The organism is Curtobacterium sp. BH-2-1-1 (assembly GCF_001806325.1).
Classification (GTDB): domain Bacteria; phylum Actinomycetota; class Actinomycetes; order Actinomycetales; family Microbacteriaceae; genus Curtobacterium.
Genome location: NZ_CP017580.1, coordinates 3,565,376 through 3,678,144 on the forward strand (window position 1 = coordinate 3,565,376; position 112,769 = coordinate 3,678,144).

Annotated in this window: 112 protein-coding genes and 5 tRNA genes (2 of these 117 running past the window's edge); 63 read left to right on the forward strand and 54 right to left on the reverse strand. The window is 72.7% G+C overall.

Annotation, left to right across the window (positions count from 1 at the left end; genetic code table 11):
* The 3 genes in view from BJK06_RS16925 to BJK06_RS16935 are tightly spaced (each overlapping or abutting the next) and all read right to left on the reverse strand, a layout consistent with a single transcriptional unit that may run on beyond the window.
* A protein-coding gene (locus BJK06_RS16925; protein WP_070418870.1) for an HAD-IC family P-type ATPase crosses the window boundary here: on the reverse strand, nt 1-2,457 show its 5' portion. It extends 54 nt beyond the left edge of the window; the window shows 2,457 of its 2,511 coding nt (coding positions 1-2,457); its start codon is at nt 2,455-2,457; its stop codon lies off the left edge, out of view.
* Entirely contained in the window at nt 2,454-3,314 is an 861-nt protein-coding gene (locus tag BJK06_RS16930) for a universal stress protein (RefSeq protein WP_156794905.1), read from the reverse strand. The genes BJK06_RS16925 and BJK06_RS16930 overlap by 4 nt, the downstream gene beginning before the upstream one ends.
* The gene (locus tag BJK06_RS16935; protein WP_070418872.1) at nt 3,314-4,189 is read right to left on the reverse strand and encodes a universal stress protein; all 876 of its coding nucleotides are present in this window, start codon (nt 4,187-4,189) and stop codon (nt 3,314-3,316) included. Before BJK06_RS16935 ends, BJK06_RS16930 begins: the two co-directional genes overlap by 1 nt.
* 207 nt (nt 4,190-4,396) lie before the next feature.
* On the opposite strand from BJK06_RS16935, the gene BJK06_RS16940 reads away from it, so the two are divergent.
* Complete coding sequence (locus BJK06_RS16940) at nt 4,397-5,167, forward strand: universal stress protein (RefSeq protein WP_181015111.1); 771 nt, start codon at nt 4,397-4,399, stop codon at nt 5,165-5,167.
* Between the two features lie 21 nt (nt 5,168-5,188).
* On the opposite strand, the gene BJK06_RS16945 is transcribed toward BJK06_RS16940, so the two are convergent.
* Nucleotides 5,189-7,546 carry a phosphoketolase gene (locus tag BJK06_RS16945; RefSeq protein ID WP_070418874.1) on the reverse strand — a complete coding sequence of 786 codons (2,358 nt, stop codon included), beginning with the start codon at nt 7,544-7,546 and terminating at the stop codon, nt 5,189-5,191.
* Nucleotides 7,547-7,732: 186 nt separating this feature from the next.
* Here BJK06_RS16945 and BJK06_RS16950 point away from each other — a divergent pair, with 186 nt between their 5' ends.
* Nucleotides 7,733-8,575 carry a universal stress protein gene (locus BJK06_RS16950; protein ID WP_070418875.1) on the forward strand — a complete coding sequence of 281 codons (843 nt, stop codon included), beginning with the start codon at nt 7,733-7,735 and terminating at the stop codon, nt 8,573-8,575.
* 23 nt (nt 8,576-8,598) lie between these two features.
* Here the strand turns inward: BJK06_RS16950 and BJK06_RS16955 are convergent, their stop codons facing one another.
* The gene (locus BJK06_RS16955; protein ID WP_070418876.1) at nt 8,599-9,063 is read right to left on the reverse strand and encodes a DUF2231 domain-containing protein; all 465 of its coding nucleotides are present in this window, start codon (nt 9,061-9,063) and stop codon (nt 8,599-8,601) included.
* 143 nt (nt 9,064-9,206) lie between these two features.
* Between BJK06_RS16955 and BJK06_RS16960 the strand changes: the two genes are divergently transcribed.
* The 6 genes from BJK06_RS16960 to BJK06_RS16985 all read left to right on the forward strand — a co-directional run bounded on the left by BJK06_RS16960 (nt 9,207) and on the right by BJK06_RS16985 (nt 14,780).
* On the forward strand, nt 9,207-9,926 hold the full coding sequence (locus tag BJK06_RS16960; protein WP_070418877.1) for a VIT family protein: 720 nt from the start codon (nt 9,207-9,209) through the stop codon (nt 9,924-9,926).
* A gap of 1 nt (nt 9,927) precedes the next feature.
* The gene (locus tag BJK06_RS16965; RefSeq protein ID WP_070418878.1) at nt 9,928-10,611 is read left to right on the forward strand and encodes a response regulator transcription factor; all 684 of its coding nucleotides are present in this window, start codon (nt 9,928-9,930) and stop codon (nt 10,609-10,611) included.
* Entirely contained in the window at nt 10,608-12,008 is a 1,401-nt protein-coding gene (locus tag BJK06_RS16970) for an ATP-binding protein (RefSeq protein WP_070418879.1), read from the forward strand. Before BJK06_RS16965 ends, BJK06_RS16970 begins: the two co-directional genes overlap by 4 nt.
* Nucleotides 12,009-12,136: 128 nt before the next feature.
* Nucleotides 12,137-13,576: a ferric reductase-like transmembrane domain-containing protein gene (locus BJK06_RS16975; RefSeq protein WP_156794906.1), complete on the forward strand. Its 1,440-nt coding sequence runs from the start codon at nt 12,137-12,139 to the stop codon at nt 13,574-13,576.
* A complete protein-coding gene (locus tag BJK06_RS16980) occupies nt 13,573-14,022 on the forward strand; it encodes an FMN-binding protein (protein WP_070418881.1) in 450 nt (149 codons plus the stop codon). Before BJK06_RS16975 ends, BJK06_RS16980 begins: the two co-directional genes overlap by 4 nt.
* Nucleotides 14,019-14,780 carry an FAD:protein FMN transferase gene (locus BJK06_RS16985; RefSeq protein WP_258027661.1) on the forward strand — a complete coding sequence of 254 codons (762 nt, stop codon included), beginning with the start codon at nt 14,019-14,021 and terminating at the stop codon, nt 14,778-14,780. The genes BJK06_RS16980 and BJK06_RS16985 overlap by 4 nt, the downstream gene beginning before the upstream one ends.
* A gap of 157 nt (nt 14,781-14,937) precedes the next feature.
* Here BJK06_RS16985 and BJK06_RS16990 read toward each other — a convergent pair whose 3' ends face one another.
* The 3 genes from BJK06_RS16990 to BJK06_RS17000 are packed head-to-tail and all read right to left on the reverse strand — an operon-like array spanning nt 14,938 to nt 16,496.
* Complete coding sequence (locus BJK06_RS16990) at nt 14,938-15,327, reverse strand: hypothetical protein (RefSeq protein ID WP_070418882.1); 390 nt, start codon at nt 15,325-15,327, stop codon at nt 14,938-14,940.
* A 9-nt stretch (nt 15,328-15,336) separates the two neighbouring features.
* Nucleotides 15,337-15,918: a hypothetical protein gene (locus BJK06_RS16995; RefSeq protein WP_139219831.1), complete on the reverse strand. Its 582-nt coding sequence runs from the start codon at nt 15,916-15,918 to the stop codon at nt 15,337-15,339.
* Entirely contained in the window at nt 15,915-16,496 is a 582-nt protein-coding gene (locus BJK06_RS17000; protein ID WP_258027662.1) for an RNA polymerase sigma factor, read from the reverse strand. The genes BJK06_RS16995 and BJK06_RS17000 overlap by 4 nt, the downstream gene beginning before the upstream one ends.
* A 601-nt stretch (nt 16,497-17,097) precedes the next feature.
* Between BJK06_RS17000 and BJK06_RS17010 the strand changes: the two genes are divergently transcribed.
* The 7 genes from BJK06_RS17010 (at nt 17,098) to BJK06_RS17040 (ending at nt 20,720) form a co-directional block, all read left to right on the forward strand.
* The gene (locus BJK06_RS17010) at nt 17,098-17,568 is read left to right on the forward strand and encodes an Asp23/Gls24 family envelope stress response protein (RefSeq protein ID WP_070418042.1); all 471 of its coding nucleotides are present in this window, start codon (nt 17,098-17,100) and stop codon (nt 17,566-17,568) included.
* Nucleotides 17,565-17,756 (forward strand): DUF2273 domain-containing protein, encoded by a 192-nt coding sequence (locus BJK06_RS17015; RefSeq protein ID WP_070418041.1) that lies wholly within the window; start codon nt 17,565-17,567, stop codon nt 17,754-17,756. The genes BJK06_RS17010 and BJK06_RS17015 overlap by 4 nt, the downstream gene beginning before the upstream one ends.
* Complete coding sequence (locus BJK06_RS17020; RefSeq protein WP_070418040.1) at nt 17,753-18,067, forward strand: hypothetical protein; 315 nt, start codon at nt 17,753-17,755, stop codon at nt 18,065-18,067. Before BJK06_RS17015 ends, BJK06_RS17020 begins: the two co-directional genes overlap by 4 nt.
* Before the next feature lie 9 nt (nt 18,068-18,076).
* Nucleotides 18,077-18,652, forward strand: a complete 576-nt coding sequence (locus BJK06_RS17025; protein WP_070418884.1) for a DUF6286 domain-containing protein — start codon at nt 18,077-18,079, stop codon at nt 18,650-18,652.
* Nucleotides 18,649-19,212, forward strand: a complete 564-nt coding sequence (locus tag BJK06_RS17030) for a hypothetical protein (RefSeq protein ID WP_070418885.1) — start codon at nt 18,649-18,651, stop codon at nt 19,210-19,212. Before BJK06_RS17025 ends, BJK06_RS17030 begins: the two co-directional genes overlap by 4 nt.
* 64 nt (nt 19,213-19,276) lie before the next feature.
* Complete coding sequence (gene aqpZ / locus BJK06_RS17035; protein ID WP_083295352.1) at nt 19,277-20,089, forward strand: aquaporin Z; 813 nt, start codon at nt 19,277-19,279, stop codon at nt 20,087-20,089.
* 91 nt (nt 20,090-20,180) lie between these two features.
* Nucleotides 20,181-20,720: a DoxX family protein gene (locus BJK06_RS17040; protein WP_070418886.1), complete on the forward strand. Its 540-nt coding sequence runs from the start codon at nt 20,181-20,183 to the stop codon at nt 20,718-20,720.
* A gap of 71 nt (nt 20,721-20,791) precedes the next feature.
* On the opposite strand, the gene BJK06_RS17045 is transcribed toward BJK06_RS17040, so the two are convergent.
* The gene (locus BJK06_RS17045) at nt 20,792-22,372 is read right to left on the reverse strand and encodes a Na+/H+ antiporter (RefSeq protein ID WP_070419581.1); all 1,581 of its coding nucleotides are present in this window, start codon (nt 22,370-22,372) and stop codon (nt 20,792-20,794) included.
* A 130-nt stretch (nt 22,373-22,502) separates the two neighbouring features.
* A complete protein-coding gene (locus BJK06_RS17050) occupies nt 22,503-23,312 on the reverse strand; it encodes a DUF427 domain-containing protein (RefSeq protein ID WP_070418887.1) in 810 nt (269 codons plus the stop codon).
* 136 nt (nt 23,313-23,448) lie between these two features.
* Here BJK06_RS17050 and BJK06_RS17055 point away from each other — a divergent pair, with 136 nt between their 5' ends.
* Genes BJK06_RS17055 through BJK06_RS17090 form a run of 8 tightly spaced genes read left to right on the forward strand, consistent with a single transcriptional unit; the run spans nt 23,449 to nt 33,012 of the window.
* The gene (locus BJK06_RS17055) at nt 23,449-24,510 is read left to right on the forward strand and encodes an LLM class flavin-dependent oxidoreductase (protein WP_070418888.1); all 1,062 of its coding nucleotides are present in this window, start codon (nt 23,449-23,451) and stop codon (nt 24,508-24,510) included.
* Nucleotides 24,507-25,850 carry an LLM class flavin-dependent oxidoreductase gene (locus BJK06_RS17060; protein ID WP_070418889.1) on the forward strand — a complete coding sequence of 448 codons (1,344 nt, stop codon included), beginning with the start codon at nt 24,507-24,509 and terminating at the stop codon, nt 25,848-25,850. Before BJK06_RS17055 ends, BJK06_RS17060 begins: the two co-directional genes overlap by 4 nt.
* A complete protein-coding gene (locus BJK06_RS17065; protein WP_070418890.1) occupies nt 25,847-27,169 on the forward strand; it encodes an NtaA/DmoA family FMN-dependent monooxygenase in 1,323 nt (440 codons plus the stop codon). Before BJK06_RS17060 ends, BJK06_RS17065 begins: the two co-directional genes overlap by 4 nt.
* 39 nt (nt 27,170-27,208) lie before the next feature.
* Nucleotides 27,209-28,768, forward strand: coding sequence for an ABC transporter substrate-binding protein (locus BJK06_RS17070; protein WP_070418891.1), 1,560 nt, complete (start codon nt 27,209-27,211; stop codon nt 28,766-28,768).
* Nucleotides 28,765-29,748: an ABC transporter permease gene (locus tag BJK06_RS17075; protein WP_070418892.1), complete on the forward strand. Its 984-nt coding sequence runs from the start codon at nt 28,765-28,767 to the stop codon at nt 29,746-29,748. Before BJK06_RS17070 ends, BJK06_RS17075 begins: the two co-directional genes overlap by 4 nt.
* A complete protein-coding gene (locus tag BJK06_RS17080) occupies nt 29,745-30,635 on the forward strand; it encodes an ABC transporter permease (protein ID WP_083295353.1) in 891 nt (296 codons plus the stop codon). Before BJK06_RS17075 ends, BJK06_RS17080 begins: the two co-directional genes overlap by 4 nt.
* Nucleotides 30,632-32,206: an ABC transporter ATP-binding protein gene (locus BJK06_RS17085; protein WP_070418893.1), complete on the forward strand. Its 1,575-nt coding sequence runs from the start codon at nt 30,632-30,634 to the stop codon at nt 32,204-32,206. The genes BJK06_RS17080 and BJK06_RS17085 overlap by 4 nt, the downstream gene beginning before the upstream one ends.
* Before the next feature lie 35 nt (nt 32,207-32,241).
* Nucleotides 32,242-33,012: an SDR family oxidoreductase gene (locus BJK06_RS17090; RefSeq protein WP_181015113.1), complete on the forward strand. Its 771-nt coding sequence runs from the start codon at nt 32,242-32,244 to the stop codon at nt 33,010-33,012.
* Nucleotides 33,013-33,023: 11 nt separating this feature from the next.
* Here BJK06_RS17090 and BJK06_RS17095 read toward each other — a convergent pair whose 3' ends face one another.
* From BJK06_RS17095 to BJK06_RS17120, 6 genes are all read right to left on the reverse strand, one after another.
* On the reverse strand, nt 33,024-34,166 hold the full coding sequence (locus BJK06_RS17095) for a DUF475 domain-containing protein (protein ID WP_070418894.1): 1,143 nt from the start codon (nt 34,164-34,166) through the stop codon (nt 33,024-33,026).
* Nucleotides 34,167-34,330: 164 nt separating this feature from the next.
* A complete protein-coding gene (locus BJK06_RS17100) occupies nt 34,331-35,890 on the reverse strand; it encodes a UDP-N-acetylglucosamine 1-carboxyvinyltransferase (RefSeq protein ID WP_070418895.1) in 1,560 nt (519 codons plus the stop codon).
* 130 nt (nt 35,891-36,020) lie between these two features.
* Nucleotides 36,021-36,818, reverse strand: coding sequence for an anti-sigma factor domain-containing protein (locus tag BJK06_RS17105; protein WP_070418896.1), 798 nt, complete (start codon nt 36,816-36,818; stop codon nt 36,021-36,023).
* A complete protein-coding gene (locus tag BJK06_RS17110) occupies nt 36,815-37,360 on the reverse strand; it encodes an RNA polymerase sigma factor (RefSeq protein WP_070418897.1) in 546 nt (181 codons plus the stop codon). The genes BJK06_RS17105 and BJK06_RS17110 overlap by 4 nt, the downstream gene beginning before the upstream one ends.
* A gap of 68 nt (nt 37,361-37,428) precedes the next feature.
* A complete protein-coding gene (locus tag BJK06_RS17115; RefSeq protein WP_083295355.1) occupies nt 37,429-38,091 on the reverse strand; it encodes a class F sortase in 663 nt (220 codons plus the stop codon).
* Between the two features lie 2 nt (nt 38,092-38,093).
* Nucleotides 38,094-38,954 carry a DUF4397 domain-containing protein gene (locus BJK06_RS17120; RefSeq protein ID WP_070418898.1) on the reverse strand — a complete coding sequence of 287 codons (861 nt, stop codon included), beginning with the start codon at nt 38,952-38,954 and terminating at the stop codon, nt 38,094-38,096.
* Nucleotides 38,955-39,203: 249 nt separating this feature from the next.
* Here BJK06_RS17120 and BJK06_RS17125 point away from each other — a divergent pair, with 249 nt between their 5' ends.
* From BJK06_RS17125 to csrA, 13 genes are all read left to right on the forward strand, one after another.
* On the forward strand, nt 39,204-39,509 hold the full coding sequence (locus BJK06_RS17125) for a flagellar FlbD family protein (protein ID WP_070418899.1): 306 nt from the start codon (nt 39,204-39,206) through the stop codon (nt 39,507-39,509).
* Between the two features lies 1 nt (nt 39,510).
* Nucleotides 39,511-40,341: a motility protein A gene (locus tag BJK06_RS17130; protein ID WP_070418900.1), complete on the forward strand. Its 831-nt coding sequence runs from the start codon at nt 39,511-39,513 to the stop codon at nt 40,339-40,341.
* Between the two features lie 2 nt (nt 40,342-40,343).
* The gene (locus BJK06_RS17135; RefSeq protein WP_070418901.1) at nt 40,344-41,273 is read left to right on the forward strand and encodes a flagellar motor protein MotB; all 930 of its coding nucleotides are present in this window, start codon (nt 40,344-40,346) and stop codon (nt 41,271-41,273) included.
* 68 nt (nt 41,274-41,341) lie between these two features.
* Nucleotides 41,342-42,220, forward strand: a complete 879-nt coding sequence (locus BJK06_RS17140; protein WP_083295356.1) for a flagellar motor switch protein FliM — start codon at nt 41,342-41,344, stop codon at nt 42,218-42,220.
* Nucleotides 42,217-42,933 carry a flagellar motor switch protein FliN gene (fliN, locus tag BJK06_RS17145; RefSeq protein WP_070418902.1) on the forward strand — a complete coding sequence of 239 codons (717 nt, stop codon included), beginning with the start codon at nt 42,217-42,219 and terminating at the stop codon, nt 42,931-42,933. Before BJK06_RS17140 ends, fliN begins: the two co-directional genes overlap by 4 nt.
* Before the next feature lie 8 nt (nt 42,934-42,941).
* Nucleotides 42,942-43,475, forward strand: coding sequence for a flagellar biosynthetic protein FliO (locus BJK06_RS17150; protein ID WP_070418903.1), 534 nt, complete (start codon nt 42,942-42,944; stop codon nt 43,473-43,475).
* A complete protein-coding gene (gene fliP / locus BJK06_RS17155; protein WP_070418904.1) occupies nt 43,472-44,293 on the forward strand; it encodes a flagellar type III secretion system pore protein FliP in 822 nt (273 codons plus the stop codon). Before BJK06_RS17150 ends, fliP begins: the two co-directional genes overlap by 4 nt.
* Nucleotides 44,293-44,568 (forward strand): flagellar biosynthesis protein FliQ, encoded by a 276-nt coding sequence (gene fliQ, locus BJK06_RS17160; RefSeq protein ID WP_070418905.1) that lies wholly within the window; start codon nt 44,293-44,295, stop codon nt 44,566-44,568. Before fliP ends, fliQ begins: the two co-directional genes overlap by 1 nt.
* Entirely contained in the window at nt 44,568-45,326 is a 759-nt protein-coding gene (locus tag BJK06_RS17165) for a flagellar biosynthetic protein FliR (protein WP_070418906.1), read from the forward strand. The genes fliQ and BJK06_RS17165 overlap by 1 nt, the downstream gene beginning before the upstream one ends.
* Nucleotides 45,327-45,330: 4 nt before the next feature.
* Nucleotides 45,331-46,512: a flagellar biosynthesis protein FlhB gene (locus tag BJK06_RS17170; RefSeq protein ID WP_070418907.1), complete on the forward strand. Its 1,182-nt coding sequence runs from the start codon at nt 45,331-45,333 to the stop codon at nt 46,510-46,512.
* The gene (locus BJK06_RS17175; RefSeq protein WP_070418908.1) at nt 46,509-48,563 is read left to right on the forward strand and encodes a flagellar biosynthesis protein FlhA; all 2,055 of its coding nucleotides are present in this window, start codon (nt 46,509-46,511) and stop codon (nt 48,561-48,563) included. The genes BJK06_RS17170 and BJK06_RS17175 overlap by 4 nt, the downstream gene beginning before the upstream one ends.
* Entirely contained in the window at nt 48,553-49,506 is a 954-nt protein-coding gene (locus BJK06_RS17180) for a hypothetical protein (RefSeq protein WP_156794907.1), read from the forward strand. Before BJK06_RS17175 ends, BJK06_RS17180 begins: the two co-directional genes overlap by 11 nt.
* 4 nt (nt 49,507-49,510) lie before the next feature.
* Complete coding sequence (gene csrA / locus BJK06_RS17185; RefSeq protein ID WP_070418910.1) at nt 49,511-49,771, forward strand: carbon storage regulator CsrA; 261 nt, start codon at nt 49,511-49,513, stop codon at nt 49,769-49,771.
* Nucleotides 49,772-49,789: 18 nt separating this feature from the next.
* Here csrA and BJK06_RS17190 read toward each other — a convergent pair whose 3' ends face one another.
* Nucleotides 49,790-51,880, reverse strand: coding sequence for an acyl-CoA dehydrogenase (locus BJK06_RS17190; protein WP_070418911.1), 2,091 nt, complete (start codon nt 51,878-51,880; stop codon nt 49,790-49,792).
* Between the two features lie 205 nt (nt 51,881-52,085).
* Between BJK06_RS17190 and BJK06_RS17195 the strand changes: the two genes are divergently transcribed.
* A complete protein-coding gene (locus tag BJK06_RS17195; RefSeq protein ID WP_070418912.1) occupies nt 52,086-53,549 on the forward strand; it encodes a peptide MFS transporter in 1,464 nt (487 codons plus the stop codon).
* Between the two features lie 146 nt (nt 53,550-53,695).
* Here BJK06_RS17195 and BJK06_RS17200 read toward each other — a convergent pair whose 3' ends face one another.
* From BJK06_RS17200 to BJK06_RS17225, 6 genes are all read right to left on the reverse strand, one after another.
* Nucleotides 53,696-53,986, reverse strand: coding sequence for a hypothetical protein (locus BJK06_RS17200; RefSeq protein WP_254791752.1), 291 nt, complete (start codon nt 53,984-53,986; stop codon nt 53,696-53,698).
* Between the two features lie 23 nt (nt 53,987-54,009).
* Complete coding sequence (locus BJK06_RS17205; protein WP_070418913.1) at nt 54,010-54,927, reverse strand: glycoside hydrolase family 16 protein; 918 nt, start codon at nt 54,925-54,927, stop codon at nt 54,010-54,012.
* A 245-nt stretch (nt 54,928-55,172) separates the two neighbouring features.
* Nucleotides 55,173-58,541, reverse strand: a complete 3,369-nt coding sequence (locus BJK06_RS17210; RefSeq protein WP_070418914.1) for an ATP-binding protein — start codon at nt 58,539-58,541, stop codon at nt 55,173-55,175.
* Nucleotides 58,538-59,332, reverse strand: coding sequence for a DUF4194 domain-containing protein (locus BJK06_RS17215; RefSeq protein ID WP_070418915.1), 795 nt, complete (start codon nt 59,330-59,332; stop codon nt 58,538-58,540). Before BJK06_RS17215 ends, BJK06_RS17210 begins: the two co-directional genes overlap by 4 nt.
* A complete protein-coding gene (locus tag BJK06_RS17220) occupies nt 59,329-60,861 on the reverse strand; it encodes a DUF3375 domain-containing protein (RefSeq protein ID WP_070418916.1) in 1,533 nt (510 codons plus the stop codon). Before BJK06_RS17220 ends, BJK06_RS17215 begins: the two co-directional genes overlap by 4 nt.
* A gap of 84 nt (nt 60,862-60,945) precedes the next feature.
* Nucleotides 60,946-61,018, reverse strand: a tRNA-Val gene (locus BJK06_RS17225).
* 205 nt (nt 61,019-61,223) lie between these two features.
* On the opposite strand from BJK06_RS17225, the gene BJK06_RS17230 reads away from it, so the two are divergent.
* The 3 genes from BJK06_RS17230 to BJK06_RS17240 all read left to right on the forward strand — a co-directional run bounded on the left by BJK06_RS17230 (nt 61,224) and on the right by BJK06_RS17240 (nt 61,541).
* Nucleotides 61,224-61,295 (forward strand) — tRNA-Gly (locus BJK06_RS17230).
* An 82-nt stretch (nt 61,296-61,377) separates the two neighbouring features.
* A tRNA-Cys gene (locus BJK06_RS17235) sits at nt 61,378-61,451 on the forward strand.
* 15 nt (nt 61,452-61,466) lie between these two features.
* Nucleotides 61,467-61,541, forward strand: a tRNA-Val gene (locus tag BJK06_RS17240).
* A 146-nt stretch (nt 61,542-61,687) separates the two neighbouring features.
* Here BJK06_RS17240 and BJK06_RS17245 read toward each other — a convergent pair.
* Nucleotides 61,688-62,215 carry a hypothetical protein gene (locus BJK06_RS17245; protein WP_070418917.1) on the reverse strand — a complete coding sequence of 176 codons (528 nt, stop codon included), beginning with the start codon at nt 62,213-62,215 and terminating at the stop codon, nt 61,688-61,690.
* A gap of 254 nt (nt 62,216-62,469) precedes the next feature.
* Between BJK06_RS17245 and BJK06_RS17250 the strand changes: the two genes are divergently transcribed.
* Nucleotides 62,470-62,793 carry a hypothetical protein gene (locus BJK06_RS17250; RefSeq protein WP_070418918.1) on the forward strand — a complete coding sequence of 108 codons (324 nt, stop codon included), beginning with the start codon at nt 62,470-62,472 and terminating at the stop codon, nt 62,791-62,793.
* 13 nt (nt 62,794-62,806) lie between these two features.
* Here BJK06_RS17250 and BJK06_RS17255 read toward each other — a convergent pair whose 3' ends face one another.
* Complete coding sequence (locus BJK06_RS17255; RefSeq protein WP_070418919.1) at nt 62,807-63,631, reverse strand: ornithine carbamoyltransferase; 825 nt, start codon at nt 63,629-63,631, stop codon at nt 62,807-62,809.
* Between the two features lie 61 nt (nt 63,632-63,692).
* The gene (locus BJK06_RS17260; RefSeq protein ID WP_070418920.1) at nt 63,693-64,373 is read right to left on the reverse strand and encodes an HAD family hydrolase; all 681 of its coding nucleotides are present in this window, start codon (nt 64,371-64,373) and stop codon (nt 63,693-63,695) included.
* Nucleotides 64,374-64,417: 44 nt separating this feature from the next.
* Here BJK06_RS17260 and BJK06_RS19140 point away from each other — a divergent pair, with 44 nt between their 5' ends.
* Complete coding sequence (locus BJK06_RS19140) at nt 64,418-65,494, forward strand: GNAT family N-acetyltransferase (protein ID WP_083295357.1); 1,077 nt, start codon at nt 64,418-64,420, stop codon at nt 65,492-65,494.
* On the opposite strand, the gene BJK06_RS17270 is transcribed toward BJK06_RS19140, so the two are convergent.
* The 9 genes from BJK06_RS17270 to BJK06_RS17310 form a co-directional block, all read right to left on the reverse strand.
* Nucleotides 65,460-66,329 (reverse strand): SMP-30/gluconolactonase/LRE family protein, encoded by an 870-nt coding sequence (locus BJK06_RS17270; RefSeq protein WP_083295358.1) that lies wholly within the window; start codon nt 66,327-66,329, stop codon nt 65,460-65,462. The genes BJK06_RS19140 and BJK06_RS17270 overlap by 35 nt on opposite strands.
* A 12-nt stretch (nt 66,330-66,341) precedes the next feature.
* Nucleotides 66,342-66,584 carry a hypothetical protein gene (locus tag BJK06_RS17275; protein WP_070418921.1) on the reverse strand — a complete coding sequence of 81 codons (243 nt, stop codon included), beginning with the start codon at nt 66,582-66,584 and terminating at the stop codon, nt 66,342-66,344.
* Between the two features lie 102 nt (nt 66,585-66,686).
* A complete protein-coding gene (locus tag BJK06_RS17280) occupies nt 66,687-67,472 on the reverse strand; it encodes an alpha/beta fold hydrolase (protein WP_070418922.1) in 786 nt (261 codons plus the stop codon).
* A gap of 29 nt (nt 67,473-67,501) precedes the next feature.
* Nucleotides 67,502-68,599, reverse strand: coding sequence for an acyl-CoA desaturase (locus BJK06_RS17285; protein WP_070418923.1), 1,098 nt, complete (start codon nt 68,597-68,599; stop codon nt 67,502-67,504).
* An 88-nt stretch (nt 68,600-68,687) separates the two neighbouring features.
* On the reverse strand, nt 68,688-69,401 hold the full coding sequence (locus tag BJK06_RS17290; RefSeq protein WP_070418924.1) for a GAF and ANTAR domain-containing protein: 714 nt from the start codon (nt 69,399-69,401) through the stop codon (nt 68,688-68,690).
* A 12-nt stretch (nt 69,402-69,413) separates the two neighbouring features.
* On the reverse strand, nt 69,414-70,112 hold the full coding sequence (locus BJK06_RS17295; protein WP_083295359.1) for a GAF and ANTAR domain-containing protein: 699 nt from the start codon (nt 70,110-70,112) through the stop codon (nt 69,414-69,416).
* An 87-nt stretch (nt 70,113-70,199) separates the two neighbouring features.
* Complete coding sequence (locus tag BJK06_RS17300) at nt 70,200-70,652, reverse strand: hypothetical protein (RefSeq protein ID WP_070418926.1); 453 nt, start codon at nt 70,650-70,652, stop codon at nt 70,200-70,202.
* A gap of 69 nt (nt 70,653-70,721) precedes the next feature.
* Complete coding sequence (locus BJK06_RS17305) at nt 70,722-71,198, reverse strand: DinB family protein (protein ID WP_070418927.1); 477 nt, start codon at nt 71,196-71,198, stop codon at nt 70,722-70,724.
* Between the two features lie 3 nt (nt 71,199-71,201).
* Nucleotides 71,202-71,411, reverse strand: coding sequence for a hypothetical protein (locus BJK06_RS17310; protein ID WP_070418928.1), 210 nt, complete (start codon nt 71,409-71,411; stop codon nt 71,202-71,204).
* A 42-nt stretch (nt 71,412-71,453) separates the two neighbouring features.
* Between BJK06_RS17310 and BJK06_RS17315 the strand changes: the two genes are divergently transcribed.
* Nucleotides 71,454-71,525 (forward strand) — tRNA-Gly (locus BJK06_RS17315).
* A 290-nt stretch (nt 71,526-71,815) separates the two neighbouring features.
* Here the strand turns inward: BJK06_RS17315 and BJK06_RS17320 are convergent.
* Genes BJK06_RS17320 through BJK06_RS17330 form a run of 3 tightly spaced genes read right to left on the reverse strand, consistent with a single transcriptional unit; the run spans nt 71,816 to nt 73,442 of the window.
* A complete protein-coding gene (locus BJK06_RS17320; RefSeq protein WP_070418929.1) occupies nt 71,816-72,070 on the reverse strand; it encodes a DUF6510 family protein in 255 nt (84 codons plus the stop codon).
* Nucleotides 72,067-72,852: an FAD-binding oxidoreductase gene (locus BJK06_RS17325; RefSeq protein WP_258027663.1), complete on the reverse strand. Its 786-nt coding sequence runs from the start codon at nt 72,850-72,852 to the stop codon at nt 72,067-72,069. Before BJK06_RS17325 ends, BJK06_RS17320 begins: the two co-directional genes overlap by 4 nt.
* Nucleotides 72,849-73,442, reverse strand: a complete 594-nt coding sequence (locus BJK06_RS17330) for a molybdopterin-dependent oxidoreductase (protein WP_070418930.1) — start codon at nt 73,440-73,442, stop codon at nt 72,849-72,851. The genes BJK06_RS17325 and BJK06_RS17330 overlap by 4 nt, the downstream gene beginning before the upstream one ends.
* A gap of 256 nt (nt 73,443-73,698) precedes the next feature.
* Between BJK06_RS17330 and BJK06_RS17335 the strand changes: the two genes are divergently transcribed.
* The 9 genes from BJK06_RS17335 (at nt 73,699) to phoA (ending at nt 84,595) form a co-directional block, all read left to right on the forward strand.
* The gene (locus BJK06_RS17335; protein WP_070418931.1) at nt 73,699-75,300 is read left to right on the forward strand and encodes an ABC transporter substrate-binding protein; all 1,602 of its coding nucleotides are present in this window, start codon (nt 73,699-73,701) and stop codon (nt 75,298-75,300) included.
* Nucleotides 75,297-76,331 carry an ABC transporter permease gene (locus tag BJK06_RS17340; RefSeq protein WP_070418932.1) on the forward strand — a complete coding sequence of 345 codons (1,035 nt, stop codon included), beginning with the start codon at nt 75,297-75,299 and terminating at the stop codon, nt 76,329-76,331. Before BJK06_RS17335 ends, BJK06_RS17340 begins: the two co-directional genes overlap by 4 nt.
* Complete coding sequence (locus tag BJK06_RS17345; RefSeq protein WP_070418933.1) at nt 76,328-77,206, forward strand: ABC transporter permease; 879 nt, start codon at nt 76,328-76,330, stop codon at nt 77,204-77,206. The genes BJK06_RS17340 and BJK06_RS17345 overlap by 4 nt, the downstream gene beginning before the upstream one ends.
* Nucleotides 77,203-78,999, forward strand: coding sequence for an ABC transporter ATP-binding protein (locus BJK06_RS17350; RefSeq protein ID WP_070418934.1), 1,797 nt, complete (start codon nt 77,203-77,205; stop codon nt 78,997-78,999). The genes BJK06_RS17345 and BJK06_RS17350 overlap by 4 nt, the downstream gene beginning before the upstream one ends.
* Complete coding sequence (locus BJK06_RS17355; RefSeq protein WP_070418935.1) at nt 78,996-81,035, forward strand: CocE/NonD family hydrolase; 2,040 nt, start codon at nt 78,996-78,998, stop codon at nt 81,033-81,035. The genes BJK06_RS17350 and BJK06_RS17355 overlap by 4 nt, the downstream gene beginning before the upstream one ends.
* Complete coding sequence (locus BJK06_RS17360) at nt 81,032-81,685, forward strand: TetR/AcrR family transcriptional regulator (protein ID WP_258027664.1); 654 nt, start codon at nt 81,032-81,034, stop codon at nt 81,683-81,685. Before BJK06_RS17355 ends, BJK06_RS17360 begins: the two co-directional genes overlap by 4 nt.
* 29 nt (nt 81,686-81,714) lie before the next feature.
* A complete protein-coding gene (locus BJK06_RS17365) occupies nt 81,715-82,128 on the forward strand; it encodes an SIP domain-containing protein (RefSeq protein ID WP_070418936.1) in 414 nt (137 codons plus the stop codon).
* A gap of 109 nt (nt 82,129-82,237) precedes the next feature.
* The gene (locus BJK06_RS17370; RefSeq protein ID WP_070418937.1) at nt 82,238-82,735 is read left to right on the forward strand and encodes a Dps family protein; all 498 of its coding nucleotides are present in this window, start codon (nt 82,238-82,240) and stop codon (nt 82,733-82,735) included.
* Nucleotides 82,736-82,903: 168 nt separating this feature from the next.
* Complete coding sequence (gene phoA, locus BJK06_RS17375) at nt 82,904-84,595, forward strand: alkaline phosphatase (RefSeq protein ID WP_070418938.1); 1,692 nt, start codon at nt 82,904-82,906, stop codon at nt 84,593-84,595.
* Nucleotides 84,596-84,636: 41 nt separating this feature from the next.
* On the opposite strand, the gene BJK06_RS17380 is transcribed toward phoA, so the two are convergent.
* From BJK06_RS17380 to BJK06_RS17400, 5 genes are all read right to left on the reverse strand, one after another.
* Nucleotides 84,637-85,299, reverse strand: a complete 663-nt coding sequence (locus tag BJK06_RS17380; protein ID WP_070418939.1) for a response regulator transcription factor — start codon at nt 85,297-85,299, stop codon at nt 84,637-84,639.
* On the reverse strand, nt 85,296-86,621 hold the full coding sequence (locus BJK06_RS17385; protein ID WP_070418940.1) for a sensor histidine kinase: 1,326 nt from the start codon (nt 86,619-86,621) through the stop codon (nt 85,296-85,298). The genes BJK06_RS17380 and BJK06_RS17385 overlap by 4 nt, the downstream gene beginning before the upstream one ends.
* A complete protein-coding gene (locus BJK06_RS17390) occupies nt 86,618-87,325 on the reverse strand; it encodes a DedA family protein (RefSeq protein WP_070418941.1) in 708 nt (235 codons plus the stop codon). Before BJK06_RS17390 ends, BJK06_RS17385 begins: the two co-directional genes overlap by 4 nt.
* Nucleotides 87,326-87,445: 120 nt before the next feature.
* Entirely contained in the window at nt 87,446-88,954 is a 1,509-nt protein-coding gene (gene rfaE2 / locus BJK06_RS17395) for a D-glycero-beta-D-manno-heptose 1-phosphate adenylyltransferase (RefSeq protein ID WP_070418942.1), read from the reverse strand.
* Nucleotides 88,951-90,351: an aldehyde dehydrogenase gene (locus BJK06_RS17400; protein ID WP_070418943.1), complete on the reverse strand. Its 1,401-nt coding sequence runs from the start codon at nt 90,349-90,351 to the stop codon at nt 88,951-88,953. Before BJK06_RS17400 ends, rfaE2 begins: the two co-directional genes overlap by 4 nt.
* 134 nt (nt 90,352-90,485) lie before the next feature.
* Here BJK06_RS17400 and BJK06_RS17405 point away from each other — a divergent pair, with 134 nt between their 5' ends.
* Nucleotides 90,486-91,592: a glycosyltransferase family 9 protein gene (locus BJK06_RS17405; protein ID WP_070418944.1), complete on the forward strand. Its 1,107-nt coding sequence runs from the start codon at nt 90,486-90,488 to the stop codon at nt 91,590-91,592.
* 54 nt (nt 91,593-91,646) lie between these two features.
* On the opposite strand, the gene BJK06_RS17410 is transcribed toward BJK06_RS17405, so the two are convergent.
* The 7 genes from BJK06_RS17410 to BJK06_RS17440 are packed head-to-tail and all read right to left on the reverse strand — an operon-like array spanning nt 91,647 to nt 98,487.
* On the reverse strand, nt 91,647-92,351 hold the full coding sequence (locus tag BJK06_RS17410; RefSeq protein ID WP_070418945.1) for an SDR family oxidoreductase: 705 nt from the start codon (nt 92,349-92,351) through the stop codon (nt 91,647-91,649).
* 31 nt (nt 92,352-92,382) lie between these two features.
* Nucleotides 92,383-93,843 (reverse strand): PfkB family carbohydrate kinase, encoded by a 1,461-nt coding sequence (locus BJK06_RS17415; RefSeq protein ID WP_070418946.1) that lies wholly within the window; start codon nt 93,841-93,843, stop codon nt 92,383-92,385.
* Nucleotides 93,840-94,463, reverse strand: a complete 624-nt coding sequence (locus tag BJK06_RS17420) for an SIS domain-containing protein (protein ID WP_070418947.1) — start codon at nt 94,461-94,463, stop codon at nt 93,840-93,842. Before BJK06_RS17420 ends, BJK06_RS17415 begins: the two co-directional genes overlap by 4 nt.
* Nucleotides 94,460-95,809, reverse strand: a complete 1,350-nt coding sequence (locus BJK06_RS17425; protein ID WP_070418948.1) for a glycosyltransferase — start codon at nt 95,807-95,809, stop codon at nt 94,460-94,462. The genes BJK06_RS17420 and BJK06_RS17425 overlap by 4 nt, the downstream gene beginning before the upstream one ends.
* Nucleotides 95,806-96,807 (reverse strand): glycosyltransferase, encoded by a 1,002-nt coding sequence (locus BJK06_RS17430; RefSeq protein WP_070418949.1) that lies wholly within the window; start codon nt 96,805-96,807, stop codon nt 95,806-95,808. The genes BJK06_RS17425 and BJK06_RS17430 overlap by 4 nt, the downstream gene beginning before the upstream one ends.
* A 52-nt stretch (nt 96,808-96,859) precedes the next feature.
* Nucleotides 96,860-97,939, reverse strand: a complete 1,080-nt coding sequence (locus BJK06_RS17435; protein ID WP_070419591.1) for a glycosyltransferase family 9 protein — start codon at nt 97,937-97,939, stop codon at nt 96,860-96,862.
* Nucleotides 97,936-98,487, reverse strand: coding sequence for an HAD-IIIA family hydrolase (locus BJK06_RS17440; protein WP_070418950.1), 552 nt, complete (start codon nt 98,485-98,487; stop codon nt 97,936-97,938). The genes BJK06_RS17435 and BJK06_RS17440 overlap by 4 nt, the downstream gene beginning before the upstream one ends.
* Nucleotides 98,488-98,587: 100 nt before the next feature.
* On the opposite strand from BJK06_RS17440, the gene BJK06_RS17445 reads away from it, so the two are divergent.
* From BJK06_RS17445 to BJK06_RS17455, 3 genes are all read left to right on the forward strand, one after another.
* Nucleotides 98,588-99,571, forward strand: coding sequence for a glycosyltransferase family 9 protein (locus BJK06_RS17445; RefSeq protein WP_070418951.1), 984 nt, complete (start codon nt 98,588-98,590; stop codon nt 99,569-99,571).
* A 50-nt stretch (nt 99,572-99,621) separates the two neighbouring features.
* Entirely contained in the window at nt 99,622-99,978 is a 357-nt protein-coding gene (locus tag BJK06_RS17450) for a PRC-barrel domain-containing protein (protein WP_070418952.1), read from the forward strand.
* A 117-nt stretch (nt 99,979-100,095) separates the two neighbouring features.
* Nucleotides 100,096-101,115, forward strand: a complete 1,020-nt coding sequence (locus BJK06_RS17455) for an SGNH/GDSL hydrolase family protein (RefSeq protein ID WP_070418953.1) — start codon at nt 100,096-100,098, stop codon at nt 101,113-101,115.
* On the opposite strand, the gene BJK06_RS18740 is transcribed toward BJK06_RS17455, so the two are convergent.
* Nucleotides 101,067-101,975, reverse strand: coding sequence for a universal stress protein (locus BJK06_RS18740; RefSeq protein ID WP_070418954.1), 909 nt, complete (start codon nt 101,973-101,975; stop codon nt 101,067-101,069). The genes BJK06_RS17455 and BJK06_RS18740 overlap by 49 nt on opposite strands.
* A 115-nt stretch (nt 101,976-102,090) precedes the next feature.
* On the opposite strand from BJK06_RS18740, the gene BJK06_RS18745 reads away from it, so the two are divergent.
* The 3 genes from BJK06_RS18745 (at nt 102,091) to BJK06_RS17480 (ending at nt 106,342) form a co-directional block, all read left to right on the forward strand.
* Complete coding sequence (locus BJK06_RS18745) at nt 102,091-102,543, forward strand: NUDIX domain-containing protein (RefSeq protein WP_070418955.1); 453 nt, start codon at nt 102,091-102,093, stop codon at nt 102,541-102,543.
* Between the two features lie 128 nt (nt 102,544-102,671).
* Entirely contained in the window at nt 102,672-104,699 is a 2,028-nt protein-coding gene (locus BJK06_RS17470) for a carboxypeptidase-like regulatory domain-containing protein (protein ID WP_070418956.1), read from the forward strand.
* Nucleotides 104,700-104,965: 266 nt separating this feature from the next.
* Nucleotides 104,966-106,342 (forward strand): MFS transporter, encoded by a 1,377-nt coding sequence (locus BJK06_RS17480; RefSeq protein ID WP_139199153.1) that lies wholly within the window; start codon nt 104,966-104,968, stop codon nt 106,340-106,342.
* Between the two features lie 39 nt (nt 106,343-106,381).
* On the opposite strand, the gene BJK06_RS17485 is transcribed toward BJK06_RS17480, so the two are convergent.
* Complete coding sequence (locus BJK06_RS17485; RefSeq protein ID WP_070418959.1) at nt 106,382-107,428, reverse strand: hypothetical protein; 1,047 nt, start codon at nt 107,426-107,428, stop codon at nt 106,382-106,384.
* 90 nt (nt 107,429-107,518) lie between these two features.
* Here BJK06_RS17485 and BJK06_RS17490 point away from each other — a divergent pair, with 90 nt between their 5' ends.
* On the forward strand, nt 107,519-107,722 hold the full coding sequence (locus BJK06_RS17490; RefSeq protein ID WP_070418960.1) for a hypothetical protein: 204 nt from the start codon (nt 107,519-107,521) through the stop codon (nt 107,720-107,722).
* Nucleotides 107,723-107,746: 24 nt separating this feature from the next.
* On the opposite strand, the gene BJK06_RS17495 is transcribed toward BJK06_RS17490, so the two are convergent.
* On the reverse strand, nt 107,747-108,484 hold the full coding sequence (locus BJK06_RS17495) for a membrane protein insertase YidC (protein ID WP_070418961.1): 738 nt from the start codon (nt 108,482-108,484) through the stop codon (nt 107,747-107,749).
* Between the two features lie 67 nt (nt 108,485-108,551).
* Nucleotides 108,552-108,827, reverse strand: coding sequence for a hypothetical protein (locus BJK06_RS17500; RefSeq protein ID WP_070418962.1), 276 nt, complete (start codon nt 108,825-108,827; stop codon nt 108,552-108,554).
* A gap of 67 nt (nt 108,828-108,894) precedes the next feature.
* On the opposite strand from BJK06_RS17500, the gene ybaK reads away from it, so the two are divergent.
* From ybaK to BJK06_RS17515, 3 genes are all read left to right on the forward strand, one after another.
* Nucleotides 108,895-109,380 (forward strand): Cys-tRNA(Pro) deacylase, encoded by a 486-nt coding sequence (ybaK, locus tag BJK06_RS17505; protein ID WP_070418963.1) that lies wholly within the window; start codon nt 108,895-108,897, stop codon nt 109,378-109,380.
* A gap of 95 nt (nt 109,381-109,475) precedes the next feature.
* Nucleotides 109,476-112,070, forward strand: coding sequence for an ATP-dependent Clp protease ATP-binding subunit (locus tag BJK06_RS17510; RefSeq protein WP_070418964.1), 2,595 nt, complete (start codon nt 109,476-109,478; stop codon nt 112,068-112,070).
* A 585-nt stretch (nt 112,071-112,655) separates the two neighbouring features.
* Nucleotides 112,656-112,769, forward strand: partial view of a hypothetical protein gene (locus BJK06_RS17515; protein WP_139201846.1) — the 5' portion only. Its footprint extends 120 nt past the window's final position; the window shows 114 of its 234 coding nt (coding positions 1-114); the start codon lies at nt 112,656-112,658; its stop codon lies beyond the right edge, outside the window.

Here is a 112,769-nt window from a genome sequence, read left to right on the forward strand (position 1 = left end):
GTGGGTGGCCGACGGCTGCCGGAACACGAAGCGGAACAGGAGCGCCTTCAACGCCTCGACGAGCGCGAGGTAGGCGACCGCGATGACGCCGATCGTCACGAGCAGCGGCCAGGAGAGCGACGAGAACCCGACCAGGGGTCCCAGGGGACTCAGCGGGATCGCGATCGCGACCGTCGCCGAGCCGAGCGCACCGAGGGCCAGCCAGCGCCCTGGGCGGCTCCGCCACGACGGCACCCGGTTCGTCCGGATGACGAAGACCACCAGCGACTGCGTGATGAGCGACTCGACGAACCAGACCGTGCGGAACTCGTCCGGACCGGCGTGCACGATGCCCAGCAGCACGGCGAACGTGACGAAGTCGAACAGGGAGCTCACCGGGCCGAACGTGAGCATGAACCGGCGGACGGCTCCGACGTCCCACCGCGACGGTGCGGCGAGGCGTTCGGGGTCGACCCGGTCGGTGGGGATCGTCAGCTGTCCGAGGTCGTACACCAGGTTGTTCAACAGGACCTGCGCGGGCAGCATCGGCAGGAACGGCAGGAAGCTCGCGGCGACGGCGGCGCTGAGCATGTTGCCGATGTTCGACGAGGTGCCCATCATCACGTACTTGAGGGTGTTCGCGAAGACTCGGCGGCCGGTCCGCACCGCGGTGGCGACAGCCGCGAGGTCCTTGTCGAGGAGCACCACGTCGGCGGCGTCCCGGGCGACGTCGGTCGCGGAGAGCACCGAGATACCGACGTCGGCGGCGTGCAGGGCGAGGGCGTCGTTCACCCCGTCGCCCAGGAACGCGACCGTCCGGCCGGACGCCCGCAGTGCCCGGACGACGACGGCCTTGTCGGCAGGGCGCACTCGAGCCACCACGCCGGCGGTGAGGACGCGTCCGGCGAGCTCGGACCCCGACATCTCCGAACCGAGCAGCGGAAACTCCACCGGGATGCCGACGCTCCGGGCGAGTTGCTCGGCGACCACGGCATCGTCGCCGGTCACCACGACGATCCGGACACCGAGACCGTGGAGCGCTGCGACGGCGTCGGCGACCCCGGGGCGGGGCGGGTCCTCGAACACGACGAAGCCGAGCAGGGCGAGTGCGGCCCCCGCAGCGTCCGGATCGGCGGTCCGGGTGTCGTGGTCGACGTCGGCGGCCGCGACGGCGAGCACGCGATGGCCTTCGGCGCGGAGCCGGTCGAGCACGGTCACCGCGGTGCTCGGGACGTCGCGGCAGTTCGGGACGACCACGTCCGGCGCACCCTTGACGAGGATCTCCCTCGATCCATCGGCCTTTTCGACGAGCGCGGAGGACCGCATGTGCTCGTGGTCGAACGGCTGCGTCGCGGCGACGTCCATCGTGGGGATCCCCGCCTGCTGCGCTGCGGCGAGTACCTCGCGGTCGAGGACGTCGGCGATCGAGGCGCCCGCGGCACCCGCAGCGGCGACGTCGTCGGGCACCGTCGCGCGCGCGGCCGCGAGCACCCTGGGGTCCGGTCGCCCGTCCTGACCGATCGCGCTGTGGAACCGTAGGCCGCCCGACGTGAGCGTCCCGGTCTTGTCCGTGACGAGCACGTCCACGCCGCCGAGGTCCTCGACGCAGACGAGGCGCTTCACGAGGACGTCCGATCGCTTGAGACTGCGAGCGCCTGCCGCCAGCGCCGTGCTCACCACGGCAGGCAGGAGCTGCGGCGTCACACCGACCGCGATCGCGAGCGCGAACAGCACGGTGGTGAGGAGGGGCCGGGAGAACGCGATGCCGGAGACGACGATCAGCAGCATGAGCACGACGGCGATCCAGACGAGGACGACCGAGAAGCGCGCGAGGCCCGCCTGGAACGACGTCTCCGGCGCACGGGTGCGGAGCCCCGCCGCGATCCCGCCGAACTCGGTTCGGGCCCCGGTGGCACGCACCTCGGCCTCGGCGGAACCGGCGACGACGACCGCGCCCTGCAGCACCCGGTCGCCCGTGGCACGCGCGACCGGTCGGGACTCACCGCTGAGGACGCTCTCGTCGCAGTGCAGATCCGTGGCCGAGACGACGACGCAGTCCGCGGGGACGATCGAGCCGACGCCGAGGCGCGCGAGGTCGCCGACGACGACCGACCGGACGTCGACGGTGGTCCAGGCGTCGTCGCGGAGCACCCGGGCGGTGTGCCGGAGCCGATCGCCCATCGCCGACGAGACGAGTGCCGATCGGTACTCGTTCCAGGCACCCAGCCCGACGCTCAGCGCGAGGATGACGAGGATGACGACTGCGTCCTGGACTTGTCCGAGCGCGCCGGACACGGCAGCCGTGACGAGGAGGAGGACGAGCACGACGTTGCGGAACTGGCTCCCCACGATCCGCCAGAGGTTCGGGGACGACGACGCGACGACGTTGGGCCCGTCCACGGCGAGCCGACGGGCGGCGTCGGTCGCACTGAGTCCGGGCGAGCGCGACGCCTCGGTGACGACGGGTGGCGTCGTCATCGCCCGTCCAGGGTCGGCGTCCGCAGGGGTGCGATGCACACCGGTGTCCGTGAGGCGGCGATGAGCTCGTGCGCGGTGGAGCCGAAGAACAGACCGCCGAGCACGGAGCGGTGCTGCCGTCCGAGGACGATCACCGAGGCGTCGGGCGCGTGTCGTCCGAGGACCTCCGAGGGGTCACCCTCCTCGAGCAGCGGTCGATGCTGGAGGCCGGGGAACCGGATGTGGAGGAGCCGTTCGGCGTCGATGAGGATGCTGCGGGCGTGTTCCTGGATCAACTTCGGGTCCTCGAGGACGCTGAGCCCCCCGACCCGGGCGCTCACCGGCGCCTTCCACGCCCGGACGAGGGTGAGCCGCCGGTGGTCCCGGACAGCCTGCGCGCCGGCGAACCGGAGCGCTGCGTCACCGCTCGCGTCATCGACACCGAGCAGGACGTCGCCGTGGCTCGGACGCCAGTCCTCGGGCACGACGACCGTGGGGACGGTCGACAGCGTCGGGACGCGCTCCGGCATCCAGCCGTCGAGCGCGGTGCGGACGCGGTGCTGACGTCGGGAGCCGATGACGAGCAGGTCGGCCGTGGCCGCGGTCTCGACCAGGACGCGGTCCGGCGCCCCGAACAGCGTTGCCGTGGTGACCCCGACCCGGGGGTGCGCACCCGTGAGGCGTTCGGCAGCCCGGTGCAGTCGTCGGTCGAGTGCGGGCACGTCCCCGCCCCAGCCGTTCGCGACCGTGACGATCTCGATGCGGCTGCCGGGGATCACCCGTCGCACCGCCACCCAGTCGACCGCGCGGTCACTCGCGTCGTGTTCGTCGACGCCGACGACGATGTGCTCGGTCGTGACGGCGTTCCCGTCGCGCATCACCGCGCCTCGGCGTGTGCAGGCTCGCCGGTGCGGTCGTCGGACCCGGTCGCCCGGCGCGGCTGGGGGACGATGCACACGGGCGCGTGTCCCCGGTGCATGAGCCGCTCGCCGACGGACCCGGCGAGGAAGCCGCCGAGGGCGGTCCGGTGGCGCCGTCCGACGACCACGAGGGACGCGCCGCGGGACGACTGCAGCATCACGTCGCGGGGCTGGCCCTCGACCGACGACCCGTCGACACGCAGCGCTGGGTGCGCCTCACCGACCGCCCGCAGAGCCGCGCGGAGTTCGATGTCGGCCTCGTTGGACCAGAGCACGCGGTCCTCCTCGAGGTAGATGTTGGCGTACGGCGCCATCGCGGTCGGGACCGCCCATGCCCGGACCAGGGCGAGGTCCTTGCCGCGTCGCTCGGCGACGTCGGCGGCCCAGGCGAGCGCGGACGCGGCAGACCGGCCGTCGACCCCGACCACGACCGGCCCGTCGCTGCGCTCCCACTCCTCCGGGACGACGACGACCGGCGTTGTGGCGTGCGCCACGACCCGTTCCGCCACCCGCCCCGTGATGGCTGCGGTGAGGGTGTGCACCTGCCGTGCGCCGATCACGAGGACGTCACCGAGCGCGGCGTCCGCCACCAGCCGGTCGGCGGTCGGACCGCCCGTGACGTCGTGCGTGACCGCGAGATCCGGGTACACGGTGCGCAGTCGCTGTTCGGCGGCGTCGAGCCGGTGTTCCGTCCGGGTCAGCGCCTCGCCGTAGAACTCGCTGACGGTCAGCAGCCGGACACTGTCGGCCGCCGGGTCAACCGTGTCCACGGTCCACTCGACGGTCTTCCAGCCGGCGACGGTGTCGTCGATCGCAACGGTGTACGCGGTCATGATCGCTTCCTTCCCTGGCGGATGCACGGTGCGTCGCCAGCGGCTCGCACCGCTTCGGTCGACGCGACGCTACGGTGCCCGGACGGTGCCCGGGCAGGGTCCAAGGTCCTGCTCGGGCCGAGGGACCAAGGCCACTGGTCGGAGGCCCGCTCCGCGCGGAACGTACCTCGGACGACGCCCGGAGCGGTGCCGGGAGAGGTGCCGACCATGACCACGCGGATCATTCTGGGTTGGGACGGCGGGACGGGGTCCCGCGCCGCACTGCGGTGGGCCACGGCGCGGGTGACGGGCTCCGTGGGACGGCTCGTCGTCGTGCACGCCGTGCCCGATGACGCGGGATCGCCGGCGCTCAGCGACGCTGACCTCGGTGTCCGCACCGGCGTCTCAGCGGCCGCGAGCGCGCACGGCATCGACCTCGACGTCGAGGTGCACCGCGGGGGCCCGGTCGCAGTGCTCCTGGGAGCGGTCGACGCCGAGTGCGTCCTGATCGTCGGCCACGACCTCGTGCTCGACGCCCGCGGTCGGCGTCCGTCCATCGCCGCGCGGCTCGTGGACGCTGCGCCGTGCACCGTCGTCGCCGTGCCGGCGGACGCGCCGATGGGACGCGGTGTGGTGGTCGGCGTGGACGTGCGGTCCGCGTCGGACGCCGCGCTCCGGTTCGCGGGCCAGGAGGCGCGGCGCACCGGTACGACGCTGCGTGCGGTGGCCGTCTGGTCGCCACCAGGGCACGACGAGGAACACGCGCGTCGTCGCGAACTGCAGATGCTCGAGGAGCGCGTCGAGGACGCGCTCCTCGGCCTGCTCGACGTCGACGTGCACCGCGAGCTCGTCGAGGGCCCGGTCGCCCGCCGCCTCGTCGACGCGGCGGACGGAGCGGCGCTGCTCGTCCTGGGCACCGGGCCGCACCACCGACAGCGCGGGACCGTCGTCGACCAGGTGATCCGCGCCTCCCGGACCGCCGTCGCGATCGTGCGCTGACCCCGTGAGCGGTCGCCCTCGTCATGCCGACCAGCGCCAGTCGGCCACCGACGGCACGTCCTCCCCGTGGCTGCGGGTCCACGCTCGTGCCTCGGTGCGCGCGTCCTGCATCCGCTGGCGCAGCCCGGCGTACCGGACGGCCAGCCCAGGGACCCGGTCGAGCACGTCGATGACGAGGTGGAAGCGGTCGAGGTCGTTGAGCATGAGCATGTCGAACGGGGTCGTCGTCGTACCCTGCTCGACGTACCCGCGGACGTGCATGTCGGCGTTCGCGGCTCGGCGGTACGTCAGCCGGTGGATGAGCCACGGGTACCCGTGGAACGCGAAGACGACCGGACGGTCGCGCGTGAACAGGGCGTCGAACGCCTCGTCCGGCATGCCGTGCGGGTGCTGCTCGGGGCTCGTCAGGCGCATCAGGTCGACGACGTTGACCACCCGGACCCGGAGTCCCGGCACGTCGTCGCGGAGGATCGACGCCGCTGCCAGGACCTCGAGGGTCGGGACGTCACCGGCGCAGGCCAGCACCACGTTCGGCTCCTCGCCGTCGACCTCGGTGCCGGCCCACGGCAGGATGCCCAGTCCGCGGGTGCAGTGCGCGACGGCTTCCTCGGCCGTGAGGAGGTCCGGCGTCGGCTGTTTCCCGGCCACCACGACGTTGACGTAGTCGACCGACCGGAGGCAGTGGTCGAAGGTCGAGAGCAGGGTGTTCGTGTCGAACGGCAGGTACACGCGGACGACCTCCGGCCGCTTGTTCATGACGTGGTCGATGAACCCGGGGTCCTGGTGCGAGAGCCCGTTGTGGTCCTGCCGCCAGACGTGCGACGAGAGCAGGTAGTTCAAGGACGAGACGGGCCGCCGCCAGGGCACCTTCCGGCTCTCGGCGAGCCACTTCGCATGCTGGTTGAGCATCGAGTCGACGACGTGCGCGAACGCCTCGTACGTCCCGAACACGCCGTGGCGTCCGGTCAGCAGGTACCCCTCGAGCCAGCCCTCGCACTGGTGCTCGCTGAGCATCTCCATCACGCGGCCGTGCGGTGCCAGGTGTTCGTCGGTCGACCGCACCTCGGCGTTCCACTGCTTGTCCGTCACGTCGTACAGGGCGTCGAGCCGGTTCGATGCCGTCTCGTCAGGACCGAAGACGCGGAAGGTCGTCGGGTTCGCCCGTGCCACGGCGGCGAGCCAGCGGCCGAGCACCCGTGTCGGCTCGCTCGAGGTGGCTCCGGGGCGCTCGACCGCGACGGCCTGGTCCCGGAAGTCGGGCATGCGCAGGTCGGTGCGCACGAGGCCACCGTTCGCGACCGGGTTCGCGCTCATCCGCAGGTCCCCTGCCGGCGCGTGGGCGCGGATGTCCGAGGCCGGGGAGCCGTCGGGTCCGAACAGTTCCTCGGGGCGGTACGAGCGCATCCACTCCTCGAGCACGGCGAGGTGGTCTGCCGAGTGCCGCGGATCGGACAGCGGCACCTGGTGTGACCGCCAGCTGTCCTCCGCGGGCTTCCCGTCGATCACCGGCGGACAGGTCCAGCCCTTCGGCGTGCGCAGCACGATCATCGGCCACCGCGGTCGTCCCTCGAGCGTGCCGGTGCGTGCCGCACGGCGGATGCGCTCGATCTCGTCGAGGACCACGTCGAGGGTCTCGGCCATCCGCCGGTGGACCGCTTGCGGGTCCTCGCCGTCGAACCCGCCGGAGACGACGAACGGCTGGTGGCCGTACCCGCGCATGAGGTCGATGAGCTCGGACTCGGGGATGCGCGCGAGCACCGTCGGGTTCGCGATCTTGTACCCGTTGAGGTGGAGGATCGGCAGGACGACCCCGTCGCGGAGCGGATCGACGAACTTGTTCGAGTGCCAGCTCGTCGCGAGCGGACCGGTCTCGGCCTCGCCGTCCCCGACGACGGCTGCGACGAGCAGTGTCGGGTCGTCGAACGCCGCGCCGTACGCGTGCGACAGGGCGTAGCCGAGCTCACCGCCCTCGTGCATCGAGCCCGGTGTCTGCGGAGCCGCGTGGCTCGGGATGCCGCCGGGGAACGAGAACTGCCGGAAGAGTCGTCGCATGCCGTCCTCGTCCTGGGTCACCGCCGGGTACAGCTCGCTGTAGGTGCCGTCGAGCCAGGCGTTCGCGACGACGGCAGGCCCGCCGTGTCCGGGGCCGCAGACGAAGAGCGTGCGGAGCGCCCGTTCTCGGATCACGCGGTTGAGGTGCGCGTGCACGAAGTTCAGCCCCGGTGTCGTCCCCCAGTGCCCGAGCAACCGGGGTTTGACGTCCTCCGGGGTGAGCGGACGTCGGAGCAACGGGTCGTCGAGCAGGTAGATCTGTCCGACGGCGAGGTAGTTCGCGGCGCGCCACCACCGGTGGACCTGTTCGATCGTCGTGTCGTCCATGCGGTGCTCCTCGTCGTGGGCGGGCGGCGGGCCCGCACCGGTCGACGCGACGGTGGCACGGTCTTCGGATACTCGGCAGGGTCTTCGGTCCCGACGGACGTCGTGCGGTCCGTCGGGGGACCAAGGACCTGGCGGAGCCATGACCGGACCAGCAGTGTCGGGACCGAGCCCGACGAGAGGACCGCCATGCCCGAGCCGACCTGCTGGACCGTCGCCGTGGACGACTCGGACGCGGCGTGGAACAGCCTCGACTGGGTCGACGGGGTCGTGCAGGACACCGACACCGTCCGGCTGGAGACCGTCCACGAGCCGCGCGGCGAGACCCTCGACCGTTCGACGGGACGACTCACCATCGCCGAGCACCGACTCCGGGAGCGCCACCCAGGGCTCCGCGTCGAGCGTGCCGTCGTCAGCGGGCCCACCCTCGCGCGCCTGCTCGACGACGCAACCGACACCGACGTCCTGGTCATCGGCGGGCGTCGGTCCGAGCGCCTCTGGGCGTCCCTCACCGGCCGCGTCGCTGAACGGGTCGTCGCACACGCCACCGCTCCGGTGGTGGTGGTCCCGGAACACTGGCGTCCCGGTCGCGTCGACGACGCGGTCGTCGCGGGCGTGGACGGCCGAACTGCCTCGTCGGCGCTCGGGTTCGCTGCCCGGTACGCGCAACGCTGCCGCGACGGACTCGTCCTGGTCCGCGCGTGGGAGCCGCCGACGAGCGTCTCACCGTTCGGTGCGGTGTACCTCGAACGAGACCGCCCGCTGTGGGAGCACGAGGGACAACTCGAACTCGACGCGGCGATCCGGGCGGTGAGCCGATCGCACCCGGAGCTGCGCATGCGTGGTGAGCTCCGGCAGGGCCGACCGTCCGAGGTGCTCATCCGCGCCGCCACCACGGCTTCGCTCGTCGTCGTCGGCCGTCGCCACGGCTCGGCGCTCGGGGCGTTCCTGACGGGGTCCGTCGGCGAGGTGCTCCTCCACCGTGCCTCGGCGCCGGTGTGCGTCGTACCGCCGGCGGACGTGCCCGGATGAACGTGGTGCTCCAGAGGCCTCCGCTACCCCTTCCAGACGGACTCTGCTCCGGCGTGGCCGATGACGACGACCTCGATGATCGAGACGACGGCGACCAGCACGAGCAGCACCGGTCCGACGATCCCGACGGCCCGCACCACGCCGACGCTCGTCACCCGGGCGGTCCCGAACCGGTGCCAGCCCCACCAGAGCGTCAGGAGCACGAAGACAGCGATCGACCACGGCAGCATGCCGTCGGCGAGCTCGGTGTGCCGTTCGAGCAACGCCGTCTCCTTCTCGTGGTGCTCCAGCCACTCGCCGGAGGACGTTGCGAGCGGGACGGACACCAGCGCGACCAGCCCGATGATCGGCGCACCGACCGCGAGCCACCGTCGTGCTCTCGGCCACACGGCGACGGCGATCGCGGTCAGGGCCGCGACCGGGACCGCGACGGAGGTGAGGTGGACGAAGAGGGGGTGGAGCGGGATCCCGCCGAACTGCCAGTCCATGTCGGCCTTTCACGTCGTGCGCCGATCGACACCGGCGCTGTGGCTCCAGCCAAGCGCTTCCGGGCGCCGGCATCGTTCGAAACCTCACACGAACACGACCCCGCGCTCGAACACGACGGGCACGACCTGGTTCGATCAGGACCATGACCGCACCTGAACCCCACCCCGGTGAGGCGCACGACGGCGACCTCGCCGCACGCCTGAACTGGCTGCGCGCCGGCGTGCTCGGCGCGAACGACGGCATCGTGTCCACGGCGTCGATCGTCGTCGGTGTCGCCGGGGCGTCGACATCGGTGCCCGCCATCGCGACCGCCGGGATCGCCGCACTCGTGGGTGGCGCGGTCTCCATGGCGCTCGGGGAGTACGTGTCGGTGAGCAGCCAGAAGGACAGCCAGCGGTCGCTCATCGAGAAGGAGCGCCGGGAGCTGCGGGAGGACCCGGTCGCCGAGCTGGAGGAGCTCACGCAGCTGTGGCAGGCACGCGGGCTCCAGCGGGCGACCGCCGAGACCGTGGCGTCCGAGCTCACGGAGCGTGACGCCCTCCGCGCGCACCTGACGACCGAGCTCGGGATCGACGAGGACGAGGTCGTGAGCCCGTGGCACGCGGCGTTCGCATCGGCCGCTGCGTTCTCCGTCGGCGCCGTCCTGCCGTTGCTCGCGATCCTGCTGCCCCCGGAGTCGGTGCGGGTCTCGGTGACCTTCGTCGTCGTCCTCCTCGCCCTCGCGCTGACCGGCGCGACCGGTGCGCGGATCGGCGGCGGATCGGTGGGGCGCGCGACCGTCCGCGTCGTCCTCGGAGGAGCGCTCGCCCTCGCGGCGACGTTCGCGATCGGGTCGCTCCTCGGGACGAGCGGGGTGGTGTGACATGGCGAACATCCTGGTGGTCGAGGACGACCCCGAGATGGGTGTGCTCGTCGAACGCGGGCTCGTCGGCGAGGGGCACGCCGTGACCGTCGTGTCCGACGGCGTCGCCGCGCTCGTCCAGGCCCGCGCGCAGTCCTTCGACGCGGCCGCGATCGACGTCATGCTCCCGGAGATGTCCGGGTTCGAGGTCTGCCGTCGGCTGCGCGAGATGGGCGAGGACTTCCCGGTCGTGCTCGTCACGGCGCGCGACGCGGTGGACGACCGGGTCTTCGGGCTCGACTCCGGCGCCGACGACTACCTCACGAAGCCGTTCGCGATCGCCGAGCTCAACGCCCGCATCCGAGCTCACCTGCGCCGTCGCGCGGCGGGGACCGCGACGGTCGTCGAGGCCGGCTCGGTCCGACTCGACACCGTCGCCGTCCGCGCCGCCGTGCGCGGGCGTGACCTGCCGCTGAGCGTCAAGGAGTTCTCGCTGCTGCGGTTCCTCATCCAGGGCTCGCCGGCACCGCGGACCCGCGCCGAGGTCCTCGAGGAGGTCTGGGGAAGCGCCGAGCACTTCGACCCGACGATCGTCGACCAGTACGTGAGCTACGTCCGCAAGAAGCTCCAGGCGGCGGATGCCGACGTCGCGATCCGCACCGTGCGCGGCGTCGGCTACGCGCTCGAGGTCGTGCCGACGGCATGAGGGTCCTCCGCCGCCTCTCGATCAGCGCGCGCATCACGCTCGGCAGCCTCGTCGTGGGCGCCGTGGTCCTCTCCGGGATCGCGGTCGTGCTCCACGTGCAGATCGAGCGGGCGACGATCGCGACCGACGAGTCCCTCGCCGCCGGGGACGCCGCGCCGTTCGTCTCCGACCTCCGGCACAACCCGGACGAGGCGCCGGACCGCCCCGCCGAGGACGTCCTGGTCGGGATCCGGACCTCCTCCGGTTCGTGGCTCGTCGACTCGCTGCCGCGGGACATCCGGGCGTCGCTGCCGTCCGGTGTCCCCGACGACGAGGTCACGCTCCGCCTGCACACCGGGCACCGGCTCGTCACCGTCGTCGGGGTGCCGGTCACGAACGACGACGGCTCTGCGGTCGTGTGGGCGGCCCACGACGGCCGTGCCGGGCAGGAGACACTCGAGCGCGTGGACCGCTCGCTCGTCGTCGGGACGGTCCTGGCGCTCGTGGCGTTCGCGGCGACGGCCTGGCTGCTCTCGACGCTGGCCCTCCGACCCGTGGGGCGGATGCGGCGGACCGCCGAGGACCTGAGCGCCGGGACCGCGGGCGGCCACCTGCCGGTCGGGACCTCGGACGACGAGCTCGCCGGCCTCGCCCGGACGCTCAACGCATTCATCGACCGGCAGCGCGAGAACGCCGAGCGGGAGCGGCGGATGGTGTCCGACGCCAGTCACGAACTCCGGACACCACTCGCCGCCCTGACCGCTCGGCTCGAACTCGCACACCACTCGTCGGGCGATGCCGAGGCCCTCGAACGCGAGCTGCGCGGCGCCGAAGGAGACGCTGCGCGGTTGGTGGCGCTCGCGAACACCATGCTCGAGCTCAGCCGGCTCGACGAGTCCGGTCCCGCACCGTCGACCCCGGCGGCCGCGCTCGTGACGGAGCTGATGGGCTCGATCGACCGCGCACGAGCACTCGGCGGTGCCGTCGACCGGGACATCGACTTCACGGCGGCACTCGACGCTCCCGACGAGCGGTACGCGCTCGAGCCCGCGGCGTTCGCCCGGATCGTCGACAACCTCGTCGCGAACGCGATCGCCGCGGGGGACGACGGCGGTGTGATCCGGGTGACGCTCGTCCAGGACGCATCGCACGCGCTCGACCTCACCGTCGTCGACGACGGTCACGGTGTCCCCGAGGACTTCCTGCCCCAGGCCTTCGAGCGGTTCGCCCGGGCGGACAGTGCGCGGCGTGCGGTGCTCGGTGGCAGCGGACTCGGTCTGGCGCTCGTGCGCGGGATCGCCGAGCGGGCCGGTGGATCGGCGTCGCTCCGGAACGGAGAGAACGGAGAGAACGGCGAGAACGGCGAGAACGGCGAGCACGGCGGCGCGATCGCGACCGTCCGGTTGCCCGCGACCTGACGCGGATCCGACGCCGGCGCCGATCACTCGAGGTCTCGAACGAAGCGCACGTCCCGTTCCGGGTTCCTCCATAGCTCCGATGCCGATGCTGTGAGCCACCCGATCACATGCTGGAGAGGAACGAGCCGATGATCGACACCGCTCGCCCCACTGCTCGTCCCGTTCCGAGACCCATCGGAGACGACGAACCCCTCGAGGTCGCGGCCCGTCGTCGCCGCCGAGCCGGACGCCGCCGCCGCACCGTCACCGACCTGCTCGGGATCCTCGCCTGGGTCTCGGCAGCGGTGGCCGTCATGCTCTGGCTCGTGTCACCCGGATCGCACACGGTCGTCGGCATCGGCGGCTGGCTCACCGACGCCGGGATCGTCGCGGGACTCGTCGCGACCGACCTCGTGCTCGTCATGCTCGTGCTCGCCGCGCGCGTGCCGCTCATCGACCGGACCTTCGGCCAGGACAACGCCATCGCGGTGCACCGGTCGCTCGGGAAGCCCGTGCTGTACCTGCTGCTCGCGCACGGAGCGCTCCTGACCCTCGGGTACGGCGCCTCGGCGGGCACCGGGCCGATCGCCGAGACGATCGCGCTCTTCTCCACGCCGGACATGCCGCTGGCCTACCTCGCACTCGGACTCTTCGTCGCCGTGGTGGTGTCCTCGCTCGTCGCGGTCCGCCGTCGCCTGCCGTACGAGGCCTGGCACGTCATCCACCTCCTCAGCTACGCCGCGGTACTCGTCGCGCTGCCGCACATGCTCAGCGTCGGCAGTGTCCTCGCGCAGGGCACGTGGCAGCGGGTCTACTGGATCGCGCTCTACGTCCTGGCCCTCGGCCTGATAGCCCTGTACCGGTTCGCGCTGCCCCTCGTCGTGACGCTCCGCCACCGCATCCGTGTCGTCGGCGTCGAGCCCATCGCACCGGGCGTCGTGTCGATCCACCTCGCCGGACGGGACCTCGACCGCCTCGGGACCGAGGGCGGGCAGTACGGGGTGTGGCGCTTCTGGACCGCCCGCACCTGGTGGCACGCCCACCCGGTGTCGTTCTCCGCCGTCCCCGGCCGCGATCGTGCCCGGATCACGGTGCGCGACCTCGGCGCCGGCTCCGCGCGACTCGGCCGGATCACCCCGGGTGCGTTCGTCTCCCTCGAGGGCCCCTACGGCCTGTTCACGAGCCGGGCTCGGACCGCTCCGTACCTCGCCCTCGTCGCCTCCGGCATCGGGATCACCCCCGTGCGGTCGCTGCTCGAGGACACCGACCTCCGTCCGGGTGAGGCCACCGTGCTGCTGCGCGGGACCGACGCCGACCAGCAGTACCTGTGGCACGAGACCGCGGACCTCGCCGAGGCGACGGGCAGCCGGCTGTACACGATGGTCGGTCACCGGTCCCGCTCCCGCGAGAGCTGGATGACCGAGGAGGACGTCCGGCGCGGGGTCTCCCTCCGGTCCGTGTTCCCGAACCTGCTCCGGTCCGACCTGTACGTGTGCGGGCCGCGTGCCTGGTCCGACCTCGTCGTCCGCGAAGCACGGCTCGCGGGCGTCCCCGAGCACCAGATCCACCAGGAACGGTTCGAGTCATGAGAGCGCGCATCATCGCCGGCGGGGTCGTCTCCTCGATCGCGGTCCTGGTCATCGGGTGGCAGCTCGGCGGCCAGCCCGCGGTCACCGCACCAGCACAGCAGAGCACGACGTCCGGTGCCGGCACCACCGGCAGCAGCACCGGCACCGGCACCACCGGCGGGTCCTCCGCCACCGGCACCTTCACCGGCGACACGACGCAGACCCGGTACGGCCCGGTGCAGGTCCAGATCACCGTCGCGAACGGGACGATCACCGACGTCACCGCGCTGCAGCTCACGAACAGCGACGGGCGGTCGGTGCAGATCAGTCAGCAGGCGGCCCCCATCCTCCGTCAGGAGGCGCTGCAGGCGCAGTCCGCGCAGATCCAGTCCGTCAGCGGCGCGACCTTCACCAGTGAGGGCTACACGACGTCCCTCCAGTCCGCGATCGACAAGGCCGGACTGTGAGCGGCGTCACCACCTTCGAGACGATGGGCACCGTCGTGAGCCTCCGGGGAGCCACCCCGGGGGCCGCATCCGAAGTGCGCGCCGTCTTCGCCGGCTACGACCACCGATACAGCCTGTACGACCCGTCGTCGGTCCTCAGCAGCGTCGCCGACGGTTCGGTCCGGCTCGCGGACACCCCGTCCGAGGTGCGTGACGTCTACGCGCTCGCGCTCGACTGGCGGGAGCGCACCGGGGGCGCGTTCACCCCGCACCGCCCGGACGGCGTGATCGACCTCTCCGGCGTCGTGAAGGCGCTCGCGATCCGCGACGCCGGAGCCGTCCTCGACGCCGCGAGCAGCAGCGGCGACTGGATGGTCAGCGCCGGCGGCGACGTGCTCGTCCGCGGCCACCACCGCGCCGACGACCCCTGGAGCGTCGGCGTCGTCGATCCGGCCCACCGGGACACCGTCGTCGGCGTCGTCCGGCTCGAGGCACCTCGTCGTGCCGTCGCGACCTCCGGCACCGCCGAGCGCGGCGAGCACATCTGGCGCCGGGCGACCCCGACGTTCGTCCAGGCGACGGTCATCGCCGACGACATCGTCACGGCGGACGTCCTCGCGACCGCGGTCGTCGCCGGCGACGAGGACGACCTCCGGCGGCTCACGAGCGACGCCGACGTCGACGTGCTCGCGTTCGCCGCCGACGGCACGGTCTGGGCGACCCCCGGCGCCAGGTCGGCCGTACGCACCGAGGACGGGGCGACGTCCGCCGCGACCTGACGCGTCGAGGTGGCGGCTGCGGTCGATCGTCGCCACACGAGCACGGAACGACAGGACGACCGCCTCGTCCGTGACCACGTGCGGACGGGAGGCGCGGTGCGGGCCCGCACCGCGCCTCCCGTCCCTCCGCGGTGCGTCGAGGGCCGCACGGCCCCCGTCAGCCGGGTGTCGCGAAGTGCTCGCCCGCATCGGGACCGGCCGATTCGTCGACCGGTCCGCCGATGCCCTCGACGAGCCGGATCGTCACCTCGACCAGGTCGGCTGGGGCGCCCGTCCGCTCGTCGACCAAGTCACGGATGCGCTCGCCCACCTCGCGGACCGTCTCCGGTGCCGGACGTGCGTCGTCGACGGCGATCCCCGCCCCGATCCGGAGCGCCGAGCCGTCGCGGTGCACGTCGACGAGCACGTCGGGCTCCTGCAGCGCGAAGGTCGACGCGACGGCCTCCGCGGCCGCGTGCACGATCGGCCTCGTCGGGTACACGCCCGTGACGCCGGGGACGCTCCGGATCCGGTCGGTGAGGGCTCGGGACAGCGCTTCGTCGCTCACGTCGGACTCCTACGGCAGGTAGACGTCGTCGAACACCACGTCGACGGACGCAACGGTCAGGGTGGTGTGGCGTGCGAGCGCCGCGGCGATCCGCACCCGGAGGCGGTCGGCGGTCTCGTCCGCGGGCGCCCCGTAGACGAGTCCGGCGGTCACGCGCACGTGGACCGGGGCGCCGGGGTCGCCGAGCTCGCCGTCGAGTGTGCAGCTGCCCATCACGACCCCGCCCATCGTGTCGCCGGTCCGCCGGACCAGTCCACGGACGGCCGCCTCGGTCATCGACAGGCGGAGTCGGGGATCGGGGTGGGGGACGGGCACGTCACGACCGGGGCGGACCTCGGAGCGGATCGTCGCGAGCAACCGGTCGACCCAGTCGGTCTCGCGGTCCGGTTCGGCGTCGGCCCGGTGCTGCAGGGCGCCGAGGGAGAGTTCGCGCAGCCGCTCCATGTTCGACAGGGCGAGACGGCACGAGGCAGAGCCCTCGATGGCGGGGTCGCGTGGTGACCGGCCACGATCGAGGTACTCCGCGAGCTCCTCCATCGTGTGGCCGTCGAGGTCGTCCTCGGGCACGGGGACATCGTCGATGTCGCTCATCGCCATGCCTCCATCTCCACGGTCAGGAACCGACGGGCACGAGCGAGCAGCCCACGCACCGTCGACACCGGCAGCTCGAGTTCGTCGGCGATCTGCTGGTAGCTGTAGCCGGCCGTCTCACGCAGGAGCCAGCACCGCCGCTGGTCTGCGGGGAGGCGGTCGAGCGCGGTCCACATCGCGTCGAGCTGCATCCGCGTCTCGACGATACGCTCCGGCTGCCGAGCGACCTCGGCCGGGTGCTGCACGGTGTCGACGTCGTCGTGGTGTCGTCGTCGGCGGAGCCGGTCGAGCGCCTTCCGGGTGACGATCTGCATCACCCACGGACGGAACCGGGCCGGGTCGTTGAGGTCGGACAGTCGACGCCAGCCGGTCAGGAAGGAGTCCTGCACGACGTCGTCCGACTCGACGTTCGAACCGAGCATCTGCTCGGCGTAGAGGCGCATCACCGGGCCGTGGCGGCGGGCGAGGACCTCGAACGCTCGCACGTCGCCCTCGGCGGCACGGACCACGAGCGTGGCGTCCTCCGCACGCAGGAGGGGATCGTCGTGGTCCATCCCCGCCTTCCGGTCGTCGTCCACGGTCGCCGTCCGGTCGTGGTCCGTCCACCCTGCACCGGCCGGCGGCGAAACGCCCGGGCGGACCGGAGGCCGACCGTTTCGTGACGGAACCGGGTGTTGCGTCGTCTTCTCCGCGGAATGATCGACGACAGCAACGCCACGTACCCCGCCGACCCGGCCCCGAGCGGCGACGGGAGCGGCCGGCTTCCCCGCGACCCCTGCCTCAGCGTCTTCGACCGCTGGCGGTGCGGACTTGCCGACGGACACGGGGGACACCACGAATCGGTCCTTCGGGGTTCGGTGACGCGGTGGAACGAGGGCATCACCGGCCGTCGGCTCAAGGACCTGTAGCCAGTACTCCCGTCGCCGGCGCGCCGCACGCTCGAGTCCGTCCGGGCGCGGGATCGCGCGGGAACAGGACAGCACGCGCGACGCCGCGGCCGCTTTGCGCGCCGGGTGCGGTCGCCGTGGTCGGTGGGGGACAAGAACGCCGTCCGCCGACCCCGTTCCTGGGACATCGCTGAACAGCACGGTGCGGGTGTGACTTCCGTCTGGTGGGCCCCGTCTCATCCGTGAACAGCAACCGCTGGGAACGCCCGGCGGGTCTACGGAAGGAACGAACATGGCTGACACCACGACCACCACGACTGCTTCGGCTGCGACGGCTTCGGGGGTCGCTCGGAACACGGGCACCCACACCGGCGGCGTCACGGGCAAGACCACGATCGACGACACCGTCGTGTCGAAGGTCGCCGGGATCGCTGCGCGTGAGGTGAACGGGGTGCACTCCCTCGGCAACGGTGCCGCGCGTGCGATCGGTGCGATCCGTGACGCGATCGGGCAGCGTGACTTCGGGCAGGGCGTCAAGGTCGAGGTCGGCGAGAAGCAGGTCGCCGCGGACATCGTGATCGTCGCGGAGTACCCCGTCGCCCTGCAGCAGGTCGCTGACGGTGTCCGCGCCGGTGTCGCTCGTGCGCTGGAGCAGATCGTGGGCATGGAGGTCGCCGAGGTGAACGTGACCGTGCAGGACGTGTTCATCCCGGGTGACGACGACGACAAGGACGACGAGAAGAAGGAAGCGCGAGTCGCATGAGCAACACACTGATCGGAGCCCTCATCGGGGCGATCCTCGCCGTCGTGGCGTTGCAGTTCGGGTTCTGGGGCTTCGTGCTCGTGGTCGTGTTCGGTGCCGTCGGGGCTCTCGTGGCCGCGCTGGTCACCGGCCGCATCGACCGGGGTGCCCTCGCCGACGTGCTGACCGGACGCCGGAGCTCCCGGTGAACGCCGGCCCGGACGTCCCGGGCCGTGTCGAGATCACCGCTCGCGCACTGACCTCGCTGGCGCGGGCCGTCGCAGCCGAACGGCTCGGCGCCCCCGCCAAGCGGGTGCGCGTCGGTCTCGGCGACACCGCCGGCGCGCTCGCGCTCGACATCACCGGCCCCATCGCCGCGGGCGACGACATCGTCACCCGCACCGCCCGGGTCGCGGACGAGGTCAAGGGCCGGGTCGGGGAACTCACCGGCCGCCGCGTCGGTAGTGCCCACATCGAACTCACCGGGATCGTGCGCGAGCACCAGTCCCGGATCGCTTAGGAGGCCATCATGAGCAACGGTTCCGTCGAACGACGCATCCGTCGCCGGAGCGTGCACCGCTCCCGCTCGACCGCCGTGGCGGTGGCGCTCGTGGTGCTCGCCCTGGTCGCTGCGTGGATCGGCACCGAAGCGGTCCTCGCCGCCATCGGCCGGCCCCCGCTGCTCGCCGACCCGCAGACCGTCGTCGACGCCGCGCTCCGCCCGGACGCCGCGTTCGTCACGATCGCGGAGGTCATCGCCGTGGTTCTTCTGGTCCTCGGTGTGGTCCTGATCGTCCTGGCCCTGAAGCCCGGCCGGCAGCACCGCTCCGTCATCGACCACGACCGTGGTGCCGTCGTCATCGACACCCGCATCCTCGCCTCCACCGCCGCGAACGCCGCGGGAATGGCCGCCGGTGTCCCGGAGGGCAACGCCTCCGCGACCGCCCGCGGACGCTCCACCACGGTCCGTGTGGTGCCCGTCAGCGGGATCCCCGTCGACGACACCGTCATCCGCGACGCCGTCCGGGACCGCCTGTCCGGGTTGGACGAACGTTTCGGCCGACGCGTCAGCGTCACGGTCGAGGAGAAGGGAACCCTCGCATGACCAAGAGCAACCGGACCCTGAACCGGATCATCCTGTTCGTCCTCGGCCTCGTCGCGGTCATCGTCGGCATCACCATCGGCGCGGGCGTCCTGCCCGCCGTCCGCGACGCCGTCGAACCCTACGCGACGCTCCCGAACCGGCTGAGCGTGCCGGCGTCGTCGCTGTGGATCATCGTCGCGGTCTGCGCCGTGGTGATCGTCCTGGCGTTGGTGTGGGTGTTCACCCGTGGTGGGGGCGGCACGTCCGTCGCCGTCCGGGAACGCTCCGGCGACGACCAGGTCACCGTCAACGTCGCCCTCGTCCGCGACGTCGTCGACCACGAACTCGACGGCGTCCGCGACGTCATCAGCGCCCGCGTCGACACGTACCTCGTCCGCCGGCAACGCGCCGCACGCATCCGCGTCGCGGTCCGCCGTGGTGGTGACGCCGTCACCGTCCTCACCGCCGTCGACCGGGCCATCACCGTCCTGGACCGCACCCTCGGCCGGCAGATCCCCGTCCTCGTCCACCTCACCGGCGGCACCCGCTCCACCCTCGCCAAACCCACCCGCGTCCACTGACAGCCGTCGGAACACCGACGACCGGCCGGAACACCGACACCCGCACCGAACGGAGAACACCACGATGGCGAACCGCAACCACGACCGCGCCGCGGACGAACCCGTCAGCGAGTCCACGTCCGAGCAGCGACGCGAGGACGCGGCCGCCTGGTCGCCGGTGGCCCGGTACGCGTCCGAGCTGTTCGGCACGTTCCTGCTCGTCCTCGGCGGCGTCGGCACCGCGCTGTTCGCCGCGAACGTCCCGAGTGCCACGGACAACCAGCAGGGCGTCGGCTACCTCGGCGTGGCCCTCGCGTTCGGTCTCACGCTCGTGGCCGGGATCTCGGCCGTCGGGCACATCTCCGGCGGTCACTTCAACCCCGCGGTCACGCTTGGTCTGCTCGCCGCGGGCCGCACCGATGCCCGCCACGTCGCCGGCTACATCGTGGCCCAGATCGTCGGTGGGCTCGCCGCGACGAGCATCATCGCCGCGGTGCTCTCCGGCAAGCCGGGGGCCTTCGCGGCCGCTCGTGACGGGGGCTTCGCCTCGAACGGGTACGGATCGGCGAGCCCCGGCGGGTACGGCCTCGGGTCGGTGTTCCTCGCCGAGGCGGTCCTGACCGGTGTCTTCATCGCGGTGATCCTCTCCGTCACTGCCAAGAAGGAGTACCAGGCGGTCGCACCGTTCGGGATCGGGCTCACCCTGACGCTGATCCACCTCGTGAGCATCCCGATCAGCAACACCAGCGTGAACCCGGCGCGATCGATCGCTGCCGCCGTCTACGGCGGGGCGACACCGCTCGCGCAGCTCTGGGTCTTCATCGTCGCCCCGATCGTCGGTGCCGTCGTCGCCGGTGTGATCGTCCGCGTGAGCGGTCGGCGCCAGCTCACCAGCTGACGACCACCGCATCGCGGGATGCCCCGCCGGTCCACACCGGACCGGCGGGGCGTACGTTCTGCGACACCGCTACCGACCACCGGGAGAACGCATGAGCGCACGCACCACGACCGCTTCCGTCACCGCCAAGACCCTGCTCCGCATCGCCCTCGGCGCCGTCCTCGTGTCGCACGGCTCCCAGAAGCTCTTCGGCGCGTTCGGCGGCGGCGGGATCGATGGAACCGCCCAGGGCATGCACCAGATGGGCTTCCGGCCCGGCCGCCGCAACGCCGTCCTGGCCGGGATCGGCGAGGCTGGCTCCGGTGCCGCCCTCGCGCTCGGCCTGGCGACCCCGATCGCCGGTGCGGGTGCCGCGACGACCATGGGTGTCGCGTCGAGCGTGCACACCCCGAACGGCTTCTTCAACGCCGACGGCGGGTTCGAGTTGCCGGCGTTCCTCGGCTTCTCGGCGGCGATGTTCGCCCTCGGCGGCCCCGGTCCGGTGTCCCTCGACCACGCGTCCGGCCACGTCTTCGACCGTCCGTGGCTGCGGGGACTCGCCCTCGCGGCGGTCCCTGTGGCGATCGCGGTCCAGGTCGCGCAGCGTCGGAAGGCGCTCGCCTCGGAACCGGCGGCTGCCGACGAGTCGTAGGACGTGACGGACGGGAGGCGCGGTGCCAGCCCGCACCGCGCCTCCCGTCCGGGCACTCGCCGGCGAGACCGTCAGGTCGTGGTGACCCCGCTCAACCGCGCCTCCTCCGCGTCGTACCCCGACCGCACCTGCCGCAGCACGAGGTCGTCGATCTCGTCGGCGTCCCGCAACCGCAGGAGCGTCGCGGCCTTGTGCCGGACCAGCGCGAGCTCCAGGGCGACCGCGGTGTCGTGCCGTTGCAGGGCCGGGTGGTCGTCGTCCTCCTCCTCGCGGGCCTGGATCACGTCGAGGTGCGCCTCGTAGTCCTTCCGCACCCGCTCCACGGTCGCACGGTCCGCGCCGGTCGAGCGGGCCAGGCGCGGGAGTGCGTCGAGCGCCTCCTCGATCGCGGTGCGCTCGGCGTAGCGGCGCTCCTCGCCGACCGACTCGTCCTCGGGCAGCGCGGCCCGGCGGAGGACGGCCGGCAGCACCAGGGCCTGCCCGACGATCGTGACGACGACGACCCCGGCGGTGACGAAGACGATGAGGTCCCGGTCGGGGAAGGCCGCGCCGGACTCGAGGGTCCGGGGCACGGCGACGGCCATCGCGAGCGACACCGCCCCGCGGAACCCGGCGAAGCCGCTGACGAGCCGGTCCCGGTGGCCCTCGCGCGGTGCTCCGCCGGACCGTCGGGTGACGAGCCACACCGTGCCGCCGGCAGCGTTGAGGAACGCGAACCGCACGAGCACGAGGGCGATCGACACCGCGGCGATCACGCCGGTGGCGCGCAGGAGCTCGGCGGGCTCCAGCGCACGGGCGGCGACCATCGCCTCGATGCCGACGAGCACGAACAGCGCGCCGTTCAGCAGGAACGTCAGGAAGGACCAGAACGCGCGGACCTGCTGACGGGTCTCGGCGCGGTCGAGCTTCGGACCGACCTGGCTCACCACGATGCCGGCGGCCACGACCGCGAGGACGCCGGAGGCCCCGATCGCCTCGGCACCGAGGAACGCGACGAACGGCACGAGGAGCGTCACCAGGTTCTCGAGGACGACCGTGTCGACGCGCCGGAGCACCTGCGTGCCGAGCCACGCCGCGACCAGACCGGCCGCCACGCCGCCGAGGTAGGACAGCGCGAGCATGCCCGAGACGCCCCAGAACGTGAGCTCCTGCGTGCCGACCGTGACCGCGACGGCGATGCCGTAGACCACGAGGGTGGTGCCGTCGTTGACGAGGCTCTCGGCACGCAGCACCGTGACGTTCCGTCGCGGAAGCATCTTCGTGAGCACCCCGACGGCCGTGGCGTCGGTCGGGGCCACGGCGGCACCGAGCACCCAGGCCGGACCCCACGGCATGCCGAGCAGGTGGAGCAGGACGGCGATCGCCCCGGCCGTGACCACGACGAGCAGCGTGCCCATCAGGACGATGCCGCGCAGGTTCTTCCGGATCTCGCGCAGGGACGTCGTCAGGCTCTCCCAGTACAGCAGCGCCGGCAGGAAGAGCAGCAGGACGGCGTCGGCGGGGAGCTGCACGCCGGCGAACTCGGGCACGAGGGCGAGCAGCGCGCCGAAGACGAGCAGCAGCACCGGCGGGGCGACCCGGATGCGGTCGGCGATGCCCGCCGTCAGGGCGATGGCGAGGCCGAGCACGACCACCAGTTCAGGTCCCAGCACACGCACTCCTCGATCGACCGACACCCCAGTCAACGCGGTGGGCGCTGACAGCGCACACGCGCGCCGGGCGGTGGCGCGACCAGTGCCGGACGGGAGGCGCGGGTCGGGCCCGACCCGCGCCTCCCGTCCGTCAGACGCGCAGGTCCACCGCGGACGACGCGCGGACGCCGTCCACCTCGACGACCACCCGCTCACCCCAGAACGCGACGCGGTCGCGGACGGCGGCCACCGCGGGGAAGGGGTCCGGGTAGGACCACGCGACGTCCTCGACGGTGCCGTCCGCGCGCCGGACTCCCCAGTACGCGGTCGCGTGGCCCTTGTACGGGCACTCGCTGGCGGTGTCGGTGGCGACGAGCTCGTCGAACCGGACGTCCTCGCGGGGCAGGTACCAGCGCGTCGGCAGGCCGGTCTCGTACACGGCGACGGGCGAACGGGAGTCGGCGAGCACCCGGTCGCCGTCGCGGACCACGACGTGCCGGCTGCTCGGGAGCGCGTCCACCCGGTTGTGCGGGTCGCGGGGATGGGTGATGACGCGCTCGTCCTCCTCGTACCAGGCGTCCAGGACTCCCGGGGTCCACGTGACGCCGAGCCACCCGTCGAGGCCGTCGTCGTCCCACGACCAGGCGACGTGCGGGACGACCCGGTCGGGGAGCCGGAGGTGGTACCAGCGTCGGGCCGGTCGGACCGGGCGCCAGGACCGACCCGGTGCGGGTGCGTCGTCCGCCGGCGACAGGAGGTCGGTGCGGACGTCGGCTCGCGGGATCCCGTACTCGGGGACCTTGTGGGCGGCCTCCCACACGAGGATCGGCGCACGGGTGTCGACGACCGTCAGGCCGTCGACGACCGCGCGGACCCAGCGGCTGCTGGGCTCCCACGTGAGGTGGTCCGGCAGGGCGGGGTGACGACGGCGGAGGGTGTCGGATTCGGCGGGCTGCGGCACGGGGCGATCATGCTCCTCGGACGCCGTCCGTGCGCACTCCTACGTTGTGTGACGTCGCGCAACGCTCCGTTACGTCGCCGCTCGTGGACCGTCGGTGGTGCGTGTTTGCATCACTCCACTGACGAGGGAGTGTTCCATGACGCACGTCGAACGGGCCGCCCGCGTGGCCTCGGTGCCACTGCGGATCGCGGTGTTCTCGCACGGGACGGAAGCGCCGCCGGCGAGCCGGGCGTACCGCGACGAGCTGGACCTGTTCGCCGCCGCGGAACGACTCGGGTACGAGAGCGCGTGGGTCCGTCAGTTCCACTTCCGGCACGACGACGACCCGACCCGCGGCGGGCTGCCGTCACCGTTCGTCTTCTTCGCCGCCCTCGCCGAGCGCACCTCGACCCTGCGGCTCGGACTCGGTGCGGTGACGCTCCCGCACGAGGACCCGGTCCGCGTCGCCGAGGACGCCGCGGTGCTCGACGCGCTCAGTGACGGCCGGGTCGAGCTCGGCGTCGCGAACGGCGGCGGCCCGGAGACCCTCGACGTCTTCGCGCCGGACCTCGCCCACGCCGAGCACGAGGCACGTCGGGCGGCCTTCGACGCCCAGCTCGACACGCTGCTCGGTGCGCTCCGCGGGGAGCCGCTCGGGACCGGCACGGCCCGACTGAACCCGGACGGCAGCGCGCTGCTGGACCGGCTCTGGGACGCCACCCTCACCGCCGGCAGCGCGGCGATCGCCGCCACCCGGGGACACGGGGTCCTGGTCGGCACGACCCAGACGGTACCGGCCGAGGTCACCGCCGCCGCCTACCTCGACGCACTGCCCGACGGCGCGGTGCCGCGGGTGGCGCTCTCCACCGCGATCTACCCGGCCCGTGACCGTGCCACGGCGCTGCGCGAGGCCCGTGCCGGCATCGAGGCGAAGTACGCGTGGGGCGAGTCGTTCCTGCCCCCGGCGTCGACCCTGGCCGAGAAGGCCGCGTCGCTGAACCTGCACTACGGCACCGCCGAGGACATCGCCGAGTCGATCCTGTCGAAGCCGTACTCCCGGTACGCCACGCAGCTCAACGTGCAGGTCGAGCACGGCTACGCCGACCAGGAGCGTCGGCGCGAGGCCCTCGCGCTGTTCGCGGAGGACGTCGCGCCACGCATCGGGGCGACGGTGGGGCCGGTCGCACCGGCACGGACACGAGAGGCGGTGACGGCATGACGCGCGACGGCGGCCTCGTGCTGGGCGGGATGGTCTTCTACCCGGGCGGTGAACACGTCACGAGCTGGCGGCTGCCCGGCAGCGAACCGGAGCAGTACCTCGACGTGGAGTACTACGTCCGGTTCGCCCAGACGCTCGAGCGTGGCGGGTTCGCGACGCTCTTCATCGCCGACGAGCTCTACGTCTGGGACCGCTTCGACTCCGGCATCGACCACGTCGTGAACATCCGCACCGAGCCCTTCACGCTGCTCGGCGCGCTCTCGCAGCGGACCGAGCACATCGGACTCGCCGCCACGGTGTCGACGACGTACAACGAGCCGTACCACGTCGCACGGAAGCTCGCCTCGCTCGACCACCTCAGCGAGGGCCGCGCCGCGTGGAACCTCGTCACGAGCGCCTCCGACGAAGAGGCGTGGAACTTCGGGCGCGACGCCAACCTCGACCACGCGGTGCGCTACCGGCGCGGGGCCGAGTTCGTCGACGTCGTGCAGGGACTCTGGGACAGCTGGGACGACGACGCCTTCCTCCACGACAAGCAGTCCGGGTACTTCGCCAAGCGCGAGGGCCTGCACGTCCTCGACCACCAGGGGGAGTTCTTCCGGGTGCGGGGACCCCTGAACATCGCCCGCCCGCCCCAGGCGCACCCGGTGCTGTTCCAGGCCGGCGCGTCCGAGGCCGGCCGAGCGCTGGCGGGGGCGAAGGCCGAGGGCGTGTTCACGCTCTGGCAGGACGAGCTCGCCGACGCGCAGGCGCTGTACGCCGACTACAAGCGGCGAGCCGTCGACAACGGTCGCGATCCGTCGTCGATGCTCATCCTGCCGGCCGTGTCGCCCGTCATCGGCGACACCGAGGCGGACGCGCTGCGCCAGCTCGATGAGATCGAGGAGCTCACGCCGGACCGCGTCTCGCTCGACCTGCTCTCGCACTACCTGCAGACCGACCTGTCCGACCGGCCGCTCGACGCGCCGTTCGAGCACGTCTTCGACGAGTCGTCGATCACCCAGTCGAAGTCGGTGTACGAGTCGATCCGACGCATCGCCGCGGACGCCACGACGCTGCGCGAGGTCTACCGGACGATCCTGCGGCGCCGGTTCCTGCCCGGGACACCCGAGCAGATCGCGGACTGGCTGACCGAGCGCTACGAGCAGGACGCCGCGGACGGCTTCATGCTCGCGTTCTCGTCGATCCCGGTGAGCGTGGACCGGTTCGTCGACCAGGTGGTGCCGGAACTCGAACGCCGCGGCGTGTACGACCGCACGTACCGCGGGGACACCCTGCGCGAGCAACTCGGGCTGGCGCGACCGGCGAGCACGCTCCGGACGGCGGAGGTCTCGGCATGAGCGACCGGATCCTGCTCGGTGCGTTCGCCTTCCACCCCGGCGGCGCGCACGTCACCGGCTGGCGGCACCCGTCGTCGCGGCCGGCCGAGCACCTGACGATCGGCCACCACCGCCACATCGCGCAGAGCGCCGAGCGCGGGTTCTTCGACACGCTGTTCCTGGCGGACGGCCTGTACTTCTGGGACCGGTACCCGTCGGGCGTCGACCACTACGGCGCGCTCCGCCCGGAGCCGTTCACCCTGCTCGCGGCGCTGTCCCAGGTGACCAGCCGCATCGGGCTCGCGGCGACGGTCTCGACCACATACAACGAGCCGTACCACGTGGCGCGGACGATCGCCTCCCTCGACCACATCAGCCGGGGCCGCGCGGCGTGGAACCTCGTCACGAGCCGCTACGACGAAGAGGCCCGGAACTTCGGCGGCGACGCGCACATCGACCACTCCCGCCGGTACGAGCGTGGCCGCGAGTTCGTCGACGTCGTCCACGGTCTGCTCGACAGCTGGGACGACGACGCGATCCGTGCGGACGCCGCGTCCGGGATCTTCGCCGACCGGGACGGGCTGCACCGGCTCGACCACGACGGGGAGTCCTTCCGGGTGCGCGGTCCGCTCAACATTGCCCGGCCGCCGCAGGGCCACCCGCTGCTGTTCCAGGCCGGCGGCTCCGAGTCCGGCCTCGAGCTCGCCGCCGACACCGCGGACGCCGTGTTCACGCGGGGTGGGTCCGCGGCCGACGTCCGTCGGTTCGTCGACGACCTGCGCGCCCGGGCGGTCCGACACGGTCGCGCTGCCGACGCCGTGAAGATCATGCCCTCGGTCATGCCGGTCGTGGGGGAGACCGCCGCCGACGCCCGGGCCGAGGCGGACGCGATCCTGGCGCTCACCCCGGACGCCCTCATCCTCGAGGACGTGTCGCACCAGATCGGCCAGGACCTGTCCGGGCGCGACGTCGACGTGCCGTTCGACTACGCCGAGGAGTTCGACACCTCGAACGAGACCCGGTCACCGAAGCCCGCGGTCGAGCGCCTGCTCGCGGACGCGCCGGCGACGCCCCGCGACGTCTACTCGTGGTCGTACCGGCGGAGCCTGCTCACCGGCACCGGGCCGGAGATCGCCGACCGGCTCGAGGAACTCGCGGACGAGGGCGGAGCGGACGGCTTCATCGTGCAGTTCCCGTACCTGCCGGGTGGCATCGACCGCTTCGTCGACCACGTCGTGCCCGAGCTGCAGCGCCGCGGCCGGACCGCCACCACGTACGACGACCTCACCCTGCGCGAGCGGTTCGGACACCCCCGCGTGCCCGACCGTGCGCACCGCTGACCGCACCACCCCCTGCACCCCGAACCCCAGGAGCCAACCATGACCGTCGACCTCACGTCGCGGCGGCGTCGCCTCAAGCGCCTCGCGCTCGCGGCCACCGCGTCCGCCCTCGCCCTCACCCTCGCCGCGTGCTCGTCCGGCGGCGACGCCTCGTCCGGCTCGTCGGACGCCGGCACCTACACGCTCGGCCTCCAGGAGCCCGACAGCACCATCAACCCCCTCACCACGTCCGACTACAACGCGATGTTCATCGTCGGGCTGGCATCCGAGGGACTCCTCAGCCAGGACGCGCAGGGCAAGCTCGAGGGCCGGCTCGCCGACTCCTGGAAGGCCTCGTCCGATGGCCGCACCTGGACCGTCACCCTGCGCGACGGCCTGAAGTTCTCGGACGGCGCCGCCCTCACGAGCAAGGACGTCGTCGCGACGTTCGACTCGATCATCGGCACGGACAGCCAGTCGCCCGGCAAGTCGAGCTTCGAGGGCATCCTCGGGTCCGTCGCCGCGGACGGCGACTCCGCCGTGGAGTTCACGCTCGACAAGCCCTACGCCGACTTCCCGTACCTGCTCACCGGCTCGAACACGACGATCCAGCCCGCCGGCTTCACAGCATCGACGAACTGGGCGAAGCAGCCCGTCGGTGCCGGCCAGTTCGTGCTGTCGAAGTACTCCGCCGGCCAGGGCGCGACGTTCACGAAGAACCCCGACTACTGGGACGCGAAGGACGTCGACCTCGAGAAAGTCGACGTGAAGTTCTACGCCGACGACCAGGCACAGCTGCTGGCCTTCCAGAGCGGCGAGATCGACCAGATCGCGTCGAGCCCCACCGCGACCTCGACGCTGCAGGCCTCCGACTACAACGAGACCAAGCCGTACTACAACAAGTTCGACGGCATCTTCCTCGACGTGACCAAGGCGCCGTTCGACGACCCGGCCGTCCGCGAGGCGTTCGCCCTGGCGCTCGACCGGAAGGAGATCGTCAAGACGGTCTACGGCGGGAACGCCGAGGTCGGCAACGACACCACGTTCTTCCCGAGCTCCGCGATCCAGCCGAAGGGCCTCGAGCAGCGGTCGCAGGACGCGGCGAAGGTTCGGGAGCTCCTCGGCGGCAAGACCGTGTCGTTCGAGATCACCACGCTCGACGCCGAGAAGGCGCTCGCCCAGGTGGTGCAGCAGCAGCTCGAGGCCGTCGGCGGGTTCGACGTCACGCTCAAGGTGCTCACGAGCGCGCAGTACTACGCCGACGGGGCCGACACGCCGTGGCTCAACGCCCCCGTGACGATCACGAACTGGGCGCAGCGACTGCCGGCCCAGTACGTCGACCTGATCTACCGGTCCGGCGCCGCCTGGAACGCGTCGAAGTACTCGAACCCGGAGCTCGAGACCCTCGTCGACCAGTACGAGTCGACCACGTCGGAGTCCGAGCGGCAGGACCTCGCCGACCGGATCGCGACGATCGAGTGGACGGACCTGCCGGTGATCGTGCCGGCGTTCGCGTCGAGCAGCATCCTGCTGCAGAAGCGCGTGACGGGGACCTTCCGGTCCGGGCAGGACTTCCCGGGCGGGTTCGACTTCCGCGGGATCGGGGTCACCTCGTCATGAGCACCGCGCGCCGCCGTCGTCTGCTGTCCCTCGTCGGCCAGCGGGTCGTCCAGATCCCGCTCGTCCTGGTCGTGGTCTCGATCCTCACGTTCTGGCTGGTCCAGGTCGTCCCGGGGGACCCCGGTCGGAACGCGCTCGGGCAGTACGCGACGGCGGCGCAGGTGCAGGCCTGGAACGTCGACCACGGACTCGACGGCTCCCTCGTGAGCCGGTACCTGCACTGGATCGGCGGGTTCGTGACCGGCGACTGGGGCACGAGCTTCGTGTACTCCGAGCCGGTGCGGGACCTGGTGCTCGGACGGCTCGGCAACTCGCTCCTGCTGGGCGCGTACGCCTTCGTCATCATGGTGCCGGTCGCCCTCGTGCTCGGCGCCGTGCAGGCCTACCGCCAGGGGCGCCGGTCGGACCGTGCCGTGACGGTGGGCCTGCTGACCGTCTCCGCGATCCCGGAGTTCGTGGTCGGGATCGTCCTGCTGCTGGTCTTCGCGGTCTGGCTCCGCGTCGTGCCCGTGCAGGCGTCCGGGGCGCTCGACGCGGGGTTCGGCGAGCGGCTCCGGGTGCTCACCCTGCCGGCGGTCGTGCTGGCCCTGGCGTACCTCGCCGTCCTGACCCGGATGGTGCGGGCCGGGGTCATCGAGACGATCCGGTCGCAGTTCCACCGGACCGCGGTGCTGAAGGGGCTGACGACCGGTCAGATCGTCCGGCGGCACGTCGTCCGCAACGCGCTCATCCCGACGTTCTCCGTGCTCGGGATCTACCTCGGCACCCTGCTCGGCGGGAGCGTGATCGTCGAGACGCTCTTCTCGTACCCGGGGCTCGGCGCGCTGCTCGTGTCGGCCGCCGAGCGGAAGGACGCACTCCTGCTCGAGAGCGGCGTGATGCTCGCCGGAGCGCTGTCCCTCGGCGCGCTGCTGCTCACCGACCTCCTGTTCGTCGTGGTGGACCCCCGGATCCGGTTCGAACGGCGGGTCACCGCATGACCGCCGTCGTCCCCGGAGCCCTCGCCACCGACGCCCCGGTCGTCACCGGGCCGGAGCACACCGCCGGATCGCGCCGTGCCCGCCGTGGCTGGCGCGCGCTGCTGGGTCGCCCGACGTTCCTGGTCTCGGTCGCGGTCCTCGTCTGGTGGGTCGTCCTCGCCGTCGGGTGGCACGCGCTCGGGTTGCAGCCGTTCGCGAAGACCGGGGAACTCCTGCAGGCGCCGAGTGCGGCGCACTGGTTCGGCACCGACTCGCTCGGGCGCGACGTCTTCGCCCGGGTCGCGGCCGGGGCCCGCCCGGCGCTCGTGATCGGCCCGTTCGGTGCCGCGCTCGCGACCGTCCTCGGGGGCACGCTCGGGCTCGTCGCGGGCTTCCACCGCGGCTGGGTCGACACCGCCCTGATGCGGTTCTTCGACGTGCTCCTCGCGCTGCCGAGCCTCATCTTCCTGGTGGTGCTCGTGGGGGCGTTCGGCGTCTCGACCCCGGCGCTCGTGCTCATCGTCGGCGTGCTGTTCGCACCGGGCATCGCGCGCATCGTCCGCGCCGCAGTGCTCGTCGAGATGGGCAAGTCCTACGTGCAGGCGGCCCGGCTCCAGGGCGAGAGCGCGCTCCGGGCGATGCTCACCGAGCTCCTGCCGAACGTCGTCGGGGTGTTCGTCGTGCAGGCCGTCCTGAGCCTCGGTGCCGCCATCTTCATCACCGCGTCGCTGTCCTTCCTCGGCCTCGGGTCGCAGCCTCCGGCCGCCGACTGGGGCCTCGACATCAACGCGAACCGCGCCTACCTGCAGGCCGCCTGGTGGACGGTCGTCTTCCCGGGCGTCGCCGTGGCGTCGATCGTCGTCGCCGCGAACCTCATCGCGGACAACCTCAAGGAGGTCGCCGAGTGAGCGAACCGCTGGTCCGGGTCGAGGGACTCACCGTCGCGTACCGAGGCGTCAGGGTCGTCGACGGGGTGTCGTTCACGATCGAGGCGGGCGGGTCGTACGGCCTCGTCGGCGAGTCCGGCTCCGGCAAGAGCACGGTGGCGGGGACCCTCACCGCCTCGCTCGGTCCGGATGCCGACGTCTCGGCGGCGGCGATCGTCGTCGACGGTTCGGACGTCCCCACGCTCCGCCGCGAACGGCTCCGGCGCTTCCGGCGTGACGTGGTCGCGGTCGTGCACCAGGAGCCGGGCCTCGCGCTGAACCCGACGATGCCCGTCGGCCGTCAGGTCGCCGAGGTGCTCCGTGCCACCGGGTCCGGGCGGGCCGAGGCCGAGTCCGGCACGGTCGAGGCGTTCACCCGCGTCGGCCTGCCCGACCCGGACACGATCGGCGTCCGGTACCCGCACGAGCTGTCCGGCGGGCAGCAGCAGCGCGTCGCGATCGCGATGGCCCTGGTGTCCCGGCCGCGGCTGCTCGTGCTCGACGAGCCCACGACCGGCCTCGACAGCACCGTCGAGGCGGGGATCATGGCGCTCATCGACGAACTGCGCGAGGAGACCGGCTTCGCCACGCTCCTCATCAGCCACAACCTGCCGCTCGTCGCCGCGCACTGCGAGCGGGTCGGTGTCCTCCGGCACGGCGTGCTCGTCGAGGAGGGGTCCGCCCGAACGGTGCTCGGTGCGCCGTCCGAGCCGTACACGGTGCAGCTCGTCGAGGCGCTGCCGGACATCACCGCGGGCAAGGCCGCACGCGGCACCACGGAGGACGACGTGCTCGTGTCGGTCCGCGGCCTCCGCAAGGAGTACGACGGTGCGGTCGCCCTCGACGGCATCGACCTCGACCTGCACCGGGGCGAGGTCCTCGGCGTCGTCGGGGAGTCCGGCTCCGGCAAGACCACGTTCGGGCGCGCCCTCGCCGGTCTCGTCCGGTACGACGGCACGGTGACCACGGCTGCCTCCGCCGCGGGCGACGGCCCCGGGCGACGGACCCCGCCCGTGCAGGTCGTGTTCCAGAACGCCGACGCGTCGCTCAACCCGAGGCGGACCGTCCGGCAGGTGCTCGGCCGGGCGATCCGACTGCTCGGTGGCGAGGGCAGCGCCGAGGACCTCGCCGCCCGGGTCGGACTCGACGCCGAGGTCCTCGACCGCCGGCCGGCGCAGCTCTCCGGCGGACAGAAGCAGCGCGTCGCCATCGCCCGGGCCTTCGCCGGTCCCGTCCCGTTGGTCGTGTGCGACGAGCCCACCTCGGCGCTCGACGTGTCCGTGCAGGCGCGGGTCCTCGACCTCGTCCTCGACCTGCAGCGCACCACCGGGACGACGTGCGTCTTCGTGTCGCACGACCTCGCGGTGGTGCGTCGCGTCGCCGACCGGATCGCGGTCTTCGACGCCGGGCGGATCGTCGACGTCGGTCCGGCCGAGCAGCTGTTCGACGCGGGACGGCACCTGCGCACGCGAGAGCTGGTCGCGGCCGCGTTCGACCTTCGTCGGCGAGCGGGCCTGGTCGCACCGGTGCCCGACGGGGTGGTCGACGCATGACGCACGGGGACGGACGTCCGCGGTAGCGTGCCGCCATGAGCGACGACACGACCCCCGCCCGCGCGCGTGACACCCGCATCGCCGTCGTGACCGGCGGCGGCAGCGGGATCGGCCGCTCCGCCGCACTCGCGCTGGTGGGCGACGGGTGGACGGTCGTGGTCGCCGGACGGCGGCGTGGCCCGCTCGACGAGGTCGCGGCCGTCTCGGAGCGCATCGTGCCGGTCGTCGCCGACGTCTCGGTCGAGGCGGACGTCCGACGGCTCTTCGACGAGACCGTCGCGCGGTTCGGCCGACTCGACCTCCTGTTCAACAACGCCGGCACCGGGGCGCCGGCGACGCAGTTCGACGAGATCACGCTCGACACCTGGGACGAGGTGTTGGCCGTGACCCTCACGGGTTCGTTCCTCTGCGCCCGCGAGGCGTTCCGGATCATGCGGACCCAGACACCGCAGGGCGGCCGCATCATCAACAACGGCTCGATCTCCGCGCACGCACCGCGTCCGCTCTCCGCGCCGTACACGGTCGCCAAGCACGCGGTGGCCGGCCTGACGAAGCAGCTCCAACTGGACGGTCGGGCGTTCGGCATCGCCTGCGGGCAGCTCGACATCGGCAACGCCGCCACCACGATGGGGTCGGGCGCGGCGGACGGGACGATGCAGGCGGACGGCTCGATCCGCCCCGAACCGACGATGGACGTCGCCGAGACGGGCCGAGCGGTCGCCTACATGGCCGGGATGCCGGCCGGAACCAACGTGCCGAACCTGACGGTCATGCCGACCGCCATGCCGTTCGTCGGTCGCGGCTGACACCGGACCGTTCAGCCCCGCGCGGCGCGCGCCCCGCCGGGCAACGACCGCCGCGCCCGCCGCCACCACGCACCCCACGGCAGCGAGGTCGCGAGCGCCAGGCCGATCACGACGCTGCCGAACCACCCGACGACGACGCCGGGGATCGGCACGAGCAGGCTCGTCCACAGCAGCACCGCGAGGATGCCCAGCACGTACGCCGCCCCCGCCTTGAGGTACCGGAGCCGCTTCAGCCCCGACGCCTCGTCGAGCCGCGAGGTCAAGCGCGCCAGGAACACCGCCCCGACCCCGATCGCGGCGATCGCCACGGCCGCCTGTTCGAGCGCCCCGAGCCCGTCACCGCCGAGCACACCGGAGCCGGACAGGCTGTAGACCCCGTCGAGGATCTCGAACAGCATGAACACCACGAGCCCGCGTTCGAAGACGACAGTCGAGGCGTAGGCGTGGATCCGCCAGGCGCCGCTCCCGGTCCCGATCGACGCCGTGTCGGTCCCGTCCGTGCTCCGGAGCGCCCACGCCGCGATCCGCTTCGACCCGAGGTACGCGCCGATGCCGATCGTCCCGCCGAGGACCACCGGCAGCAGCGTCGGCGGGGACCACCCGGCGTCGACCCCCACGAGCACCGAGGTCAGCAGCACCCCGGTACCGGCGGTGACCAGCGACCAGACGCGAGGGCGGGCGACCCGGGCGAGCCGCGCCTCCAGTCGGCCCAGCCAGGACCGACGCGACGCGCGGTCCGTGTTGAAGAGGTACTCGGCGAACACGAGCCAGATGAACGCGGCGCCGAAGGCGGCGAGGGCCGGCCGCACCTCGGCGAGGTGCGCCGAGAACGACCCCGGTGCGAACACGGCCTCGCCCACCGAGCTCGCCGGGTCGGTCGCGTCACCGACGGCCACGGCGGCCGGTGGGAGCAGCAGCCGCATCGCGAGGACGCCCGCGACGATGCCGAGCGACAGGAACAGTCGCCGCGCGGGGGAGTGCAGGCGCGACGCGATGCCGGCCATCGGGACCGACGAGTCGGCCGCCATCGCGATCTCGAGGAGTGCGAGCGCGACGAACGCGAGCGCGGCGGCCGGACCGAGTACGAACCACGCCAGGGCGGCGGCTGCGACGGTGGTGAGCAGGGGGACGGTCAGGAGCGATCTCGTGGCCATCAGCCCATCCAGCACCGTCGGCCTGGGTGGGCAGTGGAGCGCTCCTGGGCATCGGCCTGGAGGAACGGCTCGTTTCGCCCGGGACGGGTCACGGCCCGTCCCCACTTGCGGGGACGGGCCGTCAGGTCACGTCGGCAGGCGGCCGGGTACGGCCTCCGGTGCGGTCAGTCGTGGAACGTCTCGATGGACGCGCCGAGCGAGTTGAGCCGCTCCTGCAGCTGCTCGTAGCCGCGGGCGATGATGCCGACGTTGCGCAGGACGCTCTCGCCCTTGGCCGCGAGCATCGCCAGCAGGATGACCACGGCGGGGCGGAGGGCCGGCGGGCAGCTGACCTCGGCACCCGAGAAGTGCGTCGGGCCGGTCACGTCGAGCCGGTGCGGGTCGCGCAGGGTCACGCTCGCGCCCAGGCGGGTGAGGTCGAGCAGGTGGATCGCGCGGCCCTCGTAGACCCAGTCGTGCACGAGCGTGGTGCCCTCCGCCATCGCGGCGATGACCACGAAGAACGGCAGGTTGTCGATGTTCAGGCCGGGGAACGGCATCGCGTGGATCTTGTCGATCGGCGCGTGCAGCTCGGACGGGTGCACCGTGATGTCGACCAGGCGGGTGCGGCCGTTCGCGGCGGGGTACTCGTCGGTGACGTCGAAGCGCAGGCCCATCTCGGCCAGGGTCGCGAGTTCGATCTCGAGGAACTCGATCGGTGCGCGCGTGACGGTGAGCGTGGAGTCGGTGACGATGCCGGCGGTCAGCAGGCTCATCGCCTCGACCGGGTCCTCGCTCGGCCAGTAGTCCACGACCTCGTCGATGCGGCTCTTGCCGGTGATCCGGAGCGTGGTGGTGCCGATGCCCTCGATCTCCACCCCGAGGAGCTCGAGGAAGAAGCAGAGGTCCTGCACCATGTAGTTCGGGCTGGCGTTGCGGATGACGGTCTCGCCGTCGCGGGCGGCCGCGGCCAGGATCGCGTTCTCGGTGACGGTGTCGCCGCGCTCGGTGAGGACGACCGACTTCGTCGGGACCTCGGTGTTCGCCACGTCGACCTCGTACCAGCCAGACGTCGCCTCGACGTCGACGCCGAACGGGCGCAGGGCGATGAGGTGCGGCTCGACCGTGCGGGTGCCGAGGTCGCAGCCGCCGGCGTACGGCAGGCGGAAGGACTCGTACCGGCCGCTGAGCGGACCGAGGAACATGAGGACGCTGCGGGTCCGGCGGGCGGCGTCGGCGTCGATCGCGTCGAGACGGAGGTCGGACGGGGCGACGATCTCGAGGGTCTCGCCGTCCTCGGACCAGGTGACCGTCGCACCGAGGCTGCGGAGCACGTCGATGATGCGGTCGACCTCGACGATGCGCGCGACCTTGTGCAGGCGGGTCACGCCACGGTTCAGCAGCGAGGCGCACAGGAGCGCCACGGCGGCGTTCTTGCTCGAGTTCACCGCGATCGAGCCGCTGAGCTTGCGGCCGCCCTGCACGCGGAGGTGGGCACGCTGCGGGGCGCCGCCGATCGAGACGATCTGCTGGTCGAGGGCGTCGCTGATGCGGGTGAGCATCTCGAGGGACAGGTTCTGCCCGCCCTGCTCGATGCGGTTGATGGCACTCTGGCTCGTGCCGACGCGTTCGGCGAGCTGGGCCTGGGTCATGCTGCGACCCTTGCGGGCGCCCCGGATGAGGGCGCCGACCTCGCGGAGCGGGGCCGGGGTGGTCGGGGGAGCGACGATGGTGGTGTCGGTCATGAGGGGCACGCTAACACGCTCATGAGATAAATCACGGGGGACAACGCCCAGGCTTCTCAGGATCGGGTCGGGAATACACCGTCTGTGAGAACTTCGTCGTCACCTGTCGTCCAGCGGAGCGTCTCCTCGGTCAGGGGCGTGCGAGCCGGCCGCGCACGATCGAGTCGCCCGAGTGCGCCGGGTCGCCGTCGTCCGCCTCGGCCGAGACGTCGACGACCGGGAAGCGTGCGGTGTCCATGCCCGACGGGACCGTGAACCGCCCGCGGTCGCCGTCGAGGAACCCGACGCTGACGAGCCCGTCGAGGTCGGAGCGCATCATCCACACCTCGCGCAGGGCACCGGCACCCGTTCGTCCGGTCCCGCCGCGCAGGTCGACCACGAGCGAGAGCCGCCCGTCGCGGTCCCGCTCCAGCTCGGCGGTGCCACCGGCCCCGGACCATCCGGGCAGCGCGTCGAGCTCCGCCCGCGCGAGCACGGTCTCGGACGCCGAGCCGGGGAGCCCGGGCAGGGCACTCGTCGCCACGCCGATCCCGAGCACGATCGCGAACGCCCCGACGACGGCCGCGACGGTCAGGAGGACGCGCCGACGGCGGTGGACGCGGGGCCCACCGGGGGTGACCCGTCCGCGGGGGCGGGTCGTTCCTCCTGGGCGGCCCGCTCCGGAGACCGCGACCGGTGCGGGTGACTCCGCCGGGAGGTCGCGCGGCGGACCGTCCCGGACCTCGGCGGCGATGCGGTCCCAGACCGCCTCCGGGGGCGCGTCGAGCCGGACGTGGGAGGACGACCGCGTCACGGCGGCGACGCGCTGCAGGTCCGCGACCTCGTCGCGGCACCGGGCGCAGGCCGCGAGGTGCTCCGTCACGGCGTCGTCGGCCACGACACCGGAGACCGCGAGCATGGCGAGCGTCTCGTCGTCGACGTGCTTCATTCGATCACCTCGAGACGTGTTCGGAGCCGAGCCAGACTTCGGTGGATGTGACTCTTGACGGTGCCGAGGGGGAGTCCGAGCCGTTCGGCGATCTCACGATGGCTCAGCTCGTCGTAGAACGCCAAGCGCATGACCCGGCGTGGCACGTCGTCGAGCCGGTCGAGCTCGCCCGCCACCAGCGCGCGTTCGGCCAGGTCGAACTCGGACTCCGGTGCCGCCGCGGTCTCCTCGACGACGCTCGGGTCGGTGGTCCTGGCGTGCCGTGTCCGTTCCGCGAAGGCGTCGGCGATGCAGTTCCGGGTGATGCCGACGAGCCAGGCGCCGAGCGGAGCCCGCTCCGGGTCGTAGCTGGCACTCCGGCGCCAGGCCTTGACGAAGACCTGTTGCGTCACGTCCTCGGCCGCCGACTGGTCGCCCAGCGCGCGGAGCGCCAACGAGTAGACGAGCGGGGACCACCGGTCGTAGACGGCGCGCAGGGCGTCCTCGCTCCCGGCGCTGAACGCGTCGGAGAGCTCGCTGTCGTCCGGGAGGGTGGTCGTCACTGGATCCTGTCGCTGGCGTGGTCGTCGTCGACCGTGACCCGATCGTACGGCGGTCGTGATCGGTCCGGTCAGGCGGGCGTCGCGCTGATGATGAGGTTGCTCTCGTAGTGGTGGGTGGACTCGTCGAACACGCCGCCGCAGGAGACCAGGACGAGCCGTCGCGGCCCGTCGGTCCGGAAGACCGAGGCCCACGGGAGGCCGCGTTTGGCGACGAGGGCGACCGAGTCGATCCGCCAGCGGGTCCGGTCACCCGCAGTGTCGGTCAGGACGACGGTCGTGCCGGCGGGGACGTCCCGGAGGTGGGCGAACGGCCCGACGCCGTAGCCGACGGCGTCGACGTGGGCGGCGATCACGACGGTCCCCGTGGTCGACGCCGGCGCTGCGCCGTACCGGTACCAGCCGGCGACGGCCGGATCGGGCGGCAGGGACATCGCGCCCTGGTCGTCGACGCCCTCGGGACGGACCTCGGCCCGCACGCCGGCCCAGTCGACGGCGATCCGGGACGGAGCGGCGACCCGGACGGCCGGCGGGACCGTGGCGCGGACCTGCGGCACCGCGGTCGAGAACGCCGACGGCACCGGGGTCGGCGTCGACGACGGACCGGTGACGATCGCAGTCGAGGGGTGCCCGTCGGGGGTGGGGGAGCCGCCCGACGAGCACCCGGTCAGGATGGCCGCGGCCACCGCGGCGACGACGAGCGCCGCCGCGGTGGTCCGGACCGGGGACGGCACGGTCAGTGACCCGAGTCCTGCCGCTGGTCCCCGGTCACGGTGCGGCGGCGCCGGAGCACCACCGCGCCGATCGCGACCGCAGCCGCGAGGGCTGCTGTCGTCCCGCCGACGATCCCGACGGTGTCGGTCCGGTTCGTCGCGACGAGTCCGGCGTTGCCCGCGGGGACCCCGTTCGGCGTGCCGCCGAGGTCCGAGATCGTCTGGGTGGCGAGCGCCAGGTTCTGGTCGTCCAGGCTGCCCCAGGCGTACACGATCGTGTCGGCTCCGGCGGTGACGGGGACGTCGGCCGGACCGATCACCGGGTCGGTCGTGCCGGTGGCGGCGACGGATGCCGAGACGGTTCCGGCGGGGAGCTCGAGTGCCTGCTCGTCCGGGTTCGACAGGTTGCTGACCACGGCCTTGCCGCCGGCGAGCACGTCGACCGCGGGAGCGGCTGCGACGTGCCGGACGACGAGACGGCCCTGTCCGGCCGGCGTGGCCGAGACGTCGTTGGTGAAGAGCGTGGCGGTGGGCTTGCCGCTGGTGTCGTCGTGCGCGACGGCGGTGTAGTTCCCGCCGGCGTCGAGCGTGACGTCCACGGGGCCGATGACCGGCTCCGACGCATCGGCTGCGTCCGAGGCGGTGATCGCGAGCTGGTGGGCGCCCGCCGGGACCATCATCGGGCCGGCGAGGGTGCCCGGCGTGAAGTCGTCGAGGGCGCGCTTCCCGTCCAGGTAGACGTCGACCGTGACGTCCGGGACGGCGTGCAGGACGGAGAGCGTCGCGTCCCCGGTGGCGGCGGAGGCGGTGGCCGCCGGGACCGCGGCCGCAGCGGCGGCGAGCAGCACACCGGCGGCGAGGCCGGTGGCGAGTGTCTTGCGCATGTCGGGTCTCCTTCTGGCCCCTTCGGGCCGGTACGGACGACGTCGTCGTCGACGTCACACCGGCACTACCGGTGGAAGGAGCCGATCGGATGCAGTGGATCCGGAATCCGGTGTCGGCAGATCACGCGGGTCGCGCCGGTCACGTCTAACGACCGGCCCCGGCCCGCCGATAGTCCTCGGTGCAGCCCACGGACGGGCAGCATCCCGCCCCACGGACGGCGGCGGGACGATCGAGAACCAGGACGGGCCATGATCGTCGTCACACGACTCAACGGCAGCGGATTCGCTGTCAACCCCGATCTCGTGGAGCGCATCCAGGAGACGCCGGACACGACGCTCATCATGGTCGACGGCGCCAAGTACATCGTCCGCGAGTCCCTGGCCGACGTCATCGACCTGATCGCCGCGTACCGGGCACGCATCGTCGGCATGGCCTACGGCACGGACACCGCCGCGCGGAACGCCACCGGCCCCCAGCCGACGCTGGCACCGGTCGCCCCGATCCACGCCGTGTCCACCGACCGGGCACCCCGCACGCAGGACGGGGGTCGCTGACGTGGACATCGCGACGATCATCGGGATCCTGCTCGCCTTCGGCGCCCTGTTCGGCATGGTCGAGATGGAGCACGTCGAGCTGGCCGGGCTGTTCCTGCCGGCACCGATGCTGCTCGTGTTCGGCGCCACGATCGGTTGCGGCATCGCGAGCACGACCCTCAAGGACGCCATCGCCAGCTTCAAGGCCGTGCCGAAGGCGTTCACCGGCAAGGTCACCCCGCCGCAGTCGGTCATCGACGACGTGGTCGGGCTCGCCGAGACGGCCCGCGCGAACGGTCTGCTCGCACTCGAGCAGGAGGCCGACAAGCACGACGACCCGTTCATGAAGAAGGCGCTGCAGAACATCGCGGACGGCACGGACGGCGACGAGCTGCGGATCCTGCTCGAGGACGAGATCGAGTCGAACGCCGCCCCGGTCCGGTCGGCCAGCTCGTTCTTCATGGGCCTCGGCGGCTTCGCCCCCACCGTCGGCATCATCGGCACCGTGGTGTCGCTGACCCACGTCCTCGCGAACCTCGGCAAGCCCGACGAGCTCGGTCCGCTCATCGCGAGCGCGTTCGTCGCGACGCTCTGGGGCCTGCTCACCGCCAACTTCCTGTGGCTGCCGATCGGCGGCAAGCTCCGCAAGCTCGCGCAGCTCGAGGCCGACCGCCAGACGCTGCTCATGGAGGGGCTCCTCGCGGTGCAGGCCGGTAGCCAGCCGCGCCTGCTCGGCGAGCGCCTGACCGCCATGGTCCCGCCCGCGGCGCGCGGTGGGGACGCCAAGGGCGGCAAGGCGAAGTCCGGCAAGGGCAGCGACGCGGACGCCGACGACCAGCAGCTGGCGGCCTGACGATGAGCGCCAACCCCCGCGGGCGCGGTCGCGGACGCGCGAAGAAGTCGCACGACGAGGCCGAGCACCCCGACGAGCGCTGGATGGCCTCGTACATGGACATGATCACCGTGTTGATGTGCATGTTCCTCGTGCTCTTCGCGATGTCCACGGTCGACCAGCAGAAGTACATCCAGCTGAAGAACTCGCTCGCCACGGGCTTCGGCGAGGTGAAGTCGCAGAAGGTCGACACGGCGTCGGGCACGGTCGTGACGAAGGACGAGGTCGAGGACGGCTCCGGGTACTCCGTCGACAAGTCCCAGGCGGACCACTCGACCGCGTCGTCCGGCACGAAGGACACCAACGTCGACCCGGCCTCCACCGTGGTCCCGACGACCGCGACGAAGGCCGACGTCGCCGCGGCGAAGAAGGAGTTCGACGACCTGCAGGCCATCGAGCAGGCGATCAAGGCGAACCTCGCGAAGGCCGGGCAGACGTCGAACGTGCAGTTCACGGTCGACGCCCGTGGGCTCACGGTCCGGCTCGTCGGCAGCGAGACGTACTTCACCACGAACAGCGCCGACCTGTCCGACCAGGCGAAGCGGATCATGGACGCCATCGCCCCGGTCCTCAAGACCAGCGGCCACGACGTCAGCGTCGAGGGCCACGCCGACCAGCGGAACTCCACCGCGCCGTACGCCACGAACTGGGAGCTGAGCGCCGCCCGCGCGACCGGGGTGCTCCGCGACCTCGTGGAACGCGGCGGGATGCCGGCCCAGGACATCCAGAGCGTCGGGTTCGGGTCGAGCCGTCCGCTGGCGAAGGGCGGGACGGACGCCGACCTCACGCTGAACCGGCGGGTCGACATCGTCGTGCTGTCGAACCAGGACCAGGACGTCAGCGCGCTGATGCCGGCCCTGGCGAAGGCGCAGGACGGAGCACGAGCCGGCTGAGCGCACCACCGCCCCAGAACGGGGCACACTACTGACGGGTGCTCCACGGTGGACCGATAGACGCACCCGTGACCGAGACCCTGCCAGCGCCCGAGGTGTACGACTTCGCGCGCCCGTCGACGCTCGCCCGCGAGCACGCCCGGGTCCTCGAGCTCGCCTTCGAGACCTTCGCGCGCCAGTGGGGCACCCAGCTGACGGCCAAGGTCCGCGCGGTGAGCCAGGTCACGTGCGAGCAGGTCCAGATGACGACGTACGACGAGTACGCCGCCTCGCTGCCCGCGCTCACCGGCATGGTGCTGCTCCCCATCGCGGACGTCGTCCCGAAGGGCGTGCTGCAGGTCCCGCTCGACGCCGCGCTCACCTGGGTCTCGCACGCGCTCGGCGCCTCGAAGCCGCTCCCGACGCCGGACCGGACGTTCACCCCGATCGAGCAGGCGCTCGTCCGCAAGATCGTCGAGGACGCCCTCGACGACCTCCGCTACTCGTTCGGGGGCCTGCTCGCGCACGACGTCACCGCCGGCGGCTTCCAGTTCAACTCGCAGTTCGCCCAGGCCGCCCAGAAGGGCGACCTCATGATCGTCGCCTCGTTCACGATCCGCGTGGGGGAGCGCGTCGCCCCCGGCACGCTCGCGCTGCCGGCCGACGCCGTCCTGCCGCAGCTCGGCGAGGCCGCCGCCCACGTCACCCCCGCCGACGCCCGCGCCCTCGTCGACGCGCAGCTCGCCAGCGTGCCGGTCGGCGTCAGCCTGCGGTTCGCCCCGGCGACCGTGCTGCCGTCGCAGGTCCTGCGTCTCGCCGTCGGCGACGTGCTCCCGCTGCCGCACCCGCAGCACCGCCCCCTCACCATCGCGGTCGACGGCGAGCCCGTCGGCACCGCCGCCGTCGGCGCGAACGGCTCGCGCCTCGCCGGCATCGTCGTCACCACCACATCGGAGCAGCCCGCATGACCGTCACGACCACCCTCCACACGCAGGCGGCCGAGGCACTCGCCGCGCAGCTCCCGACGGCCGCTCCGCTGGCAGCGGTGGCGGTCCCGGGAGGCGCGACCCCCGTTGCCCTCGAGGCCGCCGGTGACGCGGTGGTCGCGTCCTTCGTCGGCGGCCTTTCGGCCGACCTCGTCCTCGTGCTCACCGACCTCGAGGCCGTCGTCGCCGCGGGCGGCACCGACCACGGGATCGTCGACGTGACCGACGTGCTCCGTCCGTCCCTCGAGGCCGCCGCCGGTGTCCTCGGCGTCGGCGTCCTCGGCGACGCACGGCGCGAGTCGGCCTCGGCGCTCCTGGCCGACCCGGACACGGTCGTGTTCGAGCTGACCGACGGTGGCGTCCCCGGCGGCTGGTTCGCCCTGCGCGTCCGCGAGAACGGCACCGTGTCCGCACCTGCCGCCGCGGCGCCGACGACGAGCCTGCCCGCCGGGAACCTCGGCCGGATCAACAACGTCGAGATGACCCTGACGGTCGAGATCGGCCGCACCCGGATGTCCGTGCGCGACGTGCTCGGCATGGAGCCCGGCGCGGTCGTCGAACTCGACCGCAGCGCCGGAGCCCCGGCCGACGTCCTGCTCAACGGCCGGCTCATCGCGCACGGCGAGGTCGTCGTCGTCGACCAGGACTACGCCGTCCGGATCACGAAGATCCTCGACGTCGCCGAGAGCGTCTGAGCCCCGACGTGGACACCGCCGTCATCGTCCTCCGCGTCGCGCTCTCGCTCGGCGTCGTGCTCGCCCTGATGTGGGTGCTGCACCGTCGCGTCGCGAAGAGCGGCCTGGTTGCGGGCAAGGCCAAGGGCCGCCGCTCGGCGTCGGTCGAGGTCGTCGGCCGCCAGGGCATCGGCGGCAAGGCGAGCGTCGTCGTCGTCGACGTCGAGGGCGAGCGCCTCGTGCTCGGTGTCTCCGAGCACGGTGTCGCCCTGCTCACCAGCGGGCAGGCGCCGGCGCCGGAACTCACGATCGTGACCGGGCCGGTGACGCTGCCGGTGCGTCCGACCCCGTCGGCCGACCGCTTCCGTCAGGAACTGGAGCAGCAGACGGCAGCCGAGCCGAGCCTCCCGTCCGACGCGGCGCAGCCGCTGCCCATGCGTCCCCGCAACCGCCGCTCGCAGCGCACCACGCTGCCCACGGCGCAGCAGCTGCAGGGGTCGATCCTGTCCGCCGACACCTGGCGGCAGGCCGCCTCGGCGCTCCGGAACCGGCGGGCCGGGTGACCGCGGCCCGCACCGGACGCCTGATCGCCCTCCTCCTGCTGGGGGTGACGATCGTCGCCGGCTTCCTCATGCTCACGGCGACCGGCGCCCACGCGGCCGGTGTCGTGCAGCCGACCGCCCCAGCCACGCCCACGCCGCCGTCGACCGGTGACTTCAGCGTCAGCGTGAACGGCCCGGACGGCACCCCGTCGTCCGCCGTCGTCACCCTGATCGGGATCACCCTGCTCAGCGTCGCACCGGCCCTCATGCTGATGATGACGTCGTTCACGAAGATCTTCGTGGTGCTCGCGATGACGCGGAACGCCCTCGCACTGCAGTCCATCCCGCCGAACCAGGTGCTCGCCGGGCTCGCGCTGTTCCTGTCGCTCTTCGTGATGGCACCGGTCCTCGGGCACATCAACGACGACGCCCTGCAGCCGTACCTCGCCGGCCACCTCGACTTCACCCAGGCGGTCGAGATCGGGACGAAGCCGCTGCGGACGTTCATGCTGCACCAGACGCGTGAGGAGGACGTGGCGCTCATCACCCGTGCCGCCGGTCAGGACAACCCGAAGTCGATGGCCGACGTGCCGATGACGACGGTGATCCCCGCGTTCGTGATCTCCGAGCTCCGCAGCGCCTTCATCATCGGGTTCGTCATCTTCATCCCGTTCCTGGTGATCGACCTCGTCGTCTCCGCGGCGCTCATGTCGATGGGCATGATGATGCTCCCGCCGGTCATGATCTCGCTCCCGTTCAAGATCCTGCTGTTCGTCCTCGTCGACGGGTGGGGGCTCATCATCAAGTCCCTCATCGAGAGCTACCAGGTGGTGCACTGATGAACCAGCAGGCCGTCATCGACCTCACGCTCCAGGCGCTCCTGGTGTCGGCGAAGCTCGCCGCGCCCGTGCTCGTGACGTCGCTCGTCGTGGGCTTCGCGATCTCGCTGTTCCAGTCGGTCACGCAGATCCAGGAGGTCACACTCTCCTTCGTGCCGAAGGCCGTCGCCGTCGCGATCGCCCTGGTCGTCTGCGGCAACTGGATGATCTCGGAGATGGTCGGGTTCACGCACGTCGCGTTCGACATGATCCCGAAGCTCTTGGGAACGGCCTGATGGAGCTCTCCATCGACGGCGACCGCCTCGAGGCGACGATGCTCGCCGGCGTCCGCCTCGTCGCGTTCTTCGTCATCGCGCCGCCGTTCTCGTACCGCGCGTTCCCCGCGACTGTGAAGGTGATCCTCGGCATCGGGCTGGCGATCGGCGTCGCCCCGCGCGTCGCGGTCGGCTACGAGTCGCTCGACACCGGACCGTTCCTGCTCGCGCTCCTGACGCAGCTCCTCGTCGGGCTCGCCCTCGGGTTCCTCGTGTTCCTCGTGTTCGCCGCCGTGCAGTCGGCGGGTGCGCTCATCGACCTGTTCGGCGGGTTCACGCTGGCGCAGGCCTTCGACCCGCAGTCGCAGGTGAACGGCGCCCAGTTCACGCGGCTGTTCCAGATGGCGGCGCTCGCGCTGCTGTTCGCCTCGGGCGGGTACCAGCTCATCGTCGCCGGACTCGTGCGCTCCTTCGACGCGGTGCCGCTGACCGGCACGTTCGACCTCGGCGGCCTGGCGTCCGTGCTGGTCACCGCGCTCACGCAGATGTTCCTGTCGTCGCTGCAGATCGCCGGGCCCCTCGTGGTGGTGCTCTTCCTCGCCGACGTCGGCCTGGGCCTGCTCACGCGCGTCGCCCCGGCGCTCAACGCCTTCCAGATGGGCTTCCCGATCAAGATCGGGCTGACCGTCGTCTTCGCCGGCGCGCTCTTCATGGCCCTGCCGTCCGTCGTCTCGTCCCTCACCGGCGACGCGGTGGCCGCGATCACGGGACGGGGGTGACGACGTGTCCGACAGCGGAGAACGCTCCGAGCAGGCGACCCAGAAGCGGATGCGCGAGGTCCACCAGAAGGGCCAGATCGGGCGGTCGCAGGACCTCGGCGCGTGGATCGGGATCGCGGTCGCGGCACTCATGATGCCGTCCGCGATCGGCAACGCCGCCGCCGCGGGCTCCGAGCAGCTCCGAGCCGTGCAGCGCGTCATCGCCGACCCGACGATCGGCACCATGAACGCCGTGTTCCACGAGGCCCTCGGCTCGCTCGGCGGGACCCTCGGCCCGATGCTCGGGGTCGTCGCCGTCGCCGTGCTGGCCGCAGCGGTCGCGCAGGGCGGCGTGCACGTCCGGAAGCTGACGCCGCAGCCCGAGCACTTCGACCCGATCCAGGGCCTGAAGCGGGTGTTCGGCACCCAGGCGCTCTGGAACGGGTGCAAGGCGCTCCTCAAGACCGCCGTCGTCGGCCTCGTGCTCTGGATGGCCGTGCAGACACTCGTCCCCGTCCTCATGACGAGCGGGTCGCTGCCGTTGTCCGCCGTGCTCGACGCCGCGGCCGCCGGGACCGGCACCCTGCTGCGGGCGGCGATCGTCGCCGGCCTGGTCCTCGCCGCGCTCGACGTCTTCGTCGTGATCCGCCGCAACCGCAAGCGCACGATGATGACCAAGCGCGAGGTCAAGGACGAGAACAAGCACGCCGAGGGTGACCCGCTCGTGAAGTCCCAGCGCCGCTCCCGACAGCTCGCGATGAGCCGGAACCGGATGGTGCAGGCGATCGGCACCGCGGACGTCGTGATGACGAACCCGACGCACTACGCCGTCGCGCTGTCGTACGAGCCGGGGAAGTCCGCGCCGCGCGTCGTGGCGAAGGGCGCCGGTCCGGTCGCGGCGATGATCCGCGACAAGGCGCTCGAGGCCCGGGTGCCGATCGTCCAGGACGTCCCGCTCACCCGTGCGCTGCACGCCGCGTGCGAGCTCGGGCAGGAGGTGCCGGTCGACCTCTACACGCCGGTCGCCCGCGTGCTGTCGTTCGTCATGGCGCTCAAGGCCAGGGGAGCGGCGGCCGGGACGCACGCCCCGCCGCGGCCGACCACCCCGGACGAGGTCGCGACGGTCATCGACCCGGCCACGATCAGCGGGGACCTCCGGCCCCGGAAGCTCCGCCCGAACTCGACTCCCGAAGGGGTGCCCGCATGAACCGCAAGGACCTGCCGAAGCTCGTCGTCCCGGTCTTCATCGTCGGCATCATCCTGCTGCTGATCCTGCCGGTGCCGTCCTTCCTGCTCGACTTCCTCATCATCTGCAACATCCTGCTGGCGCTGGTGATCCTGCTCACGACGCTGTTCGTGAAGAAGCCGCTCGACTTCTCGGTGTTCCCGTCGCTGCTGCTCGTCGCGACGCTGTTCCGGCTCGGCCTGAACGTCGCGTCGACGCGGCTCGTCCTCGGCGAGGGGTTCGCCGGCGACGTCATCCAGGCGTTCGGCCACGTGGCGGTCTCCGGCTCGATCATCATCGGCGCGGTCATCTTCCTGATCCTCGTCGTCATCCAGTTCGTCGTCGTGACGAAGGGCGCCGAGCGCGTCGCCGAGGTCGGGGCACGGTTCACCCTGGACGCGATGCCCGGCAAGCAGATGGCGATCGACGCGGACCTCAACGCGGGGCTCATCACCGACGCCCAGGCGAAGGAACGCCGTGCCGCCGTGTCCGCCGAGGCCGACTTCTACGGCGCCATGGACGGTGCGTCGAAGTTCGTCAAGGGCGACGCGATCGCCGGCATCCTCATCATCGTCATCAACCTCGTCGGCGGCATCGCCATCGGCATGGTGCAGAACGGGCTGTCGATCACCGACGCCTTGTCGAAGTACGGCATCCTGACCATCGGCGACGGGCTGGTCACGCAGATCCCGGCGCTCCTCATGGCGGTGTCGACGGGCATGATCGTCACCCGTTCCGGCGCCGAGACCGAGATCGGCACTTCGGCGTCGCAGCAGCTCACCCAGTCGCGGAACGCCCTCGTGATCGCGGGCGTCGCGGCGATCGCGATGGGGTTCATCCCGGGCATGCCGATCGTCCCGTTCCTGGTCATCGGCGCCACGCTGCTCGTGATCGGGTGGCGCCTCGGGCAGAACACCAAGCGCGAGGAGGCCGCCGTCGCCCAGCAGCAGGCCATGGAGGCCGCCGCGCCGAGCGCCGACACCCCCGAGGACCTCATCGAGCAGATGCGCGTGCACGCCCTCGAGATCCTGCTCGCGCCCGACCTGGTCGACATGGTGTCCGGCGCCTCGGACGACCTGCTCGGCCGCGTCCGGGCACTCCGCCGGAAGATCGCGATCGACATGGGGATCGTCGTCCCGCCCGTCCGGACCCGCGACAGCATCGAGCTCCCGCCGTCGACCTACGCCATCCGCATCGCCGGCGTCGAGGCCGGCCGGGGCACCGCACCGTCGCGCAGCGTGCTCGCGCTCGGCGACCACCTCGAGGGCCTCCCCGGGGAGACCACCGTCGAACCGGTGTTCGGCCTCGCCGGCAAGTGGGTCCCCGCCGAGCTCCGGCACGCCGCCGAGATGACCGGCGCGACCGTGATCGACCGCGTCTCCGTGCTCGTCACGCACCTGCAGGCGATCATCGGCGACAACGCCGCGCGGCTCCTCACCCGCGAGGACGTCAAGGTCCTCACCGAGGGCGTCAAGCAGGTCAACCCCGCGGCCGTCGAGGAGCTCGTCCCCGGGATGCTCTCGCTCGCCGAGCTGCAGCGGGTCCTGCAGGGCCTGCTCGCCGAACGGGTCCCGATCAACGACCTCGGCCGGATCTGCGAGGGCCTCACGCTCCGCGCGAAGGTGTCGACCGACCCGGAGGGGCTCGTCGAGGCCGCCCGCGCTGCACTCGGCCCCGCGCTGCCCGCCCGGTACCTCGACGCCGGCACGCTCCGGGTCATCATGATCGACCCGCTGCTCGAGCAGTCGATGCTCGAGGGGCTCCGGCCGTCCGAGCAGGGGACCCAGATCGTCCTCGACGCCCACCGCATCGAGCAGGTCCTCGGGTCGCTCCGCGAGGCCGTTCGCTCCGTCGAGGACCAGGGGATCTCCGCCGTCCTCGTCTGCGCCCCGCAGCTCCGCCCGGCCGTGCACCGCATGGTCTCCGCGCAGTCGAACGGCCTGCCGGTGCTCTCCTACCAGGAGGCCACCGCCGCGGGCTCCACCATCGAGACCGTGGGAGTGGTCCGTGCCGCCGACCCGATTGCAGCGTAACGGCGCCACGCTCGACGAGCTCCGGGACGCCGTCCGCTCGGAGTTCGGACCGGGCGCACGCATCGTCGCCGCCGAGCGCGTCACCACACCCGGCATCGGCGGGCTGTTCCGCAAGGCGCACGTCGAGGCCACCGTCGAGGTCCCCGGCCCCGACGACGTCCCGACCGCGCGCGTCGCCATCGCCGACTCGCCGGTGCAGCGGGTGGGCATCGCTGCGCTCCTGGCCGACGCCGAAGCCGCGGAGGCGCGCATCGCCGGCCACGACGGCACCGCGTCCACGCGGGCCGACGCGTTCGCGTCGGTGCTCGACGGCTTCGTCGCCGACGGGATCACGGGGAGCGCCCCGCGCCCGACACGTGCACTGCCGGAGGCGGGGGCCGAGGAGCCGGGCGGGTCGCGCCTCCTGGACGTGCCCAGTCCGACCGCGGTGCCCGTCGCGTCCGTCGTTCCCGGTCCGTCGGTCGTTCCTGGAGGGACGGCTCGGCTCGTCGACGACGTCGTGGCCGAGCAGCTGGTCGCCGCCACCGCGCCCACCCGGCCCGCCCCGTCGGTCCGGTCCACCGACGGCGACCTCGTGCTGCTCGTCGGGCGTCCGAACGACGTGGACGCGGCCGCCGGGATCTTCGCGACCCGGCACGCACTCCGGCCGACCGACGCGGCCGACCGGCGGAGCGGGATCCTCGCCCGGGCCGACGGCGTCCGCGACGGGTACGCGCTGCTCGCGGTCGCCGCCTGGGACGACGTGGCGACGGCCGCCGGACTCGCACCCGACCAGGTCTGGGTCGTCGTGGACGTCGGTCGGAAGCACGAGGACTCGGTCCGCATGCTCGCCGCCGTCGCCGACCGGGCACACGTGGCGGGGGTCGTGGCGATCGGCGCGGGGGAGACCGCCACGCCGGAGTCGGTGCACCTGCTGGGAGTCCCCGTCGTGTCGCTAGGCTGAACGGGTGCTGGTACTCACGCGGAAGGTCGGCGAGCGGATCCTCGTCGGTGACGACATCGTCATCACGGTGCTCGACAGCCGCGGGGACGGCGTCCGGATCGGTATCGACGCGCCTCGCGGGGTGAAGATCCAGCGCGAAGAGGTCGTGCGCGCGGTGACCGAGGCCAACGCCGAGGCCGCTGCCGCTGCCGCCGGCGCCGGGGACGACGCCGAGGCGCGGCTCCGCCGGGCCCTCGAGGACCGCGGGCCCGCCGGCGACGCCTGACGCGCCCCACGTCCAGCGCTAGGCGCTGGGCTTCTTCTCCTGCTCGGGGAGGCGACCCGCGGCCGCCTCGGCGGCGAACCAGGCCTGCGCCTCGTCCTGCCGGGCCTGCTCGGCACCGAGCGCGATCGGGGCGCGGACGTGGCCGGCCTCGTACCCGAACGAGTCGAGCAGCTGCGGGATGACCGGTCGGACCCGGGCGACGAGGCGGTCGATGTACGCCGAGACCGCCCGCGCCCGCTGCGCCGTGATGCGCCCGTGCATGAGGTACCAGTCGAGGTGCTGCTCCAGCAGGCCGAGGGCGAACAGGTCGCGGAGCCAGACGAGCACGCGGCGGGTGTCTCCCGGCGGGACCTCGTCGATGGCCTCGGTGAAGGCCTCCCACTGCATGAGCTCGGCGTGGGCCTTGGCCGCCTCGATGAGCTCGTGCTGCGAGCGGTTGAGCAGTCGGGCGCCGCGTGCGCGGTCCTTGCCGGCCGACGCGAGGCGCATGCCGATCTCGGTGACCATCGTGTCGACGCGGCCGGCGAGCAGGTCGCGCTGCGTCCTGGCGTCCTGCAGGTCCGTGACGGACGCGGCGAGCGAGCCGCGGTCGGTCATGGTCTGCCCGAGGCGCCGGAGGCCGGTGGCGTCGGCGAGCTTCGTGGCTGCCTGGGCCGCCACGAACTTCGCGGTCGACGCCGGGTCCTTCGGTGCCTTCGCGCGGAAGTCGGTGAGCAGGCGCTTGCCGACGAGCTGGAGCAGCACGGTGTTGTCGCCCTCGAACGTCACGTAGACGTCGAGGTCGGCGCGGAGTCCGGTAAGGCGGTTCTCGGCGAGGAACCCGGCACCGCCGCAGGCCTCGCGGCACTCCTGGAGCGTGTCGAGGGCCGACCACGTGGACATCGACTTGAAGGCCGCTGCCTGGGTCTCGAGGTCCTCGCGACGCTGCGGGGTGTCCTCACGCCCGCTGAACACGTCGTCGAAGGTGCGGAGGAGCTTCTCGTGGGCGAACGACTGCGCGAACACCGTGGCGAGGCGGGGGATCAACCGGCGCTGGTGCCGGCCGTAGTCGAGCAGGACCCCCTCGGTGCCGTCGCCCGTCGGGAACTGGCGGCGCTGTGCCGCGTACGTCAGCGCGATCTCCAGGCCGATCTTCTGGGCGACGACCGCGGCGCCGTCGAGCGACACGCGGCCCTGCACGAGGGTGCCGAGCATGGTGAAGAAGCGGCGACCGGGCGAGGCGATCGGCGAGGAGTAGGTGCCGTCCTCGGCGACGTCGCCGTAGCGGTTCAGCAGGTTGGTGCGGGGGACGCGCACGTGGTCGAAGTGCAGCCGGCCGTTGTCGATGCCGTTCAGGCCGCCCTTGTAGCCGTCGTCCTCGCCGCCGACACCGGGCAGGAACGCACCCTCGGCGTCGCGGAGCGGCACGTAGAACGCGTGGACGCCGTGGTCGACGCCCTGCGTCACGAGCTTCGCGAAGACGACGGCCGCCTTGCCGTGCAGGGCGGCGTTGCCGATGTAGTCCTTCCACGCGCCGCGGAAGGGCGTGTGGATCTCGAACTCCTGGGTCGCCGGGTCGTAGGTCGCCCGCGTGGCGATGCTCTGGACGTCCGAGCCGTGCCCGGTCTCCGTCATCGCGAAGCAGCCGGGGACCTCGAACGAGACGATGCCCGGCAGGAACTCGCGGTGGTTCCGTTCGGTGCCGAGGTGGTGCACGGCCGAGCCGAACAGCCCCCACTGCACGCCGGCCTTGATCTGCATCGAGGGGTCGGCCGTGGTGAGCTCCTCGAACGCGGCGAGGTTGCCGCCGTGGTTGCTCGAGCCGCCGAACTCCTCGGGGTAGGGGCGCTGGATCGCACCCGCGTCGACGAGGATGCGGAGCTGGTCGAGCGTCCGGGCGCGGGCGTCGGCGTAGGGCATGCCCTCGACCTTGTGCATCGCCGGGTCGAGTGCGAGTCGGCGCGAGGCTCGGCGGTCGTCCGCCCAACGGCCGAGCAGGTGCTCGGCGAGCAGGTCGACGTCGATCCGGACGTCGGTGTCCGTCCCGCCGGCGGGCGTGCCCGCGGCGGGGTCGCCGGCGGCGTCGGCCTTGGGCGTGTTCGTGCTGTGGACGGGTGCGGTGTCGACCATGGTCGGAGCCCTCCTGAACTGCTCTGTCCGGTGTTGCAGAACCCACGCTATTGATCGGACCCGCGAGTCGCGTGAACGCCGTCCGGGGCTGACAACGCGGGTGGCCCGTGGGTCGGCCGCGGTCGTGGGAACCCTCCAAACGACCGCGCCCGGCGTTCCTGAGGCGAGTTCAGCGATTCGGCGCGGCCCGGCTCCGAGGGGCAGAATGTGCGGCATGTCAGGTACCACCACGCCCGCACGCGGGCGGACCTTCTTCGGGCAACCGTTCGAGTTGTCGACGCCGTTCGCCGTCGAGCTCTGGGAGCGGTTCTCGTTCTACGGGATGCAGGGCATCGTCCTCATCTACATGTACTACACGCTCTCGCAGGGCGGGCTGGGCATCGACAAGGGCGTCGCCAGCGGGATCATGGGTGCCTACGGCGGAGCCGTGTACCTGTTCACGATCATCGGGGCGTGGATCGCCGACCGCCTGCTCGGTGCGGACCGGACGTTGTTCGGCAGCGCCATCGTCGTGATGCTCGGGCACATCGCCCTCGCGCTCATCCCCGGTGTCGCGGGCGTCGGCGTCGGCCTCGTGCTCATCGCGCTCGGCTCCGGCGGGCTCAAGGCCACGGCGACGACGATCGTCGGCGGGCTCTACAGCCCGGACGACCCCCGTCGTGACGCCGGCTTCTCGCTCTACTACCTCGGCGTGAACCTCGGGGCGTTCTTCGGTCCGCTCCTGACCGGCCTGCTGCAGAGCTCGCTCGGCTTCCACTACGGCTTCGGCCTTGCTGCGGTCGGCATGGCGGCCGGGCTCGTGCAGTACGCGATCCGCCGCCGCAAGCTGCCGGAGTCCGTGCGCCACGTCACGAACCCCGTCGACCGCCGTCGGCTCCCGCTCATCGGCGTGCTCGTCCTCGTGGCACTCGCGGTGATCGTGGTCGCCGTGCTGACGGGGCTCCTGAACGTCGACAACCTGCCCACCGTGGTCGTCGCCATCGTCATCCTCGCCACGATCGGGTACTTCGTGGTGATCCTCTCGAGCGGCATCACCGCGCAGGAGCGGTCGCGCGTGTTCGCCTTCATCCCCCTGTTCATCGGCAGTGCGGTGTTCTGGTCGCTGTACCAGCAGCAGTTCACCGTCGTGACCGTCTACTCCGACGAGCGCCTCGACCGGTCCCTGTTCGGCTGGGAGATGCCGGTCTCGTGGGTGCAGTCGATCAACCCGGTCTTCATCATCGTGCTGTCCGGCGTGTTCGCGGCGATCTGGACGAAGCTCGGCGACCGTCAGCCGTCCACCCCGACGAAGTTCGCCCTCGGCACCGGCATCATGGGCGTCGCGTTCCTGCTCTTCCTGCCCTTCGTCGGCACCGGGCAGAACGGCACGCCGCTGCTCGCCCTCGTCGGGATCCTGCTCGTCTTCACGATCGCCGAGCTCCTGCTGTCGCCGGTGGGCCAGTCGGTGGCCACGAAGCTCGCACCGCCGAAGTTCCAGACGCAGATGGTGGCCCTGTTCTTCCTGTCGGTGTCGCTCGGCACCGCCGTCACGGGGGTGCTCTCGCAGTACTACGACCCGGCGGACGAGGCGCCGTACTTCGCCGTCCTCGGGCTCGTCGCCGTCGCGGTCGGTGTCGTCCTGCTCGTCCTCGCCAAGCCGGTGCTGAAGCTCATGCGCGGCATCCGCTAACCTGAGGGCAGCCAGACCGGCCCCGGAACCAAGGAGTCACCAATGCTCGAACTCATCGCAGGCGTCATCATCGGCATCGGCGTGCTCGGTGGCGTGGGGGTCTGCATGGCCTTCGCAGCCATGATGAAGAGCGGCAACGAGGAGTACTAGCCCTCGGTGTCCGGTGCCGGCTCGATCGGCACCAGCTGACGACTCAGGACGGTCGCGCGCTCGAACGGGCCGCGGCCGTCCTTCGTGTAGACGGGTTCCTCGAACGCGATCGTCCAGGTGCGCTGGGTCCCGCCGAGCTGGCTGCCGCCCGGTGCGACGATGACGCCGATCGGCTCGTCGGCCCACTCCTCGCCGCCCTGGTCGGTGTCGACGACCTGCACGAGGGCACCGATGCCGAGGCCCGGTCGGTCGTCGGGGCGGGGGCTGGGGGAGCGGCGTCCGAACACGCGCCCACCGTACCGCGCGCGGGTCAGTTCCAGATGGAGATCCAGTCGACGGACACGGTGCCCGTCGCGTCCGTCGGGACGGCGCCGTGGTCGGTCCACGTCTCGCCCTGCAGGGTCACGCGCATCGGCTTCGTCGGCACGGCCTCGGTGGTGGAGGAGACGAGCTCCCCGTCCCAGTAGAAGCGGACGATGCCCGTGTCCCACTCGGTGGTGGCGACGTGGTACTCGGTGGTGTCGGTCTTCGCGTGGACCTGCACCGAGCGGTCGTACTTGACGTGACGGTTCGCGTACGTTCCCGGGATCGCGGACGCGGGGCGCGGCGATGCCCCGAGCGTGAGTGACTCCGGCCAGTCGATCTCGCCGTCGTTCCACTCGTCGGAGGACGGCCACAGCATGCCGACGAACTTGTACCCGTCGGTGACCGTGGTCTTGTAGCGGATGCTGACCCGTGCCGTCGTGTGCGGTGCGTACCCGTCCGGCATGACGGCGGCGACGAGCGGTCGGCCGCCCTCGGAGTGGAAGTCGAAGTCGAGGTTGCCGTCGGCGACGGACAGCACCTTCGCAGGCGCGTACGTGCCGAGTCCGCTGGTGTCCTGGAATCCGTCGTAGAGGCCCATGCCGGGGTAGACGGATGCCACCGTGCCGAGTGCGGCGGGCTTCGTGAAGTCCTCGGCGTACGACTGCCGCCAGGTGCGTCCGTTCGACGTGACGTCGCCGACCGGGAGTGTCGTCGGCACGGCGGTCGGGGTCGCGGTCGGGGTCGGGGTGGGTGTGGGCGTCGGTGTCTGCTTCGGCGTCGGTGTGACCAGCGGAGTCGCCGTGGCGGTGGTCGGTGCCGCTGTCGACCCCGGTGCCGTGGAGGACGGGACACACGCAGCGAGCGCGCCGGCGACGAGGAGCCCGGTGACGATCGCGCCTGCGGTGCGTGTGCGAGTGGTCACGGTACGGTCCCTGCTGGAGTCGGTGGAGCTCCTGGCGATCGTAGTCAAGGAGTGCCCGGCGGCCTGCTGTTGCCGGCACCCCAGTCCGGGGGTGGCGGGAACGGTCGCCCTGGTCGCACGACATGCCGTGCGCCCGTCGCCGGGGTCGCACGAGGTGCCGCTGCTGCCGGCGCCGGGCGGCAGTTCGTGCGACCCCGGCGGCCCGCGAACGGGCGGTCGGCCCGCGGACGGGACGGGACGCGCGCCTAGGCCCCCACGGCGGCCCGCGCGATCTCGGTGATCGACGAGTGCCCGGTGTCCGGGTGCTTGCGCATCGACAGGAGCCGCTCCATCGAGGGCTCCAGCGCCGTGACCTTGTCGAGCGGCGCACTCACGACGAGCTGGAACCCGAGCCGCAGCCACGCCGTCACCGCACGCCCCGCGAACTCCGAGTCCGCCTTGATGAAGGCCTCGTCGAGGAACACCGGCGCGAACCGTGGCCGCGGCCGGGTCTCGTCGCCGAGCTGGTACCGGAGCGCTGCACCGACGATGAACGCCACGAGCTCCTGCGTCTCACCGCCGGACTTGTCACCGAGGGACGAGTACACGCCGAGGTCGTTGCCCTCGGTGTCGTACCGCACGGCCGTGATCTCCATGTGCCGACGGACGTCGAGCACGGCGTCACGCTGCGTGGTCCGGCCGCCACGCGGGACGGACGGGTCGGGGCGGATGACGGCCATGAAGCGTCGGAGCCGGCGGAACCGGGTCTCGAGCACGTCGTCGGTCAGCTCGGTGTCGACCGACGCCGACAGCGCCCGGAGCTCCCGGCGGAAGGCCGTGACCTCTTCGCGCGTGACCCGGCGGATCTGGATCTTCAGCCGGTCGCGGTTCGCACCGAAGGGCAGCTCGCGGAGGATCTCGTTGACCGGTTCGAGCCGCTCCTCGATCTCGACGACGGCCCGGTCGAAGGCACCGGCGAGCGGGACGAGGTCCTCGCCGCTCCACTGCGACAGGCGTCGGCGCCACTCGCTCCGGCGGGAGTGCAGGCCGGTCGCGACGATCTGGTCGAGGATGGCGCGGTAGTCGGGGTAGGACGCGACGCCGGTCCCGAGGTTCGGGTCCGGCCAGGCGTCCTGGTAGCGCTGGAAGGTCAGCGTCAGCGCGGTCGAGGCCGACGCGGCGCCGTCGAGCGCCTGTGCGAGGCGTTCCTCGAGCCGTCGCTTCAGTCGGCGGGTGGCGTCGTCGAAGCCGTCGACGCCGTCCGGTGCTCCGATCTCCTCGAACGTCTCGGACAGCAGCTGCGCCTGTCGGTCGTCCGGCAGGGCGTCAGGGGTGTCCTCGAAGCGCGCCAGGATCTCGGCCGCGGCGTCCTGACCGTCCACGAGCACGGCGTGCCGCTCCTCGAGCCGGGCGACGGACTGGCGGGCAGCAGCGCGACGGTCCGACGCCTCGTCGAGGGACGCCCGGAGCCGACCCACGGCCGAACGCAGCGTGCGGAGGCCGTCGTCGGCGGCGAGGAGCGCCTGGCGTTCCTGGTCGAGGCGGGCGAGCGAGTCCTCGAGCCCGACGACGTCGATCGCCTCCCACGTGACGTCGACGATGTGCTGGTGCGCGGCGCGGAGGACGTCGAGCGCCGTGATGTCCTGCGCGACGTCGGTACGCCGGGCCTCGAGCGTGGCGAGGTCCTCGGCGATCGCGGCCAGCTCCTGCTCCACCGAGGCGACCCGCGCCTCGTTCGTGAAGCCGATGACGTTCGCCTGACGCCGGTCGCCGTGGGCACCGCGTCGACCGTCGCGGAGCTGCCCGGACTCGGTGACGCGCCGACCGCCGCCGCCGAGGTCCGCGGCGGACCCGACGCACCGGGCGTCGGTGCGGTCGGACTCGATGCGCTCGCGCACCCAGGTGCTGAACGGCGACTGCTTGATCGCGAGCTTGCCGGACACCATGGACGGGTCGCCGTCGACGTCGATGTGCGGCCCCGTCGGGACGCCCTCGAACTGCACGCGCACCGGCAGGCGGAGCGCGTCGATCGCCTCGCTGAAGTCGGCGAGGCGGTCCTGGTCGACCAGGAGCGTGCGGGCGACGGGCGCCAGGACGGACTCGATCGCCGTGCGCCAGCGCTCCTCGCCGGGCAGCACGTCGAGCAGTTCGGCGACGAAGGGCAGCTCGGACGGGTCGATGCCGGCGGCGCGGGCCATCGCCAGTCGGGCTTCGTGCATCGGCAGCGGCATCGCGCCCTGTCGGTGCTCGAGCGACTGACGCTCCTGGCGGAGGGACCGCTCGCGGTCGAGGAGCGGGTACTCCTCGCGGGTCAGGGCGTCACGGCGCTCGTCGAGCTCCGCGCGCGACGCGGGGTAGGTGCCGAGGAACTCGTGCGACGCCCGCTGCGCGGCGGTGAAGGACTGCTCGGTGGACACGGGGGACCCGAGCACGGCCGTCCGCTCGTCGAACGTCGCCCGGGTGCGGACGACGGCGTCGCGCTCCCGCGTCCGACGGTCGATGCGGTCCTCGAGCTGCGCCAGCGCGTTCCCGCCCTGGTCGCGGAGCCGGGCCTCGGCATCGCGCAGCTCGATCTCGACCGCGGCGTGCCGGGCCTCCGCCGCGGCGACCTCGGCGCGGGCAGCCGTGCGTTCGCGCCCGTTGCGGTCCACCTCGGCGTCCAGGAGCGCTCGCTTGCGCGATGCGGTCCAGTGCGCGAACGGGGACACCTCGGCGCCGGTCGCGATCCCGTCGAGCGCCTCGGCCGCGGCCCTCGAGCGCGCGATCTCGGCGTGCAGTTCGGTGATGGGGGAGAGGATGCGGACCTTGCGCTCCTCGGTGTCCATCGCCTCGTACGCCTCGTCGAGGGCGGAGAAGTGCGCGAGGGCGCGGTCGGCGGCCTCGTACGTGCCCGGCGTCTCGAGCACGAGCGACTTGTACAGGGCGTCGACGGTGGGCAGGTGCTGCCCGGCCTGGATGCGCGCGAGGAGCCGCATCGCCCGGTTGCCGCCGCCGGAGTCGCCGATCCCGAGGCGGGTCTGCAGCGTGTACGCGAGCTCCTGGTAGGTGTCGCGGATGACGAGCCCCGGTACGCGTCCGGTGAGCTCGAGGTGGTGGAACCGCGTCGGCACGAACTCCTCGAGCCGGCGCAGGTCGAACGTGTCGTCCACCGTCGCCATGGTCATCTGGATGTCGCCGACGCCCCGCGCACGCTTCGGCACGATGTACGCGCGCAGCACCGTGAAGCGCCGCTCGTCGTCGTTCCGGAACGTCACCGCGACGGCACCCCACGTGGTCTGGTCGTCGCCGCGCAGGTTCACGTCGCGCAGGGCGCCGGACTCGGGGTCGCGACGGGTGTCCACCTTGCCGCGCAGGTACGTCAGCAGGTTCCGCTGGTCGGCACTGCGCGCGCGCCCGGTGGTCGCGTCGTTCGATGCCCCGTTGAACGGCACGTCCGACGGCATCATCACGGCGAGGTACGCGTCCATCAGCGTCGACTTGCCGGTGCCGGACGCGCCCGAGATGAGCGTCGCGGTGCCGGACAGCTCGACCTGGCGGTGGCCGTGGAAGCCGCCCCAGTTCACGACCTGCATCGACTCGGCGCGCCACTGTGCGACGGTGTCGAACAGGGCCGGGATCTCGAAGGTGTCGGTCACGCTTCCGTCTCGCCTTCGTCGTCGGTGTCGGTCTCGTCGGCCAGGAGGGACGGGTCGTCCCCGTCGGTCGGCTCGCCGTCCGGGGTGGTCGCGTCCCCGGGCGCGGTGGCGGTCCGCGACGCTGTGCTCGCCAACCACGTGTCGAGGTCGCGCAGCCGCTCCAGCGGGAGCAGCACCTCCACCACGCTCGCGACACGGAACCGGTCCGGGTCGCTCGTCTTCAGCAGGACCCGGGCGGTCACGAGGCGTTCGACCGCCTTCGCCACGCGGCCCTCGTCACGGGTGCGGTCGGTCGCCGTCGCGGGGCGGAACCCGGCGACGTGCCCGAGGATCTCGGAGCGGTCGACGACGACCTGGTCCGGGCCCGGGCGGGTGTCGGCGCGGAGGCGCATGCGCAGGTAGACGAGGACGATCGTCTCCTCGCGCGTGTACGGGACGTCGCGCAGCAGCGTGGGGAAGCCGCGGCGCTGGCTCTCGGAGCGGGCCTGACGCTTCCAGGCGACCTCGCGGTCGCGGTCCACGTGCAGTTCGAGGAACAGGTCGTTGAGGCGCGAGCGGAGCTGGTACTCCGCGTCGAGCACGGCGCGCCACTCGTCGGCGTGCGTCCGTGCGCTGACGTAGGAGTTGCGGAGCAGCGCCACGAGGGCACGGCGCTGCCGGTCGTCCAGTCGGCCCTCGTCGCCCTCGAAGAGTGCGAAGCTCGTCTCGTCGCGCTCGTCGTCCTGCGGGACGGGTGCGGGGTCGTCGTAGGGGACCGTCTCGTCGACCGGTGCCGGCGTCGTGTCGCTCACCGCGCCTCCTGTGCGTGTTCGTCGTTCGTCGTGTCTGGCGTCCGGTCGTGGCGCTCGTCGGTGAGCGCCGCGGTCGGCATGTGGAAGGTGACCGGGCTGCCGTCGGGACGGACCGTCCGGTGCTCGGCGAGGTGCGTGGCGGACTCGAAGTCCTCGTGACCGGTGAGGAGGTGCGCGAGCCCGAAGAGCTCGACCGGACGCCGCTGCTCCGGCGGCAGGCCGTGGAAGGCGTCGACGCTGGAGTCGGCCTCGGCGGAGCGCAGTGCCGCGCGGAGCTCGGTGAGGAGCGGTCCGCCGTGTCGCCGGAGCGTCTCCACGTCGAGTTCCTCGAAGACGTCGTCGTCCGGCTCCTCGATCGCGGGCGGCACGGACTCGGCGTCCGGGTCGTAGAACCGTTCGCGCAGCGTGCCGACCTCGGCCGTCGCCGGCAGGAGGCCGAGGGGCAGCCGGTCGCGCGCCGACCCCTGCTCCATCCAGGTCGCGAGCCCGCGCTCGATCGACCGGATGACGGCGTCGAGTTCACGGTCGCGGGCGACGTCGTGCGCGACGATCTGGTCGCGCAGCGTCGCCGTGAGCTGTCGTCGCTGGGCGAGGACGTCCTCGATGCCCTGGCGGAGGATGACCACCGTGTTGCGGAAGGCCCGACGCTCGGACGCCCCGAGGGAGTCCGCGAAGGGGTGGGCCAGGATCGTCGCGATGTCGTCTCGGAGCCGCAGCAGCAGGGCGTCGTCGCGGAGCAGTTCGAACGCCCCCTCGAACGCACGGCCCTCGGGGGTGGCCTGCATGAGGTTGTCCGTGCGGGCGAGGTAGTCGTCGAGGATCTCGCCGATCGGACGGACCTCTTGTCGGAAGTCCTCGACGATCGAGCGGTGCATCGTCGCCACCGCTTCCTCCACACGCTTGAAGTCGCTCGGGAGCTGGCGGATCAGGTCGGAGATGTTCGTGTAGCCGTCGCGCATCCGGGCGTCGTCCACGGTGTCCACGTCACCCTGCTCGAGTCGCTCACGCTCGGCCTGGAGCTCGGCGATCTGCGCGTCGATGCGGCGGATCTGTACGTCGGGGTCGGGCTCGGCGCGGGCGGCCCAGCGGTGCACGGCGTCGACGATCATCGCGAGCCGGCTCTCGCTGATGAGCGCCCGGTCGGAGGACAGGGCGTCGACGAGGGACAGGGCCTCGAGCGCGTGGCTCGTCAGGGAGTACTGCTCGTCGCCGTCGGGGGAGTTCGAGCGGACGAGCCACTGCGCGGCGACCCACTCGCGGCAGAGGGCGCGGCCGTTCGGTCGGGCGTCCTGCTCGGGCTGCTCCGCCTGCTCGCTCGCGGGGGTGCGCGCGCCGGCGGCCTGGAGCCGTGCGACGTGCTCCTCGACCTGCAGGTGCATCCGGTCCGCGGGGACGTACTGCACGTCGCGGTCGAACACCGTGCGGAACACGGCGAGGACGACGGCGCTGGTCGGCCGGGACATCAGCCGGAGGGTCGGACGGCCGAGGACTGCCCGGACCCGGGCGAACTCGAGGTCGACGTCGGTCATGCGCCCCTTCGTCCGATCTGGCTGGTGACTGTCTCAACAGATGCGAAGAGCCCGACGCTGTTGCGCCGGGCTCTTGCGGGTGGGTGGGCGATACCAGACTCGAACTGATGACCTCTTCGGTGTGAACGAAGCGCGCTACCAACTGCGCCAATCGCCCCCTGCACTGTGCGTGCCAGTCGATAGTAGCGGATGCCGGGGCCGGTGCCGAACACGGCGCGCGTCCCGGGTGTGGCGCGGACGGTGGAACCCGCCCGATCCGCATGAACACGGGGGACACGCCCGGTGAACGAGGAGGATTTTGGTGGATGCCCCCGGGTTCGTATAGAGTTTACGTCGTCGCCGCGACAGCGGGTCAGACAAATGCGGATGTGGCGCAGTGGTAGCGCATCACCTTGCCAAGGTGAGGGTCGCGAGTTCGAATCTCGTCATCCGCTCGAGTGTGGTGTTCTCCGGAACGTCACGACTCACCAGAGGGTATCCCACCGTTCGGGTACTCACGGAGACGTGAACCTCGATGGTGGGGTGGCCGAGAGGCTAGGCAGCGGCCTGCAAAGCCGTCCACGCGGGTTCGAATCCCGTCCCCACCTCCAGTTCCACACTCCTCTGGGCGATTGGCGCAGCGGTAGCGCGCTTCCCTGACACGGAAGAGGTCACTGGTTCGATCCCAGTATCGCCCACCACAGAAGAAAGCCCCCGGGTCTCCCGGGGGCTTTCGTGTTTGATCAGCCACTGCGCGAACCCCGGATCAGAGCACGTGGCATGGTCTCTGCGCGATCGAGCGTCCGCGTCTGCCCGTGGTGCGAGCTCGGCGTGTTCAGCCATCGGTTCAGCATCTGCGTCGGTCGCGCTCGACGGCCGACATCGGTGCCGGCGCTTCATCGGGTCGACCTCGATGAGGTGGAGCAACGGCATGGCGGACAGGCGGGGCCGGTTGCGGGTGCGTGTGACGCCATGTGGCGATGGCGGCCGCTGCACCCGCTGGTGCTGACACCAGCAAGGGGAACTGCCAGATCCAGCCGCCGCCGGAGAACGCGACCACTCCCTGCATGCAGCCGGCAGCCAGCGCACCGGCGACGACCGCGTGGGTGGCGACGTGCACCGCCGTGTTCCGGACGGAGGTGAGGAGCCTGCCGGTGACGTAGGTGAACGGCAGTGCAACGGCGGCCCCGCCGATGCTGATGATGCCGGCGATGAACACCGTGGTCATGCCGAGGAACACTGCGGAGCCGTCGGCACCGGAGAACAGGCTGACCAGGATGCACACCAGCAGCACGGTGGGGGTGGTGACACCGACCATCCACAGGTAGCTCTTGCCGACGAGCCCGAAGGTCTCACGTGCGGTCCATGTCCCCATGACTGCAACTATGCGGCAATCGCGGTGCAGGCGTGTGGCTCCCGTACCGTTCGTGACCGAACAGTCAGCGTCCCGTCATGCTTGCTCCGAGTCTGCGCCATCCCGTTGACACCGCAGACGCCGACGCTGCCGTGCACCACGAGGAAGCCCCCGGGTCTCCCGGGGGCTTTCGTCGTTCCGTCCCTTCGAGGACGCTCACGCCAGGACGCGGTTCCCCTGCCGGTCGCCCGGTCGTTCCCGTCTACGGTTGCCCCATGTCCGACGTCGGTGCGCTCCGGCCGCTCTCCCGGGTGACGGTCTCGGTGATCTGGGCGCTTGCGGCCGTGTTCAACGCGGCGTTCGTCGCCTTCTTCGCGTTGTACACGGAGGCTCACGACCGGGCTGTCGACCGTTCGGAGTCGACCGGCGCGTTCGACCCGTCACAGTTGCTGCCGCACGATGCTGCGCTCTGGGTGGTCGCGCACGCTGCGCTCGGCCTCCTCGTCGTGCTCGACGGAGTGGGCATCGCGCTCTCCGTGCGATGTCTCCGGGTCCGGGCTGGTCGGTCGGGCCGTGCTCCCGTGCGAGTCGAGCGGTAGGGAGTGAGCCGGATCAGGCGAGACCGATGCAGTGCGCCAGCACGGCCTGCTGCACCGGCAGCAGCGACCGCTTGAAGCCGTGTCCGACGAAGGCCGGGTGTGCCACGGCGTCCGCGCTGACCTCGCGCCCGCGCACGAACGGCGGACACGGGGCGAAGCGGACGCCGGCCGGTGCGGTGTCGAGCAGGTCCGCCGTGACCCGGAACGGCTCGAGCGCCTCGGCATGCCGTCCGGGCCCGTCGGTGATGACGACGTCAGCGGTCCGGATCGCGGTCGCGAGGTCGTCCGTCCACGCGGCTCCGGGGGTCGCGAGGTCGGCGGGGCAGCACTGCACCAGGTCGAGCTGCAGGACACGTGCGGCCTCCTGCCACGCCCGGGCGATGTTGCCGTCGGCGCCCACGAAACGGAAGCGCAGCGTGCCGAGGTCGCGCTGCTCCCGCCGCAGGGCGTACAGGTCGGACAGCACCTCGCACGGGTGGTTCTCGTCGGTCATCGCGTTCACGACGGGGAGTGCTCCGGCAGCCGCGAGACCCTCGACGACGGTGAGGTCGTGGTGACGGACGACGAGGACGTCCGCCCACGAGGCCAGGTACCCGGCGACGTCCGAGAGCGCCTCGGGCTTGTCGAGCGTGGTGTCCGGGAAGACGATCGGCTGCAGTCCCATCGTCGCGGCACCGCGCTCGAACGTGACCCGCGTGCGCAGGCTGGTCGCGGGGAAGAACATCACCGCAGAGCCGTCGGTCGTCGGCCCCTGACCGGTGCGGTAAGCGTCCGCGAGGGCGAAGACCTCCTCGACCTCGTCTGCCGTCCAGTCGTCGAGCCGGGTCAGGGAGCGCATCGCACCAGCCTAGGGAACGCCACGAGACCCACGGCACGAGCCGACCGGGACGCCGCGTCGTTCAGGACTCGCCGAGCGCGGACAGCACCTGGTGCCGGACGTCGAGTGCACCGTGGGCGTACCGGTCGACGAGGACGGTGCGCATCCCCGCGGACCGGGCCCCGGCGACGTCGCGGACCGGGTCGTCGCCGACGAAGAGGCACGCCGACGCGGGCACCCCCAGTGCGTCGGCGAGCGCGTGGAAGGCTCCCTCGTCGGGCTTCTGCACGCCGATGCGCTCCGAGATGCACACCACGTCGAGGGCGGTGTCGAGTCCGGTCGCCGCCAGCTTCTCGGACTGTTGCGCAGCGGACCCGTTCGTCAGCAGCCCGAGGCGGTAGCCGCGCGTCCGGAGCTCGCGGAGCAGCGGCACAACGTCCGGGAACGCACGCCAGGCGGCGCGGTAGGCGTCGAGGTACCGCTCGAACACGCTGTCCAGAGCGTCGGGGTCGTGGGGGAGCACGATCCCGAGCGGGGGCAGGACGGTCCGGAGCCGCTCGCGCCGCTGCTCCTGGAAGCCGATCTCGCCGGAGCGCCAGCGCTCGAAGTGTTCGTCCTCGGCGGCGGACCAGGCGTCGAGCACCGACGGGGTGACGGTGACGCCCAGCCCGGTGAGGAACTGCTCCGCGCCGGTGCGGGCGGCGCCCCGGTGGTCGAAGAGGGTCCCGTCGAGGTCGAACCCGACTGCTCGCGAAGGTGCCACGCGGCCAGGCTACGGCGTGTCCCGGCGACCGTACGATGGCGGTGATGGACATCTCGCTGCGCCCCGGTACCCCCGACGACGTGGAGTGGGTCGCGGAGCTCCGGGCCGAGGTGCTCCGAGCCGACCTCCGCCGACTCGGCCGGTACGACGACGTGCGCGTCCGGGAGCGGCTGCGGCGCGGGTTCCTGCCCCGCAGCACGCGGATCATCGTGGTCGACGGTGCCGACGTCGGCTCCGTCACGGTCCGAGTCGACGGCAGCGACCGGTGGGTCGAGCACCTCTACCTCGCGCCGCACCTGCAGGGGCGCGGCATCGGGTCGACGGTGCTGCGGACCGTGCTGGCCGAGCCGCACGCCGGGGACACGCGACTCATCATGCTGCAGGGGAGTGCGGCACAGCGGCTCTACGAGCGGCACGGGTTCGTCCGTGACCACGAGGACGACGTCGACGTGGTGATGGTGCGTCCCGGCGACCCGGATCCCGTCACGTCGGCGTACTCGCGTCGCGCCGCCGAGTACATCGAGCACCTGGGGTCGATGACGTCCGTCCACGCGGCCGACGAGGCGCTGGTGACGGCGTGGGCGTCGACCGTCGACGGACCCCTGCTCGACGCCGGGTGCGGCCCCGGACACTGGACCGCACAGCTCGCCTCGCTCGGTCACGACGCACGGGGTGTGGACCGGGTCCCGGAGTTCGTCGCGCACGCTCGGCAGGCACACCCGGGCGTCCCGTTCGCGGTCGCGGACGTCGACGCACTCCCCGACGAGCCGGAGAGCCTCGGAGGCGTCCTGGCCTGGTACTCGCTGATCCACCACGACCCGGCTGCCCTGCGACGCCCGCTCGAGGAGTTCGCGCGGGTCCTCCGCCCCGGCGGCCGGCTGCTCATCGGGTTCCCCACCGGACCGGACGTGGAGCCGTTCGACCACGCGGTCACCACCGCGCACCGGTGGTCGGTGGACCGTCTGGCAACAGCGGTCTCCGCAGCGGGCTTCGACGTCGTCGAGGCGGTCACCCGAGACGCCGACGACGCGACCCCGCGGCCGCACGGAGCGATCTCCGCGCGGCGTCACGACCGACCGGTCACCGTCACCACCCCGGGACCTCGACGCGCACGGAACTGATCCGACCGGCCCGGGTCCGTGCCGTCACGGCGGGGTCGTAGCTGTCGGCGGTCGCGAGGTAGAGCGTGCGCCCGTCATCGCCGCCGAGCGCACAGTCGATCGCACACCGCCCCGGGGCCTCGATGCGGTCCGTCACCGTGCCGCCCTCGACGACCCGCAGGAACTCGCCGGTGTCGACGGAGCAGACCCAGACCGCGCCGTCGCGGTCGACGGTGCTGCCGTCCGGCGTGGTGCCGGCGGGGAGCGCCGCCCACTCGCGTCGTCCGGTCAGGGAACTGTCGGGCTCGATGTCGAACGCCGTCAGACGACCACCCCACGTCTCGCTGACCACGAGCGTGCGGGTCCCCGGGAGGACGTTCGCACTGTTCGGGAAGACGAGGCCGTCCGCGGCGAGGCGGTGGGAGCCGTCGGTGTCGATCACCCAGAGCGGGCCGGGGCGGAGCTCCTCACCGCCGTAGAGGTCGTAGCCGAAGGCACCGATGTAGGTGCGGCCGGTGGCGTCGTCGACGACCAAGTCGTTGAGCAGCGAGGACTCGACCCCGGACAGGTCGGCGAACACGTCGGCCGCGCCGTCCTCGCCCACGGCCACGACTGTGCGGGACTCCATCGCGCTGACGATCAACCGGCCGTCCGGCAGCCACCCGAGGCCCGAGGACTGCCCGTCCACCGTGGCCTCGAGCCGGGGCTGCGCGCCCGGGCCGGGGCGCAGCGAGAACACCTCGCCCGTGTGCATGTCGGAGTACCAGAGCCTGCCGTCGTGCCACCGGTTGCCCTCGGGGAACCGGATGTCGGTGACGACGTCGGTCGTGGTCGTGGAGTCGAGTGTTATGTGCACCGACCCAGCCTCTCAGAGCTCGCCGGGAGGCCCCGACTGCCAGCGGACCCACGCCTCGAGCTGCGCCTTCGCGCTCTCGAGACTGGTGTGGAAGCCCGTCATGTCGCCGTCCCGCAGCCGCACGACGTACCGCGACCCGAAGACCACCGTGCCGATCACGACGGAGCCGCACCGCGCCTCCCAGGTCCGCGGATCGACCGCCGCCCAGCGGACGTCGTCGGTCTCGGAGTGGTCGGTGCTGGGGAGGGAGGTCATGGTGCTTCCGGTCGCTGGACGATGGGATCGTTCCGGCGGCCGTGGGCTGGGGTCACCTGGCTCGACGGTAGTCCTCGGCGGCTGGGCGGCGGACGCCCCGGCTCAGGCCATCCGGTCGAGCCAGTCGCGGAACAGCGCCGCCGCGACGGCCGGACGTTCCAGGTGGGCGTTGTGCCCCGCCGCGTCGAGCACGGCGTACGTCGCGCGGGGGTAGTGGTCGCGCAGCGCCCAGCCGTCCTCGTACCCGACCACGTCGTCCTGACGGCCGAAGAGGTGCAGTGCCGGTGCCGTGAACGGATCGGGGTGGAGCGCCTCGGGTTCGGTCCGCAGCGCGTAGTCGGACGCGATCCGGTCGACCACGGCCTGGTCGGCGGCGCGCGGGCCGGGGAGCACGGACTGTTCGTACGCCTCGAGCGTCGCGGTGGTCTGGACGACGCTGAGCGCGGCGAAGTCGTCGCGGGCGGCACCGGGCTCGGCCGCGGCGACCACGGCCGGATCGGGGAGGACGACCTGTCGCGGGGGCACTCGTCGGCGTGCGTGGTCCGGTTCGACGACGCCGACGATCGTGGCGAGGCCGAGCACCTGGCCGCGGAGCTCGTGCGCGACGGAGCGCGCGACCATGCCGCCGAACGAGTTGCCGACGATCGCGAACGGCTCGTCGCCCAGGTGCGCACGGACCGCTTCCCGGACGGCGTCGGCGACGTCCTGCGCGGTCGAGGCCGAGGGGTCGTACCCCGGCGACTCCCGCACCCACGGCAGGTCGAGGTGGACCCACCGCCACGGCGCGTCCGGGACGGCGTGCTCGAGGGGGAGCAGGATGCGGTGGTCGACGCCGAAGCCGTGCACGGCGACGAGCGGGCGGCCCTGACCGGTGGTGCGTGTGATCACGCCCGGACCCTAGCGGGGACCGCCGACGGTCACGGGGCCCGGAAGCGCTCGACCACCGGGCAGGCGAACGGATCGCTCGCCGCCAGGCCGACCTCGTTGAGGTACCGGACGACGATCACGTAGGAGTGCACGAGGGTCGTCTCGGTGTACGGCACCCCCTGCTCGTCGCAGTACCGGCGCACGAGGTCCCGCGCCGCACGGAGGTTCGGCCGGGCCATGCTCGGGAAGAGGTGGTGTTCGACCTGGTGGTTCAACCCGCCCATGAAGAACTCGACCCACCGCCCGCCGCTGATGTCGCGGGAGGTCAGCACCTGGCGGGAGAGGAAGTCGACCCGGCGTCCGGCCTCGATGATCGGCATGCCCTTGTGGTTCGGCGCGAACGCGATCCCCATGCAGAACCCGAACACCGCCAGCTGGACGCCGAGGAACGCGAACGCGATGCCGATCGGCAGGACCCAGAAGACCGCGCCGATGTAGAGCACGAAGCGTCCGGCGAAGACGGACCCCTCGGCCCAGCGGTGCTTGACGGCGCCGCGTCCCGTGTAGGTGCGGATCGACTGCCAGTGCAGGTTCGCGCCCTCGACGAGGAGCATCGGGAAGAACGCCCACCCCTGCACCCGGACGAGGACGTGCAGGAAGCCGGTGCGGCTCCGCGCATCCTCCGCCCGGAACGAGATCGCGTCGAACGAGATGTCCGGGTCCTTGCCGACCGTGTTCGGGTTCGCGTGGTGCCGGGTGTGCTTGTTCATCCACCAGGCGTAGCTGATGCCGGTCAGGAACGTGCCGACGTACCGTGCGGCACGGTCGTTCCAGTCGTGACTGGCGAAGACCTGCCGGTGTGCGGCCTCGTGCGAGAGGAACGCGAATTGCGTGAAGAGCAGTCCGAGCACCCCCGCGACGACGAGCTGCCACCACGAGCCGCCGAGCACGGCGAACGCGGTGCCCGTGGCGACGAGCAGCGCCGTGAGGACGGCGACGAGCCCCCAGTACCAGCCGGTCCGACGACCGAGGAGTCCGGCGGTGCGGACCTGGGCGAGCAGCGCGGTGTAGGTCGACGTGGTGTCGGGCCGGCCGTCGCGCGGGGTGGTCTTCCGGTAGCCGACCGGTGCGGTCGTGTCGTCGGCCATGGTGCCCTCCTGGGTGCAGCGGTGACGCGGTAACCGGGGACCGGGGCTACGTGGTGTCCTGCACGCTACGCGGAGCGACCTGCGCGGCTCAGGGGATGACGAGTCGCCGCTCCACGACCGCGCGCGCGACGTCGGCGAGCAGCTCCTGGTTGGACCGCGCGTGGGCGCGCAGCTTCGCGAAGGCCTGGTCCATGTCGATCCGGTGCGTCTGGGCGAGGAAGCCCTTCGCCTGCTCGATGACGATCCGGCTGTCGAGCGCGCGCTGGAGCTGCTGCTGCGCCAGGTTGGCGTGTTCGAGCGACCGCTGCTGCAGGATGCTGATCGTGGCCACGTCCGTGAGCGCCTGGGCGGCGAGGGCGTCTTCGCGGTTCAGGGCGCCCTCGGTCTCGCGGAACAGGTTGAGCGACCCGAGCGTGGTGTCGCGGAGCCGCATCGGGATGGCGTGGACCGAGGCGTAGCCGGACTCGGCCGAGGCCGCGGCGAACGTCGGCCACCGACGTTCCATCTCGGCGTGGTCGCGCACCGACACCGGGCGCCCGGTGGCGAAGCACTCCACGCAGGGGCCCTCGCCGGCGTCGAGCTGCAGCAGTCCGAGGAAGCTCGACCGGTCGCTCGTGGACGCGAGGACCTCGAGCTCCTGTGACTGGTTGACGAGCAGGATGCCGGCGGCGGACGCGTCGAAGATGTCGACGACGCTGTCGACGAGGTTCTGCAGGAGTTCGACCACGTCGTAGTCGTCGACGAGGATGTCGGTCAGGGCGACGAAGGTGTCGACGAGTCGGTGCTCGCGGGTCGGTGCCATGGTTCGTACTCCCTAGGTCTCGGAACCGTACGGCCGGGCGAGGTCGAGTCGGCGTTCGATGATGTCCGCGGCGACGTCGCGGACGGTGCGTTCGGTGGCGTACGCGTGGGCCTGCAAGACGAGCAGGGCGTCCTGGACGCTGACGCCGAGCTGGGCTGCGACCATGCCGGTGGCCTGGTGCACCTCCCGCCTCGAGTATCGTCCGGGTTCCATGTCCGCGCGCCCGTCGGCGGCAGCGGCGAGCAGGGCGTCCCGGAGGACACGCCGCGCGGCGACCGTGCTCAACTCGATCGCCCCCTGGACCTGCCCGCGGGTCAGTGTCCGTTCCTCGCCGACCGTGAGGTCGACGGCGCCGACGGGGATCGTGCCGATGCGCATCGGGAAGGAGAAGAGCGCACCGACCCCGGCCCGGAGGAGTTCCTCGAGTGCGACGGGCCAGGTCGCGGTCGTCGTGGCGGTGAGATCGGCCTCGAGGACGGGGCGTCGGGTCTCGAGCGCCTGCCAGCAGGGTCCCTCGCCGAGGTCGAGTTGGATCTCGTCGACCCGCTCCGCCATCGCGTCACTCGCGCACACCGTCATCGAGCCCAACGGGTCGCCGAGCGTCGAGATGCCGACGCTCGTCACGGGGAGGGTGGCGAGGAAGGGCGGGCACAGGTCGGTACCCTCCGGCGCGGCCTGCATGGCGGCCGCTGCAGCAGCGAATTGATCCATGGGTGACACCGTTCTCGGTCGTCCGCCGTCGTGCGATCCGTCGCACGGTCCATCCGGCCGTCGATGCATTGTCCGTTTTCCGAGACCCTAGTGCACCCGTGCTGCGTCCGGGACGAAGCGGATGCGTTCCGCTGCCCGTGTCACGTCCTGCGCCCGGGCCGTGCGGTCGTCGAAGTCGGCCCGTGCGGCGTCCCGCGCGACCTCCTTCTCGGCCAGCGACGCGCGGCTGACGGTGTCGACGATCGTCGCGACGGCGGTGGCGAGGCCGCGTTCGAGCTGCCCGAGGTTCGTGTGCCCGATCACCAGGCGGCGGTCCTGGACGTCGAGCGTCACGTCGGGGTACCCGGCTGCGGCGAGCCGGGCGTGTCCGTCGGCACCGCGTAGCGCCGTGGTCTCGGTGGCGTCTGGTCGACGGTTGAAGACTGCCGGGACGTCGTAGTACTCCGCTGCCGCGGGGCTGCCGAGTTCAGTGGGGAGGCCGGAGGCCACCACGCTCGTGAGTGCGAGGGGTGTCGTGGCCGCCTCGGATGGGTTCGTCATGGGGTCTCCCTCGGCGGTTCCCCAGGGTGACCGAGGGGTTCCGCGGTCCACCCTGGTGACACCGTGCCGTCAGTGTGGGGCCACCCGATGTGCACGCTCCCAGCCGGCGTGGAGGTCGCGGAGCAGCGCGACCTCGGCGGCGTGGTGCACCAGCTCGTCGACGACGTGCAGGACGAACGAGAGCCGACTGTCGGCGCCGTACGGACCCGCGACCGGACCGAGGGGCTCGGACGCCGAGTCGCCGAGCCCACGGGCCAGCGCGGCGAAGCGGGCGGCGGCGTCGCGGACGGCGGTGACTGCCGCATCCGCCGACGCCGCGGGGACGGGTGCCGCCTCGCCGGACGGTCCGGCGCCGAGGAACTCCCGGTTGCGCGGTTCGTCGAGCGTCTCGGCGATGTGGTCGAGCCGCCAGCGGATCGACACGCGCGGATCATCCCCGATCGGCTCCCAGGCCCACTCGTCGTCGCTCAGTCCCGCGACGCGGTCCAGGAGGCGCGTGGTGGCGTACTCGAAGAGGGCGACGACGTCCTCCAGAGCGGTGGTCACTGCTCAGCCGACCGGCCGGTAGATCGCGATCGGGGGCGCCTGGTCGTCACCGTCGTCGTGGCTCTCGCCGGAGGACAGCCAGGTCCGACCCTCGTGCTCGATCGTCGTCGGCAGGTCGCCGTGCACGAGGATCCGCGCCGCTGGTTCGTCTCCGTCGACGAGGTCCACACCGTGGGCCTCGGTACCGCCGGGGTTGTCGTGCACGTAGCTCATGGTGTGATCGAACTCCCTCGGCCTGGTAGTGTTCTCGTGTACGCGGATGTGGCGCAGTGGTAGCGCATCACCTTGCCAAGGTGAGGGTCGCGAGTTCGAATCTCGTCATCCGCTCGGAACTGCGAAGGCCCCGGTCACTCGACCGGGGCCTTCGTCGTCCGGGCTGGTGGCCGGATCCGCTCCGTGGGGCGCAGGCTTCGGGTGCCCGCGCCCCTCGGACGCGCGGGCCACCGTGCCCACTCGAGCGCCGGCGGATGGGTGGTCCGGTCGGCGCCCATCGGGTGATCCGGAGCGGTGCCCCGTCCGGATGGGTCGGATCCCGGACCGTGCGGTTTCCCGCACGGATCCCGCATCCCCTCGCACATGCTCGGCGTGTCGTTTGCACTCCGCCCGGACGGACGTTCTCAGTCGGCGTCGAGCGCGACCCGTGCACCAGGGATGCCGACCCACGGTCCGCCCGGAGCATCGACGACCGTGACGAGCACGTCGTCGCAGTGCGGGCACCGCGCGACGAAGCCCATCGGGCTGGCGTGCACCCGGGTGCCCGCGAGCGCCCCGACCGTCCTGCACCCCGAGCACCGGAGCGCGGCCACCGTGGGGTCCGAGCCGAGGAACCCGATGAGCAGCCCGGCCAACGCGTTGCCGTCGAGCACGGTCATGCGCTGCCTCCGAACCGTTCGGCGCGGACGTCGGTCGTGTCGTGCCCGAGCTCGCCGAGCCACGTCAGCACCTGTTCGACGAACGGCGTCGACCCGCAGACGTAGACGAGGGCCCCGGCGTCCGGCGGGAACACCGCTGCGGCCAGGGCGTCCCGGGTGAGTCGGCCGGCCGAGACCGCGGCACCGTCCGGGGCACGGCGGCTGTACACGACGGTGGTGTCGACCCCGGCGGCCTCGGCACGGGCGAGCTCGGTGCGGAAGAACACGTCCTCCGGCGTGCGCACGGCGTAGAGGAGCCGGAACGGTGCGGCGTCACCGGCGTCGGCGTGCGCGCCGGCGACGGCAGCGAGCGGGACGATCCCCGAACCGCCGGCGATGAGCTGCACCGGCCGCTCCGACACGCCCGGGCGCCAGACGAACCACCCGCCGAGCGGTCCGTGCACCTCGAGTGCGTCCCCGACCTCGACGGCGTCCACCAGGAAGGGCGAGACCTCGCCGCCCTCGACCCGGTCGACCGCGAGCACGACCGACGTCGTCGCGCCGGAGGAGGCGATCGAGTAGGAGCGTGATGCCTGGTACCCGTCCTCGGCGGTGAGGCGCAGGTCGAGGTGCTGGCCGGGGTCGTTGCCCGGCCACGTCGGGACGTCCAGGACGATCCGCCTGGCGTTCGGGGTCTCGGGGGAGACGGCGGCGACCGTCGCGGCGTGCCAGGCCGGCCGCCGCCGGACCGCAGCCGACGTCGGTGGGGTGATCCGCTCCTCCAGGCCCTCCACCGCGCTCACCAGTACCGCTCTTCCTTCCACGGGTCGCCGTGCAGGTTGTAGCCCGCGTTCTCCCAGAAGCCGGGTTCGTCGTCGGACTGCATGACGATGCCGCGCACCCACTTCGCGCTCTTCCAGAAGTACAGGTGGGGGACCAGCAGGCGTGCGGGACCGCCGTGCTCGGGGGTGAGCGGTTCGCCGTCGGCCTCGAACGCGATCCACGCCTGCCCGTCGAGGAGCTCGTCGAGCGGCACGTTCGTCGTGTACCCGCCGAAGCTGTGCACCATGCAGTAGTCCAGCGAGGTCTCGACGTCGGCGAACAGCCGGTCGAGCGGGACACCGCGCCACGGCATGTCGAGCTTCGTCCAGTGCGTCACGCAGTGGATGTCGACGGTGACGTCCTCGACGCCGAGCGCCTGCACCTCGTCCCAGGTCCAGCTGTGCAGGCCGGACTCGGTGCGGATCGAGAAGCTCCAGTCGGACGGTTCGATCTCGGGGGTGGCGCCGGCCGACAGCACGGGCCAGTCGCGGACGAGCGTCTGACCCGGTGGGATGCGCGGGTCGTCGCGGTCGTCACGGCGACCGCCGAAGCCTCGGGTGAACGTCGCCATCGGTGCTCCTCGGTCGCGTGTCCGGCGACCACGCGGGCGCCGCTCTGGTCGATCATCCCGCCTCGCACAGGCGCTCGTGTAACGGGTTGGTAAACGTTCCCGTGCCTCTGGTGCGGCTGCGGGTGACCGCTCGATCGCGGTCACCGTGCGGATCGGGGCCCCGTGTGGGCGACCGGCGTCCGTCGCGTCGGGCTTGGCCGGGGACGATCCGCCCTCTATCGTTCACCGGAACGATTACCAGGAGGGGTCACCCCGAATGCAGCCCATCGTCCCCGAACCCCGGAACGCCCGCGGCCCGAGCCGTCGTGCGCTCCTCACCGGCGCCGCCGGACTCGCCGGCCTCGGCCTGCTGACGCTGACCGGGTGCAGCTCCGGCGCCTCGGCCGGCACCACCGACCTTCCCGAGGCCGCGGCCACCGGCACCGCCCGGAGCGGCGGTCGACTCCGGATCGCCCGACCCGCCGCGTCGGCCGCCGAGACCCTCGACTCCGCGAGCTCCCTGTCCGCGTACGAGTACCTCGGCGCGCTCTACAACCGGCTCGTCAAGCTCGACCAGCAGGGCCGGACCGTGCCCGACCTCGCCGAGGAGTGGTCGGCGAACCAGGACGGCACGGAGTGGACCTTCCGCCTCCGCCGGGGCGTGCGCTTCCACGACGGGTCGCGCTTCTCCGCCGACGACGCGATCGCGAGCATCCGGCACATCCTCGACGAGAAGACCGGCAGCCCGCAGGCCGGAGTGCTCGGCGAGGTGATGGACGCCCGCTCGATGACGGCCGTCGACCCGTACACGCTGCGGTTCGCCCTCACGAAGCCGAACGCGGAGTTCCCGTCGCTGCTCACCGCGTACCAGTGCTACATCGTGCCGGCCGGGGCGATCGCCGACATCGGCCGGACGGGCATCGGCACCGGGCCGTTCCGCCTGTCGTCCTTCACTCCGGCGGGTGCCGGCAGCGTCGAGGCGTTCGACGACCACTTCGCCGGCCGCCCCGCGTTGGACGGCATCGACTTCTACTCGATCCAGGACACCACCGCCCGGGTGAACGCCCTGCTCGCGGGGCAGATCGACCTCATCTCGCAGACGAACCTCGACTTCGCGACGGCTCGGGTCGTCGCCGCCTCCGATCGTGCGACCATCGCCCGCTCGAAGAACGCGCAGTGGTACACGATCCCGATGCTCGCCACCTCCGAGGAGTTCCGCGACCCGCGGGTCCGCCAGGCGATGAAGCTCGCCTACGACCCGCGCACGATCGTCGACACCGCCCTGCAGGGCACCGGGTCGCCGGGCTGGGACAACCCCGTGCCGCCGCAGCTCGCCGCCTTCGTGGACGACCACCGCGAGTACGACCCCGACAAGGCGAAGGCGCTGCTCAAGGCCGCCGGTCGGTCGGACCTCCGCGCGTCCATCTACACGTCGAGCTACGAGTCGGTCTTCACCCCGATGGCCGTCGCCTACCGCGACGCCGTCGCGGACGCGGGTATCCGCCTGACGGTGAAGAACGCCAGCTCGGACTCGTACTACACGCAGATCTGGATGCAGAAGCCGCTCATGGTGAGCTACTGGTTCACCGGCCGTCCGATCGACCAGCTGCTCAACCAGATATTCCGGTCCGGTTCGTCGTACAACGAGAGCGCGTGGTCGAACGAGCGGTTCGACGGGCTGCTCGACGACGCCCGCGCCGAGATGGACGACGCGAAGCGACTGACCCTGTACCAGGACGCCCAGCGGCTCGTGGTCGAGGACGGCGCGGACATGACCCCGATGTTCGGCGACCGCCTGGTCGGGCTGTCCCGCGACGTCGTGAACTACTCGGAGTACGGCTTCGAGTTCGACTACCTCCGGATCGGACTGCGACGATGACGACGACCACGAACAAGCCGTCGGACGTCCTCGTCCCCGTCCTCCGTCGGCTCGGCATTGCCGTGCTCACGGTGGTGCTCGCCTCGCTGTTCGTGTTCCTCGCCGTGCAGGCGCTGCCGGGCGACGTCGCGCAGCAGCTGCTCGGGCAGAACGCCACACCCGACGCCGTCAAGCAGCTCCGGGAGTCGCTCGGCCTCGACCAGAACGTCTGGCTCCGGTACCTGCAGTGGCTCGCCGGGGCGGTGCACGGCGACTTCGGCACCTCGCTCGTCAGCGGGGAGCCGGTCGCACCGACGCTGTTCACGGCGTTCCGCAACAGCATGCTCATCGCCGTCCCCGCGATGGTCGTGGGCGTCACACTGTCCCTCGCGCTCGGCGTCATCGCCGGGGTCCGCCGCGGCCGTGCGTCCGACCGGGTGATCTCGATCGTCAGCCTCGTCGTGATGAGCGTGCCGGAGTTCATGGTCGCCACCGTGCTCGTGCTGCTCTTCGCGATCGGGCTGCCGCTCTTCCCCGCCGTCGTCCTGCGCGGCAGCGACGCCACGGTCGGCGAGCTCCTGCCGACGATCTGGCTGCCGATCATCGTGCTGACCCTGGCGATGGCCGCGTACATCGTCCGGACCGCCCGTTCCTCGACGATCGACGTGATGGCGTCCGAGTTCGTGACCACCGCGGAGCTGAAGGGCCTGACGATGCGCCGGGTCGTCTGGAAGCACGCGGTCCCGAGCGCGCTCCTGCCGACGCTCAACGTCGTCGCGCTCAACGTGGCCTGGCTGCTCGGCGGCGTGGTCGTCGTCGAGAACGTCTTCAACTACCCGGGCATGGGCAAGCTCATGCTCGAGTCCGTCTTCAACCGCGACCTGCCGACGATCGAGGCGATCGCGCTCCTCAGCGCACTCGTCTACGTCGTGTGCAACCTCGCGGCCGACCTCGTCGCGCTGGTGCTCGACCCGAAGCTCCGAACACGACAGCGACGGGCGCGCACCCGGAGCCGCACCGGTACACGCCCCGCCCGGAAGGCAGCAGCATGACCGCCATCGCCCCGCGTTCCCGGAACGTCATCGGCGCAGCCGTCGCCCCCCTGCGCAGCTCCACCGCGTTGAGCATCGGCCTCGGCCTGATCGCGCTGCACCTCGTGCTCGCCGTCCTCGCCCCCGTCATCGCCGGCCACGACCCGGTCGCGACGAACTCCGCCGACGTGCTCGCCGGCCCGACGTGGACGCACTGGCTCGGCACCGACCAGTACGGCCGCGACATCCTGTCCCGGACGCTCAACGGCGGCCGCTACGCCCTGCTCGTGACCTTCCTGGCGACGACGATCGCCGTGGCGGTCGGTACCGTCCTCGGCTGCGTCACCGCGTACGCCGACAACTGGTTCGACGAGGTCGTCATGCGGATCGTGGACGCCCTGCTCAGCGTGCCGTCGATCCTCGCGCTCCTCGTCGTCGTCACCGTGTTCGACGCCGGGCTCTGGGTGATCGTCCTCGCCGTGACCATCGTCTACGCGCCCGCCGTGACCCGGGTGGTGCGCGGCGCGGCGCGGACGGTGATCACGCAGGACTACGTCACGGCCGCGCGCGCCCGGGGCGAACGCTCCCTGTCCATCGTGTTCCGCGAGATCCTGCCGAACGTCCTCGACGTGGTCCTCGTCGAGTACGCGATGCGCGCCTCCTGGATCGTGCTGCTCGTGGCGTCGCTGTCGTTCCTCGGCTTCGGTGCGAACCCGCCGACACCGGACTGGGGGCTCATGGTCCAGGAGAACCGGACCGCCCTCACGGTCGTGCCCCTCGGCACGCTCGCGCCCATCGTGGCGCTCGCGACCCTGGTGGTCGGCCTCAACCTCGCGGCCGACGGGCTGAGCAAGTCGCTCGGTGTCGACCGCGCGACGAAGGGAGTCAGCGCGTGAGCATCGTCCAGGTCGACCGCCTCGCGATCTCGTACGCCGCCGGCAAGCGCTCCGTGCCGGTCGTCCGCGGTGTCTCGTTCGCCATCGAGGCGGGCCGGACCCTCGGGCTCGTCGGCGAGTCCGGCAGCGGCAAGTCCACCGTCGCCCGCACCCTGCTCGCGCACCTCCGGACCGGGTCGCGCATCGAGCACGGCACGGTGCACGTCGACGGCGAGGACGTCTTCGCCCTCTCGCCGGCCGGCCGACGGGCGCTCCGTGGCGGCACCGCGTCGGTGGTCGCGCAGAACGCCGGACAGGCACTCACGCCGTCGATGCGCGTCGGCGAGCAGATCCGCGAGGCCCTCCGCGCCCACGGCGAGCCCGACGGCCCCGAGCGCGTGCTCGAGCTCGTCCGGCTCGTGCGGCTGCCGTCGCCGGAGACGATCGTCCGCCGGTACCCGCACCAGCTCTCCGGCGGGCAGCAGCAGCGCGTCGCGATCGCGATGGCCGTGGCCGCGCGCCCCCGCGTGCTGGTCCTCGACGAACCCACCACCGCCCTCGACGTGGTCACGCAGGCCGCCGTGCTCGACCTCGTCGCCGACCTCGGCCGCGAGCTCGGCATGGCCGTCCTGCTCGTCAGCCACGACCTCGGCGTCGTGTCCGCGATGGCCGACGAGATCGCCGTGATGCGCGACGGCGAGGTCGTCGAGCACGCCGAGACGGCCGCGCTCTTCGCCGCCCCGCAGCACGAGTACACGCGTGCCCTGCTGGCCGCGGTGCCGGACGGGCGCCGACCAGGAGGAACGGACCACGTGCCCGAGACGGCGACCGTCTCGGCGACGGTCGCCTCCAGGGCCGGCCGGACCGTTGGTCTCCCCACCGGCACGGCCGGCCCGCCGCTGGCGCGTCGCGCCGGAACCGGCGGCGTGGGCCCAGAACCGCTCGTCCGTCCCGTCGTCACCGCCGAGGACCTGGTGATCCGCTACGGACGCGGCCTGCCGGCCGCCGTCGACGGCGTCTCGTTCACGATCGCGCCGCGCGAGACGCTCGCCGTCGTGGGGGAGTCCGGCAGCGGCAAGTCGACGCTCGCGACGGCCCTGGCCGGCCTGGTCCCGGCCGAGTCGGGCACGTTCTCGTTCGACGACGGGACCGTGAGCGGCGACCTGCGCGAGCCGATCGCCGAACGGTCTCCGGACCTCCGTCGTGCGGTGCAACTCGTGTTCCAGAACGCCGACACCTCGCTGAACCCCCGCCGGACCGTCGGGGCCGCCATCGCGCGGCCGCTGAAGCTGTTCACCGGTTTCTCGTCGCGCGAGCGGGTCGGGGAACTGCTCTCCCAGGTCGGCCTCGGGCCGGAGTTCGCGGACCGGCTGCCGGCGCAGCTCTCCGGCGGGCAGCGGCAGCGTGTCGGGATCGCCCGGGCCCTCGCCGCCGAGCCGCGCCTGGTCATCGCCGACGAGATCACGACCGCGCTCGACGTGCAGGTACAGGCGGGAATCCTCGCGCAGCTCGCCGACCTGCAGCGCGAGCGCGGGCTGAGTTGCCTGTTCATCAGCCACGACCTCGCGGTGGTGCGGGGTGTGGCCGATCGCGTCGCCGTGATGACCGGCGGCCGGATCGTCGAGATCGGCCCGACCGAGGCCGTGTTCGGCGGCCCGAACCACCCGTACACGGCGACGCTCCTCGCGGCGACGCTCGAACCCGGCAGCACCGAGCTGCCCGACGTCGGCGACGGCGTGCCGCGGTGGCGCGAGGCTCCGGGGTGGACCGACCGCGGCGACGGACACCTGACCCGGAACTGGGAGGACGCATGACCGGCTTCACCGCACTCGGGGTGGACCCGGCCCTGCCCGACGGCGTGACCGTCCGCGACGAGTGGATCCCGATGCCCGACGGCGTCCGGTTGCACACGAGGATCTGGTCCCCGGCGGCACCCGACGGCCCCGTGCCGGTGCTGCTCGAGTACCTGCCCTACCGGCTCGACGACTGGACCGCGCCGCGGGACTCCGAGCGGCACCCCTGGTACGCGCAGCACGGGTACGCCTCGGTGCGGGTGGACATCCGCGGGACCGGCTCGTCGGACGGGTTCTTCGACGATGAGTACAGCGAGCAGGAACTCCGCGACGGCGAGGCCGTGATCGCGTGGCTCGCCGCACAGGAGTGGTCGACGGGCGCCGTCGGGATGTTCGGCATCTCGTGGGGCGGGTTCAACGCGCTGCAGCTCGCGGCCCGGGCACCTGAGGCCCTCAAGGCGATCGTGACGGTGTGCTCGACCGACGACCGGTACGACAACGACGTGCACTACGTCGGCGGTGCGGTGCTCGGGATCGACATGGCGGCGTGGGGTGCGACGATGTTCGCGTTCAACTCGCGGCCGCCGCGGCCCGAGGTGGTCGGCTCCGGCTGGGTCGACCGGTGGCGTGACCGCCTCGACGCGAACCGCCCGATGACGCCCGTGTGGCTGTCCCACCAGGAGCGCGACGACTACTGGCGGCACGGCAGCGCTGCGGAGGACTACGGGAAGATCGGCGCCGCGGTCCTCGCGGTCGGCGGCTGGGCCGACCCGTACCGCGACGCCGTGCTCCGGCTCGTCGCCAACGTGGACGCCCCGGTCAAGGGGATCGTCGGACCGTGGTCGCACCAGTACCCCGACCGGGGGCTCGCGCCCGGGCCGTCGATCGGCTTCCTGCAGGAGACCCTGCGGTGGTGGGACCGCTGGCTGCGCGGGGTCGACACCGGCGTCGAGCAGGAGCCCGCGCTCCGGGCCTGGATCAACGAGGGCGAGCCGCCGGCGACGTACTACGAGACGCGCCGCGGCCGGTGGGTCGGTGCCGAGGCCTGGCCGTCGTCCGCCACCGTGTCCCGCACGGTTCCCCTCGCCGGGTTCCGCGGCGGCGCGGACGGCGCGGTCGTCGTCCGGTCGCCGCAGCACACCGGTGCCGACGCCGGACGCTTCTTCCCGTTCGGCAACGCCACCGACCTGCCGCCGGACCAGCGCGCCGAGGACGGCCGCTCGGTCTGCTTCGACCTGCCGCTCGACGAGCCGGTCGACGTGCTCGGCACCGTCCTCGTGCACCTCGCCGTGACGAGCGATCAACCCCGGGCCACCGTGACCGTGCGCCTGTGCGACGTCGCGCCGGACGGGTCGTCGACCCTCGTCACCCGGGGTGTGCTCAACGCCGCGAAGCGCGACGGGATGGACCGGGACGACCCGCTCGAACCCGGCGCCGCGGCGTCGCTGCCCGTCCGGCTCGTGTCGACCGGTCACCGGTTCGCCGCGGGACACCGGCTCCGGATCGCCGTGTCGACGTCGTACTGGCCGTGGGTCTGGCCGCACGGCGTCGCACCGACCGTCACGATCGACCCCGCCGGCTCGCAGGTCGAGCTCCCGGTGTGGACCCGCGCCACCGACGACGGCGTGCGGTTCGAGCAGCCGGAGCGCTCCGAGCCGCTCGCGATCGAACGGGTCGCGCCGACCGAGGTCCTGCCGCAGCGCACCGTCACGCACGACGTCGAGTCGGGGGAGTGGACGCTCGACGTCGACCCCGGGTACGGCGGCGGACGTGTGTACCCGGACGGGCTCGTCTTCAGCGAGGAGGCCCGCGAGACCTACCGCATCCGGTCCGACGACCCGACCAGTGCCAGCGCGACGTCCCGCTGGTCGATCGGCCTGGCGAAGCCGGAGTGGGCCGCACGGCTCGAGACCGCCTCCGAGGTCACCGCGGACGCCGACGCCTTCCACGTCCGGAACACCGTGCGGGCCTGGGCCCGGGACGGTGGTCCCGACGTCGCCGAGGTGCTCGTCGCCGAGCACACGTTCGTCGACGAGGTGCCGAGGACCTCGGCGTGAGCGGGCCGGAGCAGACACGGGTCCGGCAGCGTCCCGAGGTCCGGCGGGCGATGATCGTCGAGGCGGCACGTGCCGTGATCGTCCGGAACGGCGTCGGGGCGACGGGCCTGCGGGACATCGCCGCCGAGGCGGACGTCTCGGTCGGGACCGTCACGTACCACTTCGGCAGCGTCGCGGAGATCCTCAACGAGGTCGTCGTGCTCGAGACGGAGCGCTTCTACGGGGCGATCGTCGCCGCGGTCGACGCGGAGCCGGACCCCGTCGCCGGCATCCGCATGCTCGTGGAACCGCTCTTCGGGGACACCGAGCAGGTGCGGCAGCACTGGCGGATCTGGTCGGACTACTGGACGGCGGTCGTGCGGCGGCCCGAGGTCGCTGCGGAGTACGCCGAGCGGATCCGAGTGTGGGAGGCCTGCCTGGTCCGGGTCGTCCGTCGGGGCGTCCAGGCGGGGGAGTTCACGCCCGCGGAGTCGCCCGAGGTCGTGGCGCTCAAGCTCGCGGCGTACAGCGACGGGGTGGCGACGCAGATCGCGCAGGGGGTGCCGGACCTGACGAACACGGTCGCCCTGTCCTGGATGTGGACCTTCCTCGCCCACGAACTCGGTGTGGCACCTGCGCGTATCGGGGGAACCGCCGCGACGCCCTTGTGATGAGGTAAGGCTTGCCTTACCGTTGTCGCATGGCACGGACCCGGCGACAGCCCAGCGAACGCATCCTCATCGCCGGCAGTGTCGACGACCTCCCCGAGATGATCCGCATGCTCGAGGACCTGCCCGAAAACGCCTACGGCCAGGTCTTCGTCGAGGCAGCCCTCGCCGAGCAGGTCCGCACGCTCCCGGCGCCCCCGCGCGTCACGGTGACGTGGCTGCTCCGGAGCGCCCGGACGTCCGCGGTGTCACCCCTCGTCTTCGCCGACCACGGCGAGGCCCTCGCGCACGCCGTCACCGGGTGGGCGGCCGAGTGGTGCGTCGCCGACTGCGAACCGCGCACGAGCGTCTGGATCGGCTGCGCCGACAGCCCCTGGGTCGAGCGCGCCCGCTCCTTCGTGCAGATCGAACTGGCCGACGCGGGCTTCGACACACTCGTCGGCTGACCGGGTGAGGTCAGCCTTCGCTTCCTTGCGGCATACAAGAGAAGCGGGCACTGTTGTCACCATCGGATCCACCCCACTCGGGTGGGACCACGAGGCAGGAGGAAACGACATGACCAACACCACCAGCACCACGCCCACCACGTCCCCGTTCTCGACGACGCCGGAGCTCGCCGCTGGGGTGGCGCAGTTCCTCGCCCCCGTCGTGATCGACCTCGAGGCGCTCGTCGTCAACGGCAAGCAGGCGCACTGGCACGTCCGCGGCCGCAACTTCGTCGGCGTCCACGAGCTCCTCGACACCATCGTCGAGCACGCCCAGGAGTGGGCCGACCTCGCCGCAGAGCGCATCGTCGCCCTCGGCCTCCCGGTCGACTCCCGCATCGCCACGGTCGCCGCGAACACCACGATCCCGCCGCTGTCCGAGGGCTTCCAGAACTCCGACGTGACCATCACCGAGGTCATCGCCGAGATCGACGCCGCGCTGCTGCAGGTCCGCCGCGCCGTCGAGGGCCTCGACGAGGTCGACCTCAACAGCCAGGACGTCGTCATCGAGATCGAGCGCGGCCTGACCAAGGACCGCTGGTTCCTGCAGGCGCACCTCGCCGCGTAGACGCGACCGACTTCCGACGGGAGGCGCGGTGCCAGCTGGCACCGCGCCTCCCGTCTCGCTGTCACCGCGTCTGTTCATCGACCAGACCTGGCCCGTTCACCCGCCTGTACCCACGCACAGCCATCCTCGGATGGCACCCGTTCGGGGCACAGACGAGGGGAACACCCAATGCAGCACACTCCGCAGCGCCGCCGCCGCGCGGCGCTCGCACTCGGCGCCGCGCTCATCGCCGGCGCCGTCGCCCTGCCGGGCGCGGCCGAGGCCGTCGGGCAGCTCGCGCTGAACCAGCACGGCGGCGCACAGCGCCACCAGGGCGACCAGACCCGGTCGATCCAGCAGGAGATCAAGCGGGCCGGCGCGAAGAACGTCATCCTGCTCATCGGCGACGGGATGGGCGACTCCGAGATCACCATCGCGCGGAACTACCAGTACGGCGCGGCCGGTCGGCTCCCGGGCCTCGACGCGCTGCCGCTCACCGGCTCGTACACGACGTACTCCCTGTACAAGGACGGTGCGGACAAGGGCAAGCCCGACTACGTGACCGACTCGGCGGCCTCCGGCAGCGCCTGGGCGACCGGGACGAAGACGTACGACGGCGCGATCTCGGTCGACATCGACGGGAAGCAGCAGCAGACGCTCCTCGAGCTCGCGAAGGCGAACGGCCTCCGCACCGGCGACGTGTCCACCGCCGAGATCCAGGACGCCACCCCGGCGGTCCAGGTCGCCCACGTCGGCGCCCGCTCCTGCTACGGCCCGGACACGGCGTCGTGCGGCACGGACGCGCTGCAGAACGGCGGGCTCGGGTCGATCAGCGAGCAGCTGCTGAACACGCGCCCGGACCTCACCCTCGGTGGCGGCTCGGCGAGCTTCCAGCAGACCGCGAAGGCCGGGCAGTGGCAGGGCTCGACGCTCTTCGACCAGGCTGAGCAGCGCGGCTACCAGGTGGTCTCCGACGCCGACGGCCTCGCCTCCGTCCGTCGTGCCGACCAGGCGAAGCCGCTCCTCGGGCTCTTCACCCCGGGCAACTTCCCGACCCGGTACGCACCCACCACGGCGACCGTCGGCGGGGCGGACCAGGCACCGGTGCAGTGCACGCCGAACCCGGCACGCCTGTCGACCGGGCTGTCGCTGCAGTCGCTCACGAACAAGTCGATCGACCTGCTGAACCGTGACCGTGCGAAGACCGGCAAGGGCTTCTTCCTGCAGGTCGAGGGCGCGAGCATCGACAAGCAGGACCACGCCGCCGACGCCTGCGGCCAGATCGGCGAGACGATCGACTTCGACGAGGCCGTGCAGTCCGCGCTCGCCTTCGCCAAGAAGGACGGCAACACGCTCGTCATCGCCACGGCCGACCACGCCCACTCGAGCCAGATCGTCGACAGCACGCCGCCGACCTCGCTCTCCACGGCGCTCCGCACCGCCGACGGCACCACGATGAAGGTCTCGTACGGCACCTCGGCCGCGGGCAGCTCGCAGCAGCACACCGGCACGCAGGTCCGCATCGCGGCGTACGGCCCGGGTGCCGCGAACGTCGTCGGGCTGTCGGACCAGACGGACACGTTCTTCACCATCCGCGACGGGCTCCGGCTGCACGACGACCTCGCAGCACTGTCGCGCGGCGCCCGCATCGACCTGTCCGTCGGTGCACCGCGTCCGAACCAGCGCGTGACGCTCACCGGGTCGCGGTTCGCCGGTGACCGCCAGGTGCGGGTCGCCGTCGGGTCGACCGACCTCGGCACGGTGGACGTCATCGACGGCACGGCGACGGTGGCGTGGAAGGCGACGTCGGGGAAGTCGACGATCACCTTCACCGGCGTGCAGTCCGGCAAGCAGGCCTCGAAGCAGGTCCGAGTCCGCTAGCCTCCTCGGCTCGGTCGAGACGGCCTGGTGACACCGGTCCCTCAGGGGGCCGGCGTCACCAGGCCGGTCTCGTACGCCAGCACCACCGCGTGCACCCGGTCCCGCAGCTGCAGCTTCGCCAGGATCCGGCCGACGTGCGTCTTCACGGTCTGCTCGGCGATGTAGAGCTCCACCGCGATCTCCCCGTTCGACCGGCCCCGTGCCAGCAGGAGGAACACGTCGCGCTCCCGTTCGGTCAGCACCTCGAGCACCTCGGTCCGGGGTGCCGCCGGGAGCGGGCCCGCGACGAACGCCTCGACGAGGTGCCGGGTCACCCGCGGCGCCAGCAACGAGTCACCCGCCGCGACGGTCCGGACCGCCTGCACGAGCTCGTCGGCGCTGGCGTCCTTGAGCAGGAACCCGCTCGCCCCGGCACGGAGGGCGTCGAACACGTAGTCGTCGATGTCGAACGTCGTGAGCATGACGACCCGCACCGGCTGCGTGGCCGGGGCGGCCGTGATCCGTCGGGTCGCCTCGATCCCGTCGAGCTCGGGCATCCGGACGTCCATGAGCACGACGTCGGGTCGCAGCCGCAGCGCCTCGACGACCGCTTCGGCGCCGTCCGACGCCTCGCCCACGACCTCGACGTCGTCCTGGGCCTGGAGGATCGCCCGCAGTCCCATGCGGAACATCTGCTGGTCGTCCACCACCATCACACGCGTCATCGGTTTCCTCGGTCGGGCGAGGCCGTGTTCGGGCGGGCGGTGCTCGGGTGGGCGGGCGGGGCCGTGTTCGGGCGGGCGGTACTCGGCTGGGCGGGCAAGGTCACGGCGACCCGGAACCCGCCGTCCGGCAGCGGCCCGTGCTCGATCGTCCCGCCGAGTGCCGACACGCGCTCCCGCATGCCGGCGAGCCCGAACCCGCCGTCGTCCGGGGGAGCGGCGGGGACGGCTCCGGCGGGTGGCGCGGCGTTGGTCACCTCGACCGCCAGCAGGGGGCCGCGCCGGGCGACCGTCACGATCGTGACCGCACCGGGAGCGTGCCGCGCGACGTTCCCGAGGGCCTCCTGCACGACCCGGTACGCGCTCAGCTGTGCCAGCCGGTCGTCCCCGTCGTCGGGTGCGGCGTCGTCGAGGTGGAGCTCGACCGGGATCCCGGCGGCCCGCGTGGCCTGCACCAGCGCGGGGAGGTCGGCGAGCCGGGGCTGCGGCGCCCGTTGCGCCGAGCCGTCGCCGCGGAGGGTGCCGAGCAGCTGCCGCATCTCGCGGAGCGCCGTCCGCGAGGTCTCGGCGATCGCCGCGAACTCGGCACGTGCTGCCGGCGGGAGGTCGGCCACGCGGAAGGGCGCCGACTCCGCCTGCATGTGCACGACGGACATGCTGTGCGCCACGACGTCGTGGAGTTCGCGGGCGATCCGGGAGCGTTCCTCGACCGACCGGCGGCGGGCCTGCTCGAGTTCGGCATCGCGGCGGGCCTCGGCGAGCTCCACCCGGACCGCCCGGCGCTGCCCGATCGCCACGGCCGTCCCGGCGAGGAGCAGGTCGCTGCCGGCGGAGACGACGAAGGTCGCGGCCCAGACGTCGGCCGGGTCCCACCGACCGGGGACCACCGCGACCAGGCCGAGCGTGAGCACCGTCGCCGCGGTCCAGACGGCGGCGGTGAGTCGCCAGTCCGTCCGGACGCCGAGCACGACGAGGAGCGCACCGACGCCGATGATGGCGGTGACCGGGAGCGGCCACGGACCGGCCGGCGACCCGGCGGTGAGGAGCCCGAGGGCCGCCACCCCCGCCAGGTGCACCACCGAGGACGTCCGCGGCAGCACGGGAGCGAGCCCGAGCGAGACGGAGAGCACCGCGGTCACGAGCAGCGCGAGCGGGACGGGCACGTCGTACACCGCGACCGTCACGGGTGCGGCCACCGCGAAGAGCGTCGCGGCGACGACGACTAGCACGATCCGGGCGGCGACGACGGGCCAGGTCGCCCACTCCCGGCGCGTCGACCACGGCCGGCGTCGGCGCGGCGTCGCGGGTGGGACGTTGGCGGTCACGGTCGTGCGGTCCCTCCGGAGTGGGCGAGGTGCGGTGCGGGGCGGGCGGCGTCGAGGACCGCTGCCCGGGCGTCCGCGCGGTCGTCCGCCCGGGCGGCTGCTCGGGCCTCCCGCTTCCGGGTGACTCTACCGATGACCCGGTCGACGGCGATCCCCAGTCCGGCGGCGACCACCATCGAGACCAGTGCTGCGACGAGCGGCTCGTGCAGCACACTCGACGCCGCGAGGGCGATCCCGATCGAGGTGGCCGACCACGCCAGCCCGGCGACCGAGCTGATCGCGAGGAACCGGCGGTAGGGGAGCCGTGTCGCACCGGCGGTCATGTTCACCGCGACGCGTCCGACGGGGATGTACCGACCGACGAGGATGAGGCTCGCGGACCGCCGTCGCATCTGGCGCTCGGCGAACGCGAACGCCGCGGCGATCCTCGGACGCCGGGACCGCGCGAGGCGGCCGAGTCCGATCCGACGGCCGATCCAGTAGGCGACGGAGTCCCCGGCGATCGCGCCGAGTGCGGCGGCCGCGAGGACCCCGGCGAGGACCGGCTGGCCGGAGGTCGCGGCGATGGCGGCGACCGCGACGAGGGCGGCCTCGCTCGGCACGGGTGGGAAGAAGCCGTCCACCAGGCAGAGCGCGAAGAGGACGACGAAGACGAGCGGGCTGGCCGCCAGCTCGACGACGAGCGGGGTGATCTGGTCGAACACGGTGGCTCCCTCCGCCGACGGACCTCGTCGACGGGTTCGACGCTACGGAGCGTGCGACCGGCTGCCATCCCGCGCGGGTCTCGACCACCCCCTACCGCGGTATGACTTCCCCCTGACGGGTCACGGTGTCGCCTCGGGGTCCGTCCGCGCGGCCTCGGTCGCTGCGGCCGCCTCGCGGATCCGTCGGACGACGGCGGTCGTGGAGTGCTCGGGCACGTAGTCGACCATGACGACCTCGCCGCCGTAGCCCTGCACCACCGCGGTCTCGCGCAGCATCTCGGGGGAGTAGTCGCCACCCTTCACGTAGACCTCGGGGTGCAGCCGTTCGATGAGCGGGATCGGGGTGTCGGTGGCGAAGACCGTCACCAGGTCGACGCACGCGAGGGCGGCGAGGACACCCGCCCGGTCCTCGGCCGGGTTGATCGGCCGCTCCGGACCCTTCAGACGCCGGACGGAGTCGTCGTCGTTCAGGGCGACGACGAGCAGGTCGCCCAGGTCCCGGGCCTGTCGGAGGTACGTCGTGTGCCCGCGGTGGACCACGTCGAAGCAGCCGTTCGTGAACACGATGCGTCGTCCGGCCTCCCGCGCGGCGTCCACCGCGGCGGCGAGCTCGTCGTGGTCGACGACGGTCGCGGCCGGCGCGGTCACCGACTCCAGCAGCGCCGCGGCCGAGCACACCGAGGTCCCGGCCTCGCGGACGACCACGTCGGCTGCCGCCTGGGCGACCGACACGGCGTCGCGGAGCGGGGCGTGCACGGCGAGCGCCACCGTGGCAGCGGCGCAGAAGGTGTCGCCGGCACCGGAGGCCTGCTGCTCCGAGGCGGGGACCGCCCGCGTGCGGAATCCACCGTCGGAACCGTGCTCGACCAGGACCGTGCCGTCGCGGTCCAGCGTGACGACCGCCGCACGTGCGCCGGTCCGTCGGAGCACCTCGTGCCGGGCGTCCACGACCGCGGACGCCCGGTCCGGGCCGGTCCCGAGCGGCGCACCGAGCAGGGCGGCCGCCTCGCCGGCGTTGGGCGTCACGAGGTCGGGCCGGAGCGCCGCCCAGCGGGTGAGGTCGTGCGCGTCGACGACGACCGCGGTGGGACGGTCGGCGTCGAGCACGGGGACGACGTCGGCCGGGTCCACCCCGAGGCCGTAGTCGCAGACGACCGCGGCGTCGGCGCACCGCAGCGCGCGGGCGACGGCCTCGGCCAGCCGGACGCCGTGCTCGGCGGTGGGCTCCGCGGCGATCTCGTCGACGCGGACGACGACCCGGTCGCCGCCGACGACCCGCGACTTCGTCGTGGTGCGGGTGCCGGGGACGACGACCATGCAGGACGTGTCCACCCCGGCGGTGTCGAGGCGTTCGCGGAGCACAGCACCGGCCTCGTCGTCACCGAGCAGCCCGACCATCCGGACGCGGGCGCCGAGCGCGCGAGCGTTCACCGCGGTGTTCGCCGCGCCACCAGGGACCGCCACGGTCTCCGTCACGCGGACCACCGGGGCCGGGGCCTCGCGCGAGACCCGTTCGGCCTCGCCGACGGTCCAGCGGTCGAGGATGCAGTCGCCGATGACGACGACGAGCGGCTCGCGGTCGTCGACCGTGGCGACGAGGTCCCGGACGAGCCGGACGTCGACGCTCACCGGGCACCGCCGGCCGGCGGGGCCGCCTCGAGGTGCACGACCGTCGTGGTGGTGAGCTCGTCGAGCAGGTGCGGGCCGTACCCGAACCCGGCGCCGGAGGCGCCCCGGGGCTGCGCGCTGCCGCCCGGGGCACCGCCGAAGACGGCGTTCACCTTCACCGTGCCGACGGGGAGTTCCGCGGCCGCACGCAGGGCGTGTCCGGTGTCGTTCGTGAGCACCGTCGCCGCGAGGCCGTAGCGGTCGGCCGCCGCGAGCCGCAGGCCCTCGTCGAAGTCCTCGACGACGCGCACGGGGGCGATCGGCCCGAAGGTCTCCTCGGTCATGACGAGCATGTCGTCGGTGACACCGGTGAGCACGGTCGCGGGGTAGAAGGCGCCCGGGCCGTCCGGTGTGGCACCGCCGGTGCGCGCCGACGCCCCACGCTGCAGCGCGTCGTCGACGTGCGACTGCACGGTGCGCCGGAGCCGGTCGTCGACGAGCGGCCCGTACTCCGCCGCCGGGGCGGACGTGCGCCGCTCGGCCTCGGCGACGAGTGCGGTCACGAACGGCTCGGCGATCGCGCGGTGCACGTAGACCCGCTCGACGCTCGTGCAGATCTGGCCGGTGTTCGCGAAGGCGCCGAGGGCGACCTGGGCCGCGGCCCACACCGGGTCGACGTCGGCGTCCACGACGACCGCGTCGTTCCCGCCGTTCTCCCGGACGACGTGGGCACGGGTCCGCACCGCAGCCTCGGAGAGCCGGTCACCGGTCGCGGTCGAGCCCACGTGCGCGTACACGTCGATGCCGTCCTGTGCGAGGAGCAGCTCACCCGTCGCGCCGTCGCCGTCCACCCCGACGAGGACGCCGTCCGGCAGGACCTCGGCGAGCAGGGCGTTCAGCCGTGCGATCGTCGCGGGGGAGCGCTCGCTGCCCTTGTGCACGACCGTGTTGCCGGTGACGATCGCGGCGCCGAGGATCCCGCACGCCACGGCGACCGGGTCGTTCCACGGGGTCAGCGCGAGCACCACGCCGCGGGGGTGCGGCACCGACCAGTCGGCAGCGCCGAACGCGCCGCGCAGGGCCTCGCCGCGGTGCACGGGTCCGAGCTCGGCGTACTGCACGAGCGTCCCGACCCCGGCCTCGACCCCGCCGAGCGCGTCGCCGGGGACCTTGCCGGTCTCCCGGGTGTTCAGATCAGCCAGCTCCTGGGCGTGCGCGCGGACGTGCTCGGCAGCGCGGTGCAGCAGTGCACCCCGCTCCGCCGGTGCGGTCCGGGCCCACATCGGGGCCGCGGCCCGGGCACGGGCGACGGCGGTGCGGACCTCGTCCTCGGAGGCGCGGCGCACCGTCGAGGCGAGGGTCCCTGTGGCGGGGTCGGCCACCACGATGTCATCGGTGGCGGGGGGAGCGATCGTCATGGTGTCCTTCCGGGGGACGGGCGGGGGTCCGACGGTCCTCGCGGGAAGCTGGGCACGCCCACGGCATCGCGTTTCTCGTCCATCCGAGCCCGCTGCTGGACGTCCGGGCGGCCCCTGGTCGGTAGACGGGACGGGTGCAACTGATCGGCAACGGTGGAGAACGGTTCGACGACGTCCGCGAGATCGGGGTGCTCCGGGGCGGGGGCCTCGGCGACCTGCTCTTCGCGGTGCCGGCGCTCGAGGCCCTGGCAGCGGCGTACCCCGACGCGCGCATCACCCTGCTCGGCACGCCGACCGCCCCGGCGGTGCTGCGCGGCCGGACCGACGCCGTGCACGCGTTCGAGGAGCTGCCGGTCGTCCCGGGCGTCCGGGACTCCGGCGAGGGGGCCCCGACCCGCGCGGACTTCGAGTCGCGGCTCGCCGGACGCTTCGACCTCGCCGTGCAGCTGCACGGGGGCGGACGGAACTCGAACCCGTTCCTGCTCCGGCTCGGCGCCCGGCACACGGTCGGCACCGCCACCGAGGACGCCGAGGTCACGGAGCGCTGGGTCCGCTACGTCTACTACCAGCACGAGGTCCTCCGGGCGCTCGAGGTCGTGTCGCTCGCCGGTGCTGCACCGGTGACCCTCGACCCCCGCGTGCGCGTCTCCGACGAGGAGCGCGCGGCGGTCCGCGACCGGCTCGGCGTCCGCACCGCGTCGGACCGCAGCGGGCGGCTCGTCGCGATCCACCCGGGGGCCACCGATCCGCGGCGCCGCTGGAGCCCGGACCGGTTCGCCGCGGTCGCCCGGGCTCGGCTCGCCGCCGGTGACGACGTCGTCCTCGTCGGTGACGCCACGGACGTGCCCGCTGCGGGAGCGATCCGGGCCGCGCTGCCCGCCGACACCGCGGACCGCGTGCACGACCGTACGGGCGCGCTGTCGCTCACCGACCTCCCGGCGGTCCTCGCGGCGGCGGACGTCATGGTCGGCGACGACTCCGGCCCGCGGCACCTCGCCGTGGCCGTGGGCACCCCGACGGTGGGCGTGTTCTGGTTCGGCAACGTGGTGAACGCCGGTCCGTTCGACCGCGGTCGGCACCGCGTCCACCTCTCGTACGTGACGCGGTGCCCGGTGTGCGGGGTCGACGTGACGCAGGTCGGGTGGACGGCCGAGCGCTGCGCGCACGACCCGTCCTACGTCGACGAGGTCGAGCCGCAGGCCGTGCTCGCCGACGTCGCGGACCTGCTCCGCACCACGTGACGGGAGGCGCGGTGCGGGCCCGCACCGCGCCTCCCGTCCGTCAGACGGTCGCGTCTACGGCCAGCTCTGCTCCGTCGCCGGCATGATCGACAGCTCGCGGATCTCGCAGCCGGCCGGCTGCGCGAGCGCGAACAGGATCGCGTTCGCGACGTACTCCGGCTCGATGAGCTGCGCGTCCGGCCCGGGCTTGTACTGCTCCGTGCGGTCGGCGAAGAAGTTCGTCCGCATGCCCGCCGGGATCACGTTCGTGACGCCGACGCTGCCGCCGGTCTCGGCGGCGAGGGCCTGCGAGAACCCGCGGACGCCGAACTTCGACGCCGAGTAGGCGGTGCCGTCGCCCACGCCGCGGAGGGCGAGCGAGGACGAGATCGTCACGACACGGCCGTGCGTCGCCTCGAGCGCCGGCAGTGCGGCACGGACCACTGCGGCGGTCCCGAGCAGGTTGACGGCGACGATGCGCTCCCAGTCCCCGGAGGAGATCCCGCCGATGGGCGCCGGCTTGTCGATCCCGGCCGCGGTGACGACGGCGTCGAGACCGCCGTGCCGTTCCGCAGCGTCGCGCACGGCGCGCTCCGTTGCCTCGGTGTCCGTCACGTCGACCGCGACCGCGTCGGTGCCCTCGGGCACGGCGTCGACCCGCAGGTCGAGGACGATCGGGGTGCCGCCGGCCTCGGCGACCGCCTGGACGACGGCGGCTCCGAGTCCGGAGGCGCCGCCGGTGACGAGGACACGGCCGATGGGGGTGGTGGGGACGGGCATGGACTTCCTTCCGTAGGGGGTCTGGGGGTGCTCAGCCGACGTGCTCGAGCGCGGCGGCGAGGCGGGTCGTCGAGCGGCCGGGGTGGAACGGGACCGTGACGACGCGGCCGCCCCACTCGCCGAGGGTGGCCGTCTCGGGCAGCTCGCTCGCGGTGTAGTCGCCGCCCTTCGCCCACACGTCGGGTCGGAAGCGGCGCAGGGCCTCGTCGGGCGTCTGCTCGTCGAACACGACGACGGCGTCGACGCAGTCCAGCGCGAGCAGGAGTTCGACGCGGTCGTCCTGGGTCATGATCGGTCGGTCGGGACCCTTGAGCGCCCTGACCGAGTCGTCCGAGTTCAAGCAGACGACCAGGCAGTCGCCGAGCGCGCGGGCGGCGGAGAGGGTGCGGGCGTGCCCGGCGTGCAGCAGGTCGAAGCAGCCACCCGTGGCCACCACGGTCCCGCCCGTGTTCCGCACGTCGTGCACGAGGCGCATCGCGTCGCGGTCGGCGCCGGGGACGGGCACGGGTGCCGGACCCTCCTGGGCGAAGAGCGCCGTGACGCCGCCCGCGGCGAGGTACTCGGAGGCCGCGGTCACCCCGGCGGTGACGGCCTCGGCGACGTCGGCTCCCGAGGCGAGGGCGACGGCCACACCGGCGGCGAGACGGTCGCCCGCGCCGCAGGGGTCGCCTGCGGTGACGGCGGGTGCCGGGACGAAGCGGTTGCCGTCCCTGCTGCTCGCGACGAGTGCGCCGCGGTCGCCGAGCGTCACGGCGACGGCGCCGACGCGCCACGTTGCGACCAAGTGGGCCGCTGCCGCGGTGGCGAAGGTGACGTCCGCGCTGCCGGCGCTGCCCGCGCCCGCGTGGGGTGCCACGACCGCGTCGGCGGTGAACCGGCGCGCCTCGGCGGAGTTCGGGGTCACGACCGCGACCCCGGCGACCGGAGTGGCGCCCTTCGGGTGCGGGTCCCAGACGACGGGGGTGCTCCGGGCCGCCCGGGCGAGGGCCTCCCGCATGGTCGGGGCGGCGGCGACCCCGCGGCCGTAGTCGGCGACGACGACGGCGTCGACCCCGTCGAGGGCGGCGGTCATCGCGTCGGTGACGTCCGGGACGGGCGGGGTGCCGCACCCCTCGTCGATCCGCACGAGCGCGTGGTCGACGACGCGCACGCGGGTCTTCACGGGCGTGGGCGCTCCGGACGGGCCCGCGACGACGGAGACGTCCGGGAGCAGGCTGCGGATCTCCGGTCCCCTGGAGTCGTCGGAGAGCACGGTGACGAGGGTCACGTCGTGGCCGTCGCGCGCGAGCATCGTCGCCACGAGGCCGGCGCCACCGGCACGGCGGTCGTCGGTGCGGACGTCGACGACGGGCACGGGCGCGTCGGGGCTGAGGCGCTCGCTCGTGCCGGAGACGTCGACGTCGAGCAGGGTGTCCCCGACGACGGCGATGCGGAGCCGCGGCGCGGTCGCGGACCCGTGCGGCACGGTGGGGTTCCCGTGCGGCCCGGTCATCGCCGTGCCCCGCGGCGGAGCGCCGGTTCCATCGCCCGGCACAGTGCGTGCACGAGGACGAGCTGCGCCTCCTGCACGTTCGCGGAGGGCCCGTCGATGCAGATCGCGTCGTCGACCGCCTCGGCGAGCGGGTTCGGCCGCGGCCCCGTCATCGCGATCGTCCGGGCCCCGACGGCGCGGGCGGCCTCGGCGGCGCGGAGCAGGTTCGGGCTCCGGCCGCTCGTGCTCAGCAGGACGAGGACGTCGCCGGCCCGTGCGTGCGCCGAGACCTGTCGGGCGAAGACCTGGTCGAAGCCGTAGTCGTTCCCGATGGCCGTCACGGCGGAGGACTCGGCGTGCAGGGAGATCGCCGAGTACGCCGGGCGGTCCCCGTCGAAGCGACCGGTCAGCTCGGACGTGAGGTGCTGCGCCTCGGCCGCCGACCCGCCGTTGCCCGCAGCGAGCAACCGGCGTCCGGCGACGAGCCGCGCGGCGATGTCGTCCGCCCAGGCGCCGATGTGGTCGCCGTGGTCGACGAGCGACGCGACCACGGGGACCGAGGCCGCCACGTGGTCGAGCACGATCCGCGCACTGGCGCTGGTGCGCTCGTCGACGGTCCCCGTGCGTTGGGCGATGGTCATCGTGCCGTCCTCTCGGTGGACTGGGTGGAGCGGGCGGCCCGTCCGGCCCGTGGACCGCGGGTCTCGGTGTCGATCGGGGCGAGGGCGTCGGGGACGGGGGCGGCGACCGACCGGCTGCCGGCGAGCAGCCGCTCGTAGACCCGCTCGCTGTCCGCGGCGACCTTCTGCCACGTGTAGCGCGCCTCGGCACGCTCGCGGCCGGCCCGTCCGTACTGCGCCCGTCGATCGGGGTCGTCGAGCAGACCGCCGACGGCCGCGGCGACGGCGTGCTCGTCGCGCGGGGGCACGTGCAGCCCGGTGGCGTCCTCGACGACGGTGTCGATCAGCCCCCCGACGCTCGACGCGACGACCGGGCGTCCGCACGCCATCGCTTCGAGCGGGACGATCCCGAACGGCTCGTACCAGGGCGCGCAGACGACGACGTCCGCGCTGCGGTAGACCGCGGGCATGTCGTGCTGTCCGAGCTGGCCACGGAAGGTGACGTGGTCGCGGACACCGAGGGACCGCGCGAGCGCGTCGAGGCGCTGGTACTCCGGGTCGTCCGGGAGGTCGGCGCCGGCGACCCCGGCACCGCCGACGACGACGAGTTCGACGTCGCGACCCTCGTGCACGAGCGCGGCGAGTGCGGCGATGGTGGTCCCGACGCCCTTGCGCCGGACGAGCCGCGACGCCGTGAGGATCCGGGCGGCACGGCCGCGCTCCTCCACGGGGAGACCCGCGCCCTCGGGTCGGAACAGCGACACGTCGACGCCGCAGGGCACCACGGAGATGCGGTGCAGCGGGACACCGAGCGCCTTCAGCTCGAACGCCTCGTCCGAGCACGTCGCCACGACCTGGTCGGCGCTGCGGCCCACCGCGGGCTCGAGCCACTCGCGCTCGGCCGGGCTCGTGTCGGCAGCGCCCTGGTGTCGGCGCTTCACGACCCCGAGCGCGTGGAAGGTCTGGACGACCGGGATGCGGACGCCGCCGGTGCGCGCCTGGACCTGGGCGACGGCTTCGAGGGCCGCGTGCCCGGACATCCAGAAGTGCGCGTGCACGACGTCGGGCCGGTCGACGAACCACTCCGCGGCGAGCACCGACGCGAAGGTCCCCATGTACGGGAAGAGGTCGTCCTTCGGCACGGCCCGCGCGGGCCCGGCATCGACGTGCACGACCTCGACGCCGGGGCGGAGCAGGACGCGCACGGGCTGGTCGGCGTCGTCGCGGCGCGTGTACACCGTCACCCGGTGCCCGCGGTCCGCGAGCGCGCCCGACAGTTCGGCGACGTGCACGTTCTGCCCGCCGGCGTCGACCCCGCCGAGGACCGCGAGCGGACTCGCGTGCTCGGACACCATCGCGATCCTCATCGCGCACTCCCTTCCAGCGCGGCGGAGGCCGTGCGGTTCCGCGTCACGGCGCGCGTCACGGCGTCGTCGAGCAGGTCGTCCCAGTCCGCGGTGAAGCGGCCGAGTGCGTGCCGCGCGAGCGCGGCCTCGCGGGCGACGGCACCCCGTCGGCGCGCTTCGTCCGGGTCCTCGAGCAGGGTCCTGGAGGCGCGGACCAGCTCCTCGACGTCCGTCGCGATCGCGCCCGCCTCGGCCGGGACCGTGCGGCCCGCGTCCGTCGTCGCCAGGACCAGGACCGGCATCGCCAGGTGCATCGCCTCGATGAGGGACAGTCCGAGGGACGTCCACCGGTTGGGGTGCACGTAGGCGCGGCGCTCGGCGAGGGCGGCGTGCATCGGGCCGGCGGGCACGTCGCCGCGGGCGACCACACGATCGCCGAAGCCGAGTTCGGGCAGGCGCTCGGTGCCCATGCCCCAGACGTCGACCGGTGCGACCGCGGCGAAGCGGGGGAGCAGGTCGGTCCCGACGACGCGGCCGCGGCGCACGGGTTCGTTGATGACGACGCCGAGTCGGTCGAGCGTGCCGGTGTACCGGGGCCCGGGGTCGACGACGCCGTGCTCGACGACCGTGGTCCGCGTCGAGCCGCAGTCCCACATGAGCGCGTTCCAGTGCGTGACGTGGGCGATGGTGACGTCGTCGCGGTCCCGCAGCGGGTGGCGGCTGTTCGGCACGTCCACACGGGGTGCGTTGTGCTCGACGAACACCATCGGGACCTCGCGCCCGCCGAGCAGCCGGCGCGCCTCGTCGAGTTCCTCGGGCCGCTGCAGCACCACGACGTCGACCTCGGCGTCGGCGACGTCGGCCGGGTCGATCTCGACGACGGAGGCCGGCCAGGCGCGGTCGGCACGGCCGAGCCCCCAGGCGTCCCGGGCGGGCGTGGTCGGGACGAGGTACTCGTGCTGGCCGCGGACGAAGGCGTCCATCCAGCCGCCGTGCACGTGCCACACGAGGATCCGCATGCGGGGCCTTCCGGTCGGGATGAGGAGAAGAAGAGGAGGAGCAGTGCGGAAGCTACGCAGCACCTTCTGGCGTGCTCCGCAGACTTCTCCGGACCATCCGGGAAGCGCGGTCGAGCAGCCGCCGATGCGCTTCGAGGACGTCCTCGATGCGCACGGAGGACAGGCACGGGTGACCCGGTACCGGGCACTCGCGCGCTCGGCTGAGGCGGCACGGAGCCCCCTGGTCGCCGAGCAGTTCGACGAGCGGTGCGTCCGGCGCCCACTTGACGGCCGGGACCACCGGCGAGAACAGGCTGACGATCGGCACGCCCACCGCTGCGGCGAGGTGCGCCGGCCCCGTGTTGCCCACGACGACGACCTCGGCACCGGCCAGGACCGCCGCGAGTTCGGCCGGCGTGGTGCGGCCGCCGAGGTCGATCGCGGTGTCGCCGGCGACCCGCGCCGTCAGGGCGCGCTCGCCCGGCGAGCCCGTGACGACGACGGCGGTGCCCTGCGTCGCGTACGCGGCGACGAGTGCCCGGTGACGGTCCTCCGGCCAGGCGCGGGCCGGGACGCTCGCGCCGGGGTGCACGACCACGTACCGGTCCAGCCCGGCCACCTCGGCAGGCGGGGCGACGTCGAGACGCACGCCGAGCCTCCTGGACGCACCCGACGGCAGTCGGTACCCGGCGGCCTCGGCGATGCGGAGGGCGCGCTCGGGTTCCGGGACGTCCTCGGGGAGGTCCTCGCCGGGTCGGAGCCGCACGTCGAGCAGTGAACCGGGGTGGTCGACGCTCGCGCCGGAGACACGACGGACGCCCGCGAGGCGGAGCAGCAGCGCGACCGGCAGCGGCGACTGGTGGAACGAGGTGAGGACCACGGCCTCGTCGGGCGCCTCCTCGGCGACCAGGGCGCGGAAGTCGGCGAGCAGTGCGTCGTCGATCGGGCGGGCGGTCTCGGTGACCCACGGCGCCGCCCAGACCCGGACCCGGTCCACGCCGGGCAGCAGGTCCGCGGCGGGCGCACCCTGCGGCCCGCACAGCATCGTCACGTGGGACGCGCCGGCGGCCACGGCCCGGACGGCGGGCCCGGCGACGAGGACGTCGCCGAACGAGTCGAGCCGGACGACGAGGACCCGGGGTCCGGTCCTCACGACCGCACCGCCCACACGTGGTCGAGGACGAGCGCGACGGCGTCCTCGATCGTCGCCGCGACCGTCGGCGCGGCGTCGACCTCCTCCTGCCGGGTGCGCGGCGTCGGGACCAGGACGGCCTGGGCGCCCGCGGCCAGAGCGGCGCCGACGTCCGCGCCGATGTCGCCGACGACCACGAGCTCGGACGGGTCGAGGCCGAGTCGTCCGGCCGCGTCGAGGACCATCCCGGGCCGCGGCTTCCGGCACGCGCAGTCGTCGCCGGCGTCGTGCGGGCAGACGCACCACACGTCGAAGGGTCCGACGAGTTCGTCCACCCGGGCGTTCGTGGCGTCGACCTGCTCGCGCGTCGCCATCCCCTTCGCGATCACCGACTGGTTCGTGACGACCCCGAGCGCCAGACCGGCTGCGCGAGCACCTGCCACTGCTCGACGCGCGCCGGGGACGGGCACCACCCGGTGCGGGTCGGCGTTGTACGGGACGTCGATGACGAGCGTGTCGTCCCGGTCGAAGAGGAGACCGCGCACGGTGCGGTCCGGAGCGAGGGCCATGCTCCTGACGTACCGACCGCGGGCCGGTGACGGGTTCAGGAACAGCCGCGGAACGCGTTCCCGGACGGGCGGGCGGCCGCGTCCGTCTACCGTCGGCGCGGTGACCGCCGTCGACACCCTGCCCCCGTCCGACGGGCGCCCCGAGATGCTCGTGCTCCGCGCCATCAAGCTCGGCGACCTGCTCGTCGCCGTGCCCGCACTGCACGCGCTGCGCCGCGCCTTCCCGGGACACCGGATCTCGCTCGCGACGACGGCCTGGCTGGCGCCCGTCGTGGAACTGGTGCCCGACGTGAACGTGCACCTCGCCCAGCACGGTCTGGACCACCCGATCGGTGCACCCGCGGGCGCGGTCGACGTGGCCGTGAACCTGCACGGCGCCGGGCCGGAGTCGTCCGACCTCGTCGCCGCGCTCGGTGCCCGTCGGGTGATCGGCCACGCCGACCCCACGAACGGCTTCGACGGACCGGAGTGGCCCGACGCGGTGCACGAGCGCGACCGCTGGGCCGACCTGCTCCGGTGGCACGGGATCGAGGCCGACCCCGACGACGTCGCGATCGCCCGTCCCGACGCGCCGCCGGTCGCCGAGGGTGCCGCGGTCGTGCACGTCGGCGCGTTCCACGGTGCGCGGCACTGGCCGACGGACCGCTTCGCCGCCGTGGTGCGCGGACTGCGCGAGCGCGGCCTCGACGTGGTGCTGACGGGAGGCGCGGACGACGTCGAGCGCGCCGCCGCCGTCGCGCAGGCGGCCGGGCTGACGCCGGGGGCGGTCCTGGCCGGCGTGCTCGCACTGCAGGACTTCGCGGGCGTGATCGCGGCCGCACGGCTCGTCGTGACGGTCGACACCGGTGCCGCGCACCTCGCGTCCGCCTACGGCGTCCCGTCGGTGGTCGTCTTCGGTCCGGCGCCGCCGGAGGCGTGGGGGCCGCCCGCCTCCGGTCCGCACGTCGTCCTCACCGATGCCTCGGTGCGGCGCGGCGACGTCTTCGCCGAGGACCCGGACCCCGCGCTCCTCGCGATCGGACCCGACGACGTGCTCGCCGCGGTGGACTCGCTCGGCGTGACCGACCCGTCCGAGGCCCGGTAGCGTCGACGGGGAGCGACCCGGACGCGCCGGGTGCTCGCGAGGAGGCGCACGTGTTCGAAGCCGCGAACATCCGGGACTGGATCGGCCTGCCGGTCGTCGACGAGGCGGACGACAAGGTCGGGACGCTCGAGAGCATCTACTACGACACCGCGACGTCCGAGCCTGCCTTCGGCGCGGTGACCACGGGGATGGTCGGCTTCCAGAAGCTCCTGTTCGTGCCCCTGACCGGAGCCCTCGTCGCGCCGAAGCACCTGCGTGTCGCGTACCCGAAGAAGACCATCAAGGCCGCGCCGACGATCGCGACCGACGGCGAGCTCGACGCGTCGCTCGAACCGGAGGTCTACCAGCACTACGGGCTCGAGTACCGCACCGGCAGCGGGGGAGAGCGGCGCCTGGGCCGTCGCTGACCGCGGCGCCCGGTCGGTCGCTGACCGCGGCAGCCGGGTCGACCGGTTAGCCTGGTCTGTCCGACCCGTCCCTGGAGGCCGAACCTGCTCCGCTCCGTCCGCTCGACGCTGCTCGCCGTGGTGGCGGCCTTCGTCGTGCTCGCCGGATCGGTCGCGGGTGGTGGTGCGGCGTCGGCTGCACCGATGTGGCCGGTCCCGCAGCCCTACCCGGTGACCGGTGTGCCGGCGGAGACGCTCGCGGACATCCCGCCGGGCAGCGAGTACGTCGCGCTCGGCGACTCGTACTCCGCGGGGTACGGGCTGTCCGACCCGACGCACCTGCCGACGAGTGCGTGCGGGCAGTCCGCCCAGGACTACCCGCACCGCATCGCCGCGCGCTTCGGGCTCGCCCTCACCGACGTCACGTGCGGCGGCGCCACGAGCGACGACGTCACGAGCGGCTTCCAGTTCAAGGGTGTGCCCCCGCAGATCCGGTCGCTGTCCGAACGCACCCGCCTGGTGACGCTGACGATCGGTGGGAACGACGCCGACCTCTTCGGCACCGCGGCGTCCTGCCTCGCGCTCTCGGCGAAGGGCCCGGTGTTCTCCGGCCGCGACGCACCCTCGTGCCGGAGCACGCTCGTGACCGACGGCGAGGACCTGCTCGGCACGAAGATCGAGTCCCGCGTCGCCCTCGGCATCGCCGACACCCTCGCCGCGGTCAAGGAGGCCGCGCCGAACGCGACGATCGTCTTCCTCGGGTACCCGGCGATCTTCCCGGACGCCGACCACACGCCGAAGGGCGGCTGCTTCCGGTCCGCCCTCGACCTCGGGACGCTCGCGGGGTCCTTCCCGACGAACTCGTACCCGTTCACGAACACCGACGTGCGGTACCTGCACGGCGTGCAGGAGGCGCTGAACGACGTCTCGGCGTCGGCGGCACGAGCAGCCGGGGTCCGGTTCGTGGACGTGTTCTCGTCCACCCAGGCGCACTCGGCGTGCGCGACGAAGAAGCCTTACGTGTCGGGCGTCTCGCTCGACGGCACCGGCGACCTGCGGCGGATCGACCTCGAGCCGGGAGCCCTGCACCCGAACACGCGGGGCGTCGCCTACCTCACGAAGCGCGTGGCCGCCGCCGCGCGCGACCTCGCCGGCTGACCGGTCGCGGCGGGGACCTCCGCGCTGCCGACGTCGTGTGCGCCGTGCGCCGCCCGTGGGACCACGCACACCGGCGACGCCGTCTCCCGCAGGACGTCGTGCAGCACCGACCCCGAGAGCGCCGTCACGTGCCCGAGGCCGAGCACGACGAGCGAGGCACGGCGGGTGTGCGCGGCGATCGCGTGCCCCGGGTGCCCCTCGACGAGCAGCGGGTGGAACCGGACGCCGGGGTACCGAGCGGTCAGGTCCGTCGTGACCCGCTGCAGCAGCTCGGCGTTCCTGGTGCGCCACCGCATCGGGTCCTCGGCGAAGTCCGTGAGGCCCGTGCGGGTCAGCACCGGCATCTCCCAGGCACGCAGGAGCGTCACGCGACGGTGGAGTCGGTGCGCCTCGTCGACGGCGATCGCGAGGGCGCGTTCGTCGATCGGCTCCTCGACCGCGAGGACGACGTCGCCGTCGATCGGGTGCGGTCCCTCCGGCACGACGACCGTCGGCACCGCTGCACGTTCGGCGACCCGGGCCGGGTCCCCACCCGCCGTCGAACCGCGCCGGCCGCGGAAGGTCCCGACGACGAGCAGGTCGCCACCGTCCGACTCCTCGACGAGTGCCGCGGCGAAGGGCCCGGCGTGCCGACGCACCTCGACCCGGACGTCGGGCATCGCGGTGCGGGCAGCGTCCGCCAGGGCGTCGGCCACGCGCTTACCGTCGGGTCCGGTGCGCCCTTCGATCGCCGGGTCCACGCCGATGACCCGGATGCGTTCGATGCCCGTGCCGACCCGGGACGTGACCCAGTGCAGGGCTTCCTCGTGCGGCTTCGCCGCGTCGGCGGCCAGTGTGACCGTCGTCCACCGTTCGTCCATCCCGATCGACCTCCTCGTCCGGGGTCCTCCGGGGGCGTCGCCATGGCGCTCCTTGCGCTGCAAACTACTCCCGTTGCCCGCGGTGTCACCGTTGCCCGCTGTGTAGCCTCGCGCTGTGGTGTTGAGCGCTGGACTCCTGCTGTACCGGGACGACGACGCCGGCGTGCAGGTCTGGATCGCGCACATGGGCGGGCCGTTCTGGCGGAACCGCCCGCGCGCGTGGTCGATCCCGAAGGGGATCGTCGAGGGGGACGAGGACCCGCTCGACACCGCACGGCGCGAGTTCGCCGAGGAGATCGGGGTCGCCGCACCGGACGGACCGGTGACCGACCTCGGCGAGGTGCGACAGGCGTCCGGCAAGCGCGTGCGGGTGTTCGCGGTCGACGCCCCCGGCTTCTCGGTCGATCGGGTGCGGTCGAACACGGCGCTGATCGAGCTGCCGCGGGGCTCCGGACGGTTCGTCGAGGTGCCGGAGGTCGACGACGCACGCTGGGTCCCGATCGACGAGGCGTGGTCGATGGTCGTCGCGGGACAGGTCGCGGCGCTGGACCGGCTGACCGCGGAGTGACCGACCATCACGAACGCGTCTCGTTCTGGACGGACTTCGCGCCCCGTGGATAGCGTGAGCAAGCGTCGAGAATCCGGCGTCTGGCTCAGGGACGAGGTCAGCACGAGCAGGGGAGCACGATGCGGCGCTTGCGCACCGTCACGGCGGCACTGACCGCCCTCGCACTCGGAGGGGGACTCGCGCTCGTCGGCGCGTCGTCCGCCTCCGCCGAACCGGTCGGACACTGGGGGACGTTCACCCTCGCCGGCCAGAGCAAGGCCTACACCGGCACCGTCAGCATGCCTGGCTTCCCGGAGACCACCTTCACGTCCAACTCGCGGCAGTCGACCGTGATCAGCGGCAACTCGACCTGGCAGGGCCCGAACACCGGTCCGGGCACGGCGTACGGGTCGAGTCGCGGCAACACATACCTCAACCAGCGACCGCTCGCCGATGCGGCCGGCCAGCCGTCGGTCACCACCTACACGTTCGCGGAGCCGACACCGGGTGCGAGCAGCTGGTCCTTCGTGCTCGGCGACGTCGACGCCGACCGTGCGACGATCTCGGCGGTCACCCAGTCGGGCGCCGCCGCGACCGCCGCCGACCTCGGGTTCCAGAGCGTCTACAACTCGTGCTCGGCGACCTCGCCGGGTGGCTGGTCGTGCCCGGCGGATCCGGACGGGTCGACCGGGCGGGACGTCCCGACCTGGGACCCCGCCACGCTGACGCTCACGGGCAACACGGGCTCGGTGGACACCGCCGGCGCCACAGCCTGGTTCTCGCCGACGACCCCGCTGACGAGCCTGACCATCACCTACGAGCGTCGGAGCGGGTTCCCCGTGTACCAGACGTGGTTCGCCAACCGCACCGCCGCGATCACCGGCACGGCCACGCTCGACGGCACGCCGATCCCCGGCGCGACCGTCACCGTGACGGCGCCGCGCGGGACCGTGTACACGACGACGACGGACGCCGAGGGGAAGTACGCGTTCCCCGAGCTCCCCGTCATCAACGACTACGAGGTGGCGATCACCGCTCCGCCCGGGGCGACGGGTGCCGCCACGGCGACGGGTGTCTCGTTGAACGGCGTCCCGGGAGATGCGGACCAGGTCCGCGACCTCACGTTCACGTCGCCAACGGGGACCACCGCGGTGATCGGACAGGTCGTCGACGACGCGGGCAACCCTGCGGCGGACGTCCCCGTTGTCATCACGGACCCGAACGCGGCCGCGCCGATCCAGACGGTCACGAACGACGAGGGCTACTACACGGCGTCAGGCCTGACCCCGAACACACCGGTCACCGTCGCCGTCGACGGGGCGGACCCGGTCACGGTCACGACGGGTGAGGCGGCTCCCGCGGCACCCACGCGGGCCGACCCGATCGAGACCGCCGCCGTCGCGAGCGTCGGCGGCGTCGTCCGCCTCGACGGGACACCGCAGGGCGGGGTGGCCGTGGAGCTGCTCGACGCGGCCGGCACGGTCGTCGCGACGACGGTCACCGGCACTGACGGCTCGTACTCGTTCACGACGGTGGGTGGCACCTACACGGTCCGTTCGGCACTGCCGACACCGGACGCGACGGGCACGGCGACGAGCACCGCGGTGACGCTGGTCGGCGGCGGCGCGGACCAGACCCGTGACTTCGCCTTCACGACCCCGGCAGCGCCCGAGGCGGTCACCACGAACGCGAACGGCCGTGTCCTGGACACGAACGACGCACCGGTCGCCGGACGCACCGTGACGGCCACGCCGGACGAGGCGGACTCGGGCGGACCCGTGACGGCCACCACCGACGCCGACGGCCGGTACACGCTCGACGGCCTCGCCCCGTCGACCGACTACACCGTGTCGGTCTCCGGGAGCGACGCGACGGTCGGGTTCACGTCCGGTCTCGACGACACCGACGTGGTGACCGTCGACGACCTCGTCGTCGCAGCCGCCGCGACCCCGAGCCCGACGCCGACCGCCACGCCGACGCCCTCGGCGAGCCCCGTCACGACGACCGCGCCGGTCGCCGCGACGGGCTCCGGCCCGACGAACGGCGCCCTCGCCTACACGGGCGCCGACCTGACGCCGGGGCTCATCGCCGCGGGCGTGCTCGTGCTGCTCGGCGGCGGACTCCTGACGTTCCGCGCGGTGCGCAACCGTCGCCGGACGTCGCACCTGCAGGACTGACACCTGTCGCGCAACGGGGTGGGGCCGATCAGCCCCACCCCGTTCTGCGTCCCGGGAACAATTCCCGTACCTGCGCCGTTGGAGCGGTCCGAGGAAGTTCTCAGCGGCACCCCCTCGCGCCCCTCGCCACACCGTGCAAGACTGGAGGAGCGCACTCGCCGTGGAGTCGTACCCACAACCACATCCACAGCTCGAGCGCGCAGTTCCTCGTCTCCTCCGACGTCGTCGCCGTGCGCCCGGACGTCCCCAGCGAGGAGGTCAGCCCCGTGTCAACCACAACCACCCGAACCTCGGCCGTGCCCACGCACACGCGGCCGATCACCGTGACGACCGGTTCGATCGTCGGCATCGCCGTGCTCGGGCTCGCCACGTTCTTCGCAATCACGACGGAGCTCATGCCGGTCGGGTTGCTCGGCACGATGAGCCACGACCTCGGGGTCTCCGAGTCGACCATGGGCATCGTCGTCACCGTGTACGCGGCGGCCGTGGCCCTGCTCGCGCTGCCCCTGACGTCGTTCACGGCCCGGCTGCCGCGCAAGGCGGTCCTCGTCGCGACCCTCGTCGGGTACGCCGTCTCCAACCTCATGGTCGCGCTCGCGCCGTCCTTCGCCGTGGTGTGCGCGGGACGGATCGTCGGCGGTGTGGCCCACGCGCTGTTCTTCTCCGTCGCCTCGGCGTACGCGACCCGGATCGTGCCACCGCGCCTCGCGGGCCGTGCGATCGCATTCGTGTACTCGGGCAGCTCGCTCGGCTTCGTGCTCGGCGTCCCGATCGCGACCTGGGTCGCGCAGCACATCGGCTGGCGACCCGCCGTGGGTTCCGTGGCGGTCGCCTCGGCGGTGCTCGCAGGCGTCGCGCTCGCCTTCCTGCCGGCCGTGCGCGGTGCCTCCTCGCCGCACATCGGTTCGCCGCGCGCCTGGGCCCGGACCGGCCTGCTCTCGGTCGTCGTCGCCGACCTGCTCCTCTTCGCCGGCCACTACGTCGTCTACACGTACATCGGCCCGTACGCCATCGACGCCGGACTCGCTCCCGACCTGGTCTCCGGCGCGCTCCTCGTCCTGGGTGCCACAGGGGTCGTCGGACTCTGGCTCGCCGGACTGTTCGTCGACCGCGCTCCGCGGCAGACCCTGATCGTCTCGGTCGCCGTCATGGCTGCCGCGTTCGCCGTGCTGCCCTTCGTCCACGGATCGCTCGTGGGCACGATGACCGTCGCCGGCGTCTGGATGGCGGCGAACGGCACCACGGGCACGCTCTTCATGGCCGCTGCGATCCGCACCGGTGGCGTGTCGCCCGACATCGCCGGTGCGCTCGTGAACGGCGCCTCGAACATCGGGATCGCCGGCGGCGCGGCCCTCGGAGGCCAGGCCCTCGGCGCCGTCGGCCTCCAGTGGATGCCGTTCGCCGGTGGGGCGGTCCTCGTCGCGTCCCTCGGCGTCGTGATCGCCGCACGCAAGGGCTTCCCGGCGCGGACGCACGCGCAGGAGCACCTGTCGACGTCGTCGCTCGAGGCCATCACCTCCTCGCTCGCCGTCGTCACGACGTCGGTCCCGACGATCAGCCGGGCGATCCAGACGGTCACCGGATCGGTCGGGGTGGTCACCGGCGCGATCCGGACGCGTCGATCCGGCGAACCGTCCGCCTAGGACCGGCCGGGCGGGCGCAGTCCGCACGGGCTCGATCGATCAGTTCTCGTTCGTCACGGTGCCCTGCACCCCGCCGCCCCGGAGGCTCAGCGTCAGCGTGCCGCTCATCGACTGCGCCGACAGCGAGACCGACCCGTGCAGCGCGTCCTGCCGCGGGTAGCACGCGGACGTCGACTCCAGCCGGTTCGCCGTCGCGACGAGGCAGATCGTCGAGCGGTCCGTCCCGACGCCGGCCCACACGCTCCAGGGCGTCTCGAACGAGCCGCCGTCGAGCGCGCGGTTCGTGAAGATGAGCCGCGTCGTCCGGAGCGTGACCGGCGCCTCGACCGGTCCCGGCAGCTGGTCGGCGTAGGTCTGCGGCGCGTCCAGCAGGTCCTCGAGGGTGATCGTCCCGGCACTCGGCGTGACGCTCGGCGCTGCCGCCGGGTCCGGCCTCGAGGTCCCGACCACCGTCCCCGCCGCGAACGCCACACCGACGGCCGCCGCGACGCCCAGCCCGATCCAGACGCGCGGCCGGGTGGTCCAGAACACCCGTGCGGCTCGCGTCCGCCAGGCGCCGATGCGGTCCAGGAGGCGCGACCCGCCTCCGTCACGGTCGCCCGGCTCCGTCCCGTGGCCGGTCCCCACCCCGTGGTCCGGTCCGTCGGGGACCCCGCTCGTGTCGTCGGTCGCCGCCGGGTCGAACGGGCCCGGAGCACCCGCGGCGGCGGCCGCGCCCGGTGGTCCCGCGTCCGGTGTCCGCGGCCCCGGTGTCGACGGCATCGAGACCGGACCCGGTGCCGGCGTCGCCATCTGGTCAGCGGCGGCTCCCGAGGAACCGGCGAGGGGCCGCGCACCGCCGGTGCGGAACGGGCTCGTCGTGCCGGACGTGACGGCCCGGTCGGAGCCCGCCGCGGGGGTCGGACGCGACCGTCCCGTCGACCGGGCCCGCGGGGAGGCGGGAGCCGCGCCTCCTGGACCGCGCCGTCCTCGGCCGAGCCGCTCGAGGGCCAGCCGCGCTGCGGCCGCGTCGGTCTCGGACGCGGCACCACCCCATGCGAGCGCCTCGAGCCGTGCTCGTTCTGCTGTCACGTCGTCGTCGGCCATGCGCACTCCCGGTCCGGTCGCACTGTCCGCCCATCGTCCCACCGGCGCCGTGCGGGCGCGCACCCAGTTCGCGGGGCGTAGACGGGGATCATGAGCGACAAGCACGATCCCGACCCCGAGACCCTCGAGCCCCTGAGCCACGACGCGCAGTCCGGCGAGGCCGACTACGTCGCGACGAGCCCGGGCGGGACGGGCACCGAGCGGCACGTCCCCCTGCCGGACGAGGAGCAGGGACGCGGCACCGAGTACGACCCCGTCGACCAGGGCCCGCAGCAGGAGGGCCAGGGCGGCTGACACGCCCGCCGCCCGACCGCGACGTCAGGCGAGCACGCGTCGCAGCACCGCACGTTCCCCGAGCGTCCACGCGGCACTCGTGACGACGTAGAGTGCGGCGGCCAGGGGTGCGATCGCGGCGAACACCACCGTGACGAAGGGCGCCCACCGGCCGATCGCCGCCGTCGCACCCGCTCCCGGCACCGCGGCGTCCGGCACCGCGGCCGGGTTCCACCGCAGGTTCGCCCGCCGGGTGAGCTCGACCACGAGGGCGAGCACGGTGAGCAGGAGCACCACGACCCACGCGTGCCACCAGAGCGGCGAGGTCACGACGACCACGAGCGAGTGCCCGAGCGGGACGCCCGCGAGCGTGGCCGTCAGCAGGGTGTTCACCGTGCCGTCGATCGAGGCGTGCGTGAACAGCGTGTACACGAGCGACAGCACCGGTGCCTGGGCGAGGACCGGCAGGCACCCGGCGAGCGGCGAGACCTTCTCGTTCGTGTAGAGCTCCTGCATCGCACGCTGCAGCCGTTCGGCGTCCTTCGCGTGGCGCCTCCGGAGCGCGGCGATCTGCGGGGCGAGGCGTCGGCGGTCCCGTTCCGCGCGGACCTGCAGCACGGCGAGCGGGACGAGCACGGCCCGGACCACGAGGGTGAGCAGCACGACGGCGACGGCGGCGGCGAGCCCTCCGGCGACGGGGGAGAGCGCCGCGGTGGCGGCGGCGAGGAGGTCGGCGCCGCCGTGCAGCAGCGGCCCGACGAGGGGCAGGGTGGTGAGGTCCATGACGTTCCGATCGGTTCGGTGGGAGGGGTCGCGTGTACGGCCCGTCCACCGGTCGGTGGTCAGGGCATCAGGCGACGGCTCCCGGTGCCCGGGGTCGGGCGTGCCCGTCGGCGTCGGGGTGGCTCCACGCGATCCGCGTCACGAGGTCGGCCGGGGCGCGGGACGACAGCGACCGGACCGGCACCAGGCCGAGGACGATCGCGAGGACGCCGGCGACCAGCACCGCGACCGCCACGGCCGTGAGCCCGAGCGCGGCCACCGCGAGGAGCGGGACGGCACTGACCGACGGGTCGCCGAGCACCAGCGCGGCGGTGGCGCGCAGCAGGAGTTCGACGACGGTCATGGTCCGTTCAGGGTAACGCCCGCGCGCCGTCGTGGGGGAAGTGGCTGGTCACGGCAGGATCGTGCCCATGACCGCAGGTTCGCCGAGCACCCCAGCGACCGCCGCCCTCGAGCGGGCAGGGGTCGCGTACACGCCGCACGTGTACGAGCACCACGAGACCGCCACGAACTTCGGCGAGGAGGCCGCGGCCGCCCTCGGGCTCCGCGAGGAGCAGGTGTTCAAGACCCTCGTGGTGTCGGTCGACGGTGCCCTGGCCGTGGCGATCGTCCCGGTGGCGAACCGGCTCGACCTCAAGGCGATCGCGGCTGCCGTCGGCGGGAAGAAGGCGACGCTCGCGGACCCGGCCCTCGCCGAGAAGCGCACGGGCTACGTGGTGGGCGGGATCAGCCCGGTCGGGCAGAAGACGAAGCTGCCGACCGTGGTGGACGAGTCGGCGCTGTCCTACGCGAGCATCTTCGTGTCTGGCGGGCGTCGCGGCTTCGACATCGAGGTGTCCCCGGCAGACCTGGTGCGCATCACCGAGGCGACCGCAGCACCGATCGCGCGGACCTGAGCCGGGTCGCCGCAAGTTTCTTCCACGACCGGGAATGACCCGGTTCCTCCTGCGTTGCATTGAGTCGAAGGCACTCAAGTTCCCAGGAGGTCCCTTTGCCAGCAACGTTCGGCCCGACCGGCGGCAACGACTCGTTCGACGAGTTCCTCGCCCGCCTGCTCGCGGCACAGGACTCCGGCGCCCAGCGATCCGTACCGCTGGGACGCCCGGTCGACATCACGCGACTGCTCAGCCGTCGCACCCACGAGCTGCTCCAGCGCACCGCGGAGTTCGCGGCCGAGCAGGGGCAGCACGAGATCGACGCCCTGCACGTCCTGCACGTGCTCGTCCGCACCGACCCGTTCACCGCGGTGCTCCGGCACGCCGGGGTCGACCCCGAGCAGTTCGCGGACGAGGTCGAGCAGCGCCTGCCGATTGCGGGCGAACCCCGCCAGCAGCCCGACGGTCGCCCGGCCCTGACCGGGACCGCACAGCGGATCCTGCTCGAGGCCACCCAGGCCGCCCGCGGGTTCGGCAGCACCTACACCGATCCCGAGCACGTCTTCTTCGCGCTCGTCATGGACCAGGACACCGTCACCGGGCAGCTGCTCGCCAGTGCCGGCGTCACCCCGCAGGTCATGCAGGACTACGCCGCGCAGGCCGCGGCGGCCGCCAGGGAGGGGCGCACGATGCCCACGAGCACCGACCAGACCAACGACACCGAGAGCGACACCCCGACGCTCGACCAGTTCGGCACCGACCTCACCAAGCGGGCCCGCGACGGCCGCATCGACCCGGTGATCGGCCGCGCCGAGGAGATCGAGCAGACCGTCGAGATCCTGCTCCGTCGCACCAAGAACAACCCCGTCCTCATCGGCGAGCCCGGCGTCGGCAAGACCGCCATCGTCGAGGGACTCGCCCAGCGCATCGCCGACGGCGACGTGCCCGTGCTGCTCCAGGGCAAGCGCGTGGTCGCCCTCGACCTCGCCGGCATGCTCTCCGGCACGCGCTACCGCGGCGACTTCGAGGAGCGCCTCACGAAGGCGATGGACGAGATCGCGGCGCACGCCGACGATCTCATCGTCTTCGTGGACGAGCTCCACACCGTCGTCGGCGCCGGTGGTGGCGGCGAGGGCGGTTCGATGGACGCCGGCAACATCCTCAAGCCCCGGCTGGCCCGTGGCGACCTGCACATGGTCGGCGCGACCACGCTGAACGAGTACCGCCGGATCGAGAAGGACGCCGCACTCGAGCGTCGCTTCCAGCCGGTCACGGTGGGGGAGCCGAGCGTCGAGGACGCCGTCGCGATCCTCACCGGACTCGCCCCGCGCTACGAGGAGCACCACAGCGTCACCTACACGCCGGACGCCCTGCGCGCCTCGGTCGAGCTCTCGCACCGCTACGTCACCGACCGGCACCTGCCGGACAAGGCCATCGACCTCATCGACCAGGCCGGCGCACGTCGTCGCCTGGCCCTGTCGGGCGACGTCGACGTCGAGGCGCTCCGCGCACAGGTCGCGACGCTCACCGCGTCGAAGGACGCGGCCGTCGCCGAGGAGCACTACGAGGAAGCGTCGCGCCTGCGCGACGAGATCGACGGACTGGAGGCGCGGGTCACCGCCGCCGGATCGGCCGACGCAGGTCGCGCCTCCGGTCCGGAATCCGTGGGCACCTCGATCACGGAGGAGGACATCGCGGCCGTCGTGTCGCGTGCCACCGGGATCCCGGCGACCCGCCTGACGCAGGGCGACCGCTCCCGGCTCGCCGCGCTCGAGGACGAACTCCACGAGCGCGTCGTCGGCCAGGACGACGCCGTGCGGGCGATCGCGACCGCGGTGCGGCGCAGCCGGACCGGCATGGGCGACCCCCGTCGTCCGGTGGGCAGCTTCCTGTTCCTCGGTCCGACCGGTGTCGGCAAGACCGAGCTCGCGAAGGCGTTGGCCGGGTCGCTGTTCGGCGACGAGTCGGCGATGCTGCGCTTCGACATGAGCGAGTTCGGCGAGCGGCACACCGTGTCGCGGTTGGTCGGCGCCCCTCCCGGCTACGTCGGCTACGACGAGGCCGGGCAGCTGACCGAGCGTGTCCGTCGGAACCCGTACTCGGTCGTCCTGCTCGACGAGGTCGAGAAGGCGCACCCGGACGTGTTCAACCTGCTGTTGCAGGTGCTCGACGACGGTCGGCTGACGGACGGCCAGGGCCGCACGGTGGACTTCCGGAACACCGTCGTGATCATGACGTCGAACATCGGCTCGGAGTTCCTCGCGTCGCGCTCCGGTGCACTCGGCTTCGCGCCGGTCGGCTCCGGGGACGGGTTCGCCGGGGACGACCTGCGCGCCCGGGTCATGGGCAAGCTCCGTGAGGCGATGCGGCCGGAGTTCATCAACCGCATCGACGAGATCGTGCTGTTCCGCAAGCTGGACCGCTCGCAGATCGAGTCGATCGTCTCGCTCCTGCTCGAGGACACCGCGCTCCGCCTCGTCGCCCAGGGGATGACCCTGACGGTGACGGACGCCGCGGTCGGGTGGCTCGCCGAGCACGGCTACGAGCCGGAGTACGGCGCCCGCCCGCTCCGTCGGCTGATCCAGCGCGAGGTCGACGACCGCATCGCGAGCCTCGTGGTCGACGAGGCCGTGTCCGAGGGCGACACCGTCCGGGTCGACGTGGTCGACGGCGCGCTCGACGCCACGGTCACGGTCCCCGCCGCGGTCTAGGCACCTCGTCCGCATCGAACGCCCCGGTACCCCTCGTGGGACCGGGGCGTTCTGCGTGTCCGGCGTCCCCGAACTGTTCGGGAATGCAATTCCGGACGAATCTCGAGAAAAGGGTTGCGCGGGGAATACCGGTGTGGATAGTGTTCACGAGCAGCAATCACCGCGTCAGCACGAGACCGAGAGGGGGCCTGACCATGATGTTCACCGAAACGACTCCGTTCCGTGGAATCCGTACGTCCGGCGGCACCCCGATCCGGGTCCGCTGACACGGGGCGTCCCACACCAGTCGCATCTCCGACCGGCCCGTCCGCGCTGAGGTCCTCCTCGCCGTCCGGTGCCGTTCCGACCCTCGGTCGCACTCGCCCGTCGCCCTCGCGGTGACGCACTCGGCGCGTGCCCGACACCGGTCGTGAATGTCGGTGGCCGGTGCGACGCTCCTTCCATCGGCAGCAATTCCTGACCGCACCCGTCGTGCATTCTTCGACGGGGCGCGGAATGCATTCTCGCGCATTCATCTCCCTTGCCCGCGTTCCGGGTAGTACTGCCATGCCCTGGCAGTCGTCGTCACGCCTGAAAGGCACCACCTTGTCAACGAAGACCGTCAACCGTCCCCCCGATACCCGTGCGGTGCGCCGTCGGGTCTCGCTCTCCGACCGCATCGCACTCCGCATCGGGATGTCCCTGATCATCTGGAGTCGT

Bases quoted from the DNA above. Each gene is read 5' to 3' on its own strand.
- BJK06_RS16930 (WP_156794905.1), bottom strand. From the start codon at position 3,314: ATGCGCGACGGGAACGCCGTCACGACCGAGCACATCGTCGTCGGCGTC.
- BJK06_RS16935 (WP_070418872.1), bottom strand. From the start codon at position 4,189: ATGACCGCGTACACCGTTGCGATCGACGACACCGTCGCCGGCTGGAAG.
- BJK06_RS16940 (WP_181015111.1), top strand. From the start codon at position 4,397: ATGACCACGCGGATCATTCTGGGTTGGGACGGCGGGACGGGGTCCCGC.
- BJK06_RS16945 (WP_070418874.1), bottom strand. From the start codon at position 7,546: ATGGACGACACGACGATCGAACAGGTCCACCGGTGGTGGCGCGCCGCG.
- BJK06_RS16950 (WP_070418875.1), top strand. From the start codon at position 7,733: ATGCCCGAGCCGACCTGCTGGACCGTCGCCGTGGACGACTCGGACGCG.
- BJK06_RS16955 (WP_070418876.1), bottom strand. From the start codon at position 9,063: ATGGACTGGCAGTTCGGCGGGATCCCGCTCCACCCCCTCTTCGTCCAC.
- BJK06_RS16960 (WP_070418877.1), top strand. From the start codon at position 9,207: ATGACCGCACCTGAACCCCACCCCGGTGAGGCGCACGACGGCGACCTC.
- BJK06_RS16965 (WP_070418878.1), top strand. From the start codon at position 9,928: ATGGCGAACATCCTGGTGGTCGAGGACGACCCCGAGATGGGTGTGCTC.
- BJK06_RS16970 (WP_070418879.1), top strand. From the start codon at position 10,608: ATGAGGGTCCTCCGCCGCCTCTCGATCAGCGCGCGCATCACGCTCGGC.
- BJK06_RS16975 (WP_156794906.1), top strand. From the start codon at position 12,137: ATGATCGACACCGCTCGCCCCACTGCTCGTCCCGTTCCGAGACCCATC.
- BJK06_RS16980 (WP_070418881.1), top strand. From the start codon at position 13,573: ATGAGAGCGCGCATCATCGCCGGCGGGGTCGTCTCCTCGATCGCGGTC.
- BJK06_RS16995 (WP_139219831.1), bottom strand. From the start codon at position 15,918: ATGAGCGACATCGACGATGTCCCCGTGCCCGAGGACGACCTCGACGGC.
- BJK06_RS17010 (WP_070418042.1), top strand. From the start codon at position 17,098: ATGGCTGACACCACGACCACCACGACTGCTTCGGCTGCGACGGCTTCG.
- BJK06_RS17015 (WP_070418041.1), top strand. From the start codon at position 17,565: ATGAGCAACACACTGATCGGAGCCCTCATCGGGGCGATCCTCGCCGTC.
- BJK06_RS17025 (WP_070418884.1), top strand. From the start codon at position 18,077: ATGAGCAACGGTTCCGTCGAACGACGCATCCGTCGCCGGAGCGTGCAC.
- BJK06_RS17030 (WP_070418885.1), top strand. From the start codon at position 18,649: ATGACCAAGAGCAACCGGACCCTGAACCGGATCATCCTGTTCGTCCTC.
- aqpZ (WP_083295352.1), top strand. From the start codon at position 19,277: ATGGCGAACCGCAACCACGACCGCGCCGCGGACGAACCCGTCAGCGAG.
- BJK06_RS17040 (WP_070418886.1), top strand. From the start codon at position 20,181: ATGAGCGCACGCACCACGACCGCTTCCGTCACCGCCAAGACCCTGCTC.
- BJK06_RS17055 (WP_070418888.1), top strand. From the start codon at position 23,449: ATGACGCACGTCGAACGGGCCGCCCGCGTGGCCTCGGTGCCACTGCGG.
- BJK06_RS17060 (WP_070418889.1), top strand. From the start codon at position 24,507: ATGACGCGCGACGGCGGCCTCGTGCTGGGCGGGATGGTCTTCTACCCG.
- BJK06_RS17065 (WP_070418890.1), top strand. From the start codon at position 25,847: ATGAGCGACCGGATCCTGCTCGGTGCGTTCGCCTTCCACCCCGGCGGC.
- BJK06_RS17070 (WP_070418891.1), top strand. From the start codon at position 27,209: ATGACCGTCGACCTCACGTCGCGGCGGCGTCGCCTCAAGCGCCTCGCG.
- BJK06_RS17075 (WP_070418892.1), top strand. From the start codon at position 28,765: ATGAGCACCGCGCGCCGCCGTCGTCTGCTGTCCCTCGTCGGCCAGCGG.
- BJK06_RS17080 (WP_083295353.1), top strand. From the start codon at position 29,745: ATGACCGCCGTCGTCCCCGGAGCCCTCGCCACCGACGCCCCGGTCGTC.
- BJK06_RS17090 (WP_181015113.1), top strand. From the start codon at position 32,242: ATGAGCGACGACACGACCCCCGCCCGCGCGCGTGACACCCGCATCGCC.
- BJK06_RS17095 (WP_070418894.1), bottom strand. From the start codon at position 34,166: ATGGCCACGAGATCGCTCCTGACCGTCCCCCTGCTCACCACCGTCGCA.
- BJK06_RS17100 (WP_070418895.1), bottom strand. From the start codon at position 35,890: ATGACCGACACCACCATCGTCGCTCCCCCGACCACCCCGGCCCCGCTC.
- BJK06_RS17105 (WP_070418896.1), bottom strand. From the start codon at position 36,818: ATGAAGCACGTCGACGACGAGACGCTCGCCATGCTCGCGGTCTCCGGT.
- BJK06_RS17120 (WP_070418898.1), bottom strand. From the start codon at position 38,954: ATGCGCAAGACACTCGCCACCGGCCTCGCCGCCGGTGTGCTGCTCGCC.
- BJK06_RS17125 (WP_070418899.1), top strand. From the start codon at position 39,204: ATGATCGTCGTCACACGACTCAACGGCAGCGGATTCGCTGTCAACCCC.
- BJK06_RS17135 (WP_070418901.1), top strand. From the start codon at position 40,344: ATGAGCGCCAACCCCCGCGGGCGCGGTCGCGGACGCGCGAAGAAGTCG.
- fliN (WP_070418902.1), top strand. From the start codon at position 42,217: ATGACCGTCACGACCACCCTCCACACGCAGGCGGCCGAGGCACTCGCC.
- fliQ (WP_070418905.1), top strand. From the start codon at position 44,293: ATGAACCAGCAGGCCGTCATCGACCTCACGCTCCAGGCGCTCCTGGTG.
- BJK06_RS17165 (WP_070418906.1), top strand. From the start codon at position 44,568: ATGGAGCTCTCCATCGACGGCGACCGCCTCGAGGCGACGATGCTCGCC.
- BJK06_RS17175 (WP_070418908.1), top strand. From the start codon at position 46,509: ATGAACCGCAAGGACCTGCCGAAGCTCGTCGTCCCGGTCTTCATCGTC.
- BJK06_RS17190 (WP_070418911.1), bottom strand. From the start codon at position 51,880: ATGGTCGACACCGCACCCGTCCACAGCACGAACACGCCCAAGGCCGAC.
- BJK06_RS17195 (WP_070418912.1), top strand. From the start codon at position 52,086: ATGTGCGGCATGTCAGGTACCACCACGCCCGCACGCGGGCGGACCTTC.
- BJK06_RS17220 (WP_070418916.1), bottom strand. From the start codon at position 60,861: ATGACCGACGTCGACCTCGAGTTCGCCCGGGTCCGGGCAGTCCTCGGC.
- BJK06_RS17245 (WP_070418917.1), bottom strand. From the start codon at position 62,215: ATGGGGACATGGACCGCACGTGAGACCTTCGGGCTCGTCGGCAAGAGC.
- BJK06_RS17250 (WP_070418918.1), top strand. From the start codon at position 62,470: ATGTCCGACGTCGGTGCGCTCCGGCCGCTCTCCCGGGTGACGGTCTCG.
- BJK06_RS17255 (WP_070418919.1), bottom strand. From the start codon at position 63,631: ATGCGCTCCCTGACCCGGCTCGACGACTGGACGGCAGACGAGGTCGAG.
- BJK06_RS19140 (WP_083295357.1), top strand. From the start codon at position 64,418: ATGGACATCTCGCTGCGCCCCGGTACCCCCGACGACGTGGAGTGGGTC.
- BJK06_RS17275 (WP_070418921.1), bottom strand. From the start codon at position 66,584: ATGACCTCCCTCCCCAGCACCGACCACTCCGAGACCGACGACGTCCGC.
- BJK06_RS17285 (WP_070418923.1), bottom strand. From the start codon at position 68,599: ATGGCCGACGACACGACCGCACCGGTCGGCTACCGGAAGACCACCCCG.
- BJK06_RS17290 (WP_070418924.1), bottom strand. From the start codon at position 69,401: ATGGCACCGACCCGCGAGCACCGACTCGTCGACACCTTCGTCGCCCTG.
- BJK06_RS17295 (WP_083295359.1), bottom strand. From the start codon at position 70,112: ATGGATCAATTCGCTGCTGCAGCGGCCGCCATGCAGGCCGCGCCGGAG.
- BJK06_RS17300 (WP_070418926.1), bottom strand. From the start codon at position 70,652: ATGACGAACCCATCCGAGGCGGCCACGACACCCCTCGCACTCACGAGC.
- BJK06_RS17310 (WP_070418928.1), bottom strand. From the start codon at position 71,411: ATGAGCTACGTGCACGACAACCCCGGCGGTACCGAGGCCCACGGTGTG.
- BJK06_RS17320 (WP_070418929.1), bottom strand. From the start codon at position 72,070: ATGACCGTGCTCGACGGCAACGCGTTGGCCGGGCTGCTCATCGGGTTC.
- BJK06_RS17330 (WP_070418930.1), bottom strand. From the start codon at position 73,442: ATGGCGACGTTCACCCGAGGCTTCGGCGGTCGCCGTGACGACCGCGAC.
- BJK06_RS17335 (WP_070418931.1), top strand. From the start codon at position 73,699: ATGCAGCCCATCGTCCCCGAACCCCGGAACGCCCGCGGCCCGAGCCGT.
- BJK06_RS17340 (WP_070418932.1), top strand. From the start codon at position 75,297: ATGACGACGACCACGAACAAGCCGTCGGACGTCCTCGTCCCCGTCCTC.
- BJK06_RS17345 (WP_070418933.1), top strand. From the start codon at position 76,328: ATGACCGCCATCGCCCCGCGTTCCCGGAACGTCATCGGCGCAGCCGTC.
- BJK06_RS17355 (WP_070418935.1), top strand. From the start codon at position 78,996: ATGACCGGCTTCACCGCACTCGGGGTGGACCCGGCCCTGCCCGACGGC.
- BJK06_RS17365 (WP_070418936.1), top strand. From the start codon at position 81,715: ATGGCACGGACCCGGCGACAGCCCAGCGAACGCATCCTCATCGCCGGC.
- BJK06_RS17370 (WP_070418937.1), top strand. From the start codon at position 82,238: ATGACCAACACCACCAGCACCACGCCCACCACGTCCCCGTTCTCGACG.
- phoA (WP_070418938.1), top strand. From the start codon at position 82,904: ATGCAGCACACTCCGCAGCGCCGCCGCCGCGCGGCGCTCGCACTCGGC.
- BJK06_RS17380 (WP_070418939.1), bottom strand. From the start codon at position 85,299: ATGACGCGTGTGATGGTGGTGGACGACCAGCAGATGTTCCGCATGGGA.
- BJK06_RS17400 (WP_070418943.1), bottom strand. From the start codon at position 90,351: ATGACGATCGCTCCCCCCGCCACCGATGACATCGTGGTGGCCGACCCC.
- BJK06_RS17410 (WP_070418945.1), bottom strand. From the start codon at position 92,351: ATGCCCGTCCCCACCACCCCCATCGGCCGTGTCCTCGTCACCGGCGGC.
- BJK06_RS17415 (WP_070418946.1), bottom strand. From the start codon at position 93,843: ATGACCGGGCCGCACGGGAACCCCACCGTGCCGCACGGGTCCGCGACC.
- BJK06_RS17420 (WP_070418947.1), bottom strand. From the start codon at position 94,463: ATGACCATCGCCCAACGCACGGGGACCGTCGACGAGCGCACCAGCGCC.
- BJK06_RS17425 (WP_070418948.1), bottom strand. From the start codon at position 95,809: ATGAGGATCGCGATGGTGTCCGAGCACGCGAGTCCGCTCGCGGTCCTC.
- BJK06_RS17430 (WP_070418949.1), bottom strand. From the start codon at position 96,807: ATGCGGATCCTCGTGTGGCACGTGCACGGCGGCTGGATGGACGCCTTC.
- BJK06_RS17440 (WP_070418950.1), bottom strand. From the start codon at position 98,487: ATGGCCCTCGCTCCGGACCGCACCGTGCGCGGTCTCCTCTTCGACCGG.
- BJK06_RS18740 (WP_070418954.1), bottom strand. From the start codon at position 101,975: ATGGACGAACGGTGGACGACGGTCACACTGGCCGCCGACGCGGCGAAG.
- BJK06_RS17485 (WP_070418959.1), bottom strand. From the start codon at position 107,428: ATGGCCGACGACGACGTGACAGCAGAACGAGCACGGCTCGAGGCGCTC.
- BJK06_RS17490 (WP_070418960.1), top strand. From the start codon at position 107,519: ATGAGCGACAAGCACGATCCCGACCCCGAGACCCTCGAGCCCCTGAGC.
- BJK06_RS17495 (WP_070418961.1), bottom strand. From the start codon at position 108,484: ATGGACCTCACCACCCTGCCCCTCGTCGGGCCGCTGCTGCACGGCGGC.
- BJK06_RS17500 (WP_070418962.1), bottom strand. From the start codon at position 108,827: ATGACCGTCGTCGAACTCCTGCTGCGCGCCACCGCCGCGCTGGTGCTC.
- ybaK (WP_070418963.1), top strand. From the start codon at position 108,895: ATGACCGCAGGTTCGCCGAGCACCCCAGCGACCGCCGCCCTCGAGCGG.